Genomic DNA, 111,087 nt, shown 5'->3' with positions numbered 1-111,087 from the left:
CTACCTGAGCAAACGAGCCGTCCGGCAAGGCGGCCTGCACGATGAAGAATAAAAAAATACGCGAGATCATCCTCGGCAAGCCGCTCGACCCCATGAAGAGCGAGACGCGCCACTCGATGGCCCTGGTTGCTTTCCTGGCGTGGGTCGGGCTCGGTGCGGACGGTTTGTCCTCCTCGTCGTACGGTCCGGAAGAAACCTTTCGCGCGCTCGGCACCCATACCCACCTCGGCCTGTACATGGCGGTCGCCACCGCCGTCACGGTGTTCATCATCGCGCTCGCCTACAACCAGGTGATCGAGCTGTTCCCGACCGGGGGCGGCGGCTACCGCGTGGCCACCAAGCTCGTCGGGCCCTATCTGGGCCTCGTGTCCGGCTGCGCCCTGATCCTCGACTACGTGTTGACCATCGCGATTTCGATCGCGTCCGGGGTCGATGCGCTCGCGTCGTTCCTGCCGCTCGGCTTCCAGCCTTATAAACTCTGGGCCGAAGCATTCTTCATCGGGGTGCTGATCGTGATGAACCTGCGCGGGCTGAAGGAGGCGATCCAGATCCTGCTGCCGATCTTCCTCGGCTTCGTCGCCACGCACATCGTGCTGATCGTGTACGGCATCGTGGTCCACGCGTCGCACCTGCCGCAGCTGCTGCCGAACACGATGGCCGAGACGGGCGCCCTCGCCCGCGAGATCGGCTGGACGGGCGTGGCCGGCATGCTGCTGCTCGCGTATTCGCAGGGCGGCGGTACCTATACGGGTCTCGAGGCGGTGTCGAACAACGTCAACCTGTTGGCCGAGCCGCGTGTCCGCACGGGCAAGGTGACGATGTTCTACATGGCGCTGTCGCTGGCGATCACGGCCGGCGGCATCATCCTGCTGTACCTGCTGTGGGACGCGCACCCGACCGCCGGCGAGACGCTGAATGCGACCGCGTTCCGCAGCATCATCGCCAATATGGGGTTCGGCAGCGCGCTGGTGAACCAGGTGCTGCTCGCCGTCGCGCTCGCGTTCGAGGCCGGGCTGCTGTTCGTGGCCGCGAACACGGGTTTCCTCGGCGGGCCGTCGGTGCTGTCGAACATGGCGTCGGATTCGTGGGTGCCCCACCAGTTTCGCTACCTGTCCACGCGCCTCGTCACGCAGAACGGCATCCTCGTGATGGGCATCGCCGCGCTGGCGATCCTGTTCTGGACGGGCGGCCAGGTCACGCTGCTCGTCGTGCTGTATTCGATCTCGGTGTTCCTGACGTTCGCGGTGTCGCTGTTCGGCCTGTGCCTGTACTGGTGGCGCCATCGCAAGGACACGGACAATGTGCGCTGGGTGCGGCGCTTCCTGCTGTCGCTGGTCGGCTTCGTGATCTGCGCCGGCATCCTGGCCGTGCTGCTCGTCGAGCGTTTCACACAGGGCGGCTGGGCCGCGGCGCTCATCATCGCCGCCATCGCCGGCCTGTGCATCTTCATCCGCAACCACTACCGCGAAACCAAGCGCGCCATCCGCTCCGTCGACCGGGTGTTCGCCAACCAGCCGTTCGGTCCGGTGAAGGAAGTCGCCGATCCGGAGCCGGATGCGCAGACGGCCGTGTTCATCGTCGGTAATTCCCGCGGCGGCGGCTTGCACGCGTTGTTGTGGGTGTTGCGCATGTTCCCCGGTCACTTCAAGAACTTTTTGTTCGTGAACGCGCGCACGGTCGATTCGCACGCGTATGGCGGCGAGGGCGCGCTCGAGAAGATGCGCCAGGATGCGGCGCGGACGCTGGAATATTTCGTCGATTTCTGCCAGAGCCACGGCATGGCGTCGGCGTCGTACATCGGCTTCGGCACGGACGCGGTGGAGGAAGTGACCCGCATGTGCGAGCAGATCAACCGCGAATATCCGAACACTATTTTCTTCACCAGCAAGTTGATTTTCGCATCCGACAACTGGTTCACGCGGCTGCTGCACAACCAGGCGTCGCTGGCGGTGCAGCGCCGGCTGCACCTGGAAGGCTTGCAGATGGTGATCCTGCCGATGAAGGTGTGAGGCCCGCCGGCGCGGCCGTCTTCAGCAGCTGAGCTGGCCGCGCAGCGCGCGCAGCGTGCGCATCGGGCCGGTGACTTCGAGCATGTGATCGCGCACGGTCACCGTGATGTCGGCCCCCTGCCATTTCGGCCAGCGCGCCGCGCGCATGCGGTAGCGCACGGTGCCGGGGCCGCGTTCCTTCAGCGTATAACCGAGCCGTTCCATGGCCTCGTCCAGCGTGCCGACCAGGTGGCAGGCCGAGAAGCGCGTCGTGACTTCGAAGCGGCCGGGCAAGGTGCGCGCGACCGTCGGCAGCAGGCCGCCCAGCAGCACGGGCACGACGATGTAGCCGAGCGGCGCCGTCGGGTCGATCAGGTGGAAGGCGAGCACCAGCGCGGGCAGGCCCAGCACCAGGCAAAGCAGCAGGAGCGCCAGGCGCTGCGCCGGCGAGGTGAGGGAGGGGCGATGCGGTCCCTTCCGGACGCGCTCGATTTCGGAAAACGTCACGCTTTTCATGGAGTGTCCTTTCGTTGAACGGCGGCAGGGACAGCCCGCACATTCCATTTTGATCAAGCGCCTCCATGGCGGATTGACTTCCCTCAAATTCGCCTTTTTCCGAAATAAATTGTTTTAGGACAAAAAGTTCCTGGTTGGAAAATTCTTTTCAGTTTGGAAATGCGTGAAATTTGTGCGAGATCTAACGGTTAGTCAGGCGTGGAGAATTTAAGCTGTGCCGACGGATCAGTGTAAAGACACGCGTTCCTGGATAGCGAGTCCGATTAATCTCTCAACGGAACTATCATGAAACTCAAATTTCTCGTTCTGGCCATGGCGGCGGGCGCGGCCCTTGTGGCGCAAGGCGCGGACGCGGCAACGGTCGACCGCACGGCACCCATCGTGACGGTGGACGACGGCCTGGGCGGCTTCAACGCGCATTTCGGCGATACGTTCGCACAATCGACTACCGGCAGCACCTTCACCGACATCTTCACCTTCGACGTCGGCACGCCGTTCGACGCGGCCGCGTCGCTGACGTCGTCCTACCTGGACACGCCGCAAACGAAGGATCTCCTGATCACGGGTCTCTCCCTGTACCGCTACGACCCCGTCACCAAGGCCATGCTGGGCACCGCCATCGCGGGCCTCAACGGGACTGGCGTCGATCCCGGCGCGCCCGATTCCTGGTCGCTGGCTGGCTATGGACTGACGAGGGGATCCTACGCGATCCAGGTGAATGGCCAGGTGCGCGGTGCCGGCGGCGGGGCTTTTGGCGCCGATCTGACGATTTCTCCGGTGCCGGAGCCGCAGACCTGGGGCATGCTGCTGGCCGGCCTGGGCGTGTGCTCGACGCTGGCATGGCGCCGGCGCCAGAGCGCGCGCGTACGGGCGGACGACGGGCGGATCCGGCGCCGCGCATGAACGGTTAGCGCGCCCGCGCGCGGCGGATCAGCGCACGCGCCGGTACAGGCGGAAGCGTTCGTCGCGGTCGGACGGGCGGCGGCCTTCCCACAGCAGGGTCCAGTCGCGGCCGTGGAACGGCAGCGCGGCCCCGCCGCGCACCAGCGCGCCGTTCTGCATCGGGCCCGTCTGTGCAGATGCCTTCCGGCCGACGCTGTCCTGCAGCAGCAGGAAGTGGCACGTGCCGCCGTCGACGGGGGCGAAGGGCAGGTGGCCGAAATACGCGAACGATGCGCGCTGGGCCGCACCGACGTTGGTGTCGATGCAGTCGGCGTCGGCCGGCAGGCGCGCGACGATCTGCTGGGCCACGCTGGCGTAGCTCTTGCCGTAGTTGAGGTCGGGCAGGAACAGCGTCATCAGCAGGACCCACAGCAGGATCAGGCCGCCCGACGACAGCACCACCGCGCGCCACAGCACGGACGGCTGGCGCGACAGGCGCCAGTTCACGAGGAAGATCCAGCCGACCGTCGTCGCGGCCGCGACGAGGAAGGCGACGATGCCGAATTCCGGCTTGAAGCCCGGCACCAGCTTGAGGGCGTTCTTGGCCAGTTGCGCGGGCCAGCCCGTCAGCTTGGCGATCCAGAACATCCAGACGAGCCCGCCCAGCAGGGTCAACACCATCACCGAGAACCAGTCGATCGCATTGATCGCGCCCCGCTTCATGGTCGGCAGGCCGAACGCGGCCATCAATGCCATCGGCGGCAGCAGCTTGAGCAGGTCCGTGCTTTCGGGCACGGGGTCGCACACGATCACGAGCGCGAGGACGCCGACGAAGCAGGTCGGCAGGATGATGTGCAGCAGCCCGTGCTGCCGGCGCCAGGCCCAGGCGGCCCAGGCGGCGAACGGCCAGGCCGGCCAGAAATACCAGATGCCGACGCGGAAGAAGGCCTTGATCGCATGCCAGCCCGGCACGCCCAGCTGCTCGGCGTTCCAGGCCAGCCAGTCGGCGACGGGCGACATGCCGTACGGATGCGCCAGCGTGGCCGGCACGACCCACACGAGGGTGACGGCGAGCGCGGTGCCGGCGGCCTGGCCGAGGTGGCGGAGCAGCGGGGCGGACGGCAGCTTGAGGACGCGGGTGCACAGGTAGAGCGCGGCCAGCAGGGCCAGCGGCGGTGCGTAGCCGCGCGCCAGGGTCAGCAGCCCCAGCGCGACACCGACGAGCACGGCGTTGCGTGGCGTGGCGTCCTCGATATAGCGTACCGAGCGGAACAGGAACCAGGACAGCAGCGCACCCTGCAGCGTGACGGCCAGCGTCTCGTGGCTGTGCAGCAACAGGCCGAGGCAGCCGAGATAGATCAGGACGGCCGTGTCGGCCAGCGTGCGCCCGTAGTCGTCCGGTTCCGGCTGGCCGCCGAAGGCCAGGCGCAGCGGCTGGGCTTCCGAACGCCGGCCCAGGTGGAAGGCGGTGTGCCACAGCGATACCGTGCCCAGCACGAAGATGCCGATGGTCGAGATGCGCGCCCCGAGCACGTCGCCCACGAGCCAGCCGAACAGCTTGATGCACAGCGCGCCGAGCCAGAACGTCAGCGGACCTTCGTCGGGCGACGGCAGGCCGGCGACGTTCGGCAACAGCCAGTCGTGGATGCCGCCGTGCGCCATCGTCCACATGATGCCGAAACTGGCGGCGTCATCCTTCCAGGGATCGCGCCCGATGAGGCCGGGCAGGATGTACAGCAGGCCGAGTGCGTACAAAGCCCAGCGTGGCAGCGCGAGGGTGGCGGCGGCGGGAAGGCGGACGGGTTTCATCGATAGCGCGCGAAATAATGCAGTAAATTAATGTCGCGTAGTATAAGGGGACCGTGCAAAAGCGTCGCGGGTGGCATTGCTACCAGTCGTAACGCGAAAAAAAAAGGAAGCCAGCGGCTTCCTTCTGGGAAAGCCCGTGGGCCTCCCGGTGTTCGCGCGTCGGGGACTTAGCCGTTGGCGACGCTGGTCTTCGAGCCGACCGAGCCGAACTTCTGGCGGAATTTTTCAACGCGGCCAGCGGTGTCGACGATCTTGTGCTTGCCGGTAAAGAACGGGTGCGATTCAGCGGACACCTCGATCTTGACCAGCGGGTAATCTTTACCTTCGAAATTGATGGTTTCGCGGGTCGAGATGGTCGAACGGGTGATGAATTTGAAATCGCAGGACAGGTCGTGGAACACGACTTCGCGGTAATCCGGATGGATATCGGTCTTCATGGTTTTGCCTCGGTTAGTTTGGTAGCCAAACGGCACTTCGTCGGTCGACCTGCTTCTTGACCCGATTGCCGATCACTTGCCAGGGTGGATACGGAACCGGCGATTATAAGCCAGCCGAGGTCCCAAGGCAACCGGTGCGGTTCAGGCATGCGGCAGGCGCGCCATCATGGTGAGGATCATGCCGCCGAAACCGATGACCATCGTGATGGCGGTTGCCGCCATCCATTTGCTCAGGTGGGCCGACTCGCCGTGGATGTCGGCCTTGAGTTCGGCCTTCAGTTCCGCCAGGTCTGCTTTGTTGGGTAACATGGTCAGCGTGGTGTCGAAGCGGGTTTCGAGGACCGTCAGCCGGCGGTCGAGCAACAGGTCCTTGTTGCGCTGGGCCGGGACGTCGCGCAATTCGTCGGGCGTCATCATCGTCATCTCCTTGGTGGGCTCGGGGCGGATTTTCCGCTCCCTGGTCGCCCAAGGCTTGACATGGATGAATCGTAGCGCATAAAACAAAAAAGGCGAGTACGACTCGCCTTTTCCGTTCGATGCCAGGGCTGGAGGATCAGCCGCCGCGACGCATCAGGTCGAAGAATTCGACGTTGTTCTTGGTCGCGCGCATCTTGTCGAGGATGAACTCCATCGCCTCGATCTCGTCCATCGAGTACAGCAGCTTGCGCAGGATCCAGATCTTTTGCAGCTGGTCCGGCTTGATCAGCAGTTCCTCGCGGCGGGTGCCCGACTTGTTCAGGTTGATCGCCGGGTAGACGCGCTTCTCGGCCAGGCGGCGCTCGAGGTGGACCTCCATGTTGCCGGTGCCCTTGAATTCCTCGTAGATCACGTCGTCCATGCGCGAGCCGGTCTCGATCAGGGCGGTCGCGACGATGGTCAGCGAGCCGCCTTCCTCGACGTTGCGGGCGGCGCCGAAGAAACGTTTCGGGCGCTGCAGCGCGTTGGCGTCGACACCGCCGGTCAGCACCTTGCCCGATGCCGGGATCACGGTGTTGTAGGCGCGCGCCAGGCGGGTGATCGAGTCCAGCAGGATCACGACGTCCTTCTTCATCTCGACGAGGCGCTTGGCCTTCTCCAGCACCATTTCCGCGACCTGGACGTGGCGGGTGGCCGGCTCGTCGAACGTCGACGCGACGACTTCGCCGCGCACCGAGCGCTGCATTTCCGTCACTTCCTCGGGACGTTCGTCGATCAGCAGCACGATCAGCGTGCAGTCCGGGTGGTTGGCGGTGATCGCGTGGGCGATGTGCTGCAGCATGACCGACTTGCCCGACTTCGGCGACGCGACGAGCAGGCCGCGCTGGCCCTTGCCGATCGGCGAGATCAGGTCGACGATGCGGCCGGTGATGTTTTCCGCGCCGTTCATGTCGCGCTCGAGGCGCAGCGGCTCGTTCGGATGCAGCGGGGTCAGGTTTTCGAACAGGATGCGGTGTTTCGAGGCTTCCGGCGATTCGCCGTTGACCTTGTCCACCTTCACCAGCGCGAAGTAGCGTTCGCCGTCCTTCGGCGTGCGCACCTCGCCTTCGATCGAGTCACCCGTATGCAGGTTGAAGCGGCGGATCTGCGACGGCGAGATGTAGATGTCGTCCGTCGAAGCCATGTAGCTCGCATCCGGCGAACGCAGGAAACCGAAACCGTCCGGCAACACTTCGAGCGCACCGTCGCCGAAAATCTGTTCGCCTTGTTTCGCGCGCTTCTTGAGGATCGCGAACATCAGTTCTTGTTTGCGCAGGCGGGCTGCGTTGTCGATATCCAGGCTGATCGCCATCTCCAGAAGGGCGGAGACGTGCATTGCCTTCAGTTCAGATAAGTGCATGTGTCGGGTGTCCCGTGACGGGAATGTAAAGGTAGGGGAGGGGACTGCGTGGGTTAATCAAAGGGATAGGATCGGAATCGATCGCCTACCCGGTCCGGAACAGGCGGCAGTGCGGGCGCGCTGCCGCCACCAATGGTATCAGATGTTGCTATCGATGAAAGCAGTTAACTGGCCTTTGGCCATGGCGCCGACTTTTTGGGCGGCTGCGACACCGTTCTTGAACAGGATCAGCGTGGGGATGCCGCGGATGCCGAACTTGGCCGGTACGGCCTGGTTCGCATCGACGTCCATCTTCGCGATCAGCAGCTTGCCATCGTATTCTTTTGCGACTTCTTCCAGGATCGGCGCGATCATCTTGCAGGGGCCGCACCACTCGGCCCAGAAGTCGACGAGGACCGGACGCTCGGACTTCAGCACGTCGGTTTCGAAAGATGCATCGCTGATGTGTTTGATGTTTTCGCTCATGTTTTCCTCAGTGAGAGGTAGGTCAATTAACGCCTGCAGGTCTTTTCGTGGACCTCTCGTCGATCCTGCTCGGTAGTGTCAGCCGGTTTCCGTACTTGTCAGACTGGCTTGCTGCACAAAGGTGGTGCCGATGTGTGCAATATTCAATAGTGGAAGAGCTGCAAGAGGATTGTCAGGCGGGGTTTAATCGGAATAATAACCGATTTTTTTGGAACGTGTTCGTGAGCTTTGTACAAAATCTCAACATCCTCGATGTTCCTGATGGACCTCACCAATTATCACCGAAGTCCGAACGTCCAGGCGACGTCGTCAGCCGACGCTGCCGGTGAACTTGTATAAATGTCCCGGGTGCCACATCGTCACGACCGACGCCACCTGGCCGTTCGACGTGGTGCGGCGCTTGAGCACGAGGCACGACGTGCCGGGCGCGACGTCCAGCATCTCGGCCACGTCGCGCGGCGCCGGCAATGCCTCGATGCTGTAGGTGGCGCCCTGCAGCGGCGCGGCCGTCATTAGGTGCTCGTTGGGCGTGATGCGCGCAAAATCCTGCTCCAGGTAGGCGGGCGCACAGGCCGGATTGACCCAGCGGTCCTCGACCTGGATCGGCTGGCCGTTTTCGTCGTGCACGATCAGCGAGTGGAACAGCGGCGTGCCGGGTTCGAGTTCGAACTGGCGCGCCAGCGCCTCGGCGGCCGGGCTTTGTTCGAGCAGGTGCGGGCGGCTCGCGTGGACATGGCCGCGCGCGCGCACTTCGTCGGCGATGTTGCGGATCTCGACCAGCGTGGCCTGGTACTTCTGCGGCGCGACATAGGTGCCCGAACCCTGGCGGCGCGTGAGCACCTGTTCCGCCGTCAGTTCGCGCACGGCCCGGTTGACGGTCATGCGCGAGACACCGAACTGGCGCACGAGCGCCTGCTCGGAGGGCACCAGATCGCCTTCCTTCCAGCGGCCCGCCGCGATTTCGCCGAGCAGATAGTCCTTGATGCGCTGGAAAATGGGTGTGCTGTCTTGCGCGATCTGTTCGTCCAAACTACTCTCCGGAATCCTGGGTGCCGCCTCGGCGATGAGAGGCGTTATTCTAGCATCGCGAATTCGAAAGCAAGACCCGAAGTGTTTGCCGGGGCGCCCGCGCTTACGATGGGGCCATCGAGAATCTGGAGACCGAGATGAACACCGCCACCATCCGCCGCACCGCCGCCGCACCCGTCGCCGCATCCGCCACCTACGTCACCGACGACGAGCGCTGGGCGGCCGTCGTCGCCCGCGCGCGCGACGCCGACGGCCAGTTTTATTATTCCGTGCGCAGCACGGGCGTGTACTGCCGGCCCTCGTGCCCGTCGCGCACGCCGCGCCGCGCCAACGTCGCCTTCCACGCGACGCCCGCCGACGCCGAGGCGGCGGGCTTCCGCGCCTGCCTGCGCTGCCGGCCGGACGCGCCGCCGCTGGCCGAACGCCAGGCCGACGCCGTGGCCAAGGCCTGCCGCCTGATCGACGCCGCCGAGGAGGAGCCGGACCTTGCCAGCCTGGCCGCGGCCTGCGGCATGAGCCGCTTCCACTTCCACCGCGTCTTCAAGGCGCACACGGGCATCACGCCCAAGGCCTATGCCGCGGCGCGCCGGGCCGAGCGCCTCCAGCAGGGACTCGCGCAGGCGGACAGCGTCACCGCGGCCGCCTACGACGCCGGCTTCAATTCCAGCGGCCGCTTCTACGCCGCGTCGTCCGGCATGCTGGGCATGACGCCCAAGCGCTATCGCAGCGGCGGGGGCGGGGAGGTCATCCGCTTCGCCGTGGCGCAGTGTTCGCTGGGCGCGCTGCTCGTGGCGGCGACCGACAAGGGCATCTGCTGCATCCTGCTGGGCGACGATCCGGACGCGCTCGTGCGCGATTTGCAGGACCGCTTCCCGAAAGCGGAATTGATCGGCGCCGAACCGGGCTTCGAGCGCACGGTGGCCCAGGTCGTCGCCTTCGTCGAAGCGCCGCGTCTGGGCCTCGACCTGCCTCTGGACGTGCGCGGCACCGCGTTCCAGCAGCGCGTCTGGCAGGCGCTGCGCCAGATCCCGGCCGGGCAGACGGTCGGCTATGCCGAACTGGCCGCCCGCCTCGGCATGCCGCAGGGCGCGCGCGCCATCGCGGGCGCCTGCGCCGCCAATCCGGTCGCGGTGGCGATCCCGTGCCACCGCGTCGTGCGCAACGACGGCTCGATCTCCGGCTACCGGTGGGGCGTCGAGCGCAAGCAGGCGCTGCTCCGGCGCGAGGCCAGCCAGGCTGCTGCCTTCAACGAGGTGGAGGCGTGACGGACGTCGACTGGGGCCGCGTCGCCGACGATCTGGACACGTTCGGCTGCGCCGTGTTGCCGTCCGTGCTGGATGCGGACCAGTGCGCGGCTTACGCGGCGGGCTACGCCGACGACGCGCCGTTCCGCAGCCGCGTCGTGATGGAGCGCCACGGTTTCGGGCGCGGCGAATACCGTTACTACGCATACCCGCTGCCGCCCGCTCTGGCGGACCTGCGCACGGCGCTGTATCCGCCGCTGGCGCGCATCGCCAACCGCTGGCAGGCCGTGCTTGGCCTCCCGGAACGCTATCCGGACGCGCACGCCGACTATCTGGCGCGCTGCCACGCGGCCGGCCAGCTGCGGCCGACGCCACTGCTGCTGCAGTACGGCCCGGGCGACTACAACTGCCTGCACCAGGACCTGTACGGCGACCACGTGTTCCCGCTGCAGGTGGCGGTGCTGCTGTCACGCTCCGGCGCCGATTTCAGCGGCGGCGAATTCGTCCTGACGGAACAGCGCCCGCGCATGCAATCGCGCGTCGAAGTGGTGCCGCTGGGGCAGGGCGACGCCGTCGTCTTCCCCGTGCACACCCGCCCCGTCAACGGCACGCGCGGCATCTACCGCGTCAACATGCGCCACGGCGTCAGCCGCATCCGCAGCGGCCATCGACACACCCTCGGCATCATCTTCCACGACGCCACCTGAAAATTCGGGGTCAAAATTCGGGGTCAGAGCACAAATTCGGGGTCAGAGCACATTTCAGGGCATTTGTTTTTCGTCAGCGCGACGCCGGCCGCGAGGCCGCTGCGCGGGACGCCATCCCATCGTATTCGCGACGTCGTCGACGAAGGATGCCGATCCCAGCGGCCGGCCGCCGTTGCCGGCGCGTCGTATCTCCGTGAGCAATTGCTCGGACAAGTCTTCACGGAACAAGTGGCGGTAGGCCGCCCGTCGGTCGATGTCATGCCTGCCCAGGCCGGTGTAGACCAGGTGCGGCGTGACGAGCGGATCTTCGGCGCCCAATGCGTTGGCCCGATAGCTCGACCAGGGGTAGGCCTCGGGCATCTCGACCATGCGCGCCCGGACGGGATTGAGCTCGATGTAGCGCTGGCAGATCAGCAGGTAGCGCTCGCTGTCGACCAGGCAGGATCGGAACCGTCCCTCCCAGAGTGTCCCGCTGCGCCCTTGCCGGCGGTTGAAATACTGGACGTAATGCTGGCCGAGACGCCGCATGAGCACGCTCGGTCCGGTACGACTGCCCGTCGACAGCAATAAATGAACGTGATTGGTCATGAGGACGTAGGCGTGGATGTGGCAGGCGGTCTCGGCCGCGTATTGGCGCAGCAGGGTCAGGTAGACAAGGTAATCGGACGGGCCGGCAAAACAGGGGCCGCGATTATTCCCGCGTTGGATGATGTGGAGCGGCACCGCAGGCAGTACCAGGCGTGTAGGGCGTGACATGGCAGCACGTGAAGACGAGAAGCCCCGACCTTAGCGAAGTGGGCGGTACGGTCATAGATGCGGCTCAATTGAGCGCAGCCCCTTGCTGCGAAAAGTGCTCTGACCCCGAATTCGACCCGAAAAATGCTCTGACCCCGAATTTGGCTTTGGAATTGTTGGCATTATGAAATCGACGAGGGCGATGAGAATTTTCATCAGGCGTTAGACATGCATATACTTCAGTCGTAGCATCGACATGCCTGCCTCAAGCAGGCATCACAACGATAATCGAAGGAGACAATCATGAGCGTATCGCGTCGCCTGTTCCTCGCGGCCCTCGGTGTGGCCGGCGTGTCCGGCGGGAGCCTGGCCCGGGCCGGGGACTTGCCGCATCCCCTCGTCGTCTACGATGACGAGTTGAAGAACGGTTTCCAGAACTGGAGCTGGGCCAAGGCGCAGCTGTCGGTCCCCATCGTCAACGGCAAGCCGATCCGGGTCCAGGGCGATCCGTGGAGCGCCCTCGCGCTGCACCACGAGCCGTTTTCCACGGAGGGGTACAGCAAGCTGACCTTCGTCATCAACGGCGGCAAGGACGGCGGCCAGGCCCTGATGATCAAGGCCATGGTCGACGGCAAAGCGATCGACGCGAACTACGTCATCCAGCCCAAGGCCAAGACGTGGGCCGTCGTCGAAGTGCCGCTCAAGGACATCAACGCGGCCGGCAAGACCATCGACACCATCATCTGGCAGGGACAGGGCAGCGCCTACACGCCGTACTTCATCACGCGCATCCAGTTCGAGTGAACGCGCCCTAAGGCAGCTCGCCGCCCGAGAACGGGTCGATCGAGTACGGGTAGACGGTGCCCAGGAAGCCCGGCTGGGCGCGCACGCGTTCGATCCAGCGGACGACGTGGGGATGGTCGGCCAACGCCAGTCCCGCTTCGTCCGCCCGGTGGACGTAGGCGAACAGCGACATGTCGGCGATCGTGTACGTGGCGCCCGCGATGAACGGGCGCGGCGCCAGTTCGCGCTCGAGGATCGCCAGCGCCTTGTGCGCGACGACGCGCAGGCGTTCGACCAGCGCCGGCGCGCGCCGCGCCAGCTTGCCCGTCAGCGTCCAGTGGCGCAACGTGGCGATCGACGCCACGTGGTCCTGCTCGAACGACAGCCATTGTTGCACCTTCGCCTGGTCGAACGGATCGGCCGGCGAATACGGCGTGCCGTGCGCCAGATACGTCAGGATGGCGTTCGACTCGGCCAGCGCGCGGCCGTCGGGCAGGCGCAGCGCGGGCACGGCGCCGGTCGGGCTCACGGCCAGGAACCCGGCACGCTGGCCTTCGCCTTCGAAGATGCGCACGATCTCCGTGCGGTACGGGATGTCGAGGTGGTTCAGCAGCAGGCGGACCTTCCAGGCGTTCTGGGAGGGCAGGTAATCGTACAGGGTGAGCATCACGGTCTCCAGTGGTTGAGCCATGATTGGACCAGCACGCGCCGCGCCGCACCCTCCGGTTCTTGCGGTCGAACCGCGGCCCGGCGATTGACCACAATGTAAATTTCGATACACTCTGTTTCTTGCGATCGAACCGCAACCCGGTTCATCGGCAACCCAAAACGGAGACCCCCGATGCGCCTGCGCCACAAGCAAGCAAGGCCCACCCTCATTGCCCTGGCCCTCGCCTTCGCGGCCACGGCCCACGCCACCACCGTCATCGACAACGCCAACGGCTACACGCTGAACGCCAAGGGCGACGTCGTCCAGTTCGCGGCCCTCGCGTTCGACGATGCCGGCCGCATCGTCGCCGTCGGCTCCGCGTCCGACGTGGCAACCAAGGCCCCGCAAGCCAGGCACGTCGACATGGCCGGCCGCACCGTGCTGCCCGGCCTCATCGATGCGCATGGCCACGTGTTCGGCCTGGGCGAGATGCTGATGCAGCTCGACCTGTCGGCCACGACGTCGCTGCCGCAGGCGCTGGCCGCCATCCGCGACTACGCGCGCGCCAACGCCGGCGCCGCGTGGGTGCGCGGGCGCGGCTGGAACCAGGAGAACTGGAAGCTGGGCCGCTTCCCGACGGCGCGGGAACTCGACGGCGCCGTGGCCGACCGGCCTGTCTGGCTCGAGCGCGTCGACGGCCACGCCGGCTGGGCCAACGGCCGCGCGCTGGCGCTGGCCGGCATCACGGACACGACGCCCGACCCCGCCGGCGGCAAGATCGTGCGCGACGCCGCCGGCCACGCGACGGGCGTGCTGGTCGACGCGGCGCAGGCGATGGTCTACAAGGTTCTGCCGCAGCCGACCGGGCAGGAAGCCCGCACGATGCTCGACCGCGCGCTGGACAAGATGGCCAGCGTCGGCCTTACGGGCGCGCACGACGCGGGCGTCAAGGTCGGCCAGGACCGCCTGTACCGCGACTATGCCGACCACGGCAAGCTGACGGCGCGCATCTACGCGATGATCGGTGGCACCGGCGCCGACTTCGACCGGTTGTCGAACAACGGCCCGCTGATCGGCTACGCCCACGACATGTACGCGCTGCGCGCCGTGAAGCTGTACGCCGACGGCGCCCTGGGCAGCCGCGGCGCCGCGCTGCTGGCGCCGTACACGGACGACCCGCATTCGCACGGCCTGCTGTTCCATTCGAACGAGGAGATCGACGCGATGATCGCCAAGGCCATGCGAAAGGGCTACCAGGTCAACGTGCACGCGATCGGCGACGCCGACAACCGCCAGATCCTCGACGCCTTCGCCAAGGAGATCCCGGCCCATCACGGCGCGGCGCTGCGCCACCGCATCGAGCACGCCCAGGTCGTCGCGCCGGCCGACATCCCGCGCTTCAAGCGCGTCGGCATCATCCCGTCGATGCAGCCGACGCACGCGACGTCCGACAGGAATATGGCGGAGCAGCGCATCGGCCCGGAACGCATGAAGGGCGCGTACGCGTGGCGCTCGTTCCTGGCGCAGGGCTCGCGCATCGCGTGCGGCTCGGATTTTCCCGTCGAGTCGCCGAACCCGTTCTTCGGCATCCACGCGGCCGTCACGCGCCAGGACGCGGCCGGCAACCCGATCGCCGGCTGGTATCCAGAACAGGCGATGTCGCTCAAGGAAGCGTTCCGCTGCTTCACGCTCGACGCGGCGTACGCCGGCCATCAGGAAAAAGCGCTAGGCTCGCTCGAAGTCGGCAAATACGCCGACTTCATCGTCGTCGACCAGGACTTGTTCAAGATGTCGCCGTACGACATCCACAAGATCGGCGTGCTGCAAACGTGGGTCGGCGGACGGCAGGTCTGGCAAAAAAAAATAACCCGCCCACGCCGCGTGGGTTGACGTAGTTGTATAGACAACTTAGACTGTCTGGAAAGCGGGCATTGCTTCGTCCCGCGCATCCTTTTCGAGGAGTCCAACATGACCCAAGCCTCTCCTACCGCGGACCCGCGTTTCGATCCCACCCGCGTCATCCGCGCCCCGCGCGGCAGCGAACTCACCTGCAAGAACTGGCTGACCGAAGCGGCCTACCGCATGCTGCAGAACAACCTGGATGCCGAGGTGGCGGAAAACCCGCAAGGCCTCGTCGTCTACGGCGGCATCGGCCGCGCGGCGCGCGACTGGGCGTGCTTCGACCAGATCCTCGCGTCGCTGCGCGAGCTGGAGGACGACCAGACCCTGCTCATCCAGTCCGGCAAGCCGGTCGGCGTGTTCCAGACGCACCCGGACGCCCCGCGCGTGCTGCTCGCGAACTCGAACCTCGTGCCGAAGTGGGCGACGTGGGAGCATTTCAACGAGCTCGACCGCAAAGGCCTGTTCATGTACGGCCAGATGACGGCCGGTAGCTGGATCTATATCGGCACCCAGGGCATCGTGCAGGGGACGTACGAGACGTTCGCCGAAGCCGGCCGCCAGCACTTCGGCGGGGACATGGCGGGCAGGTGGATCCTGACGGCGGGCCTGGGCGGCATGGGCGGCGCGCAGCCGCTGGCCGCCACGTTCGCGGGCGCCGTGTCGCTCAACGTCGAATGCCAGCAGAGCAGCATCGACTTCCGCCTGCGTACCCGCTACCTGGACAAGCAGGCGCGGGACATCGACGAGGCGCTGGCGATGATCGAGACGCACAAGGAGCGCAAGGAAGCCGTCTCCATCGGCCTGCTCGGCAACGCGGCCGACGTGCTGCCGGAACTCGTGCGCCGGGCGAAAGAAGGTGGACTCGTACCGGACCTCGTCACGGACCAGACGTCCGCCCACGACCTGATCCACGGCTACCTGCCGCGCGGCTGGACCGTCGAGCAGTGGCAGGCGGCGCAGCGCGATCCGGCCCGGCATGCGCAACTGAAGCAGGCCGCGGCCGAATCCTGCGCCGTGCACGTGCAGGCGATCCTCGACTTCAAGGCGCTGGGCGCGCATGCCGTCGACTACGGCAACAACATCCGCCAGGTCGCGTTCGACCAGGGCGTAGCGAATGCCTTCGACTTCCCCGGCTTCGTGCCGGCCTACATCCGCCCGCAGTTCTGCGAAGGCCGCGGCCCGTTCCGCTGGGTCGCGCTGTCCGGCGACCCCGAAGACATCTATAAAACCGACGCGAAGATCAAGGAACTGTTCCCGCAGCACGCGCGCGTGCACCGCTGGCTCGACATGGCGCGCGACCGCATCGCGTTCCAGGGCCTGCCGGCGCGCATCTGCTGGCTGGGACTCGGCGAGCGCCATCTGGCGGGCCTCGCCTTCAACGAGATGGTGCGCATGGGCGAGCTGAAAGCGCCGATCGTGATCGGCCGCGACCACCTGGACACCGGCTCCGTCGCGAGCCCGAACCGCGAGACGGAAGCCATGCGCGACGGCACCGACGCCGTCTCCGACTGGCCCCTGCTGAACGCCATGCTGAACACGGCCGGCGGCGCGACGTGGGTGTCGCTGCACCACGGCGGCGGCGTCGGCATGGGCTATTCGCAGCACGCCGGGGTCGTCATCGTCGCGGACGGCACCGAGGCCGCCGATAAACGCCTGGCCCGCGTCCTCGTCAACGATTGCGCGTCGGGTGTGATGCGCCATGCGGACGCCGGCTACGAACTCGCGATCGAGACGGCCAAGCGCTTCGGCCTGCGCCTCCCGATGATCAAGTAAGACAGCACATAGCCACCATAACATCATGACCCAAGACCACCACCTGACCCTCAACCCCGGCGCCCTGTCGCTGACCGACCTGCGCACGGCCTGGGGCACGCCCGGCCGGCTCACGCTGGCACCGGAGGCCTATGCCGCCATCGCGACGTCGGCCGCGACCGTGCAAGCCATCGTCGCCAAGGGCGATCCGGCCTACGGCATCAACACCGGCTTCGGCATCCTGGCCAAGCGCCACATCCCGGCGGACCAGCTCGAGCAGCTGCAGCGCAACCTGATCCTGTCGCATGCGGTCGGCACCGGCGAGCTGCTGCCGGACCACGTCGTGCGCCTGATCCTGCTGACCAAGATCGGCAGCCTTGCGCGCGGCTATTCCGGCGTGCGCACGCTGATCGTCGACACGCTGATCGCCCTGTACAACGCCGGCATCATGCCCGCGATTCCGTGCCAGGGTTCCGTCGGCGCGTCCGGCGACCTCGCGCCGCTGGCGCACATGACGCTCGCGCTGCTGGGCGTCGGCCAGGTGCGCATGCGCGGAGAGATCATGGACGCCCGCACCGCGCTGGACGCGGCCGGCATCGCGCCGGTCGTGCTGGCGGCGAAGGAGGGCCTGGCCCTGATCAACGGCACGCAGGTGTCGACGGCGCTGGCGCTGCACGGCCTGTTCCTGGCCGAGCGCCTGCTGGAAGCGGCGATGGTGACGGGCAGCCTGTCGCTGGACGCCGCGCGCGGCAGCGACGCCCCGTTCGACCCGCGCGTGCACGCGGTGCGCGGCCAGCCGGGCCAGATCGCGGCGGCGAAGATTTATCGGGAACTGGTGGCGGGCAGCGCGATCCGCGCGTCGCACCTCGTCGGCGACGAGCGCGTGCAGGACCCGTACAGCCTGCGCTGCCAGCCGCAGGTGATGGGCGCCGTGATGGACTTGATCGCCCAGGCCGGCCGCACCCTGCTGGTCGAATCGAATGCCGTCACCGACAATCCGCTCGTGTTCCCGGACACCGGCGAAGTGATTTCCGGCGGGAATTTCCACGCGGAACCTGTCGCGTTCGCCGCCGACACCCTGGCGCTGGCCATCGCCGAGATCGGCGCCCTGGCCGAGCGCCGCATCGCGCTGCTGATCGACGCCACCCTGTCCGGCCTGCCGCCTTTCCTCGTGCGCGAGCCGGGCGTCAACTCCGGCTTCATGATCGCCCACGTGACGGCGGCCGCGCTGGCGTCGGAAAACAAGTCGCTGGCGCATCCGGCCAGCGTCGACAGCCTGCCGACGTCCGCGAACCAGGAAGACCACGTGAGCATGGCGACCTTCGCGGCGCGCCGTCTCGGCCAGATGGCGCACAATACGGGTGTCATCGTCGGCATCGAGCTGCTGGCGGCGGCGCAGGGGATCGAATTCCACCGCCCGCTGACGAGTTCTAGCCACCTGGAACATGTTCATGCAAAATTGCGCGAGCACGTGAAGGCATTCGACGAAGACCGCTTCTTCGCGCCGGACATCGAGGCGGCGCGCCGGATGGTGATGGAGGGCGAGCTGTCGGCCGCGTGCAAGGACTTGTTCGCCGCACTGCACTGAAAGGACAGGAAACGCAATGGATTTCAGGTTCAAGGCGGGTTCGGTGCCGCTGCTGCTGTCGATGCCCCATGCCGGCACCGACATCCCCGACGATATCGCGGCGCGCATGGCGCCGTGCGCGCAGGCCCGGGCCGACACGGACTGGCACCTGCCCGACCTGTACGCGTTCGCGGACAGCCTCGGCGCATCGACCCTGTCGGCGCGCTGGTCGCGCTACGTGGTCGACCTGAACCGCCCGCCCGAGGACACGAACCTGTACCCGGGCCAGGACACGACGCGCCTGTGCCCCGTCGACACGTTCGGACGCGAACGCCTGTACCTGCCCGGCCAGGAGCCGGACGCCGACGAGATCGAGCGCCGCCTCGAGACGTATTGGCGCCCGTACCACCGCCAGCTGCGCGCGGAGCTCGATCGCCTGCTGGCGCGGCACGGCCAGGTCGTGCTGTGGGACGCGCATTCGATCGCGTCCGTCGTCCCGCGCTTTTTCGAAGGGCGCCTGCCCGACCTGAACTTCGGCACGGCCGACGGCCGTTCGTGCTCGCTGCAGCTGCAGGGCGAGATGATGCGCGTGGCCGAATCGCAGGACCGTTTCGCCTTCGTCTTCAACGGTCGCTTCAAGGGCGGCCACATCACGCGCTTCTACGGCGACCCTGCGGCCGGCGTGCACGCGATCCAGCTCGAGATGTGCCAGTGCCTGTACATGGACGAGGCGCCGCCGTTCGACTACCGGCCCGACGTCGCCGGCAAGGTGCAGCCGCTGCTGCGCGAGTTTCTCGAGGATGCCATCGCGTGGGCGCGCGCGGGAGGGCATGCAGGAGGACGCCCATGAGCGCCCTGTTCGCGCGCCACGCCCTGCTGGCCGAAGGCTGGCACCGGGACGTGCTGCTCGAATGGGACGCGCGCGGCGACCTGACGCAGGTCGCGCCGGACGCTTCTGCGCCGCCCGGCGTGGCGCGCGCCGACTACGTCCTGCCGGGCATGATCAACCTGCATTCGCACGCTTTCCAGCGCGCTTTCGCCGGTTTGACCGAAAGGGCGGAAGGTGGATCCAACCGCGGCCCGGACAGCTTCTGGACGTGGCGCGACCTGATGTACCGCATCGCCAACCGCATCACGCCCGAGCAGATGGAAGCCGTGGCCGCGCAGCTGTACGCCGAATGCCTGCGCCATGGCTACACGGCCGTCTGCGAATTTCATTACGTCCACCGGGCGCCGGGCGGCCACGTCTACGGCAACCCGGCCGAGACGGCGCAGCGCATCGCCCAGGCTGCGCGCGAAGCGGGCATCGGCGTGACCTTGCTGCCCGTGATGTATGCGTACGCGGGTTTCCGCGACACGCCGTTGCGGCAGGACCAGGAACGCTTCCGCACGGATCCGGCCCACGTGCTGCGCATCGTCGAGGCGCTGGAACCGCTGCGCGGCCCCCAGCTGGAAGTGGGCGCGGCGCCGCATTCGCTGCGCGCCGTGTCGGCCGGCCAGTTGCGCGAGCTGGTGCAGGGACTGCCGGCCGGACGGCCGCTGCACATCCACATCGCGGAGCAGCAGCTCGAAGTGGCGCAGTGCGTGGAGGCGACCGGCATGCGGCCCGTCGATTACCTGATGCACCAGGCCGACGTCGACGCGCGCTGGTGCTTCGTGCATGCCACCCACCTGTCCGACGGGGAGCGCGACCGGATCGCGGCCAGCGGCGCCGTCGCGGGGCTGTGCCCGACGACGGAAGCGAACCTGGGCGACGGCCTGTTCCCGCTGGCGCCGTACATCGCGGCCGGCGGGCGCTTCGGCATCGGCAGCGACAGCCACGTGTCGCAAAGTCCGGTCGAAGAATTGCGCTGGCTCGAATATGGCCAGCGGCTCGCGCAGCAGCGCCGCAACGTCGCCGTCCGCGGCGGACAGCGCGACGTGGCCGCCTTCCTGTGGCAGCAGGCGCTGGCGGGCGGCGCGCAGGCGGCCGGGCGCCGCCTCGGCGTGCTCGCGCAGGGCCGGCGCGCCGACCTGCTCGTGCTGGACAGCGCGCACCCGAACCTGGACGGCGTGCCGGCGGACGAGGTGCTGGGCCGCTTCCTGTTCAGCGGCAACGACAACCTCGTGCGCGACGTGCTGGCCGGCGGCCACTGGGTGGTGCAGGGCGGCCGCCACAAGGCGCAGGATGCGATTGCGCAGCGCTACAAGGCCGCAGCGCGTACACTGCACGCACATTGATTCCCATGACGATGAGGTGCAAGCGATGACGATGCTGATTCCGTATGCAGGCCTCGAGCCGGTATCGTGGAAGAACGGCGGCGGCAGTACCACAGAGATCGCCGTGTTCCCGCCCGATGCCGGCTTCGAGGACTTCGACTGGCGCGTGAGCCTGGCCACGATCGCGAACGACGGTCCGTTCTCCGCCTTCCCCGGCGTCGAGCGCACGCTGGTGCTCGTGGACGGCCACGGCATGACGCTCGACATCGACGGCGCGCCCACCCTGCTGTCGAAAGCGGAACCGGTCGCCGCCTTCGACGGCGAGGCGCGCGTGGACGCCAAGCTCAATCGCGGCCCCAGCACGGACTTCAACGTGATGACGCGCACGGACCGCTGCTGGCACCGTTTCGGCCGCCGCCAGCTGGACGGCGATTCCACCTTCGTCGCGCGCGCCGACGTCACCGTGCTGTTCCTGGCCGAAGGCGACAGCCTGGAGCTGTGCAGCGACGACCAGCGCATCAACCTCGTGCGCTTCGACGCCGTCGTGCTCGACCCGGACACGTCGTGGAAGCTGCGGGCGGAGCAGGGCGCCATCTTCATCGTCGACATCCATTACTACGACGACGAAAACGACCTCGAAGACGAGGACGGCGCCTATGAGTGAGTCCGTCGACGTCCTGTACGCGAACGCGCGCCTGGCCACGCTGACGGAAGGTTACGGCATCGTCGAGGACGGCGCCGTGGCGGTGCGCGCCGGGCGCATCGCGTGGGTCGGGCCGCGCAGCGACGCCCCGCCGGCCACACGCACCCACGATTGCGGCGGCCTGTGGCTGACGCCCGGCCTCGTCGACTGCCACACGCACGTCGTCTACGCGGGCAACCGCAGCGACGAATGGGAAGCGCGCCTGAACGGCGCCACCTACGAAGACATCGCGCGCGCGGGCGGCGGCATCATGTCCACGGTGCGCGCCACCCGCGCGGCGTCCGAAGACGAGTTGTTGCGGGCCAGCCTGCCGCGCATCCGCGCCCTGCTGGCCGAGGGCGTCACCACCCTGGAGATCAAGTCCGGCTACGGTCTCGACCTGGAGTCCGAGGCGAAGATGCTGCGCGTGGCCCGCCGCGTGGGCGCGCAGCTGCCGGTGACGGTGACGACGACGTTCCTGGGCGCGCACGCGCTGCCGCCCGAGTACGCGGGCCGCGCCGACGATTACGTCGACATGCTGTGCACCCGGATGCTGCCGGCGCTGGCGGCGCAAGGCCTCGTCGACGCCGTCGACGCGTTCTGCGAGCGCATCGGCTTTTCGCACGACCAGACGGCGCGCGTGTTCGACGTGGCGCGGCGTCTCGGGCTGCCCGTCAAGCTGCACGCGGAGCAGTTGTCGGACCAGGGCGGCGCGGCGCTCGTGGCGCGCTACGGCGGGTTGTCGGCCGATCACCTCGAATGGCTGTCGCCCGAAGGCGTGGCCGCGATGGCGCGCGCGGGCACCGTCGCCGTGCTGCTGCCCGGCGCGTATTACTTCCTGCGCGAGACGCGCATGCCGCCGCTGGCCCAGTTGCGCGATGCGGGTGTGCCGCTGGCCGTCGCCACCGACTGCAATCCGGGCACGTCGCCGATGACGTCGCTGCTGCTGGCGATGAACATGGCGTGCACGCTGTGGCGCCTGACGCCGCTGGAAGCCCTGCGCGGCGTGACCGTCAACGCGGCGCGCGCGCTGGGCCGCACGGACACCGGCTGCCTGGCGCCGGGGCAGCGCGCCGACTTCGCGCTGTGGGACATCGCCCGCCCGGCCGACCTGGCCTACGCCATCGGCGCGAACCCGTGCCGCGGCGTCGTCCACGCGGGCGTGTGGCGCACGCCCACGGACGCCGCATGCTGAGATTCGCCTGGCTGGTGCTCGCCTGCGCCGGCATCCTGTCGTCCGCCCACGCCGACGACGTGCTGCGCGTGGGCTCGAAGCGCTTCACCGAGTCGTACATCCTGGGCGAGATCCTGACGCAGACTGCCGCGCGCACGGGGCCGGCCGAGCACAAGCAGGGGCTGGGCAATACCGCGATCGTGCTGGGCGCGCTGCGTTCGGGCGCGATCGACGTTTATCCGGAATACCTGGGCACCATCGACCTGGAGATCCTCAAGAATCCGCGGCCGACGTCGCTGGACGCGATGCGCGCGGCGCTGCGTCCGCTGGGCCTGGGCGTGGCCGTGCCGCTGGGCTTTTCCAACGGCTACGCGCTGGCCGTGCGCGGCGATGCGAAGCTGCGCCGCCTGTCCGACCTGGCGCTGCACCCGGCATTCAAGATCGGGCTGTCGCATGAATTCCTCGGCCGCGCGGACGGCTGGCCCGGTCTCGCGCGGCGCTACGGCCTGCCGCAGCAACCGCGCGGCCTCGACCACGGCATCGCCTATGAAGCGCTGGCCCAGCGCCAGGTCGACGCCATCGACATCTATTCGACGGACGCCAAGATCCGCCAGTACGGCCTGCGCGTGCTGGACGACGACAAGCATTATTTTCCCCGCTACGATGCCGTGCTGCTGTACCGCCTCGACGTGCCGCGGCGCTTTCCGCAGGCGTGGCATGCCATCGAGAAGCTGGAGGGCACGATCAAGGCGGACGACATGATCGCGATGAATGCGGCGGCCGAGCTGGATGGACAAAGCTTCGCGGCAATCGCGCGGGCGTGGTTGACCCATGATGCCCCGTCCGTCGCGCGCGACGGCCTGCTCGCCAAAACCTTCGGCAATGGTTTTATCAATCTTGCGCGCCAGCACCTGCTGCTGGTCGTATGCGCCGTACTGCTCGGCTGCGTCGCCGGCATTCCTCTCGGCATCGTGGCCGCGCTCGTGCCGCGCCTGCGCCAGGCCGTGCTGGCCGTGGCGGGCGTGCTGCAGACGGTGCCGTCGCTGGCCCTGCTGGCGATCCTGATCCCGCTGCTCGGCCGCATCGGCACGGTCCCGGCCCTCGTCGCCCTGTGCGCGTACGCGCTGCTGCCCATCGTGCGCAATACGTGCACGGGGCTGCTGGAAGTGCCGCCCGGCTTGCGCACGGCGGCGCTGGCGCTGGGGCTCACGCGGCGGCAGGCGCTGGTCCAGGTCGAGCTGCCGCTGGCCGCGCCGACGATCCTGGCGGGCGTCAAGACGGCCGCCGTGATGAGCGTCGGCACGGCGACGATTGCCGCGTTCATCGGCGCCGGCGGCTTCGGGGAGCGCATCACGACGGGTCTCGCGCTGAACGACAACGACATGCTGCTGGCGGGCGCGATCCCGGCCGCGCTGCTGGCCTTGCTGACCCAGGCGGCCTTCGAGCTGGGCGAGCGCCTGCTGGCGCGCCGGCGCTACAGGGATTGAAGCTTGGAACGGGTTGTCGAGATCGCGCGGTGCAGGATGCGTTCCGCGTGAAAATCGTTTTCGCGCTGGACGGCGATCGCGTGCAGGCTGCGGGTGTAGGTGTCGATCCGGGAACGCAGCCAGGCCCGGTAGACCCATCGGGTAATCGACATGCTGTGCGGTTTTGTCGGCTTTTTCATGTCCATGTCCTCGTCATGGACTCCATTGTCCCGCTCGACGCGTTCTTGCATTTGTGATCACTCAATCGCGTCCGGGCACCCAAAACCTCAGCTTTCTGTTACCGAAGTAAGCATTTGTAAGGAACCTGCAAATCCGGCAGCGGGACGCTTATATTGAAACCGTTGGATTCAAGTCTCCCCTCCCCATCCGACGAATGGGTTCCCCCACGGCGCTGCCACGCAGCCCGTGGGTTTTTTCTTTGCCGAATCAGGACTGGGCCAGCGCGGCCAGGGGTGCGCCCGTGACGCGGCAGATGCGCCAGTCGGGCAGGATCTCGGCGCCCATCGACTCGTAGAAGTTAATCGCGGGCGTGTTCCAGTCCAGCACGGACCACTCGAAGCGGCCGCAGCCCCGTTCGACGGCCAGGCGCGCCAGATGTTTCAACATGCGGCTGCCGATACCCTTGCCGCGATGCGTTTGCCGCACGTACAGATCTTCCAGATAAAGGCCGCGCTTGGTGAGGAAAGTCGAGAAATTGTGGAAGAACAGCGCGAACGTCACGACTTCGCCGTCGAGCTCGCCGACGATGGCTTCGCAGGCCGGATGCGGGCCGAACAGTCCTTCGTGCAATTTTTCTTCCGTCGCCACGACGAGGTGCTCGAGTTTCTCGAACACGGCCAGCTCGACGATCATCGATTGGATATGGGTGATGTCGGCCGGCGTGGCGGGGCGGATGGCGAAGGTGGTGTCAGGCATCATGGAGTCGTTTCGATGGCATCGTTGAGGGTGACGGACGGGACGGGCTTGGCGGCCGGCGAACGCAGGGCCCACGCGACGCTGCCCAGGCACACGGCCATGCCCAGCCACTCGGCGGGGCCGGGGCGGTAGTGCTCGAGCTTGATCGACAGCAGCACGGAGATCACGGGCGTGATGACGCCGATGTACACGGCCTTGTTCGAGCCGATGCGGTTGATCAGCGTGAAATAGCAGATGAAGGCGACGACCGAGCCGAAGATCGACAGGTGCAGCAAGCCCAGCACATAGCTGGCCGTGCGCGGAATGATGAAGGGTTGCCCCGTCGCGACGCACCACGCGGCGACCATGCAGGTGCCCCAGAACATCGACCAGCCCGTCGTGAGCACCAGGTTGTTCGATTCTTCTCGCACCTTGCCGACGACGATGCTGCCGGCCGAGCTGACGATCGACGCGACGATGCCCAGCAGCAGGCCGAGGAGAAAATGGCCCTGGCCGCCCTGGTGCAGGTCGCGCAGGGCGGCGCCGATCGCGTGCCAGAACAGCAGCGTGACGCCGCCGATCGCGGCCGCGCCGGCGCCCCACGTGCGGCGCGGGATCGGCGTGCCGAACGCAAGCCGGGAGAGCATCGGCGTCCAGAACACCATCAGCGCGAACAGCACGGCGACGAGCGCCGAGACGACGTATTGCTCCGCGTTATATGTGCAGACGTACGACAGGCCGAAGATGAAAAAGGCTTGCAGCACGGCCCAGCGCTGCACGCGCCAGGGCAGGCGCAGCTTGTCGCCGCGCAGCAGGCAGAACGCGAACAGCGTCAGCGACGCGAGCGCGAACCGGTAGACGACCGAGACGGCGGGCGGCACTTCGCCCAGCTCGAGCGTGATGGCGAAGAAGGTCGATCCCCAGATCAGGGAGGCCAGGGTGAACAGGGCGTAGGAGGGCATCGCGAAAGTATATCGCGATCGTCCTCCCGATGTGGCCGGTGGCCAATTCTCAGTGCGTCACGCGCGTCGTGTACCCGTTGCTGAGCAGCCGTACGCGTTCGCCCGGCCGGAACATCTCGTCGGCCGCCTGCGTGATGGAACGCAGTTCGCCATTGTCGAGCTTGACGGTGATTTCGAAGCCGGGCCGGTTGTTGGCCTGGTTCTCGACGCGGTTGCCGATGATGCCGCCCGCGACGGCGCCGAGGATGCCGACGGCGGCCGAGCCGTTGCCGTGGCCGACCTGGGACCCGCCCAGGCCGCCCAGCGCGGCGCCGGCCATCGTGCCGACGCCGGATTCCGGGTTGGCGATGGTGACGTTGCGGACGGATTCCACGGTGCCCATGCGCACCGATTGTTCATTCATCGTCTGGTAGCTGCTGTAGACGCTGCCCGAGTTCGATGGGCCCGCGCAGGCGGCGAGCAGGGCGGACAGCGCGACGAGGGCGAGGGCGGAGATGCGTTTCATTTTTTGACTCCAGTGATTCCAATTTCAATAGGCTCAATAGGCTCAATAGGTTCAATAGGCGACGTGCAGGCGACGATACAGGAAGCCCAGCACGAACAGCGGACCGATCAGCAGGAAGCGCAAGTCGTCGAAGAACGACGGTTTCTTGCCTTCGATCTTGTGACCGATGAACTGGCCGATCCACGCGACGACGAAGATCGCGATCGACAGCGGCAACACGGTGAACGGCGGCATCAGCGCCAGCACGGCCAGCATCACGGCGCTCATCAGGAGCATGCCGAATGCGAACGGCGGCGACAGCCGGAAGTAATACACGAGCGCTCCGAGCGCGGCGGCGACGGCCAACGCCGGGTGGATGCTCCACAGGATGCCCAGCAAGGTGAACACGATGACGGGCACGCAGACGAAATGGATCAGCTCATTGGTCGGGTTGCGGTGGCTGTCGCTGTACTGGTCGAGCAGCACGTCGATGGTGCGCGGCTGGGTCATCGGGGTCTCCGGTGCGTGGTCGTGTGTTCGATTCTACACCCGTGCTCAGGCCATGAGCGGGACCAGAGCCGGCACTGCGGGCGCCGCCACGCGGGGCATCGCCCCCATGTGCGTGTACGGGTTCGCGGCGAACAATTCGGCCACCCACTCGACGAATACGCGCACCTTGGCGGACAGGTGGCGGTTTTGCGGATACACGACGTGCACCGGCACCGGATCGCTGCGCCAGTCCGGCAGCACCTGCACCATGCGCCCGGCCTCCACGTGCCTGTCGAGCATGTAATCCGTCATCTGGATTACGCCCAGGCCCGCCAGCCCCGCTTCCACGTAGGCGTTCGAATCGTTCAGCGCGATCACGCCGCGCATCGGCACGTCGATGCGTTCGTCGCCGCGGCTGAAATCCCAGTCGTAGATCTTGCCCGTCTTGGCCGAGAAATAGTTCACGCAGCGGTGGCGCTCGAGGTCGCGCGGGTGCTGGGGCATGCCGTGGCGCGCGATGTACGCGGGCGACGCCGCCGTCAGGAAATTGATGACGCCGACGCGCCGCGCGATCAGGCTCGTGTCGCCCAGCGTGCCGCCGCGCACGGCGCAGTCGACGCCTTCCTCGACGAGGTCCACGGGACGGTCGGAGCTGCCCAGTTCCAGCATGATGTCCGGATAGCGCTCGAAAAAGGCGGGCAGGGCGGGCACGAGGATTTCGCTCGACAGGCCCGTCGGCGCGTCGACGCGCAACCGGCCGCTGGGCGACAGGCGCGTGCGCGACAGCGATTCCTCGGCGTCGCGCACGTCGGACAGGATGCGCAGGCAGCGCTCGTAATAGGCGGCGCCGTCCGTCGTCACCGTCACCTGGCGCGTGGTCCGGTGCAGCAGCTTGGCCGACAGCGCCCCCTCGAGCGACTGCACGAGCGTCGACACCGTCGCCTTGGGCAGGTTCATCAACTCGGCCGCGCGCGTAAAGCTGCCGGCGTCGACGACTTGCACGAAGACTTCCATGGCTTGGAGCTTGTTCATGACACAACCTTGTTTATAAGAACACTTTTACAGCCGGGTTTTTAGCAAGCATATGCATGATTGTTCAAAAATCTGAACAATGGATTCGCAAATGCACTATTTATTGGATTGTAGATGAAGTCTATGATGTCGGTACGGTCGCTGATAGTTTCAGCATTTGTCAATTCAACGAGGAGCGGATCATGAAAGCGCATCGCGATGCAGTCGCGGCAGTGTTCGGGCTGGTGCTCGGCGTAGTGGCCATGGCAGGCACGGTACTCACCGACGAGTACGCGCATGCGGCCGGTGCCGAGGCGCGCGGATACGATGCGCTGTTCCACGTCGTGGCGAAGGGCGAGCAATGCGGCGCGAACGCGATCCCGGCCGTGCTGGTGGCCGCCAACGAGGTGAATCGATGAGCGTTGCGCACAAGCCGGCCGACGGCCACACGCTGGCGGTACGCGATCTGCAGGTCGTGGGCGTGGAAGGACCGCTGGCGGCTCGCCTGTACAAGGCCGCGGTCGACGGCAAGCGCGACGTATTGATCGTGTTCTTCCATGGCGGCGGCTTCGTCGACGGCGACCTGGAAGACGCGGATCCGTTCCTGCGCCACCTGTCCGAGGCGAGCGGGTATCCGGTCGTGCTGTCGTCGACCTATACGCTGGCGACGGTGAAGCCGTTCCCGGCCGCCGCGGAAGATGCGCATGCCGTGCTGATGTGGGCAAAGAAGAATAAGACCAAGCTCGGCTGGACCGGCAAGCGCATGCTGGTCGCGGGCATCGAAGCGGGCGCGAATCTCGCCGCCGTGTGCGCCCTGATGGCGCGCGACCGGGGCGCGCCGCGGCTGGCCGGCCAGATCCTGTTGATGCCGATGCTGGACCCGGGCCTGTCGACCTGCTCGATGCGCGAGATGCCGACCTGCCCCGACAAGGCCAAGGTGTTCGACGAATGCGCCGCCGCCTACCGGGGCTACCTGCCGCACGCGGCCGACCGCAGCCATCCGTATGCATCGCCGCTGCAGTCGAGCCGTTTGAAGAACCTGCCGCCGGCCCTGATCCTGTCGATCGAGGACGACCCGCTGCGCGACGAGGCGGAAGCCTACGGCGGCAAACTGATCCAGTCGGGCGTGCCGACGACGGTCAGACGCTTGCAGGCGGCACAGCGCCTGCAGGAACCGAATGCGCGCGATACCTGCGCCTGTCGAGGCCAGGCATTGAGCGAGATCGCCAACTTCATTGCCGGCCTCGACGAGGAAGAAGAGCCGGCCAGCTGTTGATCTCCGGATCGCTTGATTGATCCCCCCGGGTCAATTACTTCACCACCAACCATAAAAAACGTGCCTGCGAGGCGCGGGAGACCTGTCTTTTCCTGAAAAAGCCTGGAAAGGACCGTTTTCGTCCAATCATTAATAAATAGTCAATAACGGAGGGCTAACCAATGAAAACGATTCAACAATTCCAGATGGCCGTGCGACCCGTCGTGCTGGCGCTGGGCGCCGCCGGTGTGGCGGTCCTGGTTGCCGGTTGTTCCGACGCGACCGGCAAGGCCGCCGAAGCGCAAACCCAGGCGCAGGCAGGTCCGCCGGTGTCGGCCGCCGCCGTGCTCGAGAAGCCGATCACGGAGACGCAGGAATTCTCGGGCCGGCTGGAAGCCATCGAGCACGTCGAGATCCGTCCGCGCGTGTCGGGCTACATCACGGCCGTCAACTTCAAGCCGGGCGCGGAGGTCAAGAAGGGCGACGTGCTGTTCGTGATCGATCCGCGCCCCTACCAGGCCGAAGCCGAGCGTGCCGAGGCGGCCGCGAAATCGGCCCGCGCCAAGGCCGAACTGGCCCGCACCGAGCTGGCCCGCGCCGAGCGCCTGCTGGGCGACAAGGCGATCGCGCAGCGCGAGTACGACGCGAGCCTCGCGAGCCAGAAGGAACTCGACGCGTCGGCCCGCGCCGCGGAAGCGCAGGCCGCGGCCGCGCGCCTGAACCTGTCGTACACCCGCGTCGTCTCGCCGATCGACGGCCGCGTGTCCAAGGCCGAGATCACCCTCGGCAACCTGGTCGACGCGTCGGCCGTGCTGACCTCCGTCGTGTCGATGAACCGCATCTACGCCAGCTTCGACGGCGACGAAGAGACCTATCTGCGCGTCGCAAAGGAAGCGCACGAGGGCAAGGCGGTGCCGGTGAAGGTGGGCCTCGTCAACGAAGAAGGCTTCCCGCACGAGGGCAAGCTGGAATTCGTCGACAACCAGCTCGACACGCAGACCGGTTCCGTGCGCATGCGCGCCACGTTCGAAAACAAGGACCGCAGCATGGCGCCCGGCCTGTTCGCCCGCGTGCAGATCGGTGGCGGCGAGCCCAAGCCGGCCCTGTTGATCACGGACCGCGCCGTCGGCACGGACCAGAACCATAAATTCGTGTTCGTCGTGGGCGCGGACGGCAAGGCCGAATACCGCGAAGTGAAGCTCGGCCCCGTCGTCGACGGCCTGCGCGTCGTGCGCGCCGGCCTGAAGCCGGGCGAGAAGATCGTCGTCAATGGCCTGCAGCGCGTGCGTCCGGGTGCGCCCATCACGGCGCAGACCGTGCCGATGGTCGCTTCGCTCGATACGAGCAAGCCGCCCGCGAAGGACGCGAAGCTGGCCATGGCCGACGCCAAGTAATGCCAAGTAATCCCATAGCAATCGAGGGACAAGAACAATGAACATTTCACGCTTTTTCGTCGACAAGCCGATCTTCGCGGCCGTGCTGTCGGTGCTGGTCTTCGTGGCCGGCCTCATCTCGATCTTCGAGTTGCCGATCTCCGAGTACCCGGACGTCGTGCCGCCCTCCGTGGTGGTGCGCGCCCAGTACCCGGGCGCCAATCCGAAGGTCATCGCCGAAACCGTCGCGACGCCGCTGGAGCAGGAAATCAACGGCGTCGAAAACATGCTGTACATGACGTCGCAAAACACGTCGGACGGCGCGCTGATGCTGACGGTGACCTTCAAGATCGGCACCAACGTGGAGCAGGCCGAGACTGCGGTGCAGAACCGCGTCCAGCGCGCGCTCCCGCGCCTGCCGGAAGAGGTGCGCCAGATCGGCGTCACGACCGTCAAGAGCTCGCCCAACATCACGATGGTGGTGCACCTGCGCTCGCCGGATGGCCGCTATGACGACCTGTACCTGCGCAACTACGCCACGCTGAACGTCAAGGACGAGCTGGCGCGCATCAACGGCATGGGCGAAGTCCAGCTGTTCGGTTCGGGCGACTACGCGATGCGCGTGTGGCTCGATCCGCAGAAGGTCGCCGCGCGCAACCTGACCGCCAGCGACGTCGTCAACGCGATCCGCGAGCAGAACGTGCAGGTGGCGGCCGGCGTCATCGGCCAGGGCCCGGCCAAGGGCGCGGACTTCCAGCTGACCGTGAACACGCAGGGCCGCCTGAAATCCGTCGAGGACTTCGGCAACATCATCCTCAAGACGAACGCCGACGGCGCGACCACGCTGCTGAAGGACGTCGCGCGGCTCGAGATGGGCTCGAACTCGTACGCCCTGCGCGCGCTGCTGGACAACCAGTCGGCCGTGGCGATCCCGATCTTCCAGGCGCCGAACGCCAATGCGCTGCAGCTCTCGCACGACGTGCGCGCCAAGATGAAGGAGCTGTCGAAAAATTTCCCGGAAGGCGTCGAATACAGCATTGTGTACGACCCGACCCAATTCGTGCGCGAGTCGATCGACTCCGTGATCCACACGCTGATCGAGGCGGTGATCCTGGTGGCGCTCGTCGTCATCGTGTTCCTGCAGACGTGGCGCGCGTCGGTGATCCCGCTGCTGGCGGTGCCGGTGTCCGTCGTCGGCACGTTCGCGGTGATGCTCGCCTGCGGCTTCTCGATCAACACGCTGTCGCTGTTCGGCCTCGTGCTGGCAATCGGTATCGTGGTGGACGACGCCATCGTCGTCGTGGAGAACGTCGAGCGCAATATCGCGAACGGCCTGAATCCGCATGACGCCACCGTGCAGGCGATGAAGGAAGTCTCGGGCCCGATCATCGCGATCGCCCTGGTGCTGTGCGCCGTGTTCATCCCGATCGCGTTCGTATCGGGCCTGACCGGCCAGTTCTACCGCCAGTTTGCGCTGACCATCGCCATCTCGACCGTGATCTCCGCGTTCTCGTCGCTGACCCTGGCCCCGGCGCTGGCCGCCGCGCTGCTGAAGGCGCACAATGCGCCGAAGGACCGCCTCACCCGCATCATGGACGCGGTGTTCGGCCGCTTCTTCGCCGGCTTCAACCGCTTCTTCGGCCGCTCGTCGCATGCCTACGAAGGCGGCGTGAAGGGCGTCCTGAAGCGCAAGAGCGCCGCCCTGGGCGTGTACGTGCTGCTCGGGATCGCCGCCATCTTCATGTTCCGGGCCGTGCCGCCGGGCTTCGTGCCGCCGCAGGACAAGGCTTACCTGATCGGCTTCGCCCAGCTGCCGGACGCCGCCTCGCTCGACCGCACGGACGCCGTGATCCGCAAGATGTCCGACGTGGCCAAGCAGATCCCGGGCGTGGAATCGTCGGTCGCCTTCCCTGGCCTGTCGATCAACGGCTTCACCAACGCGCCGAACGCCGGCATCGTGTTCACCACGCTGAAACCGTTCGACGAACGCAAGGGCAAGGCGCAGAGCGCGGAGGCGATCGCCGCCGAGATCAACAAGCGCATGGGTTCCATCGAGGACGCGTTCGTGATGGTGCTGTCGCCCCCGCCGGTGAACGGCCTGGGCACGACGGGCGGCTTCAAGATGATGATCGAGGACCGCGCCGGCGTCGGCTACGATGAACTGTACAAGGCCGTGCAGGCGATCCAGGCCAAGGCCGCCACCGACAAGCGCCTGATGGGCGTGTTCTCGGGCTACCAGATCAACGTGCCGCAGCTGTTCGCCGACGTCGACCGCGTGAAGGCCAAGCAGCTGGGCGTGCCGCTGGCCGAGATCAACCAGACCTTGCAGATCAACCTCGGTTCGCTGTACGTGAACGACTTCAACCGGTTCGGCCGCACCTACCAGGTGCGCGTGCAGGCCGATGCGCCGTTCCGTTCGCAGCGCGAGCAGATCGCGCAGCTGAAGGTCCGCAACGACAAGGGCGAGATGATCCCGCTGTCCTCGCTCATGAAGATCAAGGACACGTACGGTCCCGATCGCGTGCAGCGCTACAACGGCTACGTCGCCGCCGAGATGAACGGCGGCCCGGCACCGGGCGTGTCGTCGGGCCAGGCGCAGGCCGCGATGGAGGAAATCGTCAAGTCCACGCTGCCGAAAGGGATCTCGTACGAATGGACCGACCTGACCTACCAGGACATCCTGGCCGGTAACACCATGATCTACGTGTTCCCGCTGTGCGTGCTGCTCGTGTTCCTGGTGCTCGCCGCGCAGTACGAAAGCTGGACCCTGCCGCTGGCCGTGATCCTGATCGTGCCGATGTCGATCCTGTGCGCGCTGATCGGCGTGAAACTCACCGGCGGCGACAACAACATCTTCACGCAGATCGCCTTGTTCGTGCTGGTGGGCCTGGCGTCGAAGAACGCGATCCTGATCGTGGAATTCGCACTGGAACTGGAACACCATGGCCGCAGCATCGTGGCCGCCGCGCTGGAAGCCTGCCACCTGCGTCTGCGTCCGATCCTGATGACGTCGATCGCATTCATCATGGGCGTGGTGCCGCTGGTGCTGTCGCACGGCGCCGGCGCCGAGATGCGCCACGCGATGGGCGTCGCCGTGTTCGCCGGCATGCTGGGCGTGACGTTCTTCGGCCTGTTCCTGACGCCGGTGTTCTACGTCCTGCTGCGCACCCTGGCCAAGCGTTTCGAGAAGCCGAAGCATGCCCACGCTCACGCTCATCTTCATGAGACGGCACCGAATGCTGTCGGCGGCGACAAGCCGGCACTGGAAGGAAACTGATATGAAAACGATGATTGCAAGGGGTGTGGCCCCGCTGATGGCAGCGCTGCTGCTGACGGCTTGCGCCGCGCCCGAATTCAAGCAGCCGGCAGTCGCCACGCCGGCCGCATTTAAAGAGTCCCAAAGCGCGCCGGCGGCCGCCGTGAATGATGTGCGCAGTGCCGCCGACGGCACCACGTGGACCGTCGGCCGCCCGGCCGAAGCCCAGCCGCGCGGCGAATGGTGGCGCGTGTTCAACGACGAGACGCTCAACGCCCTCATCGCGGACGCGACGGCCAACAACCAGAACCTGACGGTGGCCGCCGCCCGCGTGAAGCAAGCCCGCGCCATCGCCGGCATCGCCGAAGCGGACCGCATCCCGCAGGTCGGCGTCGGTGTCGGCGCGCAGCGCGAACGCCTGGCGCCGCTGGAAGCGTCGCTGCCGAAGGGTTCTCCCGTCGCGCCGGCGAACGCCTATAACGCGCGGCTGTCCGCCAGCTACGAGGTCGATCTGTTCGGCCGCGTCTCGTCCAACGTGGCGGCCGCGCGCGGCGATGCCGGCGCGGTGGAAGCGACGTACCGCTCGGTGCTGCTGTCGCTGCAGGCCGACGTGGCGCAGACCTACTTCCGCCTCCGTTCGCTGGACGCGGAAATCGCGACCGTCAACCACACGGTGCAGCTGCGCGAGGAGAGCGTGCGCGTGACGGGCCACCGCTTCGACGCGGGCGACATCGGTGAATTCGACCTGTCGCGCGCCAAGACGGAACTGGCGACGGCGCGCTCGGAAGCCATCGGCCTGCAGCGCCTGCGCGCCACCACGGAGCACGCGCTGGCCGTCCTGCTGGGCAAGCCGGCATCGAACTTCACCGCGCCTTCGCGTCCGCTGCTTGATGCCGCGGCGCTGCCGCTGATCCCGGCCGGCCTGCCGTCGACGTTGCTGGAGCGCCGTCCCGACATCGCCAGCGCCCAGCGCTCGATGGAAGCGGCCAACGCCCGCATCGGCGTCGCCCGCTCCGCGATGTTCCCGGCGCTGAACCTGTCGGCGGGCGCCGGCGGCGTGGGCACCAGCTTCGCCGACGTGTTCAAGTGGAGCAGCCGTTCGTGGCTGCTGGGCGCCGCGCTGTCGATGCCGCTGATCGACGGTGGCCGCAACCGCAGCAACGTCGTGCGCAGCGAGGCCGCGCTGGAAGAAGCCGTGGGTTCGTACCGCCAGAGCGTCCTGACTGCGTTCGCCGAGGTCGAGGACAACCTGGCCGGCTTGCGCATCCTGGCTGGGCAAAGCGCCGAGATCGAAGCGGCGGTGATTTCCGCCCGCCGATCAAGCGACTTGGCGCAGAAGCTGTACGACGCGGGCCGCAGCAGCTATCTCGAACTGCTGGACGCGCAGCGCAACCTGGCGAACGTCGAGCGCAATGCCGTGCAGCTGCGCGGCGACCGCGCGGTCACCACCGTGGCGCTGATCCGCGCGCTGGGCGGCGGCTGGGATGCGGCACCGGCCGTGGCGAAAGTCGACGACACGGCGCAAGCAAGGAACTGAAAGGACGATTGTCCCCCGGCTTTACTGTGATTCCGGTAATGCCCTTTGCGGCGATACGTGCGAGCGTGTCGCCGCTTTTTTCGTGTGCGGACGCTAGAATCGCCACATGGCGACATCATCCGATTCCTCACAACTCACGGGCCTCGCGCCCGTCATCGCGCCGGACACGCGCATCCTGATCCTGGGCAGCTTTCCGGGCGCGGCGTCGCTTGCGGCCCAGCAGTACTACGCGCAAGCATTTATGCGTGACGAGGTTTGTTCAGTGTGTATGTAAAATGGGCCCAGAACCCGCACGGCGCTAGGCTTCAGCCCATTTACACAGTCAGAATCTGGAGACGAAGTGTTCATTTCGCACCTTGCTACGTTTAACTTACTACAAGCGAAGTCGTCCCTATGCTAGTTGGCTTGCCTCCCGTTCTTGATCAGCAAACCCGTATTGTTATTCTTGGGAGTTTTCCTGGTGAGGCTTCGCTTTCGGCAAAGCGATACTATGCCCATCCAAGGAATCAGTTCTGGCGGCTTATGTCTGCGGTGACGAATGAGCCTCTTGCGGATATGGATTACGACGCGCGATTGGTGCGCTTGCTTGCTCACCAGATTGGCTTGTGGGACACGATCGCTGCTTGCGAACGTGAAGGAAGCTTGGACGCTGCCATTCGTCAGGCACAGACCAACGAATTCGGCGTTCTGCTACGGCACAGTCCTCATCTTTTCCGCGTCTGCTTCAACGGTAAGACCTCCGGCAAATCCGAGCAACGATTTAGCATGGCAGGCTTCGAAACCCTAGTATTGCCGTCATCATCGCCAGCTTACGCTCATATGTCTTTCGACGATAAGCTGGCTGTCTGGAAGAAGATCGTACACCCAAAGCGGTAGCGGTGGGGTCTAGGTCCGGACGGGCTATCCTCGCGCCGGACGGCGGCGCGACCCGCGCTGCGCGCGGGCTTCGGGACACAGCCCGCCGTGAGACGCCGCGTTCCGGCTCTATTCGCCCGGAACGCGGTGCGTAGTTTTAGCAGCACGGCGAGAGAGCAATACAAAGCAGCGGTGACAGGCGGTTTTAAAGCCCAGCTGCAGGTGGACGAAATAGTCACGCAAAATTTATCGTGAACCCGCTTTCGGCACCTTTCATCAGGCAGCTAATATTGCCAGGCAGATCAGCCCCGTTAGGTAGCTGCGCTTTCAGCGCACATGCCGCGCAATGCGGAGCCAGTGAGGCGCCTAGACTGAGAGTGGCATTTAGACAACAGCATGTAATGATGACTTGACACCACTAATCGCCGGCGTTGTCCGAAGCAAGTGCGGGGAGATCGGCCACGCTAGCAACAGCAGACCCGAGCAGGAGGCACCCGAAGCGCGGCCTCCTGCCCTTGGGCAGCCGGAGCCGCGAACCATTCCACTTGTTCGAAAAGTTGGGTGAAGCTAATAGATTCCAAAATTTCGCTCATCGTCACGCCGCATTTCTACGCTAATGCGCTCAGTCAGTTCCGCCGTGTAGTTGTTCGCCCATCGCCTCACGTTCGCGTTCTCATGCGTTGCCAATTTCGAGATCGCTTCGCGCTCGCGCTCAATGATAGGGACTAGTGAGCCCGACCAACTTCGCGTGAAAAGGTTTGACGCAATCTCTGAACCAAGGTCGTCGGTATGTCCGAACCTTGCAAGAAGCGCAATGAGAATTGGATTGAGAGCGAGCGCCCCGTCCAGTTCCACAAGTACCTGTATGGTCCTCGCGACAAAAAACGGAGCAGTCTCTGGGTGTTCGTCGCACCATTTCAATAGCGTGGGAGCCGGAATGCACTCTATGAGACTGCCGCGCTTGAGATCGCTCATTCTTTGCCTTGCTTCGAACATCCACATAAAATGTAGATAAGCCAGTCCGTCAGAACTAACTATCGATTGGGCGAGCACGCTCCACGTTTTCTCTCCGCTGATGTTGTCTTCTGACCACTGCACGTTGTTCAGCGCAGCTCTCGTCACAGAGTGAAAGTCAGCAATCTCGTCGTGCGATACAGTCGTATCCCCGACTGTGTTGCAGATTTTCTCTGCTAAAGCGGTTCGGAACGCACTATCGCCGACACAGAGCCACTCGCAAGTTTTCTCCCATTGATGCAGGTCTTTTCTGTGCGCGCGAGAACCAAACGCACAACGAAGACATATCGCACGGAAAGTATCGCGACAAGCTACCCGTCGTGATTGATTTCCATAGCAGTACATGAATAAAATATCTAACGATATCCAGGCATTGATCTCACCTTCATCTACGTCGATTAGGCTGAGTGCAAAAGCCGACACGGTATCGGGTTCAAGATCGCCCAGCACGGATCCATATGCTAAGATCCGAAGCCTTTCAAGTTCGATAGCTCCGCACTCAGCAAGTTGCTGAAGGCGCGTCAGATCGGAATCAACTATATGCCCAGTCGTTAGCACATCCGGCATTAATAAGTCAACGCCTCGTCCATTTTGGCAGAACTCATCGATTAATTGCCGCCATAAAGTCGGGTCTTTTTTTGATATGCCACTCATTATGCCGAGAAGGAAGCGCGTCGACGGCTGAGGCAGTTTTGCAGCTTCAATCCAGACATCTTTAGCTAGTTGACTCGGGTCTTGTACTTCTAACGCCAACGCATGGCCAAAGTTAAAGGTTTGGCGGTGAGTGTTAGCCTGTAGAAGCAGGTCGGTAGCGATCTTTATTGAAGCAGGCGTTTGCGCGATCTCCCGCGCGAACTCACTGGCGTTCTCGGCCGCAACGTCAATAAATTCGCCATCACGTTCACGATGATCAAAAGGTGGCTCAATGACCAAAATTTTCAGTCTGTCTTCGAGAGTGCCGCTCTTGCCCCCTAGTCGCTGCATCCAAAGCTCAAGGAATCGCACGTCGTCCGCCTTGAGTTGCTCCCTATCGTATTCCAGTGCGGAGATAATCGAGTCGAGGGCTTGGGGCCAGAATGGGCCATCATGCGTAACAATCTCTGCTAAGATTTTGTCGAGGTTGGCCGCCTGATTTAGTCCGACTAACTGGCGAATTTTCGGACCGACAATAGACTTGATATCCTCAATATTACAATCTCCCTCGTTCATCACCTCGCGAAGAATTCGAAGACATTCATCCAGGTACGAAGCGACGTCTTCCCAGGAAGCTGGTTGCCACTCGTCAATCCGGCTGTTGATGCCCTGATACTCGGCTCCTACAGTCCGGAACCCCCCGTTTAGGTCGAGCCCCGCAGAGAGTGCTTGCAACACTAACGAGGTCAATTTCTCTTCTTTCATTGTGAGGATAGACCTCAGAAACGCGAAGCGGTCTGCCGGAGGAGCCTGCACGCCCGATAGCTGCAGTCGAAATAGCTGTCGGAACTGGCCTGTTGCGTTATTGCTCCAAGTCTCGTTTTCGTTAGAGGCTAAGCGCAGTAAACAGTATGCGGCCTCAGCGAAGGTTTGACGTCGTACGCTCAGCTTCTCCAAACCCCAGACTAAGTTGCGTCGGGCGTCTCCTCTGATATTCAAGAGGGCCTCGTCTGTCGCTGCTGTAATGACACGCTGGATCATTTCAGCGGTCGCATCAGGGTTCACCTCAACAAGGGCGCGGAAGAGCATTGAACCCTTCCTGGAGAAAATCACTTCCGCGCGACCAAAAGGGCCTTGTGGGCCGCAAAGCGCGGCGGTAAGTTCCTTGACTTCAGGGAGCGTGTCCATCCGTGCTATCTGGGCACAAAAACTACCTTCCATCGCAGATGGCAATTCTTCAATAAGTCGTAACTGTTGCGCTCGCTGTGCACGCTTCCACCACTTGGCCGCTAGCCTGACGGCCAGAGGCTTCGGTACCAATTGGGCAAATCGACCTCGTCGGTCAATCAGCCCACGTTCGGTGAAGTCTTGAATGCACTGATATACGATATCTTCCTCGAACCCGAGGACTTTCTCGGCGATAAAACTGAACTGATCACTGACCCCGGAGTCGACACCGAAAGTTTCGAACAGTGCGCAGGCTTGTAAGATTCTTTCGTGCTCAAGTGATGGTGTTTCGTTACCCCAAAGGAGTTTGCTGGCTATCTGGTCGTCTGTAAGGATCCCAAGCTCTGGATCATCATTAAGACGAGCGTTAGCCAGCAGGACCGCCATCTGGGGAAAGCCTTGCGCAAAAGCAACGATCTTTTGCAGCTCTAGGTCGTCAATTTTGTCGCGATAGACCGGCGCAAGCATAGCTGCTATGTCTTCGTCCGGAAGTCGCTCCAAGCGGATCATAGGAATTCCTTGAATTCGCTCGGGAGAGTAGTCTACTGTGATCAGACATACCGAACTATCAACGCGCCCCACTTCGAGCTGTAGCTTCTCGTGAAGGTCAACCGAACAGTTGTCCACAATCAGAGTGCCTTCCGCCCCTTTTCTAATGGCATCACGAAGCCAACCGACCAAATTGATTGATTCAGGCGCCGCATCAAAATATATTACTTGATCAGCTCGGTCAGTATCTAACCGGCGAGAGGCCTCGAACACCAGACGAGTCTTGCCCAGTCCAGACAGTCCTGTAACTCGTAGCGTTTTCTGATGCTGACCAAAATGCTTCAATACCTCCTCGATCTGCAGTCCCCGTTTGGCGTCAAGGTGGAATGGCAACGTATTGAGGTGAGCATACCTGGCCCATTCACCGAGCGGCATTCCCCCTAGAGTCTTGAGTTGGGTGAGCCGTAACTTTTTTTTTAAGGAGCTCACCAAGAACACGTAGCGGTCGTCATCGACAGATTTTGGCTTCGCTATATCTCGGTGTCCCGCTTCAAGGATAACAAGAGGCTCGCGATCTTGGGTTCTGAAGTTTGCTTCGACGCTTTCTCTTGGCACAATTCTGTCATTTCCACCAACGATCACCGTGATGTCGACTGTCGATTCGATGCCCGAGCTCGCCCAGTTCCGATTGAGGATATTTAAGAAATCACTGTTTTTACAAAGCTGGCGTGTATGGCCGTTTTCGCCGAACGACAGTGCCTTTCCTATCCGAGCAAGGTCGGCGCCGGTGTTAGGGGTGGCATAGAGAACGATTTTAGTTATTTTAGTCGTGCGTTGCGCAATACGTTCGTTCATTAGATATTGGCGAATAATTAGGCCGCCCAAGCTGTGACCGACCAGCGCAATTTCATCGAAATCCTGAAACCTGATGTCGATCTGGTTTTTTAATGCTTGCGCGAGGACCTCGATTGGCTGGTAATTGGACTGGAAGAAAGCAACGACGCGAAACCCAAGTGGCGGCGTAGGGTAGACAAAGTGAGAGACGTCCCAGTCGACGCTTTGATCGCTTTCTAAAAGCTCGTCAAAAAGACCCCATGTCTTTTCCGAACCGCCTAGTCCGTGTACGAAAATTATCGCTTTTTTAGTCATACGAGCTCCGCAGTACATTCCCGGCGGAAGCTTAGCACTGCCCGGTCTGATCGTCATCGAAATTGGAAGCTTTTTTTAGCGATAGGCGAGCGCGCAAGAGTGGCGTGCAAAGTCTACGCCCAGCACATGCAATTTCGAGTGCCGAACGTCGGGTGCAACTACAGTATCGCCAGTCACCGTCCAGTTGAGTGGGAGCGTTCGCGTGCTGATTTTACTTTTGAGTGGGTCGCCGCCTGGGAACACGGAACCTCTGCCGAGCGTAGTGGGCAGGAGCGCAGGGCGGAACTGTGCTGGTCGTGCCTGCAGAACCGAGTACGAAGGGGATTGCTTGACCACAGCGAAAGTCCAGCATCGCCTTCACTACCTGTCGTCAGCCGACGTCAGGAGCCCGAACGACTCAAGCTCAGCCTTGATCCTCGAGCAGAGTTGTGTTCGTTCTGCAGTGGTTGAAGGCAAATAGGCAGCAGCCAGAAGTGAGAGGGGATGCACACCGATTACTGTTGCAAGCTCTTCAATTTTTGTGATCGTCGGCGCTTTGATACCCCTTTCCAAGCTACTCATGTAGGTGCGGCTCGATACCACTGAGAAATCTTCTTGCGTCAATCCTCGACTCTTCCTCGCTTTTTGTAGCCCTACACCGAATAGCTTGAGTAACCCCATGAGCACCTCCGTACGAAATGCACGATGTACTCATGGCGCACACTTTAGGACTACAATCTATAGTGTTCATTTGCCTCGACGGGAGGTTGCGATGATAACTACAGATGACACGAATGAGATGAGTTCGCACTTTGTGCAACCAAGCATACGAACTTGGCGCACGGCAACACTCGACTTCGCGACTCTTTACATATTTATTAACCATGCCTTCAGAATTAAGCGGAATTGGCTTTACCAAACTGCCATTCTTTGGCAGTACGATGATGTCCTAAATTTTTGCCAGGACTTTAAGAACGATAAATCCCGAAAAATTGTAGACATTTGGTTGCTAGAACCGCTTTTCGAAGGCGCAATCCGTACGCGGCGCTGGACTACGGTACTCGAGATTAAAAAATATTTCGAGGAACCTGGCCCGGCAATTCCCGTTTACTTTACCGATGCAGGTGAGGCGGTTGGATTAACGGATGAGGAATCGCAACGTGACATGGAAGTTATTTATACGCGGCGTAAATGATCACTTACGACCAGGTGGCCTGACCGCAACAGTGAGTTGGTGTCATAGGCGCCGGCGCGAGCCGGCAGTGGCCTGATCATTCATCCGCAGCCGGGAAGGATTTAGCTTGGCATTGCGGACAATACAGATATAAGGTTCGGCCATTGCTCAGCTTAAGCGAGCCGGCGCGATACTGCTGGATTGCCCAGATACCCGTGACGCCGTTTTTGAAGGTGACGTCCCCGCTCGCATAGCAGGGCGACCAGTCGAGCATATGAAAGTAGTCGTGTTCGGCGACTTCGGTAGCTTTGCCGATGTACTCACGAACTTCCTGATAGCTCAGCTTAAAATCTGTGCACTGCGCCACCGATTCGCCTGAAGCTGGGGACGTCGCGCCGCTGTTCCGGATAGTGACTTTGCTGATCGGCGGAAGATGTGTCTGGCGCATTTTTGGTTCGGTACCTGAACCATCGTCCGTAGCTACGGAAGCGCTTGCCGTCACGGCAAAGATGAGTGAGGCGATTACCATAGTGCGCTTTCGGCTTCAGTGGGGTTCTTGCGGGAGACGACCGGGTGCCTGAATATCTCAGTCATTGGTATTCCGAAAGTCGAGGTGAGCTCAGAAATTAGCCAGTGAAGCGACGCGTTTTGCTGAGCATTTACCGTTTCATAAACTCCCTGCTCAGCCGGGCTCTGGCCTCTGCCGGCTACCACAGCACCAACAATCTCAATCCCGACGCTGTCCTCGTTCGAGGGATAACGCTGAGGCACGTGCTTCGCCGCTTCCATCCGGTGTTCGGCCCTTGGACTGAAGTGTCTCAGCGCTTGAAGCTCGGTCGGGCTACAACGATGCTCAGCGAGACACCGTGAACGAAGTTTCCCCACATGCCAGGTCTGACGAAACAACGATGCGGTCTGATAGATCGTTCCATCCTTGTCGATCAAAAAATGGGCACCGTTCGCGTTTTGCATCGCGTAGCTACTCAAGCTTGAAGCGCCAGACGCACCGCCGGTCTGGTGAACGATGATTCCACTTATTCGCTGTAAAGCACCGTGCTCGATCAGAGGGCGTGGCGTCCGCTGGACACGTGCATTGAGAACGTAGCCTTGACTGTCCAAATGGAGCATCAGGTCACCTCTTCCTATCAGGATCACTTTGAGTGGGCAAAGAGGCCGCTATGGCACCGCAGTCAGGTAGCAGTCTTATTCGCTGCCAGGTCCCACCCACCAGACGTGTTCCCGCCGGCGCCGCCGCCGATCTTCTGCTGGGTGTACTTCTCAGTGATCTTGGCGAAGTGCAGCGTGAACTGATCGGCCACGAGGCCAGACCCACCGTAGGATTTTCTATTGCTGGACACCAGCACGTTTTCCAGCGTGACCTCGTAATACTTGAGTGGGCCCGAGCCGTCCGCACGGAAGAATTCGAGCTTGGCTTTCGGGATTGTCTTGCCCTGGGCCGCCAACTCCATCAGCTTTGGAGAAGCGAGATCGACCGCCTTCGTAATCCGAAGCGCATCGAAGACAGCGCGCCCAATCGTGTGGCCACCAGCGGTTGACGTCGTGCCAGCGGTGGGCTGGATGACGCCCCAATCGACGGCCTCGACCTCGATCCATCCCTTGTGCTTGTCGTCGTTCGATTCGCCATTGACGCCATCAATTTGCAAATAGACATCAGATGCCATGCTTGCTCTCCTCAAGAGTTCGGGGATTCCCCTTCATTCTGGTCCTGCATGGACTAGAGCAAGTTGGCTGTGCGCAAGGGACTAATGTGGTCGATCAACCCCAAGCAGCGACTGCTTCGCTGTGGTTGTTGATGGTGGCGATGTCAAGTCTATTGACCAAGAGGCGGCCGGCGACTGTCGAGCCACCCACCACAGGAAGTCCGATCTTCGGCGTGCGGCCAGGTCGTCAAACTTGTCTACTTTCACGTTATGAGACGACGTCGATTGGCGACGGTACGCCCATATGGTATGGATCTGGCCACACCGTTGCCGAATCGCTGGCGCCTCAACAGACAGCTCCGTCCAATATCCAGGATGAATGGTCGGAGATCCTAGTCAACTGTCTCTGGCTGGCCGAGTCATATCCAAGGGTGCGAATCAGCTCTGGACTTGCCCACATGACGCCGGGTGCATTACTGGAACCACGCAGTGCATTCAGCTCCTCGATTTGTTTTAAAGTTGGTACCAAAGCGAACACTTCGGCAATCAGCACTTCGTAGCATTGAAAGTGCGGGGTCCAGCGAATGCCCTCGACTCGACGTCCTATGTAGTCGAAAGCCGCGGTCCGAAAATTTTCGGCACTCAGCACTCCGGTTTCAACCAGTTCTTCGTTGAACTCTCGCCAAGGTGAGGTTTCCCGACCACGGCCCTCCAAGTACCACTGAACGAATGCCTCAATTGACCGCCGAGGAACGAACACTCGAAGGTCGTCTCGGCTGTCCTGATCGATTGGAATTTTGCTGTCTGCTTTCACTCCAAGATTTCCTAGCTTCGCATGCGCGGTACTGAAGGTCTTAAGAACTCCGCCAACGGGTTGGAACTGCTCAATACGATTGCCCTTAGTCAGAAGGAACTTACCATCGATCTCAATTCTCACAAGTGCGGAGATGGAGAAGCGGATCTCCGTTCCGTCACTAACCTCTGGATGGGTCTTCAAACCAATGCTGGATTCGGGGCCGCGTACAATAAGCTGTTGTGTGCGGTTCGTATTGACTGGATCGACAAAAAACCTGCTAGACGCAGAAAAACCGCGTTCATATAGGTTTGCTTTTTCGCTGTCGCTCAACTTGAACTGCGTGCTGGAGAAGTCTCCTGGATCAATCTCGATCAACCCTGCTAATTTCTTCGTTTGGACGTCGTAGTTGTCCCGCCCGTCCAGCATGGCGCCCATGATGGATAATAGGTACTCGCGGTATCCTTCTGGAGCAAATGGAAGCGACGCAGACTTGGAGTGAAGCCTGAAACCAAGCGTTTCATTCCCATCGAATAGAGACAGTGGAAAGTTACTCAGCACACCGCCGTCAACCATAAGGTTGCGGCCTAGTTGCACTGGCTCAAAAACGAAGGGGATACTCATCGACATCCGGATCGCCTCGGCTACCTCTAGATTGGGGTAGCTCTCGGCATCCAGAATTGCAAGAGTCCGCTCAGTAAGATTGGTCGCGACGATGCGAAGTTGCTTCGGGCAATCTTTTAAATACCGAACACCCTTGTCGAGTAGATGCTTGTGAATCCAATTTTGGAATAGTTTTCCCCGATAGAGACCCAAGTTTTTTGCCAAGGCGAGGCGGCCTAAACTTGCGCGATCAAGCAAGGAATCGAACTGCATCCCCTGCAAAATCAAGCGCATCTCCCCTGCGCTGTAGCCAGCCGCGTAAAGTGCAGCAACGATTGCACCTGCAGATGCGCCTCCAACGCCTTCAAATGAAATGCCACGGCTTTCAGCGACTTGCAGAGCGCCAACGAGTGCGATGCCTTTGACGCCGCCACCCTGAAAAACTCCGTATTTATACATTGCAGATTCCGTGCCTTATTCGTTATCCGTTTTTGCGGCTACGCTAACATAGCCTTTGGCTACGTCAAAGTTGTCTATAACGGCCTTGGCGATTCCTTTCGAATTCACCATCAGCCCGATCTCACGTCGAATATTCGACTCGCCCGGATCAGCGGAAAGCCAGTTCTGACTGGTTATCAGGACATGGTCATCATCCCAGGCCAAAATCTTGGCGTGCAGTTTCGGCGTGAGAACCGGCTGCACTGAAGGGACGGGATGTCCATTACGGCTACCCAACTTATCAGTGATCCCTTCACTCGCTACCCCATAAAATACGCGTGCTTCAATGCCGTTTTCGCGTACGGCGGTGATAGCGGGCAAGATGACCGAGGGGCGGGCGGCTGAGCCGATCTTATGGCTCGTCACGAACATTCGACGACGGGCGGAGTCTCGTGCAATGCGAGTAAACTGAGCATGCTGTGGGCCAAGTACCAGTGAAACCCTAGCCTTTACACCTACAGGTGGCTTCTGAAGGCGGGCATCCGAGGCAAGTCTCGCCATCTCGCTGGTTAATTCCGTCCAGTGGCGATCACCGCCACGTGTCAAATCGGCGATTTGCTCGATAATTGCCGAAACAACGCCGGGATCGCTAAATCGTATGGATGCCTCGTAGTTCTGGAATCCCGACGAGAGCCAGTTGCAAGATCCGATTGTTGCGGAAAGGCGCTCTGACTTACCGCCATCGCATACGAGTATCTTTGCGTGTGACCGCGTAGAGAAAGGATGCACGCGGAGACTTAGGCTGAGGCCCTCGGCCTCGATGCTTGTGCGAATCTTGGCGACCGTCTTTGCCGTGGTCACGACATCCGTCTTATTCTCATTTTCACCCCATAATACGTCGATAATCGCGCCACGCTTTGCTGCTGCAATGAGCGATTCCTGTACCAGCTCAAATCCTTGCTCGGATATAAATGTCGAATGAATAATGATTCTGTGCTTGGCCTTTGTTATCGCTTGGCGAAGTAGTTCTTCGTGCATTGCCCCGCCGAGGATTAGGTCCTCCGGCCTGAATATTGCATCGATGGCACGTGGAGTAGGCCTGTCCGCGAACGGAATTTGGCGTCCTGGATCTTGGTGCAGCGAATTTTCGGCCATCGGGGAGGGGGCTGCGTTGCGCGCCGCTTGTTTGACTAGTTCGACAAGCTCGGCAGGAGCCCGGGATGGTAGACCCTCGACGTTGTTACCTCGGACGGTAGCGATCGCAAAGCGCTTAACCATTTTCTCCGCAGAGGGTTCGATTCCAAGAAACCTCTCATCGTGTTCAAAAAGGGTTGCGAGAACACCAGCCGTATCGTCAAAGGCGTCGAGGTCCCGTGGCTTCAACCAGACCAGCCGCTCCCTCGCGGCCCGACTCTCTACAACACGCTGCTCGATGAACGGCATCTCGCGGCTTCGGTAAAGTGTCCCCGTAATTTGATCGATCACGAAGTTCATCCAGCGGCTTGTACTTTTGGCGAGCTTTGGAAGCTCTTCGTCATCCACGACACTATGCCCGGCTGGTGTTGCGATGAACACAACACCGTTGCTTCCTTGTTGCAACGTGACCCAACCAGCTCGCATAAGCCGAATAAGCGCTTCCAGGACTAGACGCCGCGGGACATTGCCAGTTATGGCGAGCTCATCGACGGTCCTTGATCTGTTCGTTAGAGCCGCAAGGAAAACGTGTTCGACGAGACTCCATGGGCGTCCTTTTTCAAGGAAAAATTTACGCTTCCCTTTCAGTAACGGGATTGCAACGCGGACAACACTCATTTATCGTTTCCTAGTAACGTCTGGAATGGAACGCGCTTAACATTGCCTTTTTCTGTTCCGCTATCAAGTCCTTCCAGCAACTTTCTCAGAAAGTCGACTCGACTTTCTTCAGGCTTACCTTCTGCGGCACGCATGACTTCCTCTAAGAATTCGATGCTTGCGATGAGTACGAGCTGCCATCTTGCACGGCTCAAGAGAACGTTCATTCGCCTCGCATCGCTTAGGAAGCCCAGCGCACTTTGCACTGAGGAATGGTTGTTGTTACGTACAAACGAGACAACAACCACATCTGCCTCGCTGCCTTGGAACGAGTCCACGGTATGGCACCACTGACCGTTAGACGAAGGCGAGCGAAACATCTTGAGATGGCTGAGCTTCTTGTTCAGTTCGTCGCTGATTGCTTCGTCGAGTGCACGGCGTTGTCGTCCGTACGGAGACAAGATTGCCAGCGTCGGCGCTTCCGTGCCATCCGGGGCACTCCTAAGTAAACCTAAGGCCTCGATAGCTGCTCGTACTTCGAGAGGGTTGTGCCAAGCCGGATACTGATCACCTTCCTTCTGATTCGGTGTCGACTGGACGTACGGCATGTCGATCACCACGATTGGAGCCAGAGGAAACCGGCTTTCATCGGTGGAGGTAAATGGTCGGGGCTCGACAGCATACCGTTCTTCACACGTCGGATCGGTTTTGAGATCGCCGTAAAAACAGTTTGAGACGAGCTCCGCAATTGAAGGGTGCATGCGATGCTGTGCAGTCAGCTTCTTGGCGATCGGGCGCCCTCCCTTTCCCTTCGCCTGTCGTTTGAACTCGGCTTCGATTGTTGATTCGAAAAACGTGAGAAGTCGTAGAGCCTCGGAGCAAAGTGCAGGCAGTTGCGATTTGTCTTCTGCGACGTCGTCCAGCAGTTCCTCCGTCGTTGCATCCTTGAGGGACCGGCCAACGAACTCCTCGCCAAGCTTCATCACTTCATAAATTTTGTCGGGCTGCGCGAGCAACAGCTTAAGCTGATCAGATGCAAACGCCGGAAGCTGCTTATGGTCGCCGATCATGAGCCTGCGGTGCGAAAGAAGCATAGGTGACACTAGCTCACTTCCTGTTGCCTTGGCGGCCTCTTCAACGATTGCCCAGTCGAACTGGCCACGTTCGTCGATTAGGCGTTCCAGTTCTCCCGAATTGGTTGTCGCAAACACGACGTTGGCAGCGCGTGCGACAACGCCTTCAAAGGCTCTAAGGGAGTTTTCCGCGCTTCTTCCGGCGACAGTAGCAGTCTTTCGCCCTGCAGCCTGAGAGCCATCTGCAGCCTTCGCCAAATCCGACAGGGAGCGTTGCAATCTCAGCGGAACCTCCTTGGCCAGAGGACTTTCCGCAAGTCGTTTGACCAGTCGACGTGTTTGTTCTCCGATGTCGAACTGACTAGGGGCTTCAATCGCATCGCGCTTGCTAGAACGGACGACGAGTGGGCCGTTTGGGTCATTTGCCTTGAGAACGCCAGCTAGTTCGTCCATCAAATGGTCAATTGCCGCGTTGCTCTGGGCCGTCAGCAGCAAACGGGAAGTTGGCTCTTCAGCGAAGCGCCGGGTTACTAGATCGCGTACAAGCCTCGTCTTTCCTACTCCTGGAGGTCCCTGCACGAGGAAGAACGGGAGAATGGATGTGAGTTGCTTCAGCGCCTGTTGCTTCGGCTCATCGAGTTTTGCAAAAGCCGCATCCTCGACAACAGTGTCATGGCTGTCTAGCATATGGTGTCTCGGATCCACGATCATCTGCAGTAGCTCAGGATGGGTCTTCAACGCTTTGAGTGCCTTGAGACGTCGACGGAACTGAACGTCTCGGCCTGCTGACGCGGGAATCATGATGGGATCATTCAGGAACGGAATTGTGTCCGGCCCATCAAAGAGGAACGCGTCGGGCTGCCCTGGTTGTTGAACCACCTGCCGAAAAGTCCATTCGGTATCTGTTGACTCCCTTTCGCCAAGCGAGCGGCCGTCCGTGAGAATCCAGTCCTCGGATCCAAGTCTATCGGCTTCAAGTAACTTCACGAATCGATCAGTCGGCGACTTAAGGTCTAACGCGGTTGAAAGAGCCATTCGCTCAACATCTACACGCAGTTGGACGCAAAGTTGGTCCCGGCCGTGTTCTGCGGTGTTGCGCACGTGCTCAGGCAAGGGAATCGGTGCTACAGCGTACGTGTCGGCTGCAGCGTAGATCGCTTCCAACAACTGGAGCAGCGTCAGGGCTCTGTGTACCGTCTCCTCGGGAGAAAGCGGGATATCAATCTGTCCGAAGTCACGTCGCACTTCGTCCCAGGACATGAGCTTACCGCGAACACGTGGGAATAGATCGGATGCTTCACGCAGCCCCAAGATTTCGAGTGACTCAGGTTGTAACCTTCGTTGGCTGAGCAGATTCACTGGAGCGGGAGCGTTAGAGTCTACGCCTTCGCAATAGGCGAAATCCCAGCTGAGAGCTGTGGTCTTCGGCGCGCGGAACTCTTGCAAGCGATACAGAAGGTATTTACCGCGCAATACCAAGCGAAATTCGTTCGATCCATCTTGCTGCCGCACACAGAGCAGCAACGGCTCGCTGCCCAAATCATCCTTGACGAACTGAAGTTGTGCACTAAGATCATTCATCTCAATGTCGAGTCCGGATGCTTGGCGGATACGCTCGCTCAGCCGGCTCGTCGGGCCCATCCGTATTGCGAGATGGAGTTTGGCTCTACGATTGGCCGCCTCTGCCCTTAGTCCTCCCAGAACACTGTCGATTCTCGTTGCGATAGCATCCCCGTCGAGTGGCTGTTTGGGATTCATCTGTACAATGAGTCGAAGGAGCCGTGCCTCCTCGAGTGTCAAATGTTCCGCGATCTCATAGGGAGCGATCGCCGGGTCTAAAACGCGCTGGCGCTTGGCCCCTAAAAGGTCAGCGGCGAGAAGGCCAAAGTCCTTCCAGTCCTGCGAAAACGAATCGAACGTCGGTGCTTTACCTGCCCCAGTGCCTAGGCTCGCTACGCTTTCGACACTAGTGATCCGCATCGTCCACTCGAACCCTGTTAGCTGGAAATCAGGCTCGGACCCTCCAGCTGTAAGTACCGCCCACGAATCAACGCTGCGATGAAGCATCCCTTGTGCATGCAGCGTCTCTAGTCCGTGCACGAGCAGTTTCAAGTTGGCCCAAACACGCAACCGACTTGCGGTGCTGCGAGGCAGCCGCAGCCAATGGCTATTAGGGACGTGCTGAAGCAAGAACGCGAGCGGCTGCCTCTGACCAGGTGCGATAATTAGGTAGAAGCCTTTGGCGTCGAACCCCGCGTCATGAAGATGTGAGATACACGATGCCGACCCCGGATAGCCGGCCAAACGGTGTAGTTGCCTCAGTTCGTGGCGCCAGATCTGCTCCAAATCGCTGTCAGGCGCCTTGGCGCTTCTACGCCACTCGCGGATAAGTACCGGATTGCCATCAGGGTCTTTCCCTCCAACGACGCCAGGACGACCAGTCTTCAAATCGGGCTTCTGCAGATAATCTTCATCGACGGTATAAGCAGCTAAGAACTCATCTTTGCGGCGTCGCTTGGCGTTTGAATTCATAAATCTCCTTCTCCTCTTTTCCAGTCTACAATAAATTACATTTAATTACTGCTTGCATTTTGCGAAGAAGGATTATTTGGCCAGCAATGTGAATGCAGTTGTGGCGGTATGCTTAAGTCAGCCCTGCCATCTGGAAAAGAGGCGATACCACCGTACCGGTTGATGCCAACACAGCCTCAATTCCATTTGAAGAGCGATACGGCCGCAAAGTCTCGTTCTGTGAGAGTTAGTATCCGACAGCGTCCTGATGGTCTGCGGGAATAATTGTGACGTGCATAGGCGAGTAAGCTGCGTGCGGAGAAGCCCAGCACCAGGCGGCATCGACATCGCTTATCTAAAGCTCAGGGGCCAAGCACGGAGGAAAACTCTTTCCTGCCTCTGCCAGTTGCCGCGGTTTCCCGGCCGGTACCACAGCGGCATACTCCCGCCCATTAGCCAAGCCCCGCGTCGAGCGTCGCAAAACATCGACCTCTCGACTTGGAACGCGTCTTTTAAACGTTCCTTTTGCGGACACTACCTAGGCTGGCGAGACGGCGCTGGGTACCGCCATCGGATTCTGTCTTTTTCTCGTCCGTAAATCAGCGTCCGTATAACGGCAATCAACACGACTAAACGGACACTTCATGAAAATCGGCTACGCCCGCGTATCCTCGGACGACCAAAACCTCGACCTCCAGCGCGACGCCCTCGACTGGGCCGGCTGCGAGCGACTGTTCACCGACAAGGCGAGCGGGGCGAGGGCCAATCGGCCGGCCTCGCTGCGGCCATCGAGTTCGCGCGGCGCGGCGATGTCCTGGTCGTGTAGCGCCTCGATCGCCTCGGGCGATCGCTCGGCGAACTCGCCACGATGGCGGGCAGGCTGGAGGCTGCCGATATTGGGTTCGAAAGCCTGACGGAGCGAATCGACACCAGCACTGCCGCCAGCGAGTTGGTGTTCTATGTCTTCGGCGCGATCGCGCAGTTTGAACGGCGTCTGATCGTCGAGCGCACACAGGCCGGCCTGGTCGCGGCTCGCGCGCGTGGCCGCGCTGGCGGCCGGCCTGCCATGCCGGCGTCGACGATCACCGCGATCCGCGCGCTGGCTGCGACAAACCGCTCCCCCGGTGAGATCTGCCAAGCACTCAACATCAGCCGCAGCACCTTCTACAAATACGCCGAAGAGGCAACATCTGACGGTGCAGCTGCTGCACTGCGAGCATCAAGTGACGCATGAAGTGGCTGGCAACGCTGCGCTTCGACTATCGAGACCACTCAAAGCCTACAAGACGCTGGTCTGCCACACATGGTTGGCTTAGGCCTACTTTCAGCACTTCTACCGGCCCCACGAACACGCATTGTTCTACTGCGCGCGAGATGGCCGTATAGATCCATGAGGGGTCGAGCAGACCAGTTTTGTACAACGGCACCACGACCACTGGCGCCTGGCTTCCCTGCATCTTGTGACAGGTAATGGCGTAAGCAGGAGTCAGGTCCAGGAGATCTGCAGCAATCAGTTCCTCGGATTGCGGTTGCCCGTCGAACTTCACCTTTAGCCCCCCTTGTTCCGTAAGCGCCTCGACCTGGCCAAGCAAGCCATTGAACAGTCCTCTCTTGTAGTCGTTACGCAAGAACATGACAGGCTCGCCTACGCTGAAAGACTCTTGGCGAAACCCATGCACACACGGCACATTGCCGCCGCTGACGAACCTGAGGTGCAAGTTGGCGTTTAACTCTCTCACACCGGCATCGCGGCTCTTGGTTGGGGTGACGATCATTACCCCGTTCTGGTAGCCGCCCAAGTCCAGCGCGATCTCCTCGACGGTTGATGCCAGTTTGCTCGGATCTGCGGGAACCAGCGATACGCCCTTCGTTCGCCCTTGGTAAGGGATGAAGTCGGGGAGTTGTCCGCCCCGTACCTTCGCGCCGGCGTCCGGAATGCCAGTTTCCTTTGCCTGTCGATGCACATGAATGAGCGTGTAAGTCAGAGCGGGGTCTTTCACCAATTTATGGAACACCAAACCGAATTCCACTGGTGGCAACTGGCCGCCATCACCAACGAGCAGTAATCGGGCACCTTCAGGCATGTAGCGCAGCAGCGCATGGAAGGAGGGAAGGCCAACCATAGAAGCCTCGTCGATGACGACCAGGGTTTTTTCATCTATCGAAACCAGCTCCTCAAGCCGTGAGCGCAGCATCTCCGAATCATCGCTATCTTCGAGTAGCGACTGTTCGATATGTCCGCGCTCTTCCAGCTCGCCCAAAGTGCGAAATAGGGATAGCGCCTTTCTGCCAGTGGCGAGCGACAGTCGCAATGCAGCCTTGCCAGCCACTGCTGCCATAACGACCTTACCACCCATCTTCTCGAAGGCATCACAAGTGGTACGGATGGTGAAAGTCTTACCCGTGCCCCCCACACCCTGAAGGCAACTGAGCGGATGGCGCAGGATGTGGCGGACGGCTTCGCGCTGCTCAGGATGCAGGGTGACTTCAGGCACCTCGACAGAAGCGAGTAAACGCTCCAGGAGCGCTTCACTAGGAATGGGCAGAGGTAAGACACCAACCGGAGCGGCCATCGCCTCCAGGCGCGCTTTTACTGCGTCCTCCATCAGCGCTGCGCCGGGCGATCGCCACACAGCGTTTGCTCCCGCTACTATCGCCTGGTTTTCCCTTCCAGCCTTCAACGCCTTGTGAACAAGGGGGGACTCTGCCGTCACACCCAGCAGTTTGCTCAGCCGCTTGACCAACCAGCCTTGCTCCATGGCGGTATGGCCATCCTCCAGCGCAGACTTGACGGCCGCATCCACCGCGCCTGTAAGCCGCCTGACGTCCTGCGTCCGCTCGGCGACGCGGGCTTGGGCCAGCATCCTTTTGCCAATTTCGTCAACCTTACTCCAGCTCATGTGCGGGATTAGCATCCAGGGATTGGACTGCAGGGCTTGTACCGCCCCGGGGCCCAACAAACGGTGGATTCGACGCGCTACGCCCATGTCGACGATACCCTGCAGCATGAGCCATTCAATAAGGTTAATTTCGGCCTCAGCCTCCTTCCACGCCTGCATGGCGGCAACCGCAAGGCGCGCTCCCAGGCGTGGACGGCTGCCGCCCAGCACTTCGGCTATCACTGGAAGGTACGTGTCGTTTTTGAGCGTGCGAGGCAAGTCGGCTCCAAACCGCTCCCACAAGCGCTTGGCCCGCTCATCGCCAATGCCCGGCACATGCTGGGCCAGGAAGCGGCGCACGCCGTCGCCGTTGGGTAGCTTCCTGTATGCGACATCAGCATGGAACTGCCTGCCCCATTTGGCCGATGAGGTGAAGTGCCCCGCCACGTGCCAAGTTTCGCCTGCCATAGGACCGGATGGAGACCAAGGCGCCGCGCTCATGGCCTTGCCTGGGACCAGCACTTTGAAGGAGCGTCCGTTTCCGCCTTCAACGGCGAAGATCGTGCCGAAGTCCCTTTGTGAGACGATGGTTCCGACTTCCACGTCCATGGATTGGCGAGTATGGCCATCCGCCTTAGGTTGGGCCAGCAAGGGCACGACTTCGCCCACAGCTGCCATCAGCGCACCTCCCTCATCCGCATCGGCATCCCGGTTTCTTCGATCATGCGCAGCTGCGCCCTAAGCGAATCGTTTTCTTGCCGTAACTGCGCAATGAGATATTCCCGATCAACTGCTGCTTGCGTCTTCTTGTTCGCTTGCGCCTGCACGCTTTCCAGCCGCGCGGTCAGCCTGTCAAAGGCTTCTGCATCCACAGCACGCGCGCCGATGGGTTTCAATCCCTGCAGCTCCGCGATGATATTGACCAAGGTAGCCAAGCCGTTGGAGGCCCCTTGTGGCGTCTTGCGGTGGAAGTACTGCACATAGTTCATTTTGATTGCCGGGTTTCTTCGCTGAAGTAATCGCACAATCTCCGTGACGTTCACCTTGCCATCAATGGTCTGTGGCAAAGTAGGACGGCGCTGGCTTTCAGGTTGCGAGTCCCACTGATCGCTCAATTCGTCCAGGAAGGGCTCTAGAGCGCTCATGATCACATCTACCGGTTTTGGCTTGGCCATGATCACTCCTCGTCATGCTGTTCGGAACGAACGTTATCGACGACCAGACTAGGTGCTTGATGCACGGGACGGCTACCGCGATTCTGTTCACGCTGCAGTTTTTCAATTCTCTCCTTGACCGCACTTTCAAGCTTGTTCATGCGCACGCGCATCGCCGCGCAGGTGGACAGAAGCTGCTTATTCGTCTTTTGCAGTTGCCTGTTTTTCTCACGTAGCTTACTGTTGATGTTCTTCAGGTCATATTCGCCCGGCTCTCCTTCTTTGGCTTTTCGGATTTCTCCCCGTACCTTGGGATAGCGGCAGTTGTCGTGACCGATCAGTGTGCGCGATAGCCCTCGCCATACCCCCTTTTCATCCGGGCCACCGGCTTCCAGCGCGACAGCACTCACGTCGTCGACGCGCAGCTTGCCCGCCTTGGCTTTCTTCTGTAATTCTGGACACAGGGGCTTGCCTTCCTTCAGTCGAGCAATCGCGTCAAGAAACCGTTTCTCCATGCCCTCATAGGTCGCGGGCAAATCTTTGCGCTTACCCCGCATCACATTCTCCTTACAGCACGATTTCCGGCAACGGCACGTCCAGGTACTTGAGATAGGTCGCTGACTGTGCCGCACGCTCCTTGGTCACCCTGAAGTCGTCCGCTTTGCCCTGCGCCTTGGCCTGCAAGTAGGCGGTGCTGTTTGATACGTAACGATCGCGCCAGAACTCCACTGATTCCGGCCCCACCATGAACAGGAAGCACCCGGTGCAAACACTGGGCTCGCGGGTGGCATAGTTCGGGGCCGTGTTAGCCCAGTGCACCGTCTGCGCCCGCTTATGGCACTCCGCTTCCGTCGGCGCCAGACCAGGGATACAACCGCCATAGCCATGGAAGAACAACTTCAGGTTGCGTTGCGAGCACCAGGCAAGCATGGCTTGCCTAGCCTCGGTGTCGTTCTTGGCTTTGATGATGGTGCCTAACTCGTCCTGGTATTTTTCGAGCAATCTGGCCAAGCGGCCTTCCATCCTGGGGGCTGTTCCGCGTGCGAACTCCAGTAGCCTGTCTGTAGTTCGGTACAGGTTATGTTCTGCAACATCTTTCAACAGCGCATCATTCGTATTGATGTAGGCCCCTTCGGTCATAGCAATGCTCAGGTGCTTGAACTGCCGCGCGATGGCAGGCAGCAGTTTCGGGTTCACTTGGAATACGAACTGCGCGTAAGTTTTGCGCCATTGGTGCGTTTGCAGGCACTCGCCCTTGCTGTCAATGTACTTTTGCGTATCTGGAGTCGTCTTGACAGTGGCCCAGTCGACATGAGCGGCAACGAATCTCTTCTGCCAGTTCAGCATTATTTCATTGGTTAGAGCCGATATTATTTGGCCATCCATAGGGAAGCCCTCGCTTGCATTAAACGCCACGAACAGGGTTTCCCGCACTTTCCCGTCACACATGTCGCGAAAGGGTTGCAGCAGTCTTTGGATCACTTCCACTGCGCGCACCGAGTTGGGCAGCACATCCAAGCCGCGTGGTCTCGCTGCCAACAGCCAGGTTGCCGATTCCGGCGTAGGGCGCGTTTTTGAGAGCGTGCCTTTCAAGTAAAACAGCTCAAGCATGCCTGACTTAGAGAGCCGCATCTCAATGCAGGCAGGCAAGCCGGTTTCGGGGTCGATGCCTGCTGGGAGGCTGCACAACTCGTTGGCGCGCATGCCTGTCTCGGATTGCAGGATGATGGAGCAGGCTCGAGATAAGTCGTCGGCGAGCAGCCGCAAGGTTTCTGGAGGCGACCGCACCTTGGCCAACGGCGAATGCCACGGCTGGTCGCTTCCTGGAGGCACCGAAAATTCCCATTTCTTCATGTGCCTGGAGACAGTCGCAGATGTTTTATAGGTGTCCCGCAATGCCAGCATGTCTTCAACCATGCGCAGAACATCGGGGGCGGCTGTTTCCATATACGCATGCGCGGCGTTCATGATAGCGACCGCCACTTCATCGGGAAACGGCGGTATTTTTCGACCGGCCTTTGTCGCCATCTCGTTGGCCAAGCGGCCGGCTTTTCGTCCGCCGAACGGCTCTTGGGGTAGTGGCTCGACCCCGGCGGCACGCATGGCCGCACGCTGGTCCCACATATAACGCCAGACTACCAACCGGTGCAGGACCCATGCCACCGACACTTGCAGAGATGTATCCGTGTCCTGCGAGGTTTCTTTATTGTCCTCTCGATCTGTTGTATCGATAGCTTCTAGTTCGTTCTCATCAAGCAGGTCTTCCAACGAAGCTTCCTGCGCCACTCCCTCTAGCCGCGCCTGGCAGTCGTCCAGGTAGCGCTGTGAGGCCGCGTCATCGAGCTCACTCATGTTGGCATAGCGGTTTTTCACCATCCAATGGAGCAACGCACGAATTCCAGCGGCTAAAGGTCCAGCACTACCAGGCTTGAGCGCCTTGCCAGCACGGGGGTCGACGAAGAGCGACCAGGCAAGTCGCCGAAATTGTTCAAGCAAGTCGGCATGGCAGGCATCTAACGAACTGGTGCCATCCTCGAAGAGCAAGTCCCATACAATCACTGACCTACAAGGTGTGCTTCCAGGCGTAGGATTGTCTAGCAACCATCTGCTATCCTGCCAGCGGCTGGTTGACGATACCCAGGGATCGCGACGGCCTTCGGTAGGATAGGCCGGCATGCCTTCGCAAATGTCGCTGATTAGTGCTTCGGTTGTATGCTCACACTGCAATATCTTTCGCCGTGCTTTACTCATGAGGCTTACTCCAATGGCGGCAAGGGTGGGAGTTTCATTTGCCTGACCTGCTCCAGTACGTGGTCGGGAATCTGCGGGAGCCAGAATCCGATCAGGTCTTTTCTGGACGGCCCGTATCGCTCAAGCCAGGCAGTGGGAGCCATGGTCTCCCCCGCCTTGTCGATAGCATCGAGCAGATTAAACGCTTGCGCGGCAGAGTAACAGTCGTTGGGGTTCATGCTTCCGAGTGGGCAGGCGGGGCAACGTCCATAACCACCGCACAATCTATCCTTCTCGTACAACGGGCTGTCATACGGGTCGGGACAGGTCCAGCCCGGAGTGGCGGCGCCCATATCTGCGCCCACCGGCTTGCGGCGCGGGTCCGACTTACCCTGCGTCTTTCGAAAGCGCTCTCGCGTGGCGGACACTTGTGCGAGGGCTTCATCACCCCGTTGCATCTGCGCATCGGTGGTATAGCTCTGGTAAGTGGTCTGCACTTCTGCATGGCCCGCGGCGGCCTGCTTGGCCCGTATGTCGCCGCCAAACTCGACGTCCACGATATCCAGCCCTGTGGGGCGGAACTGCCGGAAGGTATAGTATGTAAGCCCATGCTCCCGGAAGAACGCTTTGTACGCATAATCGAAGTTGAAGTCGCCTCCGGGATTGGTCGTGCCGTCGAAGCCCTGCATCCTTTTATTTGGAGAGGTAGAGCCGGTCACGTACAAGAACAGCCTGTCTTGCCACTCTGGGGCCGACGTCGGCCGGAACCAGCTCGTCCATTCCACTAGGAATTGCCACAGGAAGGCAGGGTTGTCGGGTGCATCCTCTACAGGTAGGATTCTCTCCTGGGGTCGATAACGGGCGCGTTTCTTTATCGGCGCACCCATGAACAGTTTCTCGCCCTCCTTTTCCTCGACGCTGTCTGCAGCATCCTCCTCTTCTATAAGGGACGCACTTGCAAGAAATTCCGGCCTTCCCAATTTTCCGGTAACGATACGGTAATCGCTCACCTTACTACCCATCAAGGTCGCCTTGTTGTAATCCAAGTGGATGGCCATCATTAATACAACCGGCACCAAATCCCTTACCGATGGGTAGAAGCAGGCACTAATGGCGCTAGTCCCTCCTCGTCGTATTGCTGCCTCAGCCAAAGACCGATCGTTTATCGATTTGAGCCATTCTTGGGTAAGAATTTGCCGGGGATAGCGACGGTGCAGCGTGGCGAGCAGTACGCCGAGATCGTTATATGGGTTGCGTAAGTTGCGAGCTACGCCTTTACCATAGACCGTTTTCTCAGCCGGCTCCGGCGACAATGCCGCTGAATGATGCAGATTTGCCTGCAGGGCCGCGCGCATTGCGTTCACGCGCCCGGTGATCTCGATGATTTCCTTTTTGCAGGCCTGGTAGATTTTCCGATAATCCTCTTCCTGAATGATCGGTGTGGGCTTGCGACCTCGCCCTTGACCAGCCCACATGCCCGGCCGTACGCTCAAGTCCGAAGCAAGCTGCGGAGCCCACTTGCCGGATTGTTTCAGGTATTCCGTCACTTGGCGAAGGTGGCTCATCCGATGTTGACGGGTTTGGAGCGCGTATATGGCCAATCCTGTCTTATCCGCTTGGTCAAGCCAGCTTTTAAACCCCTCGATGTGGGATGTTGTCAGCTGCTCGAGCCTTATATTATTAAGAGCTTTTTCTTCCAGGAAGGCGAAGAATCCGAATTCCAGTTCGCGCCCCTTCTTAAAACAAGTCGCGTACGTGGAAGCCTTGCGCTTGCAAATCCCTTGGACAGCTTGCGTAAACGGCTCGGTCAGATGAGGGAATGCCAGCAGGTACGAGAGATCAACCGCGGCCTCTCCTTTATCTCCCTCTTTGGGGCACATCAGCACTATGCTGCCCGCGCTGCGCACCAAGCGGTAACGACGGGCTTGGTCCAGCGAGGTGGCGCCTTCTCGCTTGGTCCGGCTTTTTGCCTTGTACGCATTAGAGCCGCGGCGGCTATTCATCGTTACCTCCAGCACGTTGTTTGGCTCGATAGGAGACCTTGCCGGCCCGCGCTTTTTCCTCGACCGTCACTACCTTCAGATAAATATCTCGGGTGGTTTCCACGCTGGCGTGGCCCAGCAATTCTTTAATTAGCATCCATGGCTCGGAGTTCTTGTTCTCCACTTCATCGAAATACTTCGTCACCGCGAAGGTGTGACGCAAATCGTGGTAGCAATGTGCTGCGGCGCGACGAAGCACGCTCACTTCTGTCTCGTTCCCCTCGTCGTCCTCCACGACATGAATTTCCTGCACAGTTTTCATCACACCGGCGGCTTTGCATGCCTGGCGGAAGGCGTGGGAAAGGGACGCTGGCTGTATGGCATTCCCCGCATGTTGCAAGGGGTAGGCGTGGTTCACGAAGAGGGAACCCGGCTCCCTGTATTTTTTGCCGAGCTTGGCTGAATAAGCTCTGCCTGCTGAAACAGCCGCAGCGCGTTCTCCGTCAATGTAGCGGACCAACTCTGGAATGAGGTAGCACGGCACCAAGACGTTGCGAGGCTTGAGTCTTTTTGTCTTGGTGATATACAACTTGAGGTAGCCATTCTCCCTGTCCTCCTCACTGGAGAGCGTGTAATCCGCATCGAGCTTGAGGATCTGATGCACCGTGAGGTTGGCCACTTCATCGACCCGCAAGCCGGTAGTCAACGAGAATTCGCAGGCAAGCCGGTCGCGGGACGGGCCAAGGTTTTCTTCCCGCTCGCTTGGCAGCGGCCCCAGTTCGCGCTGAATTGCGCGCCATTCCGCGCTACTAAGGGGATGGACGACTCCGGTCTCGCCAATTTCTTCCGCATAAGGGAAAACCTCGCGCGTGGTTTCGCGGCCAGCACGCAAGTGCACCATGGCGTCCCTGTCGGCTGGTCTGGTGCGTCCTTTTTTGATTTGGGTTTTCAAGAACGAGCCGACATACCAGCCCCGCGTTTGGGCGTCTTTATAGAAATTCCCAACGGTGCTTTGGCGGCGGCGGATCGTGGCATCAGCCAAGGGGCGCCTGGTACGAGGACTCACCGCGTCCTGAAGCGCGTCTGCGTAGTCAATGTAGTCGTCTTCTGTGGCGGCGTCCCACGCTTTACCTACCTTACCGCTCTCGATACTTTCGTTTTCACAGACCTCAAGGAAAGCGAACCAATCACGCAGGTCATAGGCGTACGCCTCAGATGTATTTTTGTATTTTTCTTTCCAGCGCCGGCGCCCTTTGCCCTTGACGAATTTATCATGGAGATACAGCAGAACATGCTCTTGGATCTCGATGCTCTTGTCGCTTTCCACCACTACGAACGGAAAGCCTTCAGGCAAGGCGAATTTAGAGAGCAGATCTTCTTTCGGTAGTTCATCAGCCTTCCACAGAGTGATCATTTTGCCCCCGACGCTCCCAGCAACGCAGATGAACGCGTCCGATAGCAGGAGGCGCTCTGTATATACGCTCCGAGTGACTTGGTGAACAAAGGTTCATGTTGATGATATCAATCTATGACGACTGTCAAAGGAATGACACTAAGGTGGGACAGTGCACCCCTTCCGGTCGAGAAAGAAAGAAAAGTTGCAGAGGAGGGAACAAGAGGAGCTGAACACTTTTCATCGCTCATAAATCCGCGGAACCAGTTCTGGAAGCTGGTCGGCGCATTGATCGGCGAGGATCTGTACGCGCTGCCTTACGCGGAACGGCTTCCACGCTTGCTGGCGCACCGCTTCGGTTTGTGGGACGTGCTGGCCGCGTGCGAGCGCGAAGGCAGTCTCGACTCAAGCATCCGCAAGCCCGCGGCGAATGATTTCGAGCGGCTGCATCGGCTGTGTCCGGAATTGGAAACCGTCGGCTTCAACGGTCAGACGTCGGGCAAGTTCGCGCCGCAGTTTGCGCAGCATGGTTATCGTACCGTGGTGCTGCCGTCGAGTTCGCCGGCGCATATGGCGCTGACGTTCGAGCAGAAGCTGGCGGTGTGGCGGCGATTGGTCGAGGACCCGGAACCGGTAAGCGCGGGCGACGGACAATCGATTTTGTTTTGATGCCACCGTCTATCTTCGGCTTGATGTAGCGTCCTGCCCAAAGTACGGTTTGAACGCCTCCTGCAGCTCCGGCGAAAGCTTGTCGAAGTCGATGCGTTGACTCTTGATTTCAGCCCGCAGTTTATCCGGGCCACCCACCGCTCGAACGAGCCGTGTCGCAAGATCACGGGCGAGCTGCTGCAAGATCGGAAGGGGTGTTTGGTCGAAGTCTCGCGCCTCAAACGACTCGTCTGCTGGGTCGTCCACGCACTTATTTCCTGTCACGGCATACAGGCCGCCGCGTACGATCGGTTCGTATAGAGACTGACCTGACTTTGGGTTGCGACGCTTCGCATATCCAGAAGCCACATAATAAGTCGTTGCAGCGTCGTTCGCACGGGCAAAAACCCATTCGTGATAAATCCACTTTTCGGAATCGTGCGAGCACAGAATGCTTACGTCTTCGGGCAGCGGATCCAACTTAACGCCAGCATCCAATCGCAGGCCGAGGGCTGGCTCGATCACGTATCGTGGGGGCTTGTCGTCGGCCGATGCGACAGTACACGCAAGCATGACGACGGCCGCCAGGACTGCGCGCTTAATAGCGGTAGACGGCATAGTGTGGTTTCTCCCTGCGATAGTCTGGCCCAGCCCAAAAATCGTTCTGGACGAAGTCGGAAATCCAATTCTTTCCGTCATATCCTGCCACGTGTCCCGCCGTGCTGCCCTTGTGAGGTTCCATGACCATCACATCGCCCTTCATGAAATGAAAGTGAGCAGGGTCGGTGACGCTGATTTTGTGGAAGCCCAGCATTTCCAGCGTCGGGCCAAAGTCCCTGCCTCTTGGCGGGTAGGGCGGCAGGATTTTTGCCCCTCCCGCCTGCAGTGCCTTTCGTACATACTCGGCGCACTTTCTTCGTCCGTATTTAGGCAGGGCGTTGTCGTAAAGGTGCTTCGCGAATTTATCAAGATCGACAGGCATCGCGGCACCTCACGCGATCTTATTGGCCGCCAAGTCCCAGCCGCCAGCAGTATTTCCACCGCTGCCCCCGCCAATTTTCTGTTGGGTGTACTTCCATTTGATCTTTGAATACTTCAGGTTGACGTTCTCGGTGAGGTAAGACTCGTCCCCGCCCAGGTGCGGCTTGACCATCCCGATCAGGACGTTCTCCATCTCGACCTCGAAGTACTTCACGCGCACGCCATTGCCGTCAGCACGAATAAACTCAAGTTTGGCTTTCGGAATTGTTTTGCCCATCGCGCAGGTCTGGGCGAGAATCGGGCTGGACAAGTCGGCCAGCTTGGAGAAGGCGATGTCGGACATCTCCACACGTTCCGCGGTGTGGCCGCCTCCAGTCGAAGCCGTGGCGCTGCGGGGTTGATGAATACCCCAGTGGACACCCGTCACCTCGATCCAGTCCTTATGCTGGTCGTCCTGGGACTCGCCCTTGATGCCGTCGATTTGCAGGTGCACGTCGATTGCCATTTTATTTTCTCCAGTTGGGATGAATTGGAAAAGCTATTTGGCGGGGCTTATCTGCCGGCGACGTTCTGCCCTGCTGCGGTTCCGCTTGGTGAGCACTTTCAGCGCCACGGTGGCCGAGATACCACGCTGGGCAAAAATTGCTGACGTTGGCTTCCCGTGGGCGGAGAGGGCCTTAGCCACCTGTTGTGGCGTGCCAGCGGCAGGGGGGACGCTCGATACTGTCGCGCTCGATCCAGCCACGCAGTGGCACTCGCTCGTTCATGGTGTTGCTTCCCTGGAGTCGTCGGTGGCCAAAGGGGCATTTTTACGCAGAGATGATCGGTAGCATTTGGTCGAAGTCAACCTGCGACTTTTTCAATATCAAAGCCGGTTGGCACGCTCGAGCGGCGATGCTCGACGCAATTTTCTACGAAGAGAAGCAGTTCCAATAGGTACAGACACATCGCTACAGTGTCAAATTGACCATAACATCAATCAGTTCTGGAAGCTGGTCGGCGTATTGATCGGCGAGAACCTGTACTCGCTGCCGTACGTGGAGCGGCTCCCGCTGTTGCTGGCACACCGCTTCGGCCTGTGGGACGTGCTGGTCGCGTGCGAGCGCGAAGGCAGTCTCGATTCCGCGATCCGCAATCCGGCGGCCAATGACTTCGAGCGCCTGCACCGCTTGTGTCCCGAACTCGAGACGGTTGGGTTCAACGGGCAGACGTCGGGCAAGTTCGCGCCGCAGTTCGCGGCGCAGGGATATCGGACCGTCGTGCTGCCGTCATCGTCGCCGGCGCACGTGGCGCTGACGTTCGAGCAGAAATTGGCGGTGTGGCAGCAACTCGTGGCATAACGGCGCTCAACCACGCGCGCCGGTGCGCTTGCTCCAATATTGGCCGGAGTAATTGCCGCATGCCGCAAGCTGCACGCGTCCGCTGCCATCATTGACGATGTCCAGGCATTTCCCCGGGCCCGTGAACTGGTTCCACAAACGCAGGCCCGGGCCGGGGCCCGTCTGATCCATGTGCCACAGCTGGCCCGTCACGTTGGCGCAGGACGCCATGTGCACCTGGTCGTTGGTGCCGTCGTTGACGACGTCCAGGCACATGTCCGCGCCCGTAAAGCGCGTCCGCAGGCGCACGAAGCTGTTCCCTTCGTCCGGCGCAAGCTCCCACATCTGGCCGGAGTAACGACCGCAACGGGCCATGCGCAGCTGGTCATGGTCGCCTGCATTGACGATGTCGAGGCAATTGGTGCGCCCCGTAAAGTCCGTGTGCAGGGTCACGCTGGGCGGGCTGGCGCTGGCCCCCTGGGAAACGACAGCGAGCAGGAGGGGAATCAGGAATCGCATTGTCTTCTCGTCTCTTCTTTTGGTGGATAAATGGGTACGGATGGGCGGATTGGTGCTATGCCTCGACCGCAACCAGTGCGGCCTTCACTTTCTCCTCGAATTCGCGCACCGGCAGCGGCCGGCCGAACAGGTAGCCCTGGAACGAATGGCATCCTTGCGTGATGAGGAAATCGCGTTGCGCGGCCGTCTCCACGCCTTCGGCGATCACGTCCAGGCCCAGGCCCCGTCCCATCGCGATGATCGTCTGCGCCACCATCGCGTCACGGTGGCTGGCGGGCAATTCGTCGACGAACGACTTGTCGATCTTGAGCTGCGTGAGCGGCAGCTTCGTCAGATAGTTGAGCGAGGAATTGCCGGTGCCGAAGTCGTCGAGCGAGATGCCGAAGCCGTTGGCCCTGAGGACCTGCAGCTTGCGGATCGACGCTTCGAGGTCGCCGAACGCCAGGCTTTCCGTGACCTCGAGCTTCAGCTTGTCCACGGGCGCTCCCGTGCGCCTGACTTCGGCCAGGACGTCGTCGACGAAGTCGGCGGACTCGAATTGGCGCGCGCTGATGTTCACGGCGAGCGTCAGGCCGCGCAGGGTGTCGTGGGACGCCCATGCGGCGAGTTGGCGGCAGGCCGTGGCCAGCACCCAGCGCCCGATCGGTTCGATCAATCCGGTCTCCTCGGCCAGCGGAATGAACGCCGCGGGCGGGAGGGCGCCGCGCTCGGGGTGCGTCCAGCGCAGCAGCGCCTCGGCGCCGATCGGACGCTCGCGGGCATCGACCTGGACCTGGTAGTGCAGCGTCAGCGCGTCGTCGCGCAGGGCGTCGCGCAGCGCTTTCTCGAGCCAGTTGCGGTCGTCGAGCTCGGACTGCATCTCGTCCTGGAACAGACGCACCGTATTGCGTCCGCTTTGCTTGCTCTTGTACATGGCCAGCTCGGCCTGGCACAGCAAGGCATCGGGACCGTTCGCGCCGTCGCGGAACAGCGTGACGCCGAGCGAGCCGGTGCAGGCCAGCCTGTGGCCGTCGAGCGCCATCGGCTCGGCGATCGCCTCCCTGATGGCGTCGGCGGTGAGGAGCGCGCGGGCCGCCGCCGTGTTCCGGTCCGTGCCCAGGCGTTCGGCCAGCAGCACGAAGCTGTCGGCGCTGAACCGGCCCAGCGTGTCGTCCTCGCGCTTGATCGAATGGATGCGCCGCGCCACTTCCACGAGCAACTGGTCGCCCACGGCATGGCCAAGGGAGTCGTTCAGCTTCTGGAAGTGGTCGAGGTTCACCATCATGACGGCGCCGAACTCCTGGGCGACGCCGGCACCGGCCATGGCACGGGCCATGCGGTCCGCGAGCAGGACGCGGTTCGGCAGGTCGGTCAGGTGATCGAACATCCTCAGGTGCTCGGCAAGGGCATAGGCCTGTTTTTGCGCCGTGATGTCCTGCAGGTTGCCGACATAGTGGATCGTCCGGCCCTGCGCGTCCGGGACCGCCGTGATCGAGAGCCGTGCCGTGTACAGGCTGCCGTCGCGGCGCCGGTTGATCACCTCGCCGGTCCAGTATCCGGCCGTCGTCAGCGTCGACCACATGGCCCGGTAAAAATCGTTCTCGTGCAGGCCGGAGCGCAGGAGCCGCGGATTCTGGCCGATGGTGTCGAGAGCGGCGTAGCCGCTGATGCGGGTGAATGCGGCGTTCACGCGTTCGATGTTGCCCTGGGCGTCGGTGATCAGCATGCCGTCCTGGCTTTCGAAGGCGACCGAGGCGATGCGCAGTTCGCGTTCGGCGCGGCGGCGCTCGGTGATGTCGCGCGCGACGGCAAGGACACCCGCGATCTCGCCGTCGTCCGCGCGGACCGGCACCTTGATCACTTCCAGGTCGCGCGGGGCGCCATCCGGCGCGGCGAACGTTTCCTCGTACCTGTGCGTCTGGCCCGTGCGCAGGACTTCCCCGTCGCTTTCCTTGATGAACGTGACGAATGCCTTGTCCACGAACAGATCGTCGTCGGTGCGCCCGATGATGCTGTCGTCCGGCCTGCCGAGCAGGGCCTGGGCGCCGGCATTGCAGTGGACATACACGTTGTTCCTGTCTTTCAGCACCATGGCATCCGGGCTGTTTTCGACGAGCGTGCGGAGTTGGGCCTGCTCGACCATGAGCGCGCGGGTGGCCTGCTCCAGTTGCGCGTTCTTGTGCTCGATCTCGGCGGTGCGCGCATGGACGGCGCGGCGCAGGGACCGGATCCACGTCAGGGTGGCGGCCAGCGCCGCCAGCGCGCCGAGGATGACGAACGCGAGGATGCGCAGGTAGGGCCGGAACTGGATCGGCTGGTTGAACCACTTGCGCCGCAGCGCCTGGCGCTCGGCCGGCGTGATGCGGGCCATGCCTTGTTCGACGAGATCGAACGTCGCCTTGTCGCCCTTGGCGACGGCCCAGCGAAACTCCCCCAAATACAAAGTGAAGGCCTTGGCGAACTGTTTCTGGTCGCGGTAGAGATAGAGATAGTAGTTCGCCGGACTGTCGTCCATGCAAAAGATCTTGATGTCGCCGGCACGGACTGCGTTCAGGATGCCGGCGTAGCTCGGGTAGGCGGCCTGGTTCGTGATGCCGTGCATGGCCAACTGTTCGGCACAGGCATCGCCACGCTGTACGCCGACCACGAAACCGTTCATCGACTGGACGTCGTGGATGCCGGAAATCGACGTATCGACATAGATGCCGACCGTCTGCACGTCGTACGGCTTGGAGAAATCGTAGGTGGATTCGCGCCCCGGCGTGCGGAAAATCATGTCGATCACGTCGGCCTGGCCGTCGTGCATTTTCTGCAGCGCGTTACTCCACTGCATGGGCTGGAGGTCGACATGGACTCCCGTCTTTTGTTCCCACAGGTGCCAGAGGTCGACGACATAACCCTCGGGGCGCCCGTTCTTGTCCAGGAACAGAAAAGGGGGATAGTTGTTGTCGGTAACGACCCGCAGGGTCTTGGCTTCGGCATGCAACGCACACACGAGCAGCGCAACAGCCAGCATGAGCCGGCGCCGCACGACGCTTCCCGGCATGATGGAATCCATCAGGCCCATTGATTTCCCCTCCCGCACGCCATGCCTCGGCTACGTGTCGGTGCCGCGTTCGTTGCGGCGTGACTATCGATTGTCCATTGGACCGATCTTTTTTGAATGCAAGCTTAGCATGGATATTGGGAAATAATCCAAGCTATGGAGTCGTAGCAACATTCTTTGCGCATGGTTGCGCGCGCAGCCATGAAGCCCTGCAGACGAGGCGCCGAGGTGGCACTGCATCGGCCGTGTTCCCGCTAGATGCGCGCCGGTCTCGTCGCCAGCGCCACCACCGCGGCACCGGCGGCGACGATTAACGCATCTTCGATCAGGCCGCTACGGGTCTGGCCGATGCGGGCCATGGCCTGCTTGCGGACGGCAAGGGTGCCATAGGCGAGCGGCACGGCGGTTGCGACCGCGACCGCGGCGCCGGCCCCTTCGCGGCCCCGCGGCGCCAACGCGGCGCCGGCGATCCCCGCGCTCATCACGCGCGCCAGCAGTCCCAGGAAGACGGTGCGGTCGGGGGCTGATTTCATCTTGTCGCCGAGTAGTTCCCCAGCGCCCAGCGCCAGCGCACCGAACTTGAACAGCGGCCGATCCAGGAGGATCAGCTCTCCCGTCGTGCGACGGTGGGCGAGGCGTGCCGCCGCGATGGAAGCCATGGGTGTCATCGATCGGGCGCTGGCGACGGCGCCGATCAGGGCGGAAGAGAGCAGGGTGCGAATGGTCATGTTGACTGGCTCCTGGGCAAGTGAAAGGTTCCCGGATGGGCAAGTCAGTGTATCGAAGCACACGAGATCGCTACGCACGCGATGGCAGGCGTCGGGCAAGCTCGCCGAACAGTTCGGAGCAGCGATTAATAGGACCCGAACAATCTGTCCAGCGCACCCTGGATTTCGAACCGATAGTCTTGTGCGGAACCGATTTTGACCTTGAGTTCACCCGATGGAATGGCACCCAGCTGTGGCGTATCGAGAAGATAGTCTTTCCCATCGATGGCGATGAGCGGAAAAAGGTCCGACGGTACGGTCAGGTTCGAAAAGCCGGCCAGATGGCGCAGCGGTATGACGACTCTCGTCGCAAGCCCACTGATCACGTTGCTCTGCACCTCGATCAGATAAGGGATATTCGCCTTGTTCTTGCCCGGATTCTCGTAGATGTCGAAACGTGCCATCAGAACGCACGCCATTCCTGCAATGCCACGCCTTCGGCCTCGACCTGGTCGTTGTAGGCGGCAAGGAAGCCGGCATGTTGCTCATTCCACTGCTGCTCCTTGCGTTTCTGGATTTCTTCGCGCAGCGTCTGTTCGCAGAGCTGGGAAATATTGATGCCAAAGTTTTTGGCATCCAAGTAGACATCCATGGCCAGGCTGATGTTGGTCGCTTTCTTGCTCGCAACCTTCTCTGAGGGTGAGGAATGTATAAGTTTCATGGTGGGTTCGATGCGCATGAGGGATGTTGGTTTTCGATGTGGATTGTACTCCAGATGCGACCGCAGCGTTATGTTTCCCCCTTTTTTTTCGCAGCAACGTCCCCATATCGCTCCCATCCCCCAAGGCGCCACGATCCAAGCCGGCGCCGCCTTTTCCTACCCCAGCAGGCAATGCGTGACCAGCGTCCCGAGGATGACGCTGCGATGGCGTTTTCGTCGTCAAGAGCGCGTGCCATCGGAAGGGACGGGACTATATCGAAAGGAAAATCATGAAAGAAGAGCTGATCGAAATGAATGGCAAGGTCACGGAAGTGTTGCCGGAATTGCGTTTCCGGGTGGACCTCGAGAACGGCCACCAGCTGGTCGCCTACACGTCGGGCAGGATGAAGAAGAACCACATCCGCATCATCGCCGGCGACCGCGTCACGCTGGAGATGTCGCCGTATGACTTGAACAAGGGCCGCATCGTGTTCCGCCACCTCGAAACCCGCGGCATGCCCGCGCCGTCGGCCGCGCGCCAGCGCCGCCGTTGATTGGCGCGGCTTCAGTACAACTGCACGCTGTTCGCGCTCTGGCGCCGCAGGTGCGCCAGCTTGGCTGAGTACAGCTGGCGCGTGTCGGACTTCGTGCTGGTGTCGATCGCCTGCGCGAGCTGGTCGCGCGCGGCCTTCGCCTCGCCCAGGCGCAGCAGCGCCACCGCCAGCCAGAAGTGGAATTCGTCGTAGTAGGGCGCGCGCTTGACCTCGCGCTCGAACAGCTTGCGCGCGGTGTCGTTATCGCCCTGCTTGAGCGCGACCATGCCCTTGTCGAAGTACTGGAACGGCGGCACCGGTTCGACGCTGGCCACGCGCCGCGCCATCTCGGCCGCTTCGGCTTTGCGGCCCGTCGCCGCCAGTAATGGGCCCAGGTTCTGCATCACGACGATGCTTTCCGGTTCGCGTTCGAGCGCGGTGCGCAGCGCCCGCTCGGCCATGACCAGGTCGCCGTGGCGCTGGTAGATCACGCCCAGCGTGTTGTAGGCGATCGCGTTCGGCGGATTGGTCGCCACCGCGGCGCGCGCCCACCAGTAGGCGTCGTCGATCTTGCCCTGCACGAGGGATTCGGCGGCGCGGTTGTTGAGGTAGAGCGCGACGATGTCTTCTTCTTCCAGCTGGCGGCTGCGCAGGCGGCTCGCGTCCGGCGGCGGCAGGAAGTCGACGACCAGTTCGTGCTCGGACGTTTCGTCGTACAGCAGGCTGCTGGCCCGGCGGTGGCCGAGGGCGATGTTGACGTGGGAAGCGACGAGATAGATGCCGCCGTCGCGGCTCCACGTTTCGTCCGCCATGACGCTGCGGAAGTGCACCGTCATGCCCAGTTCGCGCGCGAAGGCGGCCGTCATGACGACGAGCGACAGGCAGTTGCCGGCGCGCGCCGCATAGGTTTCCGCGGCCGTGCGGGTGCGGCTGGAATCGTATTCGAGCCTCAGGTCCGTCTTGCTGTACAGCGCGTCGATCAGGCCGCGCTCCAGGCCCTTGTTGCGCAAATGCGCTTCGAACGCGGGACTGTGGATGTAGGCCCGCATGGCGGGGCTCAGCGTGAACAGGTTTTGCGCGCCGATGGGCTCGGACGGCGGCTTGAAGGAGGCGTCGGCGAACAGCGGCGGCGGGGCGGGATGCTGCGGTGCGATGCCGGCGCAGCCGGCCAGCAGCAGGGGTATTACGATCAATAGGGACGCCAGGCGTTTCATATCTCCTCCTCGGCCGGCGATTCGTCGATTATCGGTCTTATGAATCGAAGTATCTGCCGGTCCCGGGCGGAAGTAAAGACACGCTCTCGGACCCGCTACCGGTCGGCGTGGAAGGCCTCGTGCAGTTCGTCGAGCAGCTCGGCCGTTTCCTCGTCCGAGAGGCCGAGATAGGCCGTCGCCCGCGCGCCGCCCTTGTTCCATTCGAGCGATTCGGCGTCGCCCTGGTATTTGCGGATCGCGCTTTCGGCCAGCAGCGACAGGGCCACGAGCGAGCGCACCGTCGGCGTCGAGTCGGCGTCGTCCAGGACCGCGTAATCGTGATGGTGGAGGATGGACCAGGCCACGTCTTCCGACAGCCCCCAGTTGCGCGCCAGCAGGGTGCCGATGGCCGTGTGGCTCGTGCTGTGGCGCTCGTCTTCCAGCGCAGTGAACGGACGTTCCGTTTCCAGCGAGGCAGACGCGTAGGTGGTTTCGTAGTCGGCGAAGCGGTCCATCAGCAGCGGCACGCCCGTGTCGCAGAACAGGCCGAAGGTGTGCGCCACGTCGGCCTCGCCGATGCGCAGGCGGCGCGACAGGAAGACCATCGCTTCGGCGCGCCGGCTCGACATTTCCCAGAAGTTGGCCAGCGCGGCGCTGTTCGCCGGAATCGCCTGGCGTGCCAGCAGCCCCGTCATCAGGGCCGCGACCTGGTTGATGCCCAGGAACAGGATCGCCTGCTCGATCGACTTGGCCTTGCGGCGGCCGCCGAAGATGGACGAATTGGCGAGTTTCAGCAGCGCGCCCGACATGCCGACGTCGCTGGCGACGATGCGTGCGATCTCGGCCGGGCTCGGATCGGACGACGCCAGCTCCCGCTGCAGGTCCGCGAGCAGGCTGGGGCGGGGCGGGATCCGGATCGACTTGATGAGGGCATCGACGGGATCTTCGGCGACGGCGCTCGAACGCGCCAGGGCAGCTGCTGTACTCATGACTGGAAACGGATGATGCTGCATGGCAATCCATGCGAAGTTTATCACTATAAACCAGTGTCGTTGAAGTTGCAGCAAAGTATTGCTTTTGTGTAGCGAAACCGACAGTGCGACCTGTCAAATCTTAACAATATAGAATTGCTCCATGTCTTCAACCATTCTTGCCGGTATCGATTTTTGCGCGCCTTCGCACGTGGTGGCGCGCCAGCTGATCGGTGTCACGGTGCTCGTCGACGGGGTCGGCGGGCGCATCGTCGAGACGGAAGCGTATGACGGCGAAGATCCCGCATCGCACAGCTATTCCGGCCCGACCGACCGCAACGTCGCGATGTTCGGACCGCCGGCCCACGCCTATGTCTACCGCTCCTACGGCATCCACTGGTGCCTCAACTTCGTCTGCCGGGAAGAGGGGCACGGCGCCGGGGTCCTGATCCGCGCGCTCGAACCCATGACGGGGCTCGACACGATGTGCGAGCGGCGCGGCACGCGCGACCACTGGCTGCTGTGTTCCGGGCCCGGCAAGCTGTGCCAGGCGCTCGGGGTGACGCGCGCCCTGAACGGGCAATCGCTCGCCGCGGCGCCGTTCGCGCTGGCGCCGGCGCCGGACGGGATCGACGTGGTCAGCGGACCGCGCATCGGGATTTCCAAGGCCGTCGACGTGCCCTGGCGCTTCGGCCTGGCCGGCTCGCGCTGGGTCAGCAAGCCGTTCCGCTGAAACGCGTCAGCCGTTGGCGGCCCGGCGCGGCCGGGGCGTGTCTTCCTCGTCCCGGACCGGCTGGTGCGCGAGCGCGGGGCGGCCGCGCATCGGGCTGTCCGGCGCGCGCCGGTCGATGGCGTCCGCCGCCTCGTCCTGGCTATCCTCGATGCGGAAGATGGCCACCGCGCGCGCCAGGTTGACGGTCTGCTCGTGCAGGCTGGCCGCCGCCGCCGCGGCCTGTTCGACGAGGGCGGCGTTCTGCTGCGTCATGTCGTCCATCTGCCCGACCGCGCGATTGACCTCCGCGATGCCGTCCGCCTGCTCGGTGCTGGCCGCGCTGATGCGGTTGATGATGTCGTTCACCTGCCGCACGGACGCGACCACGCTGCCCATGCTGGATCCGGCCTCGTTGACGGACGCGCTGCCGTTGTCGATGATTGCCACGGAATCGGCGATGAGCGCCTTGATTTCCTTGGCGGCCGACGCGGAGCGCTGGGCCAGCGTGCGCACTTCGCTGGCGACGACGGCGAAGCCGCGTCCCTGTTCGCCGGCGCGCGCCGCTTCCACCGCGGCGTTCAGCGCCAGCAGGTTGGTCTGGAACGAGATGCCGTCGATGACGCCGGTGATCTCGACGATCTTGCGCGAGCTGGCGCGGATCGATTCCATCGTGGCCACGGCGCGGTCGACGGCCTGGCCGCCGCCGGACGCCAGCCGGGCCGCCTCGGCCGCGAGCTCCGTCGCCAGGCGGGCGTTGTCGGCATTGCCCTTGACGGCCTGGGTCAGCGTCTCCATCGCGCTCGCCGTCTGCTGCAGCGAGCCGGCCTGCAGCTCGGTGCGGGTCGACAGGTCCAGGTTGCCGGTGGCGATTTCCTGCGACGCCGTGTCGATCGAGCGCACCGAATCGAGCACGCTGCGCAGCGTGGTGTTCAGGTTCGAGATGGTCTGGTCGAGGGCGCGCGCCATGTCGGCGATCTCGTCGCGGCCGTCGTTGTGGGCGCTGGCGCACAGGCGGCCTTCGGCCAGCTCGCCCATGACGGACGAGATGGCGCCGATGTCGCGCAACATGGCGCGGCGCACGACCATCGTCACGGCCATCGAGACGGCGATCGACAGCAGCACCAGCACCGCCATCCACGTGCCCAGGCTGTGGAACTCGGCGCGCGCGGCGGCGTAGGCCTGTTCGCTGAGTGTCTTTTCCAGCGTCGCCAGCTGGGCCAGTTGCTGGTTCAGCACCATGAACTGCTTTTCCGCCGTCTGCATCGAGTTGGTGGCGATCGACTGGTCGACCTGCGCCATCTCGATCGTGTCCTGCACGGCCTTGCGGTAGGCCGCCAGTGCCGCCAGCGACGCTTCGACCGGCTTGCGTTCGGCGCCGTCGGTCGTGCGCGCCAACGCCTGCAATTGCGACTGCACGGCCGCTTGCCGCTTGCCGATGTCGGCGATCAGCGCGTCGAGCCGGCTCTTGGCGAAGCTGCCGTTGATCCAGGCCAGCAGCTGGTAGGCGTTGGCGTGGACATACTTGGCGTCGCCCGCCACGTCGGCCACGCTTTTCAGGCGCGCGGCGCGGACCTGCACGATGTTTTCCAGCGACGCGTTCTGGCGCACCATCCCGTACCAGGCGGCGCCGGACAGCATCAACAGCAGCACCAGCACCATGCCGGGCGCCAGCAGCAGCTTGGGACCGATCCTCAGTTTTTTCAGCATGTTGCGCTCCGCTCGACGGGACGAACGCGGGAAGCGAGCCGCCCGCGTTCGAGTGATACGGGCATGCCGCCCGCGGGCAGGTCGGAGGCGACCTATTTTTTCTTGTACAGCCCGGCCTCCAGCACGACGCCGTCGACGAGCAGGATGTACGTCGTCTTCGGTTCGATCTTGCCGTTGGTCGGATTCTTGTACTGGTAGTCGACCCAGCCCTTGCCCTTGGCGGCGGCCAGTTCGATGATCTCGCGGCGGTACTTCTTGCCGTTGGCATCCGGGACGTCGGTCAGGTCCTTGCCGACGATCGACTGGTTGTACGGATGGGCCAGCACGATGCCGGTCTTGACGTCGCGCATGTCGATATACAGCGCACCCTGGACGAATTCCGGATCCTTGGCCGTGATGCGCTTCATGACTTCTTCCCGGCCTTTCGTCTTGATCATCGCCGCGCCGCGCTCGGCCATGGCGATGGCGTCTTTCTCGGTCGGTTCGGCGGCCAGCGCGCCGGCGCAGGACACGGTCAGTGCGGCGGCGACGACGGTTGCAGTCAGTTTCATAGGATGTCCTTTCGGGGGAAAAGTGATAGGTCTAAATGTTGCCTATTTGCATTTCGTACTCTACGCCCCAGCCTCAGCCGTACTGTTGTGCTAACGCAAGCGATCTCCGATGTCGGTCCGCGAGCGCGGCCCTGATTTTTCGCAGGGGATGTGGAAATGCGTGATAAACGGCACTTCAACTTGACTCGCGGCAACTTGATGACAATGGCGGCCGCCTACTATCGGTTCCTGTCGGCAATTATTTCCATGTGTCACCTTTTGCTGTCACTAACCACTTCCCTCAGGAGAACTCCCGTGACCTCAGCCGCGACGCCCGCCAAGTTCAAGCCTTATACCCGCCAGTCGATCCAGAGTGCCCGCCAATGGCAATGGATGAGCCCCGACCTGCAGGAAGCGGTGCAGGTGGTCTCCCATGTCCTGCCGTTCCGCGTGAACGAATATGTCCTGGATCAACTGATTGATTGGAACAACATTCCTGACGATCCGATTTATCGCCTGACCTTCCCCCATCGCGACATGCTGCCCGCGCGCGAATACGAGCAGCTGCGCGACCTGGTGCTGTACAAAAAGGACGAGGCCGCGACCGCGAAGCTCGTGCACGACATCCGCATGCGCATGAATCCGCATCCGGCCGGCCAGATGACGCACAACGTGCCGCGCGTGAACGACGCGCCGGTCAAGGGCCTGCAGCACAAGTACAAGGAAACCGTGCTGTTCTTCCCCAGCGCGGGCCAGACCTGCCATGCCTACTGCACGTTCTGTTTCCGCTGGCCGCAGTTCGTCGGCATGGAAGAGATGAAGTTCGACGCGCGCGAATGCACGGAGCTCGTGTCCTACCTGGCCACGCATCCGGACGTGACCGACGTCCTGATCACCGGCGGCGATCCGATGATCATGAATACGCGTTCGCTCACCGAGTTCATCGAACCGCTGCTGGCGCCGGAACTGGCGCACATCCAGAACATCCGCATCGGCACCAAGTCGGTCGCGTACTGGCCGCAGCGCTACGTGTCGGACAAGGACAGCGACGACCTGATGCGCCTGTTCGAAAAAGTCGTCAAGGCGGGCAAGAACCTCGCGCTGATGGGGCATTACAACCACGCCGTCGAGCTGCGCCAGCCGGTGGCCCAGCAGGCCGTCAAGCGCATCGTCGGCACCGGCGCCACCTTGCGCATGCAGGGGCCGCTGATCCGCCACATCAACGAAGACCCGAACAGCTGGGCCGAGTTGTGGACGACGGGCGTGCGCCTGGGCGCGATCCCGTACTACATGTTCGTCGAGCGCGACACGGGCCCGCGCGATTATTTCGCGCTGCCGCTGGCCCGCGCACACGAGATCTTCCAGGCCGCGTACAGCATGGTGTCGGGCCTGTCGCGCACCGTGCGCGGGCCGTCGATGAGCGCGTTCCCGGGCAAGGTCGTGATCGACGGCGTGGTCACGATCAACGGCGAGAAGCTGTTCGCGCTGCAGTTCCTGCAGGCGCGCAATCCGGACTGGGTGCGCCGGCCGTTCTTCGCGAAATACGATCCCGACGCCACCTGGCTCGATCACCTGAAACCCGCGTTCGGCCGCAAGAAATTCTTCTTCGAGGGCGGGGAGGACGACCACGAGGCCTTTGCCGCGGCGGGCCGCGTGATCCCGATCCAGCCGGCGCGCACCCACGACCAGCGCGCCAGCGACAGCCAACCCGACGCGGCCTGACCCGCAGGAGGCGTGCATGGAAACCGACCAGAGCCAGGCGCGCCTTTCCGGCGTGGCAGTGTTTTTCTACGTGTTCCTGCCGTTCGCGCTGGGGCATTACCTGTCCTCGCTGCTGCGCAACGTGAACGCCGTGCTGGCGCCGCATCTGGTCGGCGCCCTCGCGCTGACGCCGGGCCAGCTCGGCCTGCTCACCAGCGCATTCTTCTTCGCGTTCGCCCTCGTCCAGCTGCCGGTCGGGATCGCGCTCGACCGCTACGGCCCGCGCAAGGTGCAGGTGGTCCTGCTGATGTTCGCGGCGCTGGGCACGCTGCTGTTCGCCACCGGCCGGTCGTTCGGCCAGCTGGTGCTGGCGCGCGCCGTCATCGGTTGCGGCCTGGGCGGCTGCTTCATGTCGGCCGTGAAGGCGATCTCCACGTGGATCTCGCCCAAGCGCCTGCCGTCCGTGCAGGGCTATCTGATCGCCGTGGGCGGCCTGGGCGCGGCCTCGAGCACCATGCCGGTGCGCATGCTGCTGCAGCACATGGACTGGCGTGGGCTGTTCCTGTTGCTGGCCGCGTTGACGGGCGGCTGCGGCTTGCTGATCTGGCTCGTCACGCCCAGGACGAAGGCGCCCGGCGGCGCGCTGCCGACCGTGCGTTCGGTGCTGGACGTGTACCGCGCGCCCGCGTTCCGCACGACGATCTCGCTGGTGCTCGTGCCGCATGCGATCTTCTTCGGCATCCAGGGGCTGTGGATCGGGCGCTGGCTGTCCGACGTGGCCCGCTTCCCCGACGCCGCCGTCGCCTACCTGCTGTACATGGGGATGGCGTCCGTGATCTTCGGCGCCATCGCCGTCGGCATGATCACGGAATGGGCCGGGCGGCGCGGCATCGAGGCGCTGGACGTGGCCGGCGTCGGCGTCATGCTGTTCGTCCTCGTGCAGGTGGCGATCGTGTGCAGCTGGCGTCCCAGCCTGCAGCTGCTGTCGGTGCTGTTCACGCTCGTGGGCACGATCACCGGCATCGAATACGCGATCGTGGCCCAGAGCCTGCCGCGCGCGCTGACGGGGCGCGCGGCCACCTGCCTGAATCTCCTGATCTTCATCGGCGCCTTCGTCGTGCAGGCGGGCTTCGGCCTGATCGTCGGCCTGTGGCATCCCGACGCCGGCAGCCACTTCCCGGTCATGGCCTACCGCGTCGCGTTCGGCGTGCTGGTGGCGCTGCAACTGCCCGGTCTCGTCGGCTACGTCCACCACTTCCTTCGGCGCCGTCAAGTAAAATGCGGCATCGTTGTGCTCACCCAGAAGGAAGAATATGAGATTGGTTCGTTACGGTCGCCCCGGTAAGGAAAAGCCCGGCCTGTTCGACGAGGAAGGCCGCCTGCGCGACCTGTCCGGCGTGATCGACGACGTCGATGCGTCGGTGCTGTCGGACAAGGCGCTGCGCAAGCTCGCCAAGGTGGACTGGAAGACGCTGCCGCTGGTGCGCGGCAACCCGCGCTTCGGCGTGCCGGTCAAGGGCGTCGGCAAGTTCATCGGGATCGGCATGAATTATTCCGACCATGCGGCCGAAGTCGGCGCGCCGATCCCGAAGGAACCGGCCATGTTCATGAAGGCGACGTCGTCCCTGAACGGCCCGGACGATCCGATCCGGCTGCCGCAAGGTTCCAGGAAGACCGATTGGGAAGTGGAGCTGGGCGTCGTCATCGGCACGCGCGCGCAGTACGTGGACGAGAAGGACGCGTTGAAATACGTGGCCGGCTACTGCGTCGTCAACGACGTTTCCGAGCGCGCCTACCAGTTCGAACTCGGTTCGCAGTGGTCCAAGGGCAAGGGCTGCGACACGTTCGGTCCCGTCGGCCCGTTCCTCGTGACGAAGGACGAGATCCTCGACGTGCAGGACCTGGACCTGTACCTGGAACTGAACGGCAAGCGCATGCAGACCGGGAACACGTCGAAGATGATTTTCCCGGTGGCGCATATCGTCAGCTACCTGTCGCGCTTCATGACCCTGGAGCCGGGCGACATCATCAGCACGGGCACGCCGCCGGGCGTGGGCCTGGGGCGCAGCCCGCAGCGCTTCCTCAAGAAGGGCGACAAGCTGCGGCTCGGGATTGCGGGGCTCGGTGAGCAGCAGCAGGAAGTGGTCGCCTACCCTAAATCGTAAGCATGTAGGGTGAGCACTCCGTGCCCACCATGCGTTACCGCTACGCGTGTGTTTGGTGGACACGGGATGTCCACCCTACGGCGCTGTCGATTGCTTCCTTCAAGCGCCCCACGATCTCGCACAGATCGCCCTGCGTGACGACGAACGGCGGCGCCAGCAGCACATGGTCGCCCTGGCGGCCGTCGATCGTGCCCCCCATCGGATAGACCAGCAAGCCGTTCTCCATCGCGCGCGCCTTGATGGCCGCGTGCAGCTTCAGCTCCGGCGCGAACGGCGTCTTCGTCGCGCGCTCGCGCACCAGTTCCAGCGCCAGGAACAGCCCGCGGCCGCGGATATCGCCCACGTGCGGGTGGTCTTCGAATTCCTCGTCCAGCATCGCCCGCAGCTGGGCGCCGCGCAGGCGGACCTGCGTGAGCAGATCGTCGCGCTCGATCACCTGCTGGACGGCGAGGGCCGCCGCCGCCGCCACCGGATGCCCGATATACGTATGCCCGTGCAGGAACACGCCGCTGCCGGCGCGCAGGCGCTCGACGATGGCGCCGTTCACGAGCACCGCGCCGACCGGCTGGTAGCCCGCGCCCAGGCCCTTGGCCACGGCGATCAGGTCGGGCGCCACGCCGTCCTGCTCGATGGCGTACATGGTGCCGGTGCGGCCCATCCCGCACATCACTTCGTCGGCGATGAACAGGATGCCGTATTTGTCGCACAGCGCGCGCACGCCGCGGAAGTAGCCGGGCGTGGGCGGGATCGCGCCGCCCGTCGCGCCCACCACCGGTTCGGCGCAGAACGCGATCACGCGTTCCGGACCGGCCTGCAGGATCGCCGCTTCCAGTTCGTCCAGCAGCATCGCCGTGTACTGGTCGACGGTCTGGCCGTCGGCGCGGCCGCGGTATTCGTAGCAGGCCGAGACCCGCTCGACGTCGATCAGGAGGGGCGCGAACGGCTGGCGGCGCCATTCGTTGCCGCCCACGGCCAGCGCGCCCAGGGTATTCCCGTGGTAGCTCTGGCGGCGCGCGATGAACAGCGAGCGCTTGGATTCTCCGCCCTCGACGAAGTACTGGCGTGCCAGCTTGAGCGCGGTCTCCATCGCTTCCGATCCGCCCGACACGAGATACACGCCTTCGATCCCGGCCGGCGCGGTCGCCACGAGGCGGTCGGCCAGTTGTTCCGCCACCTCGGTCGTGAAGAACGCGGTGTGGGCATAGGCGCAGCGGTCGATCTGGCGGTGCATGGCCGCGATCACGTCCGGATGGCCGTGCCCGAGCGACGACACGGCCGCGCCGCCGCTGGCGTCGAGATAGCTGCGCCCCTCGCTGTCGTACAGGTAGACGCCCGCGCCGCCGACCGCGACGGGCGGTGTCTGGCGCAGGCTGCGATGCAGGATGTGAGTCATGAACGCTCCCGAAAAGGTCGACGCTTGACAATAAGCGGGAACCGTCCGGATTCTTTTGATTTTTGCCTCGAGGCATGCGAATATTTTCCGCATGACCGACCGCCTCCGCCCGATTCCGCCGCAAGACTGGACCGACGCCCAGCGCGCCGCGGCCCAGGACATCATCAACGGGCCGCGCGGCGCGCTGTACGGCCCGTTCGTGCCGCTGCTGCGCAGCCCCGAGCTCATGCAGTATGCACAGCGGCTGGGCGAATACCTGCGCTACCGCAGCGCCATCGGCGTGCGCCTGTCCGAGCTGGCGATCCTCGTCACCGCGCGCGAGTGGGACCAGCAGGTCGAGTGGGCCATCCACGCGCCCATCGCGCAGCAGGTGGGCGTGCCGGCGGACGTCATCGCCGCCATCGCCCGGCGCGAGCGGCCGGCCGCGCTGCTCGTCGACGAAGCGGTAGTGTACGACTTCTGCATGGAATTGCATCGCCACAAGCGCGTGTCGGACCGCGTCTACGACGACGCGCTGGCCCTGTTCGGCGAACAGGGCGTCGTCGACCTGATGGGCGTGAACGGCTACTACACGTTTCTTGCGATGGTGATGAACACGGCGCGCACGGCGGTGCCGGCGTCGAGTGCGGCGCCGTTGCCGGACTAGCTCGTCGGCCGCCGGCCGCGTCCGTCGCGGCGCGGCAGCCGTCCGTCGCATGGCCCCGCGGATGGCCCCCACCGCCGGCATAGTGACGGCTCCCCAACCACTCCAGAAGGATCCGTCGATGAAACCGCATTACATCCTCGCCGCCGCGGCGGCCGCCACCACCGTCCTCGCCCTGGCCGCGCAGCCCGCGCCGTTGCCGCCGAGCTGGCACGTCGCCGGCGACCATCCCGACAAATTCACGGCCGGCGTGGACACCTCGCCGGAAGGGCGGGGCGCCAAGTTCTTGCGCAGCAAGACGAAGGACCCCGACGCGTGGGCATCGCTGCTCCAATCCGTCCAGGCGCAGCGCTACCTCGGCCAGCGCGTGCGTTTCCGCGCCCGTCTGCGCACCGAGGACATGAGCAAGTGGGGCGGATTGTGGATGAGCGTGAATGCCAAGGACGGCAGGACCCTGGCCTTCTATAACACCCACGACAAGCCGGTCACCGGCACCGCCGCGTGGCAGGAGCGCAGCATCGTGCTGGACGTCCCGGCCGACGCGGCGGCGATCTCGTTCGGCGCCATCGGCGCGGGGACCGGCGAAGTCTGGATGGAGCCGGTCGCCTTCGAGACCGTCGGCCGCGACGTCCCCGCCGACCGGATGCCGCCCGACGCCGCCCTCCCGACCGCGCCGACCCTGTGAACCCGGCGATGACCGACGACGACTGCGCCCGCGCCATCCGTCGCCTGTACGGCTGTTCGTGGCGCCAGGGCCTTCTCAGTGTCCTGTGCCTGGCGCTCGTCGCGGGCGGCGCGCTGCTGCTGGGGCGCCACGCCTTGCTCGCCCTGTTCGGCGCGATCGTCGTGCCGGGGTTCGCGGCCTGCGCGCTGCTGCTGCTTGCGGCGCGCATGCTTGGCCGGCGGCTCGGCTGGACCGGCGCCGCCGGCACGCTGCTGGCCGCGGCCGGCGCCGGCGCGTGGGCCGTGCTGCCGGCCTACCAAAGGGTGCTCGCGGCGTGGGACGTGCAGGCGCTGCCGGACGCGCAGTTGCTGGCCAGTGTCGTCGGCGTGAACGCGGCCGTGCTCGTGCTGCCGCTGTGGTTCGCCCGCACCCGGGCGCGTGCGCAGCAGCTGGCGGACCTGCGCAGCGCGGCGCTGGCGGCGGAACTGAAGGCGCTGCAGGCCCAGGTCGAACCGCACTTCCTGTACAACACGCTCGCCAACACGAGATACCTGGCGCGCCACCAGCCACCGCGCGCCGTGGAGATGCTCGAACACCTGATCGCCTACCTGCACAGCGCGCTGCCCGACATGCGCAGCGAAGCATCGACCCTGGGCCGCGAATTCGAACTGGCCGGACACTACCTGGCGCTGATGGCGATCCGCTTCGGCGAGCGGCTGCAATACCGGCTCGATTGCCCGTCCGCGCTGGCGGCCATGGCGATGCCGCCGCTGCTCCTGATGACGCTCGTCGAGAACGCCGTGCGCCACGGCGTCGAACCCAAGCCGGGCACCGTGCGGATCGCCGTGACGGCGGCCTGGCAGGCCGACGTGTTGACCATCGTCGTCGCGGACGACGGCGCCGGCGTCGGCGACGCGACGATGGGCAGCGGCGTCGGCCTGCGCAACCTGCGCCAGCGCCTGCAAGCGTTATACGGCACGCGCGCCGGCTTCGTCCTGCGCCGCGGCGATGCGGGGCTGACGGAAGCCGTGCTGACGTTGCCGGCGGTGGCCGGCGTGGAGCTGGCGGCATGACGGCGCCCAGCGTCCCGCCTCGCATCCTCCTTGCGGATGATGAACCGCTGCTGCTGGCGGAACTCGTCGAGGCCCTGGAGCGCCTGTGGCCCGAGGCGAACATCGCCGTCGCCCAGGACGGCATCGAGGCACTGCGCCTGGGCCGCGAATGGATGCCTGACGTGGCCTTCCTCGACATCCGCATGCCGGGGCTCGACGGCCTGGAAGTGGCGCGGGTGTTCGGCGCGCGCACCCACGTCGTGTTCGTGACGGCCTACGGCGAACATGCGCTGGCCGCCTTCGATGAAGGGGCCGTGGATTACGTCGTGAAGCCGATCGCGCTGGAACGCCTCGCGCGCGCGGTGGAGCGCGTGCGTGCGCGCCTGGCGTCGCCGCCGCCGGACCTCACGCACCTCGTGGCGCGGCTGCGGCCTCTGCCTGCGGCCCCCGCCTGGCTGCAGGCGACGGTCGGCAATACGATCCATTTCATCGACCTGGCCGACGTCGTTTATTTTTGCGCCGACGCGAAGTACACGCGCGTCGTGACGGACGCCCTGGAAGCCCATATCCGTCTGAGTTTGAAGGAATTGGCCGAGTCGCTCGATCCGGCCGCGTTCTGGCAGATCCACCGCGGCTACATGGTGGCCGTGCGGCGCATCGCCAGCGCCGCACGGGCCGAGGATGGGGCCCTGTGGGTGTACCTGCGCGGCCACAAGACGCGGCTGCCCGTCAGCCAGCGCTTCCAGCACCTGTTCCGCGGGATGTGAGGGATGCCGGCCCGGCTTATGCCAGCGCTTCCTTCGCGGCCTGTTCCGGGGTCAAGCCTTCGTAGAACATGTCGGTGAACCACTCGACCTGCTCCTCGATGTGTTCCTGCGCCTGTTTCTGGGTGGCGCCGCCGGCGACGAGGTGGTGTTCGACCTCGATACACCAGTGAATGAGCGCCAGCGTCTCGTCGTCGAGCTGTTCTTTCTTTGCCATCGTCAGCCCAGCACTTTCTTCAGCCACGCCGAGATGTCCTGGACTTCTTCCAGGCACAGCGTGTGCTGCATCGCGTATTCATGCCATTCGAGCCGGTAGCCGAGCGAGACGAGCAGGTCGCGCGACGCCTCGGCGCGGTTGAACGGCACCACGTTGTCGTAGCGGCCGTGCGCCATGAAGATCGGCGTGGAGGTGCCGGCGCCGGTGCGCTCCGTCGCCAGCTGGGCGGACAGCGGCACGTAGCCGGACAGGCACAGCAGGCCGGCCAGCGGTTCCGAATGGCGCAGGCCCGTCTGGATGGCCATCGCGCAGCCCTGCGAGAAGCCGGCCAGCACGATGCGCGACGCGGGAATGCCGCGTGCATTCTCGCGTTCGATGAACGCTTCGACGTCCTGCTGCGACGCGCGCAGGCCGTTCTCGTCCTCGCGGCGCGTGAGGTCCAGGCCGGTGATGTCGTACCAGGCGCGCATCACGTAGCCGTTGTTGATGGTCACCGGCATCGTCTTCGCGTGCGGGAAGATGAAGCGGATGCCGGGCAGGCCGGACAAGTCCAGCTCGCGCACGATCGGCACGAAGTCGTTGCCGTCCGCGCCCAGGCCGTGCATCCAGATGATGGCGATTTCCGGGTTGTCGTTGGTCTCGATCTGGATGTGTTCCAGCAGGTCGCTCATGCGGTGTCCTCGCGCGGTGTCAATGTTTAATCAGGATGCGGCGGGGCGTTGCGCCGACTTGGGACGCCAGGTCTTGCAGACGTCCGGGTTCGTGTCGGCGTAAGGGCCGCCGATCAGGTCGATGCAATACGGGACGGCCGCGAAGATGCCGCCGACGACGGTCTTGCCGTCCGCATCCTTCAGGCCTTCGAGCGTTTCCTTGATCGACTTCGGCTGGCCCGGCAGGTTCATGACCAGCGCGGCGTGGTCCGCCGTTTCGCGGATCACGGCCGTCTGGCGCGACAGGATCGCGGTCGGCACGAAGTGCAGGCTGATCTGGCGCATCTGCTCGCCGAAGCCCGGCATTTCCTTGGTGCCCACGGCGAGGGTCGCTTCCGGCGTGACGTCGCGCCGCGCGGGGCCCGTGCCGCCCGTCGTCAGCACGAGGTGGCAGCGGACCGTGTCGACCAGTTCGACGAGCGTCTGCTCGATACTGGCGCGGTCGTCCGGGATCAGGCGCGTCTCGACGCGGAACGGGGTGACGAGCGCGGATTCCAGCCACGCGCGCAGCGCGGGAATGCCCTTGTCCTCGTAGACGCCGCCGCTGGCGCGGTCCGAGACCGACACCAGGCCGACGACCAGTTCTTCGACTTTATTGTCCAGACTCATCGTCGTCGTCCTCATCGTCGCCCGAGTCTTCCGCCGGCGCGGCTTTCGGCGCCTTGGCCAGGTCCTTCAGGATCTGGAAGATTTCGCGGTAGGCCTTCGGCGGCTTGTTCTCGGCCTGTTCCTTGCGCGCGTTGCGGATCAGGGTGCGCAGGTGCTGCACGTCCAGGTCGGGGTGTTCTTCCAGCAGCTGGGTCAGGGCCTTGTCGTCGGCCAGCAGCTTGTCGCGGCGGCGTTCCAGCGCGTGCAGGGCGGCCGCTTCGGCCTTGGACGTGCCTTTCCAGCTTTCGATGGTGCGCTGGATGACGGCCACTTCCTCCTCGTCGAGGGAGCGCATCAACTTGCCGACGAATTGCAGCTGACGGCGCCGGCCCTCGTGGTTGGTGATGGTCTGGCACACGAGGATGGCGTCGCGGACTTCCTCCGGCATCGGGACGCGCTTGACGCGGTCGCGCGGCGCGTCGATGAGTTGTTCGCCGAGCTTCTGCAACTCGTTACTCTGGCGCTTGAGTTCGGACTTGGAGGGGCGGTCGTATTCCTGGTCGAACTCGTCGGAGCGGAAGCCGACGGAGCCGCGGTTGGCATTTGGCATGATGATCTGGATCCGGCAAGCGCACAGCCAGCCGGTAAAAACGGTAAACGGCTGCTATGATAACTGTTTTACGGCTCGCTTTCGAAAAACGCACATGACCGACACCGTCTTCACCCATACCCAGGATCAGCTCAAGCAGCTTGCACAGGACGTGCTTGCCATTGCCAAAGAAACGGGCGCCAGCGATGCGTCGGTCGAGATCAGCGAGGGTAGCGGGCTGGCGGTGACGGTGCGCAAGGGCCAGGTCGAGACCATCGAACAGAACAAGGACAAGGGCATCGGCGTGACCGTCTACTGCGGCAAGCGCCGCGGCCATGCCAACACGTCCGACTTCTCGCGCGATTCGCTGCGCGCCACCGTCGAGGCGGCGTACAACATCGCCCGCTTCACGGCCGAGGACCCGGCCGCCGGCCTGCCCGACGCCGACCTGCTGGAAACGAACCCGCGCGACCTGCGCCTGTGCTACCCGTGGGAGGTCAGCGCCGAAGAGGCCGTGACCATCGCCCAGCGCTGCGAGGCGGCCGCGTTCGCCGTCGACAAGCGCGTCACCAACAGCGAGGGCGCCAGCGTCTACGTGCAGCAGTCGCACTTCGTGGCGGCCAACTCGCTCGGCTTCTGCGCCGGCTACCCGTTCTCGCGCCATACCCTGTCCGTCGCCCCGATCGCCGGCAAGGGCGCCCACATGCAGCGCGACGACTGGTATTCGTCGGCGCGCGACCCCAAGAAGCTGGGCGACCCCGAAAAGATCGGCCGCTACGCCGCCGAGCGCGCCCTCGCGCGCCTGAACGCGCGCAAGCTCGACACGCGCACGTGCCCCGTGCTGTTCGAGGCCCCGCTGGCCGCCGGCCTGCTGGGCGCGTTCGTCCAGGCAACGTCGGGCGGCGCGCTGTACCGCAAATCGAGCTTCCTGCTCGATTCCCTCGGCCAGAATATTTTCCCGTCGCACATCCAGATCGTCGAAGACCCGCACCTGATCGGCGGCGTGGGCTCGGCCCCGTTCGACGAAGAGGGCGTGCGCACGCAGCGCCGCAAGGTCGTCAGCGACGGCGTGCTGCAGGGCTATTTCCTGTCGTCTTATTCGGCCCGCAAGCTGGGCATGCAGACGACGGGCAACGCGGGCGGTTCGCACAACCTGGAAATCCTGTCCAAGGACACGAAGATCGCCGACGACTTCGAAGGCATGCTGCGCAAGATGGGCACCGGCCTGCTCGTCACGGAACTGATGGGACAGGGCACCAACTACGTCACGGGCGATTACTCGCGCGGCGCGTCCGGCTACTGGGTCGAGAACGGCGTCATCCAGTACCCGGTCGAGGAAATCACCATCGCGGGCAATATGAAGGACATGTTCCAGGCCATCGTCGGCGTCGGCAACGACGTGCTGACGCGCGGGAACAAGTCGACCGGGTCGATCCTGATCGAAAAGATGGTGGTCGCCGGTAGCTGATCGCAGGCGTCATCCTGTCCGGATGCAGAATTGCGCGCGGCGGGGAGGCGCCCTGCATGATCGGCGCCTGGCTGCGATAATCGCGAGACCATGCAAGCCAGAAAGGAATCGAATGGATATTCTCGCCGCCGCCAAACAACGCTACACCGCCAAGGCCTACGATCCCACCCGCCGCGTGCCGGAAGACACGATGCAGCAGATCTATGAAGTGCTGCGCAACAGCCCGTCCTCGGTGAACTCGCAGCCCTGGCACTTCATCGTCGCCAGCACGCCGGAGGGAAAGGCGCGCCTGGCCAAGGGCGTGCAGGGGCAGTACGGCTACAACGAGGCGAAGATCCTGAACGCGTCGCACGTGATCCTGTTCTGCACGCGCGTCGACGCCGAAGGGGGCCACCTGGAGCGCCTGCTCGAGCAGGAACAGCGCGACGGCCGCTTCAAGGACGATGCCGCCAAGGCCGGCCAGGCCAAGGGCCGCCTGGGCTACGTCGACCTGCACCGCTACACGCTGAAGGACTTGCCGCAGTGGTTCGAGAAGCAGGCGTACATCGCGCTGGGCAACGCCATGCTGGCGGCCAGCGCGCTGGGTGTGGACACGACGCCGATGGAAGGCCTCGACCCGGCCGCGCTGGACGCGGAACTGGGCCTGCACGAGAAGGGCCTGGCCAGCCTCGTGCTGCTGGCCTTCGGCTACCACGCCGACAGCGATTTCAACGCTTCTCTGCCGAAATCGCGCCTGGCGCGGGAACAGGTGTTCACCTTCCTGTAAGCGTCACTTTTCCAGCCGACGGATCGCCTGCAGTACCGGCTGCAGCACGGCGGCGCCGAGGCGCGCGCTGCGGGCGCCGTCCCAGCCGACCTGCGGATCCGGATCGTTGGCGTTGTCCTTGAACGGCAGTTCCAGGGTCAGCGACAGGCAGCCGAAGGCGTGGGTGACGTACGGCGAACCCATCGTCAGCACCTCGTCCGTGTACGGCTCTTTCGGATAGCCGTGGACGTCCTGGAAGTCGGGGCTGGCGATCATGAACGCGTCCGAGAAGGCTTGTTGCGCGGCGGCCTGCTCGGCGGTGAAGGTCGGCAGGGCGTCGCTGCCGGCGATGAAGACGTAGGGCAGGCCTTCGTCGCCATGCACGTCGAGGCACAGGTCGACGCCGGTCTCTTCCATCTTCTTGCGCACCAGGAAGACTTCCGGGCTACGCGCCATCGACGGGTTCAGCCACTCGCGGTTCAGGTTGGCGCCGGCCGCGTTCGTGCGCAGGTTGCCGCGCACGGACCCGTCCGGGTTCATGTTCGGCACGACGTAGAACACCGTCTCCTTCAGTAACTGGCGGCCGAACGGGTGGGCCGGGTCGAGCAGGGCGTCGAGCATGCCTTCGACGAACCACTCGGCCATCGTCTCGCCCGGGTGCTGGCGCGCGATGACCCACACCTTCTTGCGGCCCGCGCCTTCGTCGCCGATGACGAGCAGGTTCAGGTCGCGGCCGTCGACGGTCGAGCCGAGGTCGAGCATGCGCACGTGCTCGGACATCTGGGCGCGGTCGAGCAGCTCCAGGTGGCGCTCCCACGAATACGGCTCGAAATAGGCGTAGTAGACGCTGTCCATGGCCGGCGTGTGCTCGATGGTGAGAACCTGGCCGTCGAAGCGCGTCGGCACGCGGAACCAGTTGATGCGGTCGTAGCTCGCCATCGCGTGGTAGTCTTCCCAGCCTTTCGGGTAGGCGGACTGGCCGGCATTGAGCAGGCGGATCGTGCACGGCTGGCCCTGCGCGCCTTGCAGGCGGAAATAAAACCACTGGGTGATGTCGGCGTGCGAATCCTTGCGGATGTTCAGGTCGATGGCGTTCGCGCTCGTGGCGTTCACGACCTCGATGGCGCCAGCGTCGAACTGGCTGCTGATCTTGATAGACATGGATGTGTCCTGTTGTTGTTGGGTGTGAGGCGGCATGATACCGCTTTCGCCGCCGGAATCCAGATGCTCTGCCGCCGCTCAAGGAGTGATGTCGTCGTCTTTGCTACCGTTCTTGCTTGGCCGCATCGATGCGGCCGGCATGGAGGAGAGGGCAATGAAGAGCATTCGTGTGGCGCGGCCGGAAATCACGAGCATCGACCGGCGCGGCTTCTGGCTGCGCTGGCTCGACGAGGAGCTGTATCTGCCGTTCGCGCTGTTTCCCTGGTTCGAGCACGCCACTGTGGCGCAGCTGTGCCGCGTCGAACAACTGGGCCGGGAGTGCCTGTACTGGCCGGGGCTGGACCTGGAGCTGGCCCTGGACCGGATCCGGCATCCGATGGCGGCGGCGCAGTTCGCGCTGGATTGCTGATCAGCGCAATCCGCCGAAGCGTTCGACCAGTCCCGCATCCGCTTCCGGGGCGCCCGCATCCTCGCGCCGCAGGACGTCCATCAGGTGGCGTTCGGCCGGCGCCCACACGAGGCGGTAGATCGCGCGCGCGAGTGTGAACGCCTCCGATCCGGGCCACGGCTGCGGCAGCAGGGCCAGCGGCAGCATCGGGTCGTGCAACTGGACGCGGCGGTAGGCGTGGATCAGCAAGGTGCGCACGATGAACGCCTGCTCCGGGTCCGGCGCCGGCGCGTTGCCGAGCAGGTCGAGCAGGGGCGTGAACGCGTCGATGAAGCGGCGGTAGCCGGCCATGACGCCGGACAAGTCCCAGCCTTCCCGCACCAGTTCCGCCAGCGGCCGCGCGCCCACGTCCGGCAGTTCCGTCGCGGCGCACACGAACACCTTGTCCCTGCCTCCCACGCGGCCCAGCACCTCGGCCACGCTGTCGGGGGCGGCCGCCGGATGCGCCAGCAGGCCGGGCGCCAGCATCGCAAAACCTTCCCATTCGAGTTCCTTGCGCACGGCCGCGCGCAGGGCGCTGTCGATGCTGCCGTTGGGCGCCAGCAGCAGGGTCCAGCGGCCGTCCCAGTCGACGCCCGGCGGCGCGTAGATGCGGCGGTTGGCGCGCGCGAAGCGGGGCGCGGCGTCGGGCTGCAGGGCATAGCTGCTGCGCCGGCCCTCGCGATGCGCCACCAGCCAGCCCTCCTGGACGAGCCGGAACACGCTCGTGCGCACGAGCCGGTCCGTCACGCCGAGTGGGGCCACCAGCTCGATCAGGCTGCCCAGCCACAGGCGGCCGCCGTGCGGCGCGATGGCGTCGCCGAAGATCGTCATCACGAGCGATTTGGAACGCGGCGGGTCGGTGCCGAGGAAGTGGCTGATCCACTGATGGCTGCTGGGCTGGGTCATGGTCGGCGATTTTACCGCGTCTCAATATGATTCAAAATTTCGCTATACATCGGATTTTTTGTATCGTATTATGGATTCAGACAGATCGCAAACGGAGACTGATCATGTATGCCCAGATGGTGGACACCGGCCTGAAACAGGTCCAGACCCGCGCCGACATGAGCGAGGAGGAACAGGCGTTCCAGGCGCGCATCGACGCCGGCGTGAAGATCGAGCCCAAGGATTGGATGCCCGAGGCGTACCGCAAGACGTTGATCCGCCAGATCTCCCAGCACGCCCACTCGGAGATCGTCGGCCAACTGCCGGAAGGCAACTGGGTGACGCGGGCGCCCACGCTGAAGCGCAAATCCATCCTGCTGGCGAAAATCCAGGACGAGGCCGGCCACGGCCTGTACCTGTACAGCGCTGCGGAGACGCTGGGCGTGTCGCGCGACGAATTACTGGCCGCCCTGCACGCGGGGAAGGCCAAGTACTCGAGCATCTTCAATTACCCGACCTTGAGCTGGGCCGACATCGGCGCCATCGGCTGGCTGGTGGACGGTTCCGCGATCATCAACCAGATCCCGCTGTGCCGCTGCTCGTACGGGCCGTATGCCCGCGCGATGATCCGCGTGTGCAAGGAAGAATCGTTCCATGCGCGTCAGGGCTACGACATCATGATGAAGCTGGCGCAGGGCTCGCCCGAGCAGAAGGCGATGGCGCAGGACGCCCTGAACCGCTGGTGGTGGCCTTCCTTGATGATGTTCGGCCCGTCCGACGCCGAATCCGTCAACAGCGCGCAATCGACCCAGTGGCGCATCAAGCTGTTCTCGAACGACGAGCTGCGCCAGCGCATGGTCGACCAGACCGTGCCCCAGGCCGAATTCCTCGGTCTCACCATTCCCGATCCGGACCTCAAGTGGAACGAGGAGCGGGGACATTACGATTTCGGTGCGATCGATTGGGACGAGTTCCACAACGTCCTGAAGGGCAACGGCCCGTGCAACAAGGAGCGCCTGCGCACGCGGGTGAAGGCATACGAGGACGGCGCGTGGTTCCGCGAGGCGCTGGTGGCGCACGCGGACAAGCAGGCGGCAAAGAAGGCCGCCGCGTGACGTGATACCAGTGGTGGGCACGGGGTGCCCACCCTACAACGCACCGTAGGGTGGGCACCCTGTGCCCACCAAACCGAAAAAGCACGGAGACACAAATGAGCAAAGAATGGCCCCTGTGGGAAGTCTTCATCCGCAGCCAGCACGGCCTCGCCCATAAACACGTGGGCAGCCTGCACGCGCCGGACGCGGAGATGGCGATCAACAACGCGCGCGACGTCTACACGCGCCGCAACGAAGGCGTGTCGATCTGGGTGGTGAAGGCCGCCGACATCGTCGCCTCCAGCCCGGCCGACAAGGACGCGCTGTTCGAGCCGTCGAACAGCAAGGTCTACCGCCACCCCACCTTCTTCCCGATGCCGGAAGAAGTCAAGAACCTGTGAGCCGGCCGTGGATGCGAACAAGTTCGACTACCTTTTGCGCCAGGGCGACAACGCCCTGATCCTGTCGCAGCAGTTGTCGCAGCTGTGCGGCAAGGGCCCGGCACTGGAAGAAGACATGGCATTGACCAACGTCGCCCTCGACCTGCTCGGCCAGACGCGGATGTGGCTGACGTATGCCGGCGAAGTCGAAGGCCAGGGCCGCGACGAGGACCGCCTCGCCTACCTGCGCGACGCCCACGACTTCCGCAACTGCCTGCTCGTCGAGCAGCCGAACGGCGACTACGCGCAGACGATGATGCGGCAATTCCTGTTCGACACGTGGCACTACGTCCTGATGCGCGGCCTGCTCAATTCCAGCGACCGCCGCATCGCCGAGATCGCGGAAAAATCGATCAAGGAAGTGACGTACCACCTGCGCCGCAGCGGCGACCTCGTCGTGCGCCTGGGCGACGGCACGGACGTCAGCCGGCGCAAGATGCAGGATGCGCTGGACGATCTGTGGACGTATTCCGGCGAGATGTTCGTGTACGACGACGTCGACGAGGCCATGGTCGCGCAGGGCGTCGCGCCGGCCGCGCAGGCGCTGCGTGACGGCTTCCTCGCGCACGTGGCCGAGGTGCTGGAAGAAGCGACCTTGACGATGCCGCCGCCCGACGCCTACGTCCAGCGCGGCGGCAAGCAGGGCCGGCACACGGAACGCCTCGGCTACATCCTCGCCGAGATGCAGTTCCTGCAGCGCGCCTATCCGGGCGTCGAATGGTGATGGCCGTGGCGCTGCCTCCGATCACGGCCGAGCAGGTGCTGGCCTGGCTGGCGCAAGTCCCCGATCCGGAAATCCCGGTGATCTCCGTCGTCGACCTGGGCATCGTGCGCGCCGTGGACGTGCGCGACGATGGCGAGTGCGTCGTCACGATCACGCCGACGTATTCCGGCTGCCCCGCGATGGAAGTCATCGCCGCCGACATCGAACGGGCGTTGCGCGCGCGCGGCGTGGAACGGCTGCGCATCGCCACCCGGTTGTCGCCCGCGTGGACGACGGACTGGATGAGCGACGCCGGCAAGGCCGCGCTGAAGGGCTACGGCATCGCGCCGCCCGTGCAGCAGGTGATCGACATCAGCGCCCTGACGCGCGGCGTGAAGCGCCATGCGATCGAAGCGCCGGAGGTCGCGTGCCCGCATTGCGGTTCGGCGCACACGCGCCTGACCAGCCAGTTCGGTTCGACCCCGTGCAAGGCCTTGTACCAGTGCCTGGATTGCCGCGAGCCGTTCGACTACTTTAAATGCCATTGAGGCCCACATGAGCAAGTTCTACCCATTGACCGTGGCGCACGTGAAGCACGAGACGCGCGACGCCATCGCCTTCACCTTCGACGTGCCGCCCCCGTTGCGCGACGCGTTCAAGTACCGCCAGGGCCAGCATCTCACGCTGCGCGCGCAGATCGACGGCGAAGACGTACGCCGTTCCTATTCGATCTGCGCGGCCGTGCAGGACGAGCGGCTGCGCGTGGCCATCAAGCGCGTGCCGGGCGGGCTGTTCTCGACCTGGGCCAACGACAGCATCCGTCCCGGCGTCACGGTGGACGTGATGCCGCCGGAAGGCCGCTTCAACCTGCCGCTGGAACCGGAGAGCCGCCGCCACTACCTCGCGTTCGCGGCCGGCAGCGGCATCACGCCGATCCTCTCGATCGTCAAGACGACCTTGATCGCCGAGCCGCACAGCCGCTTTACGGTGTTGTACGGGAACCGCGCGTCGTCGTCCGTGATCTTCCGCGACGAGCTGGCCGAGCTGAAGGACCAGTACCTGGAACGCCTGAACCTCGTCTACGTGATGAGCCGCGAGCAGCAGGACATCGAGCTGTTCAACGGCCGCATCACGCAGGACAAGTGTCGCCAGCTGTTCCAGCGCTGGCTGTGCGTGGAAGACGTCGACTACGCGTTCATCTGCGGGCCGGAAGACATGATGCACGGCGTGTCCGCCGCGCTGCAGGAAGCGGGGATGCCGAAAGAGCGCATCCGCATCGAGCTGTTCGCCGCGGGCAGCGCCTCGGCGCCGCGCAAGCCGCGCCGCCAGGCGGCCGACGAAGCGCACCACCACACGGAAGTCACCGTGATCATGGACGGCAACCACGCCAGCTTCACGATGGACCGCGACAAGGAATCGATCCTGGACGCCGGCCTGCGCGCTGGCCTCGACATGCGCTACTCCTGCAAGGGCGGCGTGTGCTCGACGTGCCGCTGCAAGGTGCGCGAGGGGCAGGTCGACATGGACGTCAACTATGCGCTGGAAGACTACGAGGTCGCGCGCGGCTTCGTGCTGAGCTGCCAGAGTTTTCCGGTGACGGACAAGGTCGTCGTCGATTTCGACGTGGCCGAGTGAGAACAACGAGGAGACATTCATGACCTACGACACCATCCTGTTCACGATCGAACAGGGTATCGCGACGCTCACCCTGAACCGCCCCGAGCGCCTGAACAGCTTCACGCAGGCGATGCACCTGGAAGTGCGCAATGCGCTCAAGCGTGTGGAAGAAGACAAGTCCGTGCGCGTGCTGCTGTTGACGGGCGCCGGCCGCGGCTTTTGCGCCGGCCAGGACCTGAACGACCGGGCCGTCGAACCGGGCGCGCCCGGCGTCGACCTGGGCGAATCCGTCGAACAATACTATGCGCCGCTGGTGCTCACCTTGCGTAGCCTGCCGTTGCCGGTGATCTGCGCCGTCAACGGCGTGGCCGCCGGCGCCGGCGCCAACCTGGCGCTTGCGTGCGACATCGTGCTGGCCGCGCAATCGGCCAGCTTCATCGAAGCGTTCTGCAAACTGGGCCTGATCCCGGATACGGGCGGCACGTGGGTGCTGCCGCGCCTGATCGGCCCCGCGCGCGCGATGGGCCTCGCGCTGCTGGGCGACAAACTGCCGGCCGCGAAGGCCGAGGAATGGGGCCTGATCTGGCGCTGCGTGCCGGACGAGTCGCTGATGGACGAAGCGCTGGCCATGGCCCGCCACTTCGCCACCGCGCCGACGAAAGGCCTGGCGTTCACCAAGCGCGCGATGCAGGAGAGCTGGACCAACACCTTGGAAGGGCAGCTGCGCCTGGAAGCGGACATGATGCGCGAACTGGGCTACAGCCACGACTACCGCGAAGGCGTCGCCGCGTTCATCTCCAAGCGCCAGCCGCAGTTCAAGGGGGAGTGACATGGTCTCGGCACTGGATAAGGCAAGCGTCGTCGCCGTCATCGGCAGCGGCGCGATGGGCTCCGGCATCGCCCAGGTGACGGCCGTGGCCGGGCACACCGTGCTCCTGTACGACTCGCGTCCCGAGGCCGTCGCACAAGCCATCGCCGGCATCGGCAAGGCCCTGAACAGGCTCGTCGAAAAAGGCCGCATGGGCGCGGCCGAAGCTGACCTCGCCCGCGAGCGCGTGCAAGCCATGCGCACGCTCGACGAGGCGAAGGATGCCGCGCTCGTGGTCGAGGCGGTGGTCGAGGACGTCGACGTCAAGCGCGTGCTGTTCACCGAGCTGGAAGACATCGTCGGCGCGGACTGCATCCTGGCGACCAACACGTCGTCGATTTCCGTGACCGCGATCGGCGCGACATTGAAACGTCCGGAGCGCCTCGTCGGCATGCACTTCTTCAATCCGGTGCCGCTGATGGCATTGGTCGAAGTGATCTCGGGCGCCGCCACCGGCAAGGCCGTCGCCGACACCGTGCATGCGACGGCCGCGGCGTGGGGCAAGAACCCCGTGCATGCGGCGTCCACGCCCGGCTTCATCGTCAACCGCGTGGCGCGCCCGTATTACGCCGAGGCGCTGCGCCTGCTGCTCGAGCGGGCGGCCGACCCGGCCACCATCGACGCCGTGCTGCGCGACTGCGGCGGCTTTCGCATGGGACCCTGCGAGCTGATGGACCTGATCGGCCACGACGTCAACTTCGCCGTCACGCAATCCGTCTTCAACGCCTATTACGGCGACCCGCGCTTCGCGCCGTCCGTCGTGCAGCAGGAACTGGTGAATGCCGGCTTCCTGGGCCGCAAGACCGGGCGCGGCTTTTACCGCTATGGCGAGGACGTGGCGCCGCCGCAGCCGCACACGGAAGCGGCGCAGACATGCCCCGCGCGAGTGACGTTTGCCGGCGCGCACCCGCTGTTCGACGCCCTCACGGCCCGCCTGCGCGACGCCGGCATCGGCGTGGCGCGGGCGGACGGCGCGGCCCCGGCCTTGAACGCGGACGGCGCCGCCATCCTGCTGACGGACGGCCGCAGCGCCACGCAGCGCGCCCGCGACGAGGGCCGCCCGGACACGATCCTGTTCGACCTGCTGCTCGACCCGGCCAAGGCCCCGCGCATCGCGCTGGCGCGCGCGGACCAGTGCGGCGACGCGGCATGGCGAGCGGCCGTCGGCCTGTTCCAGCGGGCGGGCTTTGCCGTGTCGCGCCTGGACGACGTGCCCGGCATGGCCGTGATGCGCACCGTCGCCATGCTGGCCAACGAGGCGCTCGACGCCGTCAACCAGGGCGTGTGCAGTGCGGCCGCCGTCGACATCGCGATGCAGAAGGGCGTGAACTATCCGTGCGGTCCGCTGGCGTGGGCCGACGCCGTCGGCCTCCATCATGTATTCACCGTGCTGGCCAATCTGGGTGCGGCGTACGGCGAGGACCGCTACCGCGTGTCGCCGCTGCTGCGCCGCCGGCTGGCCGCCGATCCGACAGGAGCACGCATCCATGCATAGCGATCCGCAAGCGCTGGCCGAACTGGCCGGCAAGACCATGTACGAACGCGACCCGGCCAGCCGGGCGCTGGGGATGACGCTCGAGGCCATCCGGCCCGGCTACGCGCGCATGCGCATGCGGGTGCGCGAGGACATGCTGAACGGCCACGGCACCTGCCACGGCGGCTACATCTTCACGCTCGCCGACAGCGCCTTCGCGTTCGCCTGCAACTCGCACAATTTCAATACCGTGGGCGCCGGCTGCACGATCGATTACCTCGCGCCCGGGCGCCTGGGCGACGTGCTCGTGGCGGAAGCGGTCGAGCAGGCGCTGGCCGGCAAGACGGGCATCTACGACGTCGTCGTGACGGACGCGGACGGGCGCCGGATCGCGCTGCTGCGCGGGAAGTCGCACCGCGTCGCCGGCCACGTCGTGCCCGCCGAGATGTAATACAGAGGAGATAACGATGGTGCAACGCATGCCGCAACCGGGCGACCTGGAACCGATCGAGCGCGCCAGCCGCGACGAACTGCAGGCCCTGCAACTGGAACGGTTGAAGTGGAGCCTCAGGCACGCCTACGACAACGTGGCGCACTACCGCCGCGCGTTCGATGAGGCGGGCGTCCATCCGGACGACCTCGAATCGCTGGCCGACCTGGCGAAATTCCCGTTCACGGACAAGAAGACGCTGCGCGACAATTATCCGTTCGGCCTGTTCGCCGTGCCGCGCGAGCAGGTCGTGCGCGTGCACGCGTCGTCCGGCACGACGGGCAAGCCGACCGTCGTCGGCTACACGCAACACGACATCGACACGTGGGCGGGCGTCGTCGCGCGTTCGATCCGCGCGGCCGGCGGGCGTCCCGGCGACATGGTGCACATCGCCTACGGCTACGGCCTGTTCACGGGCGGCCTCGGCGCCCACTACGGCGCCGAACGCCTCGGCTGCACGGTCGTGCCGATGTCGGGCGGGCAGACGGAAAAACAGGTGCAGCTGATCCAAGATTTCCAGCCGTCGATCATCATGGTGACGCCGTCGTACATGCTCAACATCGTCGAGGAATTCAAGCGCCAGGGGCTCGATCCGGCCGCGTCGTCGCTGCAGGTCGGCATCTTCGGCGCCGAGCCGTGGACGGACGCCATGCGCCGCGAGATCGAGGAGCGGGCCGGCATCGACGCCGTCGACATCTACGGCCTGTCGGAAGTGATGGGGCCTGGTGTCGCGAGCGAATGCATCGAGAGCAAGGATGGTCCGGTCATCTGGGAAGATCACTTCTACCCCGAGATCATCGACCCGGACACGGGCGAGGTGCTGCCGGACGGCGCGAAGGGCGAACTGGTGTTCACGTCGCTGACGAAAGAAGCGCTGCCGATCATCCGCTACCGCACGCGCGACCTCACGCGCTTGCTGGCGCCCACGTCACGCTCGATGCGCCGCATGGGCCGCATCGGCGGGCGCTCGGACGACATGCTGATCATCCGCGGCGTGAACGTCTTCCCCAGCCAGGTCGAGGAACTGATCCTGCAAATGCCGGCGCTGGCGCCGCAGTACCAGCTCGTCGTCACTCGCGACGGCCACCTCGACGCGCTGGCCGTCCTTTGCGAATTGCGCGACGGCGCGGCGCACGACGTGGCGGCGCTGGCCCGCGACCTGCAACACCGCATCAAGACGTATATCGGCGTGACGACGACCGTCACGCTGTTGCCCCCGCAAGGCATCGAGCGCTCGGCCACGGGCAAGGCGCGCCGTGTCGTCGACAAGCGACCCAAGAACACTTAAGGAGATTCCAATGACCGACGCATTCATCGTCGACGCCATCCGCACCCCGTTCGGCCGCTTCGGTGGCGCGCTGTCCAGCGTGCGCGCGGACGACCTGGCCGCACTGCCGATCGCCGCGCTCATCGACCGCAACCCCGGCGTCGACTGGTCGCAGGTCGACGACGTGTTGTACGGCTGCGCCAACGGGGCCGGCGAGGACAACCGCAACGTCGCGCGCATGGCCGCGCTGCTGGCCGGCCTGCCGCCCGCGGTGCCGGGCGCCACGATCAACCGCCTGTGCGGCTCCAGCCTGGACGCCGTCGGCAGCGCCGCGCGCGCCATCCGCGCCGGCGAAGCGAACCTAATCGTCGCCGGCGGCGTCGAAAGCATGACGCGCGCCCCGTTCGTGATGGGCAAGGCGGACAGCGCGTTCTCGCGCGCCGCCAAGATCGAGGACACGACGATCGGCTGGCGCTTCGTGAACCCGAAGATGAAGGCGCAGTACGGTATCGACTCGATGCCGGAGACGGCCGAGAACGTGGCGCGCGAATTCGGCATCGCGCGCGGCGACCAGGACGCGTTCGCGCTGCGCAGCCAGCAGCGCTGGGCGGCGGCGCAGGCGGCCGGCGTGTTCACGGACGAAATCGTGCCGGTGACGATCCACGGCCGCAAGGGCGAGTCGCGCGTGTTCGACACGGACGAGCACCCGCGCCCGGACACGAGCCTGGAATCGCTGGCCCGGCTGAAGGGCGTCGTGACGCCGGACGGCACGGTCACGGCGGGCAACGCGTCCGGCGTCAACGACGGCGCCTGCGCCGTGCTGGTGGCATCCGGCGCGGCCGTGGATCAATATGGCCTGACTCCGCGCGCCCGCATCGTCGGCATGACGACCGTGGGCCTGGCGCCGCGCGTCATGGGCTTCGGCCCGGCGCCGGCGACGAAGAAGCTGCTGGCGATGACGGGGCTCGCCATCGGCCAGATGGACGTGATCGAATTGAACGAAGCGTTCGCGGCGCAGGGCCTCGCGGTGCTGCGCGACCTGGGCCTGCCCGACGACGCCGCGCACGTGAACCCGAACGGCGGCGCCATCGCCATCGGCCACCCGCTGGGCGCATCCGGCGCACGGCTCGTCACGGCCGCCGTCAACCAGCTGCACCGCACGGGCGGGCGCTACGCGCTGTGCACGATGTGCATTGGCGTCGGTCAAGGCATCGCCCTGATCGTGGAACGGGTTTGAGATGGTAAAAGTCTATGAGATCGACGGCCTGCGTCCCGTCGTGCACCCGACCGCGTACGTGCACCCGACGGCGGTGCTGATCGGCGACGTGATCGTCGGTCCGCGCTGCTATGTTGGGCCGCTCGCGTCGCTGCGCGGCGATTTCGGCCGGCTGATCCTGGAAGAAGGCGCCAACGTGCAGGACACGTGCGTGATGCATGGCTTCCCGGAGGACGACACGGTCGTCGAAGCGGACGGCCACATCGGCCACGGCGCCGTGCTGCACGGCTGCCGTGTAGGGCACAACGCGATGGTCGGGATGAATGCCGTCGTGATGGACAAGGCGGTCGTGGGCAGCGAATCCATCGTGGGCGCCGCCGCCTTTGTGAAAGCCGGGATGATCATCCCGCCGCGCAGCCTCGTGCTGGGCGCGCCCGCGAAGATCGTGCGCGCCGTGTCCGACGAGGAAATCGCGTGGAAGAGTTACGGGACGCGGCAGTACCACGATTTGAACGTGCGCTCGATGAAGACGATGCGCGAGGTCGAGGCGCTCGCGGAAGCGGAACCGGACCGGCGGCGCATCGTGTTCGACGAACCGCACAAGCCGAAGAATTAAGGAGACGAGGATGCATACCCCCACCACCCTGCAAAGCCTGATCGCCGGCCGCTGGCTCGGCAGCCAGGCGCACCAGCCGCTGCACAGCGCCCTGGACAACCGCCTGATCTACCACACCCACGCCGACAGGATCGACTTCGGCGAGGCCGTCGCGTATGCCCGCAAGACGGGCGTGCCGGCCCTGATGCGCATGGACTTCCAGAAGCGCGCCCAGTGCCTGAAAGCGCTCGCGGCCTATCTGATGGAGCGCAAGGAAGAGCTGTACGAGATCTCGCACCTGACGGGCGCCACGCGGCCGGACAGCTGGGTCGACGTCGAAGGCGGCATCGGCACGCTGTTCGCGTACGCCAGCATCGGCGGACGCGAGCTGCCGTCGTCGAACGTGCTGCACGAAGGCCCGGCCATGGCGCTCGGCAAGCGGGGCGGCTTCGCGGGCACGCACATCCTCGTGCCGCGCGGCGGCGTCGCCGTGCACATCAACGCCTTCAATTTTCCGATCTGGGGCCTGCTGGAAAAACTCGCGCCGAGCTTCCTCGCCGCCATGCCCTGCATCGCCAAGCCGGCCACCGCCACCAGTTATCTCACGCATGCGCTGGTCAAGATGATGGTGGAATCCGAGCTGCTGCCGGAAGGCTGCCTGCAGCTCGTCATCGGCTCGACGGGCGATCTGCTGGATCGCCTGAACGGCTTCGATGCCGTCACCTTCACCGGGTCCGCCGACACGGCCGCCAAGCTGCGCGGCAATGCGAACCTGATCCGCGAATCCGTGCCGTTCACGGCGGAGGCGGACTCGCTGAACGCGGCCATCCTCGCGCCTGACGTCACGCCCGACGACGAGGAACTGGACCTGTTCGTCAAGGAAGTGGCGCGCGAGATGACGGGCAAGGCGGGCCAGAAATGCACGGCGATCCGGCGCGTGATCGTGCCCGAGCACCTTGTGGACGTCGTCGGCGAGCGCCTGCGCGCACGCCTCGCGAAGATCGTCGTGGGCGATCCGAAAGTGGAGGGCGTGCGCATGGGGGCATTGGCTTCGCTGGAGCAGCAACGCGACGTCGGCGCACGGGTCGAGATGCTCGCGCGCGGCAACGACGTGCTGTTCAGCGCCCGCGACGGTTTCAACCCCGTCGGAGAAGGCTGCGCGGCCGGCGCGTTCTTCGCGCCCACGCTGCTGCTGTGCCGCAATGCGATGGTCAACGACGCCGTCCACGACATCGAGGCGTTCGGCCCCGTCAGCACGATGATGACCTACCGCGACATCGACGAGGCGCTGGCCCTCGTCGCGCGCGGCAGGGGCAGCCTCGTGACGACGCTGGTGACGAAAGATCCGGCCATCGCGGCGCATGCGGTGCCGGTGGCGGCCGCGTCGCATGGCCGCGTGCACATCCTCGACCGCGTGGCGGCCGTCGATTCGACGGGCCACGGCTCGCCGCTGCCGATGCTCAAGCATGGCGGCCCGGGCCGCGCCGGCGGCGGCGAGGAACTCGGCGGTATCCGCGCGGTCAAACACTTCCTGCAGCGCGCGGCCGTGCAAGGTTCGCCGACGATGCTGGCGGCCGTCACGGGCGAATACGTGCGCGGCGCGGCCGTCAAGGAATCGGAGGTGCACCCGTTCCGCAGATATTTCGAAGACCTGGAGATCGGCCATTCGCTGCTGACGCACCGCCGCACCGTGAGCGAGGCGGACATCGTCAACTTCGGTGGCGTGTCGGGCGATTATTTCTATATGCACTTCGACGAGATCGCGGCCCGGGATACGCAGTTCGGCAAGCGCATCGCGCACGGTTATTTCGTGCTGTCGGCGGCGGCAGGGTTGTTCGTGTCGCCGGCGCCGGGGCCCGTGCTGGCGAATTACGGGCTCGACAACCTGCGCTTCGTGGCGCCGGTGGCGATCGGCGACACCATCCGCGCGCGCCTCACGTGCAAGCGTAAGGTCGACCGCAACCGCACGGACGACCAGGGACGCGGGCAGGGCGTGGTCGCGTGGGATGTCCAGGTGACGAATCAGAACGACGAACTCGTCGCAAGTTACGATATCCTGACGCTGGTGCAAAAACGCGGCTGAGGAAGGGCCGAAGCCGCGTGAACCTGATAAGGAGTGATTCATGTCGCGGCTAGACCTGAGCAGTATTCCCGTGCTGACCGGTACCGGGTATCCCGATCCCTTCGCCGAGGCGGTCAACGGCCGCAGCCGGCAGTCGCTGGGCGATGCCGGCGGACTGACCCAGTTCGGCGCCAACCTCGTCGAACTGCTGCCCGGCGCCGCGTCGGCGCAGCGCCATTGGCACAGCCATGAAGACGAATTCGTGATGGTCGTGTCCGGCGAGCTGACGCTCGTCACGGACGAAGGCGAGACCCTGATGCGCGCGGGCGATTGCGCCGCCTTTCCCGCCGGGCGGCCGAACGGCCATCAACTCATCAACCGCGGCTGGGGCAATGCGTTGTTCCTGTGCGTCGGCTCGCGCAATCCCGAGGACAAAGCCCAGTATCCCGACATCGACCTCGTGTACGACGGCAAGACCGACAGCTATTTCCACCGCGACGGCTCGCCGTATCCCAAGCGCGACACGCGCGCGTCCGCCATGCCGGCCGCGGGCAAGGGCGCGGCCATCGAAACGGACGAGAAGACGCTCGAACCCCGCGTGTTCCGGGCCGACCACGGAGAGCAGGCCGGCGTCAATCCGGACGAACCTCGATAGCGAACAGCGTTTCCACCGTTACGCCCAGCACCCTGGCCAGCTTGAGCGCCAGGAGGGTGGACGGGACCATATTGCCCGTCTCGATCGCATTGATCGACTTGCGTGTGACGCCGGCGCGTTCGGCCAGCTCGGCCTGCGTGAGGTCGAGGCGGGCGCGCTGCAGTTTCATCGTCGTGGTCAGTTGCTCGGCCATGGACTCAACGGTCGTACCACAGCAGGCTGGCCAGGCACACGACGGCGCCCAGCCAGGCGCCGCTCCCGACGACGGCCGGCAGCGGGTTGGCCACGGCCAGCCCGGTCAGCGTGAATGCGCAGATGGGCGGATAGGCCAGCAGCACGAAGAAGCCGTTGCGGAAGGCCTTGGCGCGCGCGAGTTGGCGCAGCTCGTCATTCCGCAGGGCTTGCATGGCAGGGCTGGCGCTGGAAAAGTCGATGCCGTCCGTCTTCAGCGGTGTCGCAAAGAAGATCGTAATGGCGATCGGCAGGCCCACCAGCAGCGGAATTTTTCCCGGAAAAAATACGTCGATCAGCTGGCCAGCGCCCAGCACCAGCAAAAATACCAGCACGAACCAAAGCTGCTTGCGCGAAAACTGGACGAGTCGTTCGGTTGGGTCGCTAGACGTCGGGGACATACTGATCTCCATTGAATTGATGGATAGTAATGTAACCCAATTGACTCAAAAAGTCACCTATCGGTGTCATTATTTTGATGTGACTTACGTGCCGCTGCCCGGCGGCGCGCTCGACGCCAGCACGGCCGCCAGCGCCAGCGCGGCGAGCAGCACGCCGCCTTCCCAGCGCAGCACCCGGCGCAAGCGCAGCGCGGCCGCGGCGCCGGCGGCACCCGGCACCGGCAGCGCCGGCATCACGTAGAAGCGGTTGTAGCCGCCCATGGCCGCCGCCAGGCCCACGCAGGCCAGCTTGGCCAGCAATGTCCGGCCGTACGGGTCGGCGACGAGGTCGCCCGGTCCGGACAGGATGTGCCAGGCCAGGTACGTGCCGGTGGCGAAGATGCCGGCCAGGGCCAGCGTGGCGGAATCGGACAGCGCCTGCACGTACGTGATGCGTTCCGTGCGCGCGTCGTCCGGGCCGCCGCGGCCGTCCGCGAGCACGGCCAGTCCGGCGACGAGCACCTCGCCCACCCACAGGCTGATCAGCCCGAGATGCGTCACGTAGACGATCATCAACAGGCTAACGTCGCCCTGTTCGGCCGCGTGGCTGTTCAGGCAGCGCGCGTACCAGAACACGCACAGCGGCGCCAGCGCGAGCGGGCGCGTGCCGCGCAGGCACGCCAGCGCCAGCGCCGCGGCCAGCGCGGCGGCGCCGACGCTCCAGTCGATGCCGTAGCGGCTGTGCACCAGCACGTCGCGAATGGCGCCCGCCGCCTCGGCCGGCGGCACGTCGGCCATCACCGCCGCCTGCAGCCACAGGACGACGCCCTGGGCCAGCAGTGCGAGGATGGCGCCGGCCACGGCCCAGCGGCCCAGCCGCCGGACCCGCACGGCGGCCCAATCCGAGGCGCCCCGGGCCAGCCATGCGCGCCCCAGGCTCGCCGCCGCGCACACGGCGACGGCGCCGTGCAGGACGACGGCGGCGGCTCGTTGCCCGACGACCGGGTCGAGCGGCATTACTTGACGCCGAAGCCGAACTCGCCCTTGACCCGGTGTCCGTCGCTCGTGACGGCGGACCACTGCACGCGGTACTGCCCGGCGTGCAGCGGCGGCAGCGCGACCGTCATGACCTTGGGATCGGCCTTGTCGACTTCGGAATGCTTGAGCGCGACGGCGGCATTCGCGGCGTCGACGACCGCGATCTTGCTGAACGACGGTTCGAGCGCTTCGTTGAAGGTCAGGCGCACGGCCTTCGGCGCCACGGCGAGGACGCTGCCGGCCTTCGGGTCGGATGCTTGCAGCCTGGCGTGGGCGAAGGCGCTGGAGGCGCAGCAGCTTGCGCCCAGCAGGACGGCGAGGGTGGTCAGGCGTTTCAAGGACATGGTGGACTCCCGTGTGAGCGTCAGGATTGGATGGGACGTGGGCGGCGCGCCAGCCGCAGCAGGCCGTCCGCCGTCGTCACGGCTTGCAGGTCGGCATAGTCGAGCACGGCGGTCACGTCGGTGTCGAGCGGATGCGCGTGGGTGGTCGTCACGACGATGCTCGCCATGCCGGCGGCAGCGGCCGAGCGCAGGCCGGCCAGCGTGTCCTCGAAGACGAGGCAGTCCTGCGGCGCGACGCCCAGTTTGCGCGCACCCAGCAGGAAGGGATCGGGCGCCGGCTTGCCCCGTTCGACGTCCTCGGCGGCCACCAGCACGGCCGGACGCGGCAGGCCGGCGGCGGCGATGCGCGCTTCGGCCAGCGCCCGCGGCGCGGACGTGACGATGGCCCAGCGCTCGGCCGGCAGGCCGGCGATGAAGGGCGCCGCGCCCGCGATGGCTTCGACGCCGGCCACGTCCTCGATCTCGGCCAGCGTGATGCGCGCCGCTTCCGCCACCGGGTCGACGCCGGGCAGTGCCAGGGCGCGGATGGTTTCCTCGGTGCGCTTGCCGTGGATGGTGGGCAGGAAGGCGGCGACGTCGAGCCCGTGGCCGGCGGCCCAGTCGCCCCAGACCCGCTCGGCGGCCTTGATGGAAGTGATGATGGTGCCGTCCATGTCGAACAGGAAGGCGGCGAAGTCGCGTCGGGGCAGGTCGGGCATTGCGGTCATGGATCGTTTGTTGTCGTCAGGCGTCAGGAGTGGCGCGGAGGGAGCTTGCGGGCGTAGCGGTCGTGGACGTGCTGGCTGATGAAGGTCGACAGGCCGCGTCCGGCGCGGGCCAGTTCCTGCATCTGCGCGATGTTGGCGGCGCCGGCGCTGTCTTCCGTGTAGACGTAGCGTTCGCCGTTGCGGAACAGGACGGTGATCCGGCCGGCGTCGATGTCGTAGGCGACGACGCCGGAATCGCGATTGTGGTTGCCGTAGCGTTGCATGGCGTTCTCCGGAAACATGAGGGCGGATACCTGAGCCACCACTTGTTTTCGAGACGCATGCGTTTGGTGGGCACGGGGCGCCCACCCTACGCGAGCACCCTGCATGTCGTTATTCCGCCAATTGTGCCCGCACGCGCGCGACGGCCGCGCGCACCTGGTTCGGCGCCGTGCCGCCCACGTGGTCGCGGGCCGCCACGGAACCTTCCAGCGTCAGCACGGCGAACACGTCCTGCTCGATCAGCGGCGAGAACTCGCGCAGGCGCTCCAGCGACATCTCCGACAGGTCGCACCCGGCATCGTCGCAGGCGCGCACGGCACGCGCCACGGCCTCGTGGGCGTCGCGGAACGGCAGGCCCTTCTTGACGAGGTAGTCGGCCAGGTCGGTCGCCGTCGCATAGCCCTGCAGGGCGGCGGCGCGCATGTTGTCCGGCTTCACGGTGATGCCGGACGCCATGTCGGTGAAGATGCGCAGCGTGTCCAGCACCGTGTCGACGGTGTCGAACAGCGGTTCCTTGTCTTCCTGGTTGTCCTTGTTGTACGCGAGCGGCTGGCCTTTCATCAGGGTCAGCAGGCCCATCAGGTGGCCGTAGACGCGGCCCGTCTTGCCGCGCGCCAGTTCCGGCACGTCCGGGTTCTTCTTCTGCGGCATGATCGACGAGCCGGTGCAGAAGCGGTCGGCGATGTCGATGAAGCCCACGCGCGGGCTCATCCACGTTACCAGCTCTTCCGACATGCGCGAGATGTGCATCATCAAGACCGATGCGGCGGCCGTGAACTCGATCGCGAAATCGCGATCAGATACAGCGTCGAGCGAATTGTGGCAGACGTCTTCGAAGCCGAGGGTCCTGGCCACGCGCAGGCGGTCGATGGGGAAGGTGGTGCCCGCCAGGGCGGCGGCACCCAGCGGCAGGCGGTTCACGCGGCGGCGCGTGTCCTGCATGCGCTCGGCGTCACGGCCGAACATTTCCACATAGGCCAGCAGGTGGTGGCCAAAGGTCACCGGCTGCGCCACCTGCAGGTGCGTAAAGCCCGGCATGATAGTGTCCGCGTTGCGTTCCGCCAGGTCGGTCAGGGCGCCGCGCAGGCTTTTTAGCAGGGCGAGGATGTCGTCGATGGCGGCGCGCATGTACAGGCGGATGTCGGTCGCCACCTGGTCGTTGCGCGAACGGCCCGTGTGCAGGCGCTTGCCGGCGTCGCCGACCAGTTCCGTCAGCCGTTTTTCGATGTTCAGGTGCACGTCTTCCAGGTCGAGCAGCCACTCGAACTGGCCCGCCTCGATTTCCGAGCGGATCTGGGTCATGCCGCGGTCGATGTCGGCCTTGTCCTGGGCGCTGATGATGCCTTGTGCGGCCAGCATCTCGGCGTGGGCGAGCGAACCCTCGATGTCGAACAGGGCCAGGCGCTTGTCGAAGAAGACGGAGGCCGTGTAGCGCTTGACGAGGTCGGAGACGGGTTCGGAGAAGCGGGCCGACCAGGCTTCCGCTTTTTTGGCAAATTGATCAGTCATGATGGGAGGCGGTGACGGGATTTTCTTGAATTCCTGATTATAAACTGTGCAGGCGCGTGCCCGGCGATTCGCTACCGCCGACATTTCCTTGTCCCGGCGCCGAACGGTCCACGCACGCACGATTGCCAGAATCGTCCGTGCAAGCCGGAACGGGGCTAGAATTGGTTTTTTAACCAGATTGACGGTTTGGCGTGTCCATGATTCCAACCACCAACGATTCCAGTTTCCAGATCAGCACGGACCGGACGCGGCTCGATATCCCGATGATCTATCGCTTCCTCAGCGAGCAGTCGACTTGGGCCGTGGGCATCTCGCGTACCGTGGTCGAGCGTTCGATCGAGAACTCGCTGTGCTTCGGCGGCTACCTCGATGGCCGCCAGATCGCATTCGCGCGCGTCGTCACCGACTATGCGACCATCGCCTACCTGGTCGACGTCTTCGTCGTACCCGAGTACCGCGGCCGCGGCTATGCGAAGCAGCTGATCCGCATCGTCATGGAGCATCCGAGCCTGCAGCGTTTGCGGCGCTTCACGCTCAACACGACCGACGCGCACAGCCTGTATGCCCGCTTCGGCTTCGCGCCGCCGCAACGTCCGGATACCGTCATGGAGCGTTACTTCCCGAACATCTATCTTTCCTGACCGGACTCAACACCCCGACGGTCCTCTAGAATCAGTCTTACGATCTGTCGGTTAAAAAATGTTGATGGTGGGAAGGATTTTATGATTCGGTCCGCTTTGCGTCTGTTCCTGGCCGTGCTGCTGCTGGCTGGCACGCCGTGGTGTGCCGCCGCCGATGCGGTGCAGCCCAAGGGATCCCTGGTCATCATCGGCGGGAATTTGCGTACCGGGAATGCCCCCGTGTGGGAACGTGTCGTTCAACTGGCGGGCGGCAAGGGCGCGCGCATCGCCGTGTTCGCGTCGGCGTCGGGTACGCCGGAGCAGTCCGGCAAGGCCCTGATCGAATGCCTCAACAGCTACGGGGCCGACGCATTCTTCGTGCCCGTCGCGGTCAAGCTGTCCGGCAGCAATTACAAGACCGCGGCCGACGATCCGGGCCTGGCCGAGGCCGTGCGCGGCGCGGGCGGCGCGTTCTTCTCGGGCGGCGACCAGACCCGTGTCACGCGCGCCCTGCGCCACGAGGACGGCAGCAATACCCGCGTGCTCGACGCGTTGTGGGACATGTATCGCCGCGGCGGCGTGATCGCGGGTTCCAGCGCCGGCGCCGCCATCATGAGCAGCACGATGTTCGGGGAGCCCAAAGCCGTGCTGGCCACGCTCAAGCTGGGTGTGGAGGACGGGCACGAGATCACGGACGGGCTCGGCTTCATCGGCGACGACGTGTTCGTCGACCAGCACTTGCTCGTGCGCGGCCGCTTCGCGCGCATGCTGCCGGCGATGCTCAAGAAGGGCTACAAGCTGGGCCTGGGCATCGACGAGAACACGGCCATGGTCGTGATGCCCAGCCGCGACGTCGAGGTGATCGGCTACCGAGGCGCGCTCGTGCTCGACCTGTCGCGCGCGACCGTGCACGAAGGCGCGTTCAACGTGTCCAACGTGCGCATCAGTTACCTCGACAGCGGCGACCGCTTCAACATCGCCACCCACGAATTCACGCCGTCGGAGGACAAGGCCGACGGCAAGCTCGACCCGTCGCGGCCCTACTACCGCGAGCCGCTGTTCACGGCCGACATCCTCGGCAACAGCACCGTCGTCGCCCTGATGAGCAAGCTGATCGACAGCGATCAGCCGGAAGCCATCGGCCTCACGCTCGGCAGCCCGAACGGCGTCCAGCCCGATCTCGGTTTCGAATTCCGTTTTACGCGCACGGACGAGAGCGTCGGCTACGAGTCGCCGACGACGGAGGCCTATTCGATCTACAACGTGCGACTGGACATCCGGCCGATCCTCATCCGGCGTCCGTTGTACCAGTACCAGTCCAAGTAGATTTCCTAGGCGAGCGCCCGTTCGCCGCTGCGCTTGCGGTAGCGTCCCGGCGGCGCCAGGCCATGCGCGCGGAAATGTCGCCGCAGCGATTCGGCCGAGCCGAGCCCGGCCAGGTCCGCGACCGCGTCGATGGTGAGCGCCGGCCGCGATTCCAGCAACTGCGCGGCCAGCGCGACGCGCTCGCGCACGAGCCAGCCGAGCGGCGCCATGCCCGTTCTCTCCTTGAACCTGCGCTGGAACGTGCGTGTCCCGAGGCGGGCCTGGGCCGCCATCGAGGCGACCGTATGCTCGGTGCGGATGGTTTCGCGCACATGGTCCATCAGGCGGGCGATCGTGTCCACCCCGGCATCGGGCAGGGGACGGGCGACGCGCTGCGCCTGGTCGCCGTCGCGGTGCGCCGGGATCACGAGGCGTTGCGCGACCTTGTTGGCGACGTCCGCCCCGAAGTCGGACCGGACCAGATGCAGCAGCATGTCCAGTCCCGCCGCCGATCCGGCCGACGTGACGATGCCGCCGTCCTCGACGTACAGCGCGTCCGGATCGATGTCGATGCCGGGAAAGCGGGCGTGCAGGTCGTCCAGGTAGCGCCAGTGCGTGGTGGCCCGGCGGCCGTCGAGCAAGCCGGCGTGGGCGAGCACGAACGCGCCCGAGCAGATCGAGCAGATGCGCGCCCCGCGCGCGTGCGCGGCGCGCAGCGCGTCGACGAGGGCGCCCGGGGGCGCCTCCGCCGCATCGCGCCAGCCGGGGATGACGATCGTGTCGGCCCGGGCGAGCGCGTCGAGGCCGTGCGGCACGTGCACGGTCAAGCCGCCCATGGCACGCAGGGGACCGGGTTCGACGGCGCACACCGCGTGGCTGTACCAGCGCACGCCCAGCTCCGGACGCTCCAGGGCGAACAGCTCGACGGCGCAGCCGAATTCGAAGGTGCACAGGCCGTCGTAGGCGACGATGGCGACATGATGGGACATGGCGCGATCTTACCAATTTCTGTCGCGCAAGGCACTGCCGCGCCGGCGCCGGCGCTGCGACACTGGCATCTCACTGAAAGGAGCACGCCATGACTTCATCCGTAGCCGCCATCCCCGCCGCCGCCAGCGATCGCGCCGCCGCCCACTTCGGCACCGCCTTCGAATTCGAGACGGATTGCTGGGACGTGCACGACGCCATCGCGGGCGGCAAGCAGGATTTCGTCCTGTTCGACGCACGCAGCCCCGACCTGTATGCGCGGGGCCACGTGCCGCAGGCGATCAGCATGCCGCACGGGAAGATCGTCGACGCGAAGCTGCGCGACTATCCGCTGGACACCTTGTTCGTCGTCTATTGCGCAGGTCCGCATTGCAATGGCGCGCACCGCGCCGCGTACCGGCTGGCAAAGCTGGGGCGGCCCGTGAAACTGATGATCGGCGGGATCACGGGCTGGATCGACGAGGGGTTCGAACTGGCCGTCGGCCATGGCGGCTGAGCGTGTCACGATGCGCGCGCCGGCGGCGGTCGGTGACGGGCCTGCAAGGAATTGTTGATTGTCAGGAAACCAAACCTGCGCTAGATTGCACCTTTTTATTCATCGCAGGGTCTCCCATGCATTTTGAGGTTCCGAAGTCGAAATCGCTGAAGGAATTCGGCAGCGAATATGTGATGATCGTCATCAGTATCCTTACCGCACTGGCGCTTGAGCACACGGCACAGGCGATCCACCACAAGCAGCTCGCCCATGAAGCGGGCGAGAAGATCGAGGCCGAACTCCGACTCAACGCGAAGGAAGTCAAGGAGGTGCTTGCGCATAACGAACGCGATCTCCAGCAGATCACGCGGGTGCGCGCCGAGCTGTTGCAGGGCATTCGCGACAAGGTGGCCGACGATGCCCTGATGGCGCGCTTCAAGACGGACTGGAAGGCGGGGCTCGTGCTCAGCATCTCGCTGCCCACGCTGCGGCACGAAGCCTGGGATGCCGCCGTCGCCAACCAGGCCGTGACCTGGATGGAGGACGAGCGGTTGCAGCGCTTTGCGACGGCCTATGCCACCATCCGCGACGTGCAGGCGCTCTCGACCAACGGCGGCGTCAGCTTCCTCGACGGCCCGCGCATGATGGATGCGGAGAGCGACCTGGAAACAGGCATGGCCACGCCGCACGAGATGCTGAAGGCCTTGACCCAGGTGCGCAGCGCCTACGGCAGCATCGACGGCAACATGCAGGGCTTGCTGAAGGACTTGCCCAAGGTGGCCGACACCGTGGCCGCAGCGCATTGAGCGCCGGCATTCATTAACCCGTCATCCGTTCGAAGGTTATCGACCATGTCCCGACCGATGCTGCGCCTGCTGGCCGCCTGGGCCTTTCCCGCGCTGGCGCTGGCCCAGGCCCCCCAGCCCGCCACCGTCCGCCTCGACTACATCCACAGTGGCAACGCGCTGTCCGAGCAATACGCCATCGAGCGCGTGCTGATCGAACCGCTGCCGTGGCCGGGCAACGTCGCGCGGCCGTTCGACGACACCAACCGCGGCAACAACCGCGTCGAAGTGTCCGATGCGAAGACGGGCGACTTGCTGTATTCGCGCGACTTTTCCACCGTGTTCGGCGAGTGGAAAACGACGGCGGAAGCGAACAAGCTCAGCCGCGGGTTCCACGAATCCGTGCGCTTTCCGAAGCCGGACCGGCCCGTGCGCGTGCGCATCCTGAAGCGCGACGAGCGCAACCAGTTTTCGGTCGCGTGGAGCGTGGACGTCGACACGGACGCGCAGGACGTCGTGCGCGCGCAGGGACCCGCGCCGGCCAAGCCGGTGCCGATCCGGATCAGCGGCCCGTCGCCGGACAAGGTCGACCTGCTCGTGCTGGGCGACGGCTACACGCAGGCCGAGATGCC

General features: G+C 64.1%; 111 protein-coding genes (1 of these 111 running past the window's edge). 55 read left to right on the top strand and 56 right to left on the bottom strand.

What is annotated here, in order from left to right; translation table 11 throughout:
* Window positions 1–41: 41 nt before the first annotated feature.
* Window positions 42–2,009 carry an APC family permease gene (locus ISF28_RS04325; protein ID WP_198115919.1) on the top strand — a complete coding sequence of 656 codons (1,968 nt, stop codon included), beginning with the start codon at window positions 42–44 and terminating at the stop codon, window positions 2,007–2,009.
* A 21-nt stretch (window positions 2,010–2,030) separates the two neighbouring features.
* On the opposite strand, the gene ISF28_RS04320 is transcribed toward ISF28_RS04325, so the two are convergent.
* Window positions 2,031–2,504: a hypothetical protein gene (locus tag ISF28_RS04320; RefSeq protein ID WP_198115918.1), complete on the bottom strand. Its 474-nt coding sequence runs from the start codon at window positions 2,502–2,504 to the stop codon at window positions 2,031–2,033.
* A 285-nt stretch (window positions 2,505–2,789) separates the two neighbouring features.
* On the opposite strand from ISF28_RS04320, the gene ISF28_RS04315 reads away from it, so the two are divergent.
* Window positions 2,790–3,407 (top strand): FxDxF family PEP-CTERM protein, encoded by a 618-nt coding sequence (locus ISF28_RS04315; protein ID WP_198115917.1) that lies wholly within the window; start codon window positions 2,790–2,792, stop codon window positions 3,405–3,407.
* A gap of 27 nt (window positions 3,408–3,434) precedes the next feature.
* On the opposite strand, the gene ISF28_RS04310 is transcribed toward ISF28_RS04315, so the two are convergent.
* From ISF28_RS04310 to hutC, 6 genes are all read right to left on the bottom strand, one after another.
* Window positions 3,435–5,195 carry an ArnT family glycosyltransferase gene (locus ISF28_RS04310; protein ID WP_198115916.1) on the bottom strand — a complete coding sequence of 587 codons (1,761 nt, stop codon included), beginning with the start codon at window positions 5,193–5,195 and terminating at the stop codon, window positions 3,435–3,437.
* 167 nt (window positions 5,196–5,362) lie between these two features.
* Complete coding sequence (locus tag ISF28_RS04305) at window positions 5,363–5,632, bottom strand: type B 50S ribosomal protein L31 (RefSeq protein WP_056124537.1); 270 nt, start codon at window positions 5,630–5,632, stop codon at window positions 5,363–5,365.
* Window positions 5,633–5,773: 141 nt separating this feature from the next.
* Window positions 5,774–6,049, bottom strand: coding sequence for a hypothetical protein (locus ISF28_RS04300; RefSeq protein ID WP_198115915.1), 276 nt, complete (start codon window positions 6,047–6,049; stop codon window positions 5,774–5,776).
* A gap of 136 nt (window positions 6,050–6,185) precedes the next feature.
* Complete coding sequence (gene rho, locus ISF28_RS04295) at window positions 6,186–7,448, bottom strand: transcription termination factor Rho (protein WP_036236120.1); 1,263 nt, start codon at window positions 7,446–7,448, stop codon at window positions 6,186–6,188.
* Between the two features lie 138 nt (window positions 7,449–7,586).
* Complete coding sequence (gene trxA, locus ISF28_RS04290; RefSeq protein WP_036236119.1) at window positions 7,587–7,913, bottom strand: thioredoxin TrxA; 327 nt, start codon at window positions 7,911–7,913, stop codon at window positions 7,587–7,589.
* Between the two features lie 309 nt (window positions 7,914–8,222).
* Entirely contained in the window at window positions 8,223–8,942 is a 720-nt protein-coding gene (gene hutC / locus ISF28_RS04285) for a histidine utilization transcriptional repressor HutC (RefSeq protein ID WP_229518869.1), read from the bottom strand.
* 137 nt (window positions 8,943–9,079) lie between these two features.
* Here hutC and ada point away from each other — a divergent pair, with 137 nt between their 5' ends.
* Window positions 9,080–10,207, top strand: coding sequence for a bifunctional DNA-binding transcriptional regulator/O6-methylguanine-DNA methyltransferase Ada (gene ada / locus ISF28_RS04280; RefSeq protein ID WP_198115913.1), 1,128 nt, complete (start codon window positions 9,080–9,082; stop codon window positions 10,205–10,207).
* Entirely contained in the window at window positions 10,204–10,893 is a 690-nt protein-coding gene (locus ISF28_RS04275; RefSeq protein ID WP_198115912.1) for a 2OG-Fe(II) oxygenase, read from the top strand. The genes ada and ISF28_RS04275 overlap by 4 nt, the downstream gene beginning before the upstream one ends.
* 54 nt (window positions 10,894–10,947) lie before the next feature.
* On the opposite strand, the gene ISF28_RS04270 is transcribed toward ISF28_RS04275, so the two are convergent.
* The gene (locus ISF28_RS04270; protein ID WP_229518868.1) at window positions 10,948–11,649 is read right to left on the bottom strand and encodes a transposase; all 702 of its coding nucleotides are present in this window, start codon (window positions 11,647–11,649) and stop codon (window positions 10,948–10,950) included.
* Between the two features lie 282 nt (window positions 11,650–11,931).
* Here ISF28_RS04270 and ISF28_RS04265 point away from each other — a divergent pair, with 282 nt between their 5' ends.
* Window positions 11,932–12,432 carry a hypothetical protein gene (locus tag ISF28_RS04265; protein ID WP_198115911.1) on the top strand — a complete coding sequence of 167 codons (501 nt, stop codon included), beginning with the start codon at window positions 11,932–11,934 and terminating at the stop codon, window positions 12,430–12,432.
* A 7-nt stretch (window positions 12,433–12,439) separates the two neighbouring features.
* Here the strand turns inward: ISF28_RS04265 and ISF28_RS04260 are convergent, their stop codons facing one another.
* Window positions 12,440–13,102: a glutathione S-transferase family protein gene (locus ISF28_RS04260; protein ID WP_198115910.1), complete on the bottom strand. Its 663-nt coding sequence runs from the start codon at window positions 13,100–13,102 to the stop codon at window positions 12,440–12,442.
* Window positions 13,103–13,252: 150 nt separating this feature from the next.
* On the opposite strand from ISF28_RS04260, the gene ISF28_RS04255 reads away from it, so the two are divergent.
* From ISF28_RS04255 to ISF28_RS04220, 8 genes are all read left to right on the top strand, one after another.
* Window positions 13,253–14,950 carry an amidohydrolase gene (locus tag ISF28_RS04255; RefSeq protein ID WP_198115909.1) on the top strand — a complete coding sequence of 566 codons (1,698 nt, stop codon included), beginning with the start codon at window positions 13,253–13,255 and terminating at the stop codon, window positions 14,948–14,950.
* Between the two features lie 78 nt (window positions 14,951–15,028).
* A complete protein-coding gene (hutU, locus tag ISF28_RS04250) occupies window positions 15,029–16,735 on the top strand; it encodes a urocanate hydratase (RefSeq protein WP_198115908.1) in 1,707 nt (568 codons plus the stop codon).
* A gap of 25 nt (window positions 16,736–16,760) precedes the next feature.
* Complete coding sequence (hutH, locus tag ISF28_RS04245) at window positions 16,761–18,302, top strand: histidine ammonia-lyase (protein ID WP_198115907.1); 1,542 nt, start codon at window positions 16,761–16,763, stop codon at window positions 18,300–18,302.
* A 16-nt stretch (window positions 18,303–18,318) separates the two neighbouring features.
* Window positions 18,319–19,131 (top strand): N-formylglutamate deformylase, encoded by an 813-nt coding sequence (gene hutG, locus ISF28_RS04240; protein ID WP_198115906.1) that lies wholly within the window; start codon window positions 18,319–18,321, stop codon window positions 19,129–19,131.
* Window positions 19,128–20,501: a formimidoylglutamate deiminase gene (locus tag ISF28_RS04235; RefSeq protein WP_198115905.1), complete on the top strand. Its 1,374-nt coding sequence runs from the start codon at window positions 19,128–19,130 to the stop codon at window positions 20,499–20,501. The genes hutG and ISF28_RS04235 overlap by 4 nt, the downstream gene beginning before the upstream one ends.
* Window positions 20,502–20,526: 25 nt before the next feature.
* A complete protein-coding gene (locus ISF28_RS04230) occupies window positions 20,527–21,144 on the top strand; it encodes a HutD/Ves family protein (protein WP_198115904.1) in 618 nt (205 codons plus the stop codon).
* Entirely contained in the window at window positions 21,137–22,357 is a 1,221-nt protein-coding gene (hutI, locus tag ISF28_RS04225; protein WP_198115903.1) for an imidazolonepropionase, read from the top strand. The genes ISF28_RS04230 and hutI overlap by 8 nt, the downstream gene beginning before the upstream one ends.
* Entirely contained in the window at window positions 22,351–23,823 is a 1,473-nt protein-coding gene (locus tag ISF28_RS04220; RefSeq protein WP_198115902.1) for an ABC transporter permease/substrate-binding protein, read from the top strand. The genes hutI and ISF28_RS04220 overlap by 7 nt, the downstream gene beginning before the upstream one ends.
* Here ISF28_RS04220 and ISF28_RS04215 read toward each other — a convergent pair.
* From ISF28_RS04215 to ISF28_RS04190, 6 genes are all read right to left on the bottom strand, one after another.
* Entirely contained in the window at window positions 23,811–24,002 is a 192-nt protein-coding gene (locus ISF28_RS04215) for a hypothetical protein (protein ID WP_198116191.1), read from the bottom strand. The two genes, ISF28_RS04220 and ISF28_RS04215, sit on opposite strands and share 13 nt — an antisense overlap.
* A 247-nt stretch (window positions 24,003–24,249) precedes the next feature.
* Window positions 24,250–24,741 (bottom strand): GNAT family N-acetyltransferase, encoded by a 492-nt coding sequence (locus tag ISF28_RS04210; protein WP_198115901.1) that lies wholly within the window; start codon window positions 24,739–24,741, stop codon window positions 24,250–24,252.
* On the bottom strand, window positions 24,738–25,679 hold the full coding sequence (locus ISF28_RS04205) for a DMT family transporter (protein WP_198115900.1): 942 nt from the start codon (window positions 25,677–25,679) through the stop codon (window positions 24,738–24,740). The genes ISF28_RS04210 and ISF28_RS04205 overlap by 4 nt, the downstream gene beginning before the upstream one ends.
* Window positions 25,680–25,728: 49 nt before the next feature.
* Entirely contained in the window at window positions 25,729–26,184 is a 456-nt protein-coding gene (locus ISF28_RS04200; protein ID WP_198115899.1) for an outer membrane lipoprotein, read from the bottom strand.
* 51 nt (window positions 26,185–26,235) lie between these two features.
* The gene (locus ISF28_RS04195; RefSeq protein ID WP_198115898.1) at window positions 26,236–26,673 is read right to left on the bottom strand and encodes an Mpo1 family 2-hydroxy fatty acid dioxygenase; all 438 of its coding nucleotides are present in this window, start codon (window positions 26,671–26,673) and stop codon (window positions 26,236–26,238) included.
* 45 nt (window positions 26,674–26,718) lie between these two features.
* A complete protein-coding gene (locus tag ISF28_RS04190; protein WP_198115897.1) occupies window positions 26,719–27,684 on the bottom strand; it encodes a LysR family transcriptional regulator in 966 nt (321 codons plus the stop codon).
* Window positions 27,685–27,740: 56 nt separating this feature from the next.
* Here ISF28_RS04190 and ISF28_RS04185 point away from each other — a divergent pair, with 56 nt between their 5' ends.
* The 7 genes from ISF28_RS04185 to ISF28_RS04155 all read left to right on the top strand — a co-directional run bounded on the left by ISF28_RS04185 (window position 27,741) and on the right by ISF28_RS04155 (window position 35,960).
* Window positions 27,741–28,082 carry a hypothetical protein gene (locus ISF28_RS04185; protein WP_198115896.1) on the top strand — a complete coding sequence of 114 codons (342 nt, stop codon included), beginning with the start codon at window positions 27,741–27,743 and terminating at the stop codon, window positions 28,080–28,082.
* A complete protein-coding gene (locus ISF28_RS04180) occupies window positions 28,079–28,939 on the top strand; it encodes an alpha/beta hydrolase (protein WP_198115895.1) in 861 nt (286 codons plus the stop codon). Before ISF28_RS04185 ends, ISF28_RS04180 begins: the two co-directional genes overlap by 4 nt.
* A 161-nt stretch (window positions 28,940–29,100) precedes the next feature.
* On the top strand, window positions 29,101–30,312 hold the full coding sequence (locus tag ISF28_RS04175) for an efflux RND transporter periplasmic adaptor subunit (protein ID WP_198115894.1): 1,212 nt from the start codon (window positions 29,101–29,103) through the stop codon (window positions 30,310–30,312).
* Window positions 30,313–30,349: 37 nt separating this feature from the next.
* Window positions 30,350–33,568, top strand: a complete 3,219-nt coding sequence (locus tag ISF28_RS04170; protein WP_198115893.1) for an efflux RND transporter permease subunit — start codon at window positions 30,350–30,352, stop codon at window positions 33,566–33,568.
* Window position 33,569: 1 nt separating this feature from the next.
* A complete protein-coding gene (locus ISF28_RS04165; protein ID WP_198115892.1) occupies window positions 33,570–35,084 on the top strand; it encodes an efflux transporter outer membrane subunit in 1,515 nt (504 codons plus the stop codon).
* Window positions 35,085–35,190: 106 nt separating this feature from the next.
* Window positions 35,191–35,358: a hypothetical protein gene (locus ISF28_RS04160; RefSeq protein ID WP_370663386.1), complete on the top strand. Its 168-nt coding sequence runs from the start codon at window positions 35,191–35,193 to the stop codon at window positions 35,356–35,358.
* 119 nt (window positions 35,359–35,477) lie between these two features.
* Window positions 35,478–35,960, top strand: a complete 483-nt coding sequence (locus tag ISF28_RS04155; protein ID WP_198115891.1) for a DNA-deoxyinosine glycosylase — start codon at window positions 35,478–35,480, stop codon at window positions 35,958–35,960.
* Window positions 35,961–36,506: 546 nt separating this feature from the next.
* Here the strand turns inward: ISF28_RS04155 and ISF28_RS04150 are convergent.
* Both ISF28_RS04150 and ISF28_RS04145 read right to left on the bottom strand, forming a co-directional pair.
* Window positions 36,507–40,451, bottom strand: coding sequence for an esterase/lipase family protein (locus tag ISF28_RS04150; protein ID WP_198115890.1), 3,945 nt, complete (start codon window positions 40,449–40,451; stop codon window positions 36,507–36,509).
* 360 nt (window positions 40,452–40,811) lie between these two features.
* Window positions 40,812–41,111 carry a helix-turn-helix domain-containing protein gene (locus ISF28_RS04145; protein ID WP_198115889.1) on the bottom strand — a complete coding sequence of 100 codons (300 nt, stop codon included), beginning with the start codon at window positions 41,109–41,111 and terminating at the stop codon, window positions 40,812–40,814.
* A 91-nt stretch (window positions 41,112–41,202) separates the two neighbouring features.
* Here ISF28_RS04145 and ISF28_RS04140 point away from each other — a divergent pair, with 91 nt between their 5' ends.
* Window positions 41,203–41,625 carry a hypothetical protein gene (locus ISF28_RS04140; RefSeq protein ID WP_198115888.1) on the top strand — a complete coding sequence of 141 codons (423 nt, stop codon included), beginning with the start codon at window positions 41,203–41,205 and terminating at the stop codon, window positions 41,623–41,625.
* A 76-nt stretch (window positions 41,626–41,701) separates the two neighbouring features.
* Here the strand turns inward: ISF28_RS04140 and ISF28_RS04135 are convergent, their stop codons facing one another.
* The 6 genes from ISF28_RS04135 to ISF28_RS04110 all read right to left on the bottom strand — a co-directional run bounded on the left by ISF28_RS04135 (window position 41,702) and on the right by ISF28_RS04110 (window position 50,495).
* Window positions 41,702–42,133 (bottom strand): hypothetical protein, encoded by a 432-nt coding sequence (locus ISF28_RS04135; RefSeq protein ID WP_198115887.1) that lies wholly within the window; start codon window positions 42,131–42,133, stop codon window positions 41,702–41,704.
* Window positions 42,127–42,732, bottom strand: a complete 606-nt coding sequence (locus tag ISF28_RS04130) for a peptidoglycan recognition protein family protein (RefSeq protein ID WP_198115886.1) — start codon at window positions 42,730–42,732, stop codon at window positions 42,127–42,129. The genes ISF28_RS04135 and ISF28_RS04130 overlap by 7 nt, the downstream gene beginning before the upstream one ends.
* 62 nt (window positions 42,733–42,794) lie before the next feature.
* Complete coding sequence (locus ISF28_RS04125) at window positions 42,795–43,286, bottom strand: Hcp family type VI secretion system effector (RefSeq protein WP_198115885.1); 492 nt, start codon at window positions 43,284–43,286, stop codon at window positions 42,795–42,797.
* Between the two features lie 325 nt (window positions 43,287–43,611).
* Window positions 43,612–45,120: an SMODS-associated NUDIX domain-containing protein gene (locus ISF28_RS04120; RefSeq protein WP_198115884.1), complete on the bottom strand. Its 1,509-nt coding sequence runs from the start codon at window positions 45,118–45,120 to the stop codon at window positions 43,612–43,614.
* Between the two features lie 15 nt (window positions 45,121–45,135).
* Entirely contained in the window at window positions 45,136–46,911 is a 1,776-nt protein-coding gene (locus tag ISF28_RS04115) for a phospholipase D-like domain-containing protein (protein WP_198115883.1), read from the bottom strand.
* Window positions 46,908–50,495: an AAA domain-containing protein gene (locus tag ISF28_RS04110; RefSeq protein WP_198115882.1), complete on the bottom strand. Its 3,588-nt coding sequence runs from the start codon at window positions 50,493–50,495 to the stop codon at window positions 46,908–46,910. Before ISF28_RS04110 ends, ISF28_RS04115 begins: the two co-directional genes overlap by 4 nt.
* Window positions 50,496–51,118: 623 nt before the next feature.
* On the opposite strand from ISF28_RS04110, the gene ISF28_RS31365 reads away from it, so the two are divergent.
* Entirely contained in the window at window positions 51,119–51,388 is a 270-nt protein-coding gene (locus ISF28_RS31365) for a recombinase family protein (protein WP_441295201.1), read from the top strand.
* Window positions 51,343–51,708 (top strand): recombinase family protein, encoded by a 366-nt coding sequence (locus ISF28_RS31360; protein ID WP_441295200.1) that lies wholly within the window; start codon window positions 51,343–51,345, stop codon window positions 51,706–51,708. Before ISF28_RS31365 ends, ISF28_RS31360 begins: the two co-directional genes overlap by 46 nt.
* Window positions 51,709–51,733: 25 nt before the next feature.
* On the opposite strand, the gene ISF28_RS31385 is transcribed toward ISF28_RS31360, so the two are convergent.
* The 6 genes from ISF28_RS31385 to ISF28_RS04075 are packed head-to-tail and all read right to left on the bottom strand — an operon-like array spanning window position 51,734 to window position 60,633.
* Window positions 51,734–54,031: an AAA family ATPase gene (locus tag ISF28_RS31385; RefSeq protein WP_198115881.1), complete on the bottom strand. Its 2,298-nt coding sequence runs from the start codon at window positions 54,029–54,031 to the stop codon at window positions 51,734–51,736.
* On the bottom strand, window positions 54,031–54,528 hold the full coding sequence (locus ISF28_RS04095) for a hypothetical protein (protein ID WP_198115880.1): 498 nt from the start codon (window positions 54,526–54,528) through the stop codon (window positions 54,031–54,033). The genes ISF28_RS31385 and ISF28_RS04095 overlap by 1 nt, the downstream gene beginning before the upstream one ends.
* A 2-nt stretch (window positions 54,529–54,530) precedes the next feature.
* A complete protein-coding gene (locus tag ISF28_RS04090) occupies window positions 54,531–55,064 on the bottom strand; it encodes a hypothetical protein (protein ID WP_198115879.1) in 534 nt (177 codons plus the stop codon).
* 10 nt (window positions 55,065–55,074) lie between these two features.
* Window positions 55,075–57,258 carry a hypothetical protein gene (locus ISF28_RS04085; RefSeq protein ID WP_198115878.1) on the bottom strand — a complete coding sequence of 728 codons (2,184 nt, stop codon included), beginning with the start codon at window positions 57,256–57,258 and terminating at the stop codon, window positions 55,075–55,077.
* 5 nt (window positions 57,259–57,263) lie between these two features.
* On the bottom strand, window positions 57,264–59,240 hold the full coding sequence (locus ISF28_RS04080; RefSeq protein ID WP_198115877.1) for a site-specific integrase: 1,977 nt from the start codon (window positions 59,238–59,240) through the stop codon (window positions 57,264–57,266).
* Window positions 59,233–60,633, bottom strand: a complete 1,401-nt coding sequence (locus ISF28_RS04075; RefSeq protein ID WP_198115876.1) for a tyrosine-type recombinase/integrase — start codon at window positions 60,631–60,633, stop codon at window positions 59,233–59,235. Before ISF28_RS04075 ends, ISF28_RS04080 begins: the two co-directional genes overlap by 8 nt.
* 114 nt (window positions 60,634–60,747) lie before the next feature.
* Between ISF28_RS04075 and ISF28_RS04070 the strand changes: the two genes are divergently transcribed.
* A complete protein-coding gene (locus ISF28_RS04070; protein ID WP_198115875.1) occupies window positions 60,748–61,281 on the top strand; it encodes a DNA-deoxyinosine glycosylase in 534 nt (177 codons plus the stop codon).
* A gap of 9 nt (window positions 61,282–61,290) precedes the next feature.
* Here ISF28_RS04070 and ISF28_RS04065 read toward each other — a convergent pair whose 3' ends face one another.
* From ISF28_RS04065 to ISF28_RS04055, 3 genes are read right to left on the bottom strand one after another with little or no spacing between them, the layout of a single operon-like run.
* A complete protein-coding gene (locus ISF28_RS04065; RefSeq protein ID WP_198115874.1) occupies window positions 61,291–61,878 on the bottom strand; it encodes a hypothetical protein in 588 nt (195 codons plus the stop codon).
* Window positions 61,859–62,242, bottom strand: a complete 384-nt coding sequence (locus ISF28_RS04060) for a hypothetical protein (protein ID WP_198115873.1) — start codon at window positions 62,240–62,242, stop codon at window positions 61,859–61,861. Before ISF28_RS04060 ends, ISF28_RS04065 begins: the two co-directional genes overlap by 20 nt.
* A gap of 9 nt (window positions 62,243–62,251) precedes the next feature.
* The gene (locus ISF28_RS04055) at window positions 62,252–62,746 is read right to left on the bottom strand and encodes an Hcp family type VI secretion system effector (protein ID WP_198115872.1); all 495 of its coding nucleotides are present in this window, start codon (window positions 62,744–62,746) and stop codon (window positions 62,252–62,254) included.
* Between the two features lie 457 nt (window positions 62,747–63,203).
* On the opposite strand from ISF28_RS04055, the gene ISF28_RS04050 reads away from it, so the two are divergent.
* Complete coding sequence (locus ISF28_RS04050) at window positions 63,204–63,581, top strand: DNA-deoxyinosine glycosylase (protein WP_370663392.1); 378 nt, start codon at window positions 63,204–63,206, stop codon at window positions 63,579–63,581.
* A gap of 6 nt (window positions 63,582–63,587) precedes the next feature.
* Here ISF28_RS04050 and ISF28_RS04045 read toward each other — a convergent pair whose 3' ends face one another.
* The 5 genes from ISF28_RS04045 to ISF28_RS04025 form a co-directional block, all read right to left on the bottom strand.
* Window positions 63,588–64,079, bottom strand: a complete 492-nt coding sequence (locus tag ISF28_RS04045) for an RICIN domain-containing protein (RefSeq protein ID WP_198115871.1) — start codon at window positions 64,077–64,079, stop codon at window positions 63,588–63,590.
* A gap of 55 nt (window positions 64,080–64,134) precedes the next feature.
* On the bottom strand, window positions 64,135–67,116 hold the full coding sequence (locus ISF28_RS04040) for an EAL domain-containing protein (protein ID WP_229518867.1): 2,982 nt from the start codon (window positions 67,114–67,116) through the stop codon (window positions 64,135–64,137).
* 242 nt (window positions 67,117–67,358) lie between these two features.
* Window positions 67,359–67,832 carry a hypothetical protein gene (locus ISF28_RS04035; RefSeq protein WP_198115870.1) on the bottom strand — a complete coding sequence of 158 codons (474 nt, stop codon included), beginning with the start codon at window positions 67,830–67,832 and terminating at the stop codon, window positions 67,359–67,361.
* Between the two features lie 125 nt (window positions 67,833–67,957).
* On the bottom strand, window positions 67,958–68,275 hold the full coding sequence (locus ISF28_RS04030) for a CcdB family protein (RefSeq protein ID WP_198115869.1): 318 nt from the start codon (window positions 68,273–68,275) through the stop codon (window positions 67,958–67,960).
* Window positions 68,275–68,550: a type II toxin-antitoxin system CcdA family antitoxin gene (locus tag ISF28_RS04025; protein WP_198115868.1), complete on the bottom strand. Its 276-nt coding sequence runs from the start codon at window positions 68,548–68,550 to the stop codon at window positions 68,275–68,277. The genes ISF28_RS04030 and ISF28_RS04025 overlap by 1 nt, the downstream gene beginning before the upstream one ends.
* 248 nt (window positions 68,551–68,798) lie before the next feature.
* Here ISF28_RS04025 and infA point away from each other — a divergent pair, with 248 nt between their 5' ends.
* Window positions 68,799–69,065 carry a translation initiation factor IF-1 gene (gene infA / locus ISF28_RS04020; RefSeq protein ID WP_198116169.1) on the top strand — a complete coding sequence of 89 codons (267 nt, stop codon included), beginning with the start codon at window positions 68,799–68,801 and terminating at the stop codon, window positions 69,063–69,065.
* 11 nt (window positions 69,066–69,076) lie between these two features.
* On the opposite strand, the gene ISF28_RS04015 is transcribed toward infA, so the two are convergent.
* Both ISF28_RS04015 and ISF28_RS04010 read right to left on the bottom strand, forming a co-directional pair.
* Window positions 69,077–70,258, bottom strand: coding sequence for a tetratricopeptide repeat protein (locus tag ISF28_RS04015; protein ID WP_198115867.1), 1,182 nt, complete (start codon window positions 70,256–70,258; stop codon window positions 69,077–69,079).
* A 95-nt stretch (window positions 70,259–70,353) separates the two neighbouring features.
* Entirely contained in the window at window positions 70,354–71,226 is an 873-nt protein-coding gene (locus ISF28_RS04010; protein ID WP_198115866.1) for an HDOD domain-containing protein, read from the bottom strand.
* Window positions 71,227–71,371: 145 nt separating this feature from the next.
* Between ISF28_RS04010 and ISF28_RS04005 the strand changes: the two genes are divergently transcribed.
* On the top strand, window positions 71,372–71,941 hold the full coding sequence (locus ISF28_RS04005) for a DNA-3-methyladenine glycosylase (protein ID WP_198115865.1): 570 nt from the start codon (window positions 71,372–71,374) through the stop codon (window positions 71,939–71,941).
* Between the two features lie 6 nt (window positions 71,942–71,947).
* Here the strand turns inward: ISF28_RS04005 and ISF28_RS04000 are convergent, their stop codons facing one another.
* Together ISF28_RS04000 and ISF28_RS03995 are read right to left on the bottom strand one after the other, a co-directional pair.
* Entirely contained in the window at window positions 71,948–73,627 is a 1,680-nt protein-coding gene (locus ISF28_RS04000; protein WP_198115864.1) for a methyl-accepting chemotaxis protein, read from the bottom strand.
* Window positions 73,628–73,719: 92 nt separating this feature from the next.
* Complete coding sequence (locus ISF28_RS03995) at window positions 73,720–74,178, bottom strand: cache domain-containing protein (protein ID WP_198115863.1); 459 nt, start codon at window positions 74,176–74,178, stop codon at window positions 73,720–73,722.
* A gap of 372 nt (window positions 74,179–74,550) precedes the next feature.
* On the opposite strand from ISF28_RS03995, the gene ISF28_RS03990 reads away from it, so the two are divergent.
* Genes ISF28_RS03990 through ISF28_RS03980 form a run of 3 tightly spaced genes read left to right on the top strand, consistent with a single transcriptional unit; the run spans window position 74,551 to window position 78,023 of the window.
* A complete protein-coding gene (locus tag ISF28_RS03990) occupies window positions 74,551–75,879 on the top strand; it encodes a KamA family radical SAM protein (protein ID WP_229518895.1) in 1,329 nt (442 codons plus the stop codon).
* Between the two features lie 16 nt (window positions 75,880–75,895).
* Complete coding sequence (locus ISF28_RS03985; RefSeq protein ID WP_198115861.1) at window positions 75,896–77,203, top strand: MFS transporter; 1,308 nt, start codon at window positions 75,896–75,898, stop codon at window positions 77,201–77,203.
* Window positions 77,172–78,023, top strand: a complete 852-nt coding sequence (locus ISF28_RS03980) for a fumarylacetoacetate hydrolase family protein (RefSeq protein WP_198115860.1) — start codon at window positions 77,172–77,174, stop codon at window positions 78,021–78,023. The genes ISF28_RS03985 and ISF28_RS03980 overlap by 32 nt, the downstream gene beginning before the upstream one ends.
* A 40-nt stretch (window positions 78,024–78,063) precedes the next feature.
* On the opposite strand, the gene ISF28_RS03975 is transcribed toward ISF28_RS03980, so the two are convergent.
* A complete protein-coding gene (locus ISF28_RS03975; protein WP_198115859.1) occupies window positions 78,064–79,416 on the bottom strand; it encodes an aspartate aminotransferase family protein in 1,353 nt (450 codons plus the stop codon).
* Between the two features lie 91 nt (window positions 79,417–79,507).
* Here ISF28_RS03975 and ISF28_RS03970 point away from each other — a divergent pair, with 91 nt between their 5' ends.
* From ISF28_RS03970 to ISF28_RS03955, 4 genes are all read left to right on the top strand, one after another.
* On the top strand, window positions 79,508–80,062 hold the full coding sequence (locus tag ISF28_RS03970) for a carboxymuconolactone decarboxylase family protein (protein WP_198115858.1): 555 nt from the start codon (window positions 79,508–79,510) through the stop codon (window positions 80,060–80,062).
* 118 nt (window positions 80,063–80,180) lie between these two features.
* Window positions 80,181–80,744, top strand: coding sequence for a transcriptional regulator (locus tag ISF28_RS03965; protein ID WP_198115857.1), 564 nt, complete (start codon window positions 80,181–80,183; stop codon window positions 80,742–80,744).
* 8 nt (window positions 80,745–80,752) lie between these two features.
* Complete coding sequence (locus ISF28_RS03960) at window positions 80,753–81,796, top strand: sensor histidine kinase (RefSeq protein ID WP_198115856.1); 1,044 nt, start codon at window positions 80,753–80,755, stop codon at window positions 81,794–81,796.
* The gene (locus ISF28_RS03955; RefSeq protein ID WP_198115855.1) at window positions 81,793–82,542 is read left to right on the top strand and encodes a LytR/AlgR family response regulator transcription factor; all 750 of its coding nucleotides are present in this window, start codon (window positions 81,793–81,795) and stop codon (window positions 82,540–82,542) included. Before ISF28_RS03960 ends, ISF28_RS03955 begins: the two co-directional genes overlap by 4 nt.
* Window positions 82,543–82,558: 16 nt before the next feature.
* On the opposite strand, the gene ISF28_RS03950 is transcribed toward ISF28_RS03955, so the two are convergent.
* From ISF28_RS03950 to yjgA, 4 genes are read right to left on the bottom strand one after another with little or no spacing between them, the layout of a single operon-like run.
* Complete coding sequence (locus tag ISF28_RS03950) at window positions 82,559–82,756, bottom strand: hypothetical protein (protein WP_105376471.1); 198 nt, start codon at window positions 82,754–82,756, stop codon at window positions 82,559–82,561.
* Window positions 82,757–82,758: 2 nt separating this feature from the next.
* A complete protein-coding gene (locus ISF28_RS03945; RefSeq protein WP_198115854.1) occupies window positions 82,759–83,427 on the bottom strand; it encodes an alpha/beta hydrolase in 669 nt (222 codons plus the stop codon).
* A gap of 30 nt (window positions 83,428–83,457) precedes the next feature.
* Window positions 83,458–84,075 carry a molybdopterin adenylyltransferase gene (gene mog, locus ISF28_RS03940; protein ID WP_198115853.1) on the bottom strand — a complete coding sequence of 206 codons (618 nt, stop codon included), beginning with the start codon at window positions 84,073–84,075 and terminating at the stop codon, window positions 83,458–83,460.
* On the bottom strand, window positions 84,059–84,664 hold the full coding sequence (yjgA, locus tag ISF28_RS03935; RefSeq protein ID WP_198115852.1) for a ribosome biogenesis factor YjgA: 606 nt from the start codon (window positions 84,662–84,664) through the stop codon (window positions 84,059–84,061). The genes mog and yjgA overlap by 17 nt, the downstream gene beginning before the upstream one ends.
* A gap of 94 nt (window positions 84,665–84,758) precedes the next feature.
* Between yjgA and pmbA the strand changes: the two genes are divergently transcribed.
* Window positions 84,759–86,111, top strand: a complete 1,353-nt coding sequence (gene pmbA / locus ISF28_RS03930; protein WP_198115851.1) for a metalloprotease PmbA — start codon at window positions 84,759–84,761, stop codon at window positions 86,109–86,111.
* 112 nt (window positions 86,112–86,223) lie between these two features.
* On the top strand, window positions 86,224–86,877 hold the full coding sequence (gene nfsB, locus ISF28_RS03925) for an oxygen-insensitive NAD(P)H nitroreductase (RefSeq protein WP_198115850.1): 654 nt from the start codon (window positions 86,224–86,226) through the stop codon (window positions 86,875–86,877).
* Window positions 86,878–86,880: 3 nt separating this feature from the next.
* On the opposite strand, the gene ISF28_RS03920 is transcribed toward nfsB, so the two are convergent.
* Window positions 86,881–88,017, bottom strand: a complete 1,137-nt coding sequence (locus ISF28_RS03920) for a M14 family metallopeptidase (RefSeq protein ID WP_198115849.1) — start codon at window positions 88,015–88,017, stop codon at window positions 86,881–86,883.
* A gap of 154 nt (window positions 88,018–88,171) precedes the next feature.
* On the opposite strand from ISF28_RS03920, the gene ISF28_RS03915 reads away from it, so the two are divergent.
* Entirely contained in the window at window positions 88,172–88,426 is a 255-nt protein-coding gene (locus ISF28_RS03915; protein ID WP_198115848.1) for a DUF2442 domain-containing protein, read from the top strand.
* On the opposite strand, the gene paaX is transcribed toward ISF28_RS03915, so the two are convergent.
* A complete protein-coding gene (gene paaX, locus ISF28_RS03910; RefSeq protein WP_198115847.1) occupies window positions 88,427–89,353 on the bottom strand; it encodes a phenylacetic acid degradation operon negative regulatory protein PaaX in 927 nt (308 codons plus the stop codon).
* A gap of 104 nt (window positions 89,354–89,457) precedes the next feature.
* On the opposite strand from paaX, the gene paaA reads away from it, so the two are divergent.
* The 13 genes from paaA to ISF28_RS03845 all read left to right on the top strand — a co-directional run bounded on the left by paaA (window position 89,458) and on the right by ISF28_RS03845 (window position 101,813).
* Window positions 89,458–90,447, top strand: a complete 990-nt coding sequence (gene paaA, locus ISF28_RS03905) for a 1,2-phenylacetyl-CoA epoxidase subunit PaaA (RefSeq protein WP_198115846.1) — start codon at window positions 89,458–89,460, stop codon at window positions 90,445–90,447.
* A 95-nt stretch (window positions 90,448–90,542) separates the two neighbouring features.
* A complete protein-coding gene (gene paaB / locus ISF28_RS03900; RefSeq protein ID WP_036170214.1) occupies window positions 90,543–90,827 on the top strand; it encodes a 1,2-phenylacetyl-CoA epoxidase subunit PaaB in 285 nt (94 codons plus the stop codon).
* Window positions 90,828–90,834: 7 nt separating this feature from the next.
* Complete coding sequence (paaC, locus tag ISF28_RS03895) at window positions 90,835–91,590, top strand: 1,2-phenylacetyl-CoA epoxidase subunit PaaC (RefSeq protein WP_198115845.1); 756 nt, start codon at window positions 90,835–90,837, stop codon at window positions 91,588–91,590.
* Window positions 91,590–92,117, top strand: a complete 528-nt coding sequence (gene paaD / locus ISF28_RS03890) for a 1,2-phenylacetyl-CoA epoxidase subunit PaaD (protein ID WP_229518865.1) — start codon at window positions 91,590–91,592, stop codon at window positions 92,115–92,117. Before paaC ends, paaD begins: the two co-directional genes overlap by 1 nt.
* 7 nt (window positions 92,118–92,124) lie before the next feature.
* A complete protein-coding gene (paaE, locus tag ISF28_RS03885) occupies window positions 92,125–93,204 on the top strand; it encodes a 1,2-phenylacetyl-CoA epoxidase subunit PaaE (protein ID WP_198115843.1) in 1,080 nt (359 codons plus the stop codon).
* 19 nt (window positions 93,205–93,223) lie between these two features.
* Window positions 93,224–94,015, top strand: coding sequence for a 2-(1,2-epoxy-1,2-dihydrophenyl)acetyl-CoA isomerase PaaG (gene paaG, locus ISF28_RS03880; RefSeq protein ID WP_198115842.1), 792 nt, complete (start codon window positions 93,224–93,226; stop codon window positions 94,013–94,015).
* Window position 94,016: 1 nt separating this feature from the next.
* A complete protein-coding gene (paaH, locus tag ISF28_RS03875; RefSeq protein ID WP_198115841.1) occupies window positions 94,017–95,549 on the top strand; it encodes a 3-hydroxyacyl-CoA dehydrogenase PaaH in 1,533 nt (510 codons plus the stop codon).
* Window positions 95,542–95,979 (top strand): hydroxyphenylacetyl-CoA thioesterase PaaI, encoded by a 438-nt coding sequence (gene paaI, locus ISF28_RS03870; protein ID WP_198115840.1) that lies wholly within the window; start codon window positions 95,542–95,544, stop codon window positions 95,977–95,979. The genes paaH and paaI overlap by 8 nt, the downstream gene beginning before the upstream one ends.
* Window positions 95,980–95,995: 16 nt before the next feature.
* A complete protein-coding gene (gene paaK / locus ISF28_RS03865) occupies window positions 95,996–97,306 on the top strand; it encodes a phenylacetate--CoA ligase PaaK (RefSeq protein WP_198115839.1) in 1,311 nt (436 codons plus the stop codon).
* A gap of 10 nt (window positions 97,307–97,316) precedes the next feature.
* Window positions 97,317–98,522 carry a 3-oxoadipyl-CoA thiolase gene (gene pcaF / locus ISF28_RS03860; protein ID WP_198115838.1) on the top strand — a complete coding sequence of 402 codons (1,206 nt, stop codon included), beginning with the start codon at window positions 97,317–97,319 and terminating at the stop codon, window positions 98,520–98,522.
* Between the two features lies 1 nt (window position 98,523).
* The gene (paaY, locus tag ISF28_RS03855) at window positions 98,524–99,117 is read left to right on the top strand and encodes a phenylacetic acid degradation protein PaaY (RefSeq protein ID WP_198115837.1); all 594 of its coding nucleotides are present in this window, start codon (window positions 98,524–98,526) and stop codon (window positions 99,115–99,117) included.
* A 10-nt stretch (window positions 99,118–99,127) separates the two neighbouring features.
* Entirely contained in the window at window positions 99,128–101,179 is a 2,052-nt protein-coding gene (gene paaZ / locus ISF28_RS03850; protein WP_198115836.1) for a phenylacetic acid degradation bifunctional protein PaaZ, read from the top strand.
* Between the two features lie 40 nt (window positions 101,180–101,219).
* Entirely contained in the window at window positions 101,220–101,813 is a 594-nt protein-coding gene (locus ISF28_RS03845; protein WP_198115835.1) for a cupin domain-containing protein, read from the top strand.
* Here the strand turns inward: ISF28_RS03845 and ISF28_RS03840 are convergent.
* The 7 genes from ISF28_RS03840 to argH all read right to left on the bottom strand — a co-directional run bounded on the left by ISF28_RS03840 (window position 101,791) and on the right by argH (window position 106,283).
* Window positions 101,791–102,006 (bottom strand): helix-turn-helix transcriptional regulator, encoded by a 216-nt coding sequence (locus ISF28_RS03840; protein ID WP_229518864.1) that lies wholly within the window; start codon window positions 102,004–102,006, stop codon window positions 101,791–101,793. The genes ISF28_RS03845 and ISF28_RS03840 overlap by 23 nt on opposite strands.
* A gap of 4 nt (window positions 102,007–102,010) precedes the next feature.
* Complete coding sequence (locus ISF28_RS03835; RefSeq protein ID WP_198115834.1) at window positions 102,011–102,445, bottom strand: hypothetical protein; 435 nt, start codon at window positions 102,443–102,445, stop codon at window positions 102,011–102,013.
* A gap of 84 nt (window positions 102,446–102,529) precedes the next feature.
* Window positions 102,530–103,441 carry a CopD family protein gene (locus tag ISF28_RS03830; RefSeq protein ID WP_198115833.1) on the bottom strand — a complete coding sequence of 304 codons (912 nt, stop codon included), beginning with the start codon at window positions 103,439–103,441 and terminating at the stop codon, window positions 102,530–102,532.
* Window positions 103,441–103,806 (bottom strand): copper homeostasis periplasmic binding protein CopC, encoded by a 366-nt coding sequence (copC, locus tag ISF28_RS03825; RefSeq protein WP_198115832.1) that lies wholly within the window; start codon window positions 103,804–103,806, stop codon window positions 103,441–103,443. The genes ISF28_RS03830 and copC overlap by 1 nt, the downstream gene beginning before the upstream one ends.
* A 20-nt stretch (window positions 103,807–103,826) precedes the next feature.
* Window positions 103,827–104,513, bottom strand: a complete 687-nt coding sequence (locus tag ISF28_RS03820; protein WP_229518863.1) for an HAD-IA family hydrolase — start codon at window positions 104,511–104,513, stop codon at window positions 103,827–103,829.
* Window positions 104,514–104,536: 23 nt separating this feature from the next.
* Window positions 104,537–104,776 (bottom strand): hypothetical protein, encoded by a 240-nt coding sequence (locus tag ISF28_RS03815; RefSeq protein ID WP_198115831.1) that lies wholly within the window; start codon window positions 104,774–104,776, stop codon window positions 104,537–104,539.
* A gap of 109 nt (window positions 104,777–104,885) precedes the next feature.
* Window positions 104,886–106,283 carry an argininosuccinate lyase gene (argH, locus tag ISF28_RS03810; RefSeq protein WP_198115830.1) on the bottom strand — a complete coding sequence of 466 codons (1,398 nt, stop codon included), beginning with the start codon at window positions 106,281–106,283 and terminating at the stop codon, window positions 104,886–104,888.
* Window positions 106,284–106,480: 197 nt separating this feature from the next.
* On the opposite strand from argH, the gene ISF28_RS03805 reads away from it, so the two are divergent.
* Window positions 106,481–106,924, top strand: coding sequence for a GNAT family N-acetyltransferase (locus ISF28_RS03805; RefSeq protein WP_198115829.1), 444 nt, complete (start codon window positions 106,481–106,483; stop codon window positions 106,922–106,924).
* Window positions 106,925–107,005: 81 nt separating this feature from the next.
* Window positions 107,006–108,229 carry a cyanophycinase gene (locus ISF28_RS03800; RefSeq protein WP_198115828.1) on the top strand — a complete coding sequence of 408 codons (1,224 nt, stop codon included), beginning with the start codon at window positions 107,006–107,008 and terminating at the stop codon, window positions 108,227–108,229.
* Between the two features lie 5 nt (window positions 108,230–108,234).
* Here the strand turns inward: ISF28_RS03800 and ftrA are convergent, their stop codons facing one another.
* A complete protein-coding gene (ftrA, locus tag ISF28_RS03795) occupies window positions 108,235–109,197 on the bottom strand; it encodes a transcriptional regulator FtrA (protein ID WP_198115827.1) in 963 nt (320 codons plus the stop codon).
* Window positions 109,198–109,286: 89 nt separating this feature from the next.
* Here ftrA and ISF28_RS03790 point away from each other — a divergent pair, with 89 nt between their 5' ends.
* From ISF28_RS03790 to ISF28_RS03780, 3 genes are all read left to right on the top strand, one after another.
* Window positions 109,287–109,691: a rhodanese-like domain-containing protein gene (locus ISF28_RS03790; protein WP_198115826.1), complete on the top strand. Its 405-nt coding sequence runs from the start codon at window positions 109,287–109,289 to the stop codon at window positions 109,689–109,691.
* 116 nt (window positions 109,692–109,807) lie between these two features.
* The gene (locus ISF28_RS03785) at window positions 109,808–110,476 is read left to right on the top strand and encodes a hypothetical protein (protein WP_198115825.1); all 669 of its coding nucleotides are present in this window, start codon (window positions 109,808–109,810) and stop codon (window positions 110,474–110,476) included.
* Between the two features lie 45 nt (window positions 110,477–110,521).
* Window positions 110,522–111,087, top strand: partial view of an IgA Peptidase M64 gene (locus ISF28_RS03780; RefSeq protein ID WP_198115824.1) — the 5' end (the start) only. The gene runs 853 nt beyond the window's last position; 566 of the gene's 1,419 nt are visible here — the first part of the coding sequence; its start codon is at window positions 110,522–110,524; its stop codon lies beyond the right edge, outside the window.

The organism is Massilia rhizosphaerae (genome assembly GCF_016093545.1).
GTDB lineage: Bacteria > Pseudomonadota > Gammaproteobacteria > Burkholderiales > Burkholderiaceae_D > Telluria > Telluria rhizosphaerae.
Note: the sequence above shows the minus strand (reverse complement) of the source record. Positions and strands in the feature narration are given on the sequence as shown.

Coding starts and splice junctions, on each gene's coding strand:
- ISF28_RS04325 (WP_198115919.1), top strand. CDS start 42: ATGAAGAATAAAAAAATACGCGAGATCATCCTCGGCAAGCCGCTCGAC.
- ISF28_RS04320 (WP_198115918.1), bottom strand. CDS start 2,504: ATGAAAAGCGTGACGTTTTCCGAAATCGAGCGCGTCCGGAAGGGACCG.
- ISF28_RS04315 (WP_198115917.1), top strand. CDS start 2,790: ATGAAACTCAAATTTCTCGTTCTGGCCATGGCGGCGGGCGCGGCCCTT.
- ISF28_RS04310 (WP_198115916.1), bottom strand. CDS start 5,195: ATGAAACCCGTCCGCCTTCCCGCCGCCGCCACCCTCGCGCTGCCACGC.
- ISF28_RS04305 (WP_056124537.1), bottom strand. CDS start 5,632: ATGAAGACCGATATCCATCCGGATTACCGCGAAGTCGTGTTCCACGAC.
- ISF28_RS04300 (WP_198115915.1), bottom strand. CDS start 6,049: ATGATGACGCCCGACGAATTGCGCGACGTCCCGGCCCAGCGCAACAAG.
- rho (WP_036236120.1), bottom strand. CDS start 7,448: ATGCACTTATCTGAACTGAAGGCAATGCACGTCTCCGCCCTTCTGGAG.
- trxA (WP_036236119.1), bottom strand. CDS start 7,913: ATGAGCGAAAACATCAAACACATCAGCGATGCATCTTTCGAAACCGAC.
- ada (WP_198115913.1), top strand. CDS start 9,080: ATGAACACCGCCACCATCCGCCGCACCGCCGCCGCACCCGTCGCCGCA.
- ISF28_RS04270 (WP_229518868.1), bottom strand. CDS start 11,649: ATGTCACGCCCTACACGCCTGGTACTGCCTGCGGTGCCGCTCCACATC.
- ISF28_RS04265 (WP_198115911.1), top strand. CDS start 11,932: ATGAGCGTATCGCGTCGCCTGTTCCTCGCGGCCCTCGGTGTGGCCGGC.
- ISF28_RS04260 (WP_198115910.1), bottom strand. CDS start 13,102: ATGGCTCAACCACTGGAGACCGTGATGCTCACCCTGTACGATTACCTG.
- ISF28_RS04255 (WP_198115909.1), top strand. CDS start 13,253: ATGCGCCTGCGCCACAAGCAAGCAAGGCCCACCCTCATTGCCCTGGCC.
- hutU (WP_198115908.1), top strand. CDS start 15,029: ATGACCCAAGCCTCTCCTACCGCGGACCCGCGTTTCGATCCCACCCGC.
- hutH (WP_198115907.1), top strand. CDS start 16,761: ATGACCCAAGACCACCACCTGACCCTCAACCCCGGCGCCCTGTCGCTG.
- hutG (WP_198115906.1), top strand. CDS start 18,319: ATGGATTTCAGGTTCAAGGCGGGTTCGGTGCCGCTGCTGCTGTCGATG.
- ISF28_RS04235 (WP_198115905.1), top strand. CDS start 19,128: ATGAGCGCCCTGTTCGCGCGCCACGCCCTGCTGGCCGAAGGCTGGCAC.
- ISF28_RS04230 (WP_198115904.1), top strand. CDS start 20,527: ATGACGATGCTGATTCCGTATGCAGGCCTCGAGCCGGTATCGTGGAAG.
- hutI (WP_198115903.1), top strand. CDS start 21,137: ATGAGTGAGTCCGTCGACGTCCTGTACGCGAACGCGCGCCTGGCCACG.
- ISF28_RS04220 (WP_198115902.1), top strand. CDS start 22,351: ATGCTGAGATTCGCCTGGCTGGTGCTCGCCTGCGCCGGCATCCTGTCG.
- ISF28_RS04215 (WP_198116191.1), bottom strand. CDS start 24,002: ATGAAAAAGCCGACAAAACCGCACAGCATGTCGATTACCCGATGGGTC.
- ISF28_RS04210 (WP_198115901.1), bottom strand. CDS start 24,741: ATGATGCCTGACACCACCTTCGCCATCCGCCCCGCCACGCCGGCCGAC.
- ISF28_RS04205 (WP_198115900.1), bottom strand. CDS start 25,679: ATGCCCTCCTACGCCCTGTTCACCCTGGCCTCCCTGATCTGGGGATCG.
- ISF28_RS04200 (WP_198115899.1), bottom strand. CDS start 26,184: ATGAAACGCATCTCCGCCCTCGCCCTCGTCGCGCTGTCCGCCCTGCTC.
- ISF28_RS04195 (WP_198115898.1), bottom strand. CDS start 26,673: ATGACCCAGCCGCGCACCATCGACGTGCTGCTCGACCAGTACAGCGAC.
- ISF28_RS04190 (WP_198115897.1), bottom strand. CDS start 27,684: ATGAACAAGCTCCAAGCCATGGAAGTCTTCGTGCAAGTCGTCGACGCC.
- ISF28_RS04185 (WP_198115896.1), top strand. CDS start 27,741: ATGATTGTTCAAAAATCTGAACAATGGATTCGCAAATGCACTATTTAT.
- ISF28_RS04180 (WP_198115895.1), top strand. CDS start 28,079: ATGAGCGTTGCGCACAAGCCGGCCGACGGCCACACGCTGGCGGTACGC.
- ISF28_RS04175 (WP_198115894.1), top strand. CDS start 29,101: ATGAAAACGATTCAACAATTCCAGATGGCCGTGCGACCCGTCGTGCTG.
- ISF28_RS04170 (WP_198115893.1), top strand. CDS start 30,350: ATGAACATTTCACGCTTTTTCGTCGACAAGCCGATCTTCGCGGCCGTG.
- ISF28_RS04165 (WP_198115892.1), top strand. CDS start 33,570: ATGAAAACGATGATTGCAAGGGGTGTGGCCCCGCTGATGGCAGCGCTG.
- ISF28_RS04160 (WP_370663386.1), top strand. CDS start 35,191: ATGGCGACATCATCCGATTCCTCACAACTCACGGGCCTCGCGCCCGTC.
- ISF28_RS04155 (WP_198115891.1), top strand. CDS start 35,478: ATGCTAGTTGGCTTGCCTCCCGTTCTTGATCAGCAAACCCGTATTGTT.
- ISF28_RS04150 (WP_198115890.1), bottom strand. CDS start 40,451: ATGACTAAAAAAGCGATAATTTTCGTACACGGACTAGGCGGTTCGGAA.
- ISF28_RS04145 (WP_198115889.1), bottom strand. CDS start 41,111: ATGGGGTTACTCAAGCTATTCGGTGTAGGGCTACAAAAAGCGAGGAAG.
- ISF28_RS04140 (WP_198115888.1), top strand. CDS start 41,203: ATGATAACTACAGATGACACGAATGAGATGAGTTCGCACTTTGTGCAA.
- ISF28_RS04135 (WP_198115887.1), bottom strand. CDS start 42,133: ATGGTAATCGCCTCACTCATCTTTGCCGTGACGGCAAGCGCTTCCGTA.
- ISF28_RS04130 (WP_198115886.1), bottom strand. CDS start 42,732: ATGCTCCATTTGGACAGTCAAGGCTACGTTCTCAATGCACGTGTCCAG.
- ISF28_RS04125 (WP_198115885.1), bottom strand. CDS start 43,286: ATGGCATCTGATGTCTATTTGCAAATTGATGGCGTCAATGGCGAATCG.
- ISF28_RS04120 (WP_198115884.1), bottom strand. CDS start 45,120: ATGTATAAATACGGAGTTTTTCAGGGTGGCGGCGTCAAAGGCATCGCA.
- ISF28_RS04115 (WP_198115883.1), bottom strand. CDS start 46,911: ATGAGTGTTGTCCGCGTTGCAATCCCGTTACTGAAAGGGAAGCGTAAA.
- ISF28_RS04110 (WP_198115882.1), bottom strand. CDS start 50,495: ATGAATTCAAACGCCAAGCGACGCCGCAAAGATGAGTTCTTAGCTGCT.
- ISF28_RS31365 (WP_441295201.1), top strand. CDS start 51,119: ATGAAAATCGGCTACGCCCGCGTATCCTCGGACGACCAAAACCTCGAC.
- ISF28_RS31360 (WP_441295200.1), top strand. CDS start 51,343: ATGGCGGGCAGGCTGGAGGCTGCCGATATTGGGTTCGAAAGCCTGACG.
- ISF28_RS31385 (WP_198115881.1), bottom strand. CDS start 54,031: ATGGCAGCTGTGGGCGAAGTCGTGCCCTTGCTGGCCCAACCTAAGGCG.
- ISF28_RS04095 (WP_198115880.1), bottom strand. CDS start 54,528: ATGGCCAAGCCAAAACCGGTAGATGTGATCATGAGCGCTCTAGAGCCC.
- ISF28_RS04090 (WP_198115879.1), bottom strand. CDS start 55,064: ATGCGGGGTAAGCGCAAAGATTTGCCCGCGACCTATGAGGGCATGGAG.
- ISF28_RS04085 (WP_198115878.1), bottom strand. CDS start 57,258: ATGAGTAAAGCACGGCGAAAGATATTGCAGTGTGAGCATACAACCGAA.
- ISF28_RS04080 (WP_198115877.1), bottom strand. CDS start 59,240: ATGAATAGCCGCCGCGGCTCTAATGCGTACAAGGCAAAAAGCCGGACC.
- ISF28_RS04075 (WP_198115876.1), bottom strand. CDS start 60,633: ATGATCACTCTGTGGAAGGCTGATGAACTACCGAAAGAAGATCTGCTC.
- ISF28_RS04070 (WP_198115875.1), top strand. CDS start 60,748: ATGACGACTGTCAAAGGAATGACACTAAGGTGGGACAGTGCACCCCTT.
- ISF28_RS04065 (WP_198115874.1), bottom strand. CDS start 61,878: ATGCCGTCTACCGCTATTAAGCGCGCAGTCCTGGCGGCCGTCGTCATG.
- ISF28_RS04060 (WP_198115873.1), bottom strand. CDS start 62,242: ATGCCTGTCGATCTTGATAAATTCGCGAAGCACCTTTACGACAACGCC.
- ISF28_RS04055 (WP_198115872.1), bottom strand. CDS start 62,746: ATGGCAATCGACGTGCACCTGCAAATCGACGGCATCAAGGGCGAGTCC.
- ISF28_RS04045 (WP_198115871.1), bottom strand. CDS start 64,079: ATGCGATTCCTGATTCCCCTCCTGCTCGCTGTCGTTTCCCAGGGGGCC.
- ISF28_RS04040 (WP_229518867.1), bottom strand. CDS start 67,116: ATGGATTCCATCATGCCGGGAAGCGTCGTGCGGCGCCGGCTCATGCTG.
- ISF28_RS04035 (WP_198115870.1), bottom strand. CDS start 67,832: ATGACCATTCGCACCCTGCTCTCTTCCGCCCTGATCGGCGCCGTCGCC.
- ISF28_RS04030 (WP_198115869.1), bottom strand. CDS start 68,275: ATGGCACGTTTCGACATCTACGAGAATCCGGGCAAGAACAAGGCGAAT.
- ISF28_RS04025 (WP_198115868.1), bottom strand. CDS start 68,550: ATGCGCATCGAACCCACCATGAAACTTATACATTCCTCACCCTCAGAG.
- ISF28_RS04015 (WP_198115867.1), bottom strand. CDS start 70,258: ATGAAACGCCTGGCGTCCCTATTGATCGTAATACCCCTGCTGCTGGCC.
- ISF28_RS04010 (WP_198115866.1), bottom strand. CDS start 71,226: ATGAGTACAGCAGCTGCCCTGGCGCGTTCGAGCGCCGTCGCCGAAGAT.
- ISF28_RS04005 (WP_198115865.1), top strand. CDS start 71,372: ATGTCTTCAACCATTCTTGCCGGTATCGATTTTTGCGCGCCTTCGCAC.
- ISF28_RS04000 (WP_198115864.1), bottom strand. CDS start 73,627: ATGCTGAAAAAACTGAGGATCGGTCCCAAGCTGCTGCTGGCGCCCGGC.
- ISF28_RS03995 (WP_198115863.1), bottom strand. CDS start 74,178: ATGAAACTGACTGCAACCGTCGTCGCCGCCGCACTGACCGTGTCCTGC.
- ISF28_RS03990 (WP_229518895.1), top strand. CDS start 74,551: ATGAGCCCCGACCTGCAGGAAGCGGTGCAGGTGGTCTCCCATGTCCTG.
- ISF28_RS03985 (WP_198115861.1), top strand. CDS start 75,896: ATGGAAACCGACCAGAGCCAGGCGCGCCTTTCCGGCGTGGCAGTGTTT.
- ISF28_RS03980 (WP_198115860.1), top strand. CDS start 77,172: ATGAGATTGGTTCGTTACGGTCGCCCCGGTAAGGAAAAGCCCGGCCTG.
- ISF28_RS03975 (WP_198115859.1), bottom strand. CDS start 79,416: ATGACTCACATCCTGCATCGCAGCCTGCGCCAGACACCGCCCGTCGCG.
- ISF28_RS03970 (WP_198115858.1), top strand. CDS start 79,508: ATGACCGACCGCCTCCGCCCGATTCCGCCGCAAGACTGGACCGACGCC.
- ISF28_RS03965 (WP_198115857.1), top strand. CDS start 80,181: ATGAAACCGCATTACATCCTCGCCGCCGCGGCGGCCGCCACCACCGTC.
- ISF28_RS03960 (WP_198115856.1), top strand. CDS start 80,753: ATGACCGACGACGACTGCGCCCGCGCCATCCGTCGCCTGTACGGCTGT.
- ISF28_RS03955 (WP_198115855.1), top strand. CDS start 81,793: ATGACGGCGCCCAGCGTCCCGCCTCGCATCCTCCTTGCGGATGATGAA.
- ISF28_RS03950 (WP_105376471.1), bottom strand. CDS start 82,756: ATGGCAAAGAAAGAACAGCTCGACGACGAGACGCTGGCGCTCATTCAC.
- ISF28_RS03945 (WP_198115854.1), bottom strand. CDS start 83,427: ATGAGCGACCTGCTGGAACACATCCAGATCGAGACCAACGACAACCCG.
- mog (WP_198115853.1), bottom strand. CDS start 84,075: ATGAGTCTGGACAATAAAGTCGAAGAACTGGTCGTCGGCCTGGTGTCG.
- yjgA (WP_198115852.1), bottom strand. CDS start 84,664: ATGCCAAATGCCAACCGCGGCTCCGTCGGCTTCCGCTCCGACGAGTTC.
- pmbA (WP_198115851.1), top strand. CDS start 84,759: ATGACCGACACCGTCTTCACCCATACCCAGGATCAGCTCAAGCAGCTT.
- nfsB (WP_198115850.1), top strand. CDS start 86,224: ATGGATATTCTCGCCGCCGCCAAACAACGCTACACCGCCAAGGCCTAC.
- ISF28_RS03920 (WP_198115849.1), bottom strand. CDS start 88,017: ATGTCTATCAAGATCAGCAGCCAGTTCGACGCTGGCGCCATCGAGGTC.
- ISF28_RS03915 (WP_198115848.1), top strand. CDS start 88,172: ATGAAGAGCATTCGTGTGGCGCGGCCGGAAATCACGAGCATCGACCGG.
- paaX (WP_198115847.1), bottom strand. CDS start 89,353: ATGACCCAGCCCAGCAGCCATCAGTGGATCAGCCACTTCCTCGGCACC.
- paaA (WP_198115846.1), top strand. CDS start 89,458: ATGTATGCCCAGATGGTGGACACCGGCCTGAAACAGGTCCAGACCCGC.
- paaB (WP_036170214.1), top strand. CDS start 90,543: ATGAGCAAAGAATGGCCCCTGTGGGAAGTCTTCATCCGCAGCCAGCAC.
- paaD (WP_229518865.1), top strand. CDS start 91,590: ATGGCCGTGGCGCTGCCTCCGATCACGGCCGAGCAGGTGCTGGCCTGG.
- paaE (WP_198115843.1), top strand. CDS start 92,125: ATGAGCAAGTTCTACCCATTGACCGTGGCGCACGTGAAGCACGAGACG.
- paaG (WP_198115842.1), top strand. CDS start 93,224: ATGACCTACGACACCATCCTGTTCACGATCGAACAGGGTATCGCGACG.
- paaH (WP_198115841.1), top strand. CDS start 94,017: ATGGTCTCGGCACTGGATAAGGCAAGCGTCGTCGCCGTCATCGGCAGC.
- paaI (WP_198115840.1), top strand. CDS start 95,542: ATGCATAGCGATCCGCAAGCGCTGGCCGAACTGGCCGGCAAGACCATG.
- paaK (WP_198115839.1), top strand. CDS start 95,996: ATGGTGCAACGCATGCCGCAACCGGGCGACCTGGAACCGATCGAGCGC.
- pcaF (WP_198115838.1), top strand. CDS start 97,317: ATGACCGACGCATTCATCGTCGACGCCATCCGCACCCCGTTCGGCCGC.
- paaY (WP_198115837.1), top strand. CDS start 98,524: ATGGTAAAAGTCTATGAGATCGACGGCCTGCGTCCCGTCGTGCACCCG.
- paaZ (WP_198115836.1), top strand. CDS start 99,128: ATGCATACCCCCACCACCCTGCAAAGCCTGATCGCCGGCCGCTGGCTC.
- ISF28_RS03845 (WP_198115835.1), top strand. CDS start 101,220: ATGTCGCGGCTAGACCTGAGCAGTATTCCCGTGCTGACCGGTACCGGG.
- ISF28_RS03840 (WP_229518864.1), bottom strand. CDS start 102,006: ATGGCCGAGCAACTGACCACGACGATGAAACTGCAGCGCGCCCGCCTC.
- ISF28_RS03835 (WP_198115834.1), bottom strand. CDS start 102,445: ATGTCCCCGACGTCTAGCGACCCAACCGAACGACTCGTCCAGTTTTCG.
- ISF28_RS03830 (WP_198115833.1), bottom strand. CDS start 103,441: ATGCCGCTCGACCCGGTCGTCGGGCAACGAGCCGCCGCCGTCGTCCTG.
- copC (WP_198115832.1), bottom strand. CDS start 103,806: ATGTCCTTGAAACGCCTGACCACCCTCGCCGTCCTGCTGGGCGCAAGC.
- ISF28_RS03820 (WP_229518863.1), bottom strand. CDS start 104,513: ATGACCGCAATGCCCGACCTGCCCCGACGCGACTTCGCCGCCTTCCTG.
- ISF28_RS03815 (WP_198115831.1), bottom strand. CDS start 104,776: ATGCAACGCTACGGCAACCACAATCGCGATTCCGGCGTCGTCGCCTAC.
- argH (WP_198115830.1), bottom strand. CDS start 106,283: ATGACTGATCAATTTGCCAAAAAAGCGGAAGCCTGGTCGGCCCGCTTC.
- ISF28_RS03805 (WP_198115829.1), top strand. CDS start 106,481: ATGATTCCAACCACCAACGATTCCAGTTTCCAGATCAGCACGGACCGG.
- ISF28_RS03800 (WP_198115828.1), top strand. CDS start 107,006: ATGATTCGGTCCGCTTTGCGTCTGTTCCTGGCCGTGCTGCTGCTGGCT.
- ftrA (WP_198115827.1), bottom strand. CDS start 109,197: ATGTCCCATCATGTCGCCATCGTCGCCTACGACGGCCTGTGCACCTTC.
- ISF28_RS03790 (WP_198115826.1), top strand. CDS start 109,287: ATGACTTCATCCGTAGCCGCCATCCCCGCCGCCGCCAGCGATCGCGCC.
- ISF28_RS03785 (WP_198115825.1), top strand. CDS start 109,808: ATGCATTTTGAGGTTCCGAAGTCGAAATCGCTGAAGGAATTCGGCAGC.